We start from the raw sequence: 110,699 nt of genomic DNA, 5'->3' as shown, positions 1-110,699 counted from the left end.
CATCTGCTGATCGAGATCCAGCACATTTCCGAAAATCCGTTCCGCATTGAGAATGATGACGAAGGCGTCGTTCAGGCGTCCGATTCCCGCGATGAAGTCGCTACGCACGGCAGTTCCCATCTTGGGTGCAGGCATGACTGCATCGGGGGGTATGTCCATGACCTCGCGGACGGAATCAGCAATGGCTCCCATCACGCACAGGCCTTCCGGGCCATTTGTTTCCACGATGATAATGCATGTATTGATCGTGTCCTTGGCGCAATCCAGGTCGAACTTGCGCCGCAGGTCGATCACCGGCACGCCCTGCCCGCGCAGGTTGATCACTCCGCGCATGTCGGCTGGCATCCGGGGGACGCGGGTAATGGCTGGAAGCTCCAGAACCTCGCGCACGGTACTTATATCCAGGGCGAAGACCTCATCCGCGAGGGTGAAAGTCAGGTACTGACCGCTACTCGAAACGGCATGTTCACTCATGTCGGGCTCCTGTTGCATGGCTAGAAACGCTCGAATTCATGGTCCGACACATCCGTGCCCATGCTCAAGGCAACCTTCTTCGTACCGCCCTTGCCGTTGCCTGGTTTGCCCGTCCCGATCTGTGCATTTCTTTTGGCAGCCGGGGCGTTTTGCTGCTTCCTTGTCTGGCTTGCGTGCGCAGTATGGGCAGTCTCGACCTTGAAGAAGCTGATGGTCTGCTGAAGCTGCTCGGCCTGGCTGGAGAGTTCCTCACTCGTGGAGGCTGTCTCTTCGGACCCAGAGGCGTTCTGCTGTACGACCATATCCAACTGTTGGATGGCCTTGTTGATCTGCTCGGCACCCGAATTCTGCTCGTTGCTGGCTGCGGCGATCTCCTGCACGAGCTCGGCCGTCCTCTGGATGTCGGGCACGATCTTTTTGAGCATCTCGCCGGCCTGCTCGGCGACGTGAACGCTCGTGGCCGACAATTCGCTGATCTCGCCAGCAGCCGATCCGCTTCGCTCGGCAAGCTTGCGCACCTCGGCCGCGACCACGGCGAAGCCCTTGCCATGTTCTCCGGCCCGTGCCGCCTCGATGGCGGCGTTCAGGGCGAGCAGGTTGGTCTGGCGGGCGATTTCTTCGATGATGGAAATCTTGTCGGCGATCTCCTTCATGGCTTCCACGGTCTGCTCTACGGCCTCGCCGCCCTGCCTGGCGTCGGCTGCCGCCTTGAGGGCGATCTTCTCGGTCTGCTGTGCGTTTTCCGCATTCTGACGGATGTTGGCGGCCATCTCTTCCATGGAGGACGAAATTTCCTCCACACTGGCGGCCTGCTCGGTGGCGCCTTGCGACAAAGACTCGGAAGCGGCCGAAAGCTCCTCACTGCCTGATGCCACGTTGTCGGCCGCGCTACGCACTTCTGCAACGACATCGCGTAGGCGCTCCGCCATCGATTTGATATCGGCATAGACGCCGGTGGCTTTCTGATTCCTGAACTGGACCATAAGATCGCCCTCGGCGACACTACTGACAATGTCACCGATGACTGCAGGATCATCACCAAGCTGTTTAAGTACATTTCTGGCTATGATTACGGCCAGGAAAATGGATAGGAGCACGCCTGCTAGCACAACGGATACCGTTGCCGAAGTAATCAGCGACGAATCTGATTCCGCCTGGTCCACAGCAGCTTGGGCTTCCTGCTTATTGATGCCCACAAGCTCTATCATGAGCGCCTCGGCCTTATTGTATGAAAGCGCGTTGACCGTAAGTGCCTGCCGCGCCATATTGTCTTGATTTTCGCTAGACCTGTCTTGGGAGTAGCGTTGGGCAAGACCTATGAACTCATCCATGTCCTGTCGCCATGCATTCCAAGCCTGTTCAAGCTCACTGCATTTTGCCGCACCTCGCTCGGTCTTAGGCAAGGGCTCGTATACCTTCCAGGCCTCATCCGCCTCGCTCCAGGACTCTTTTATGTTCACAAACTGGCGTTGACGCTCTTCTTCAGTAATTGCAGCGCTGAGAAGCGTACGTTCCGCCGCTTTAATTGCTGTTTGGGCCTCATTCATGATGAGCAGGGATTGGATGCCAGGTAACCTGACGTCGCTGATTTCATTAATATGGCCGGTGAGTCTACTTGTACCCCAAAAGTTGAAAATACCGGAAAGTGCAACAATAAGGGAAACCAAAGCAAAACCGCCAAAGAGACGCATTTTTAAAGACATTTCAGCTCCTGTGAAATTGGAAGATGACTACCACTTCCCCCCAAGATGCCAATATCGGTGTATTGCTGATAAACTTTATGCATTGTTGGTGATCAGTATTGTATTAGGCAAGGGGTAAAGTGACTATCGAGGAGCAGATTGTGGGCTGTTGTTATTAATGTGGGACAGGTGTATTAATACGTTTGCCTAGTAATATATTGTATGTAGTATAAAGTGCTACCAGTTATAAAATTACTAAAATCAAAAAATATCAGTTTACTCAATATGGAAAATAAAAAAATATAACCCTACGGAAATGAATAGGGAGTAAGGCTACGGTTGTGTAGCTGAATATAGGACTCAGTGGATAGTTCTATATACCGAGAAAATAATTGACACCCAGCCTACAGCTAAGTGCTTTAGGGATATGTATATGTAAGGAGTTCTGGTCGGACTTGGTTATCCGGCCAGAACAAGCTGTGCTTGGGCAGGACTAACGCAGTCGCGCAGCGCCTCGCGGGTGGCTTCGGGCAGGTCCAGGGCAGATGGGGAAATAGTGTGGCCGAACTCCAGATGCATGACGAAAGTGTGCCCGCATTCAACATTGGTACAGGCACAGTATAGCTTGCGCAGCCTCGGGGTAATCTCACGGGTGGTGGCGATACGGGCCTTGCTTTGGCACCTGTCGCAGGAAATCCGCATTGTGTTCAACCTCCCAATAAAACACAACTACATGCACACCACGGCTGTCAAGCCGCGTTAGGCCTCTTCCGCCTCTTTGCTCAGCGCAAATCCGACCTTTGCACGTTCCGGCAGATGTTCATTCACCTCGAGCAACACTTCCCTTACGGGCGTGATCTCGTTCTTTTCGTAGACTGCATCTATCTTGGTGATGTCCCCGAAGCCGCCGGCGGCCTGGGGGATGATGCTGGCCATGGCCGGGGGGATGCGGTGCGCGGCGATGATGTCGTCGCGGGATATGTTCTTGATCTTCTCCAGCTCGTCCCGGGTGGAGAAGTCACCCACGGGCAGGATCTGCACGTCCTTCTCTCGGCCATTAGGAATATGCAGGTACATGTTGCGGAAGTTGCCGATGCCCTTGGAGCCCTCGATGGCGGCCTTGATGCGACCGCTGTCCTCCGGCTGCAGGGCCGCGCTTGCCGAGTAGAACACGTAGCCCATGTGCGCGCCGTTGCGGTAGTAGCGCCGCCGGAACAGGGTCGCGTCTTCGTTCAGCAGCATGGACTGGATGGCTCCCAGATAGGCGGGCATGCCGTAGATGGTCTGGCTCACGTCATAGTTTTTGACATGCACCACCTCGCCTGGCTGGAAGGGCTGGATCTGGCCGCTTGCGGTCAACAGGCCGTAGTGGTCGTGATTGCGCATGCGGCGCATATTGATGGCCGGGAGATGCTCCAGGCCGATGATCTCGCCGTACCAGTTGAAGACCTTGCGCAGGTAGGCGTTGGCAAAGACCATGTAGTCCGTGGCCATCGCGTGCATGCTCCGCCTGGACAGGGCAGGGGAGGTCAGAAACCCGCGCATGACCACGTTGGTTTTGAACTCCAGGATGGGGCCGTGGTAGGCATTGGCGCGCAGCAGCCGGGCCAGGCCGCGCAGGGGCACGGGCGGCTGATAGTATTGCCCGTTGTCCAGCAGCCATACGCCCAGGCCGTCGTAGAGCGCTCCGTTTAGTACCGGCTCCGGATCGCCGAAGCTGAAGGCCTGCACGCTTCCGCCGGCGCTTTGCGCTGCCGACCCCCTCTTGTGTTTCTTCCTGCCCATGTCCTCTCCTGTTATCCGATGGCGACGGTGCAGCCAGAGCTGCCCGTCTGCCTGGCCAGCGGCTCGGCCGCCAAACCGTGCATGATGGCCCAAGCCACGTCGGCATGGCCGGTGCTGGCCGTTCGGTTGGCTGAGTAGGTGATCTGCCCACTGTCAGTTGTGGTTTGCCGGATGGTCAAAAAGGCATGCCCGATGTCCGTCTCCCCGGCGTCCCACTGCAACCGCTCCTGCTCCATGACCTCCTTGGCCTTGAGCACCAGCACGGCCTTGGACTGCACGGCGTAGTTGATGGCCATGGCCACGGGGCAGAACTGCCGAACCTGCTCGTACACGCCGATGCCGGGGCCGGTTACGTCAATCCCCATGTGTGTGAAGCGGTACTTGTCCGCCAGTTCCTTGATGCGCGCGGCCTGCCACAGGTATGACTTGCCCAGCCACTTGTGGCGCTCGATGCAGCGGATCTTTTCGCCCTTGAGCGGCGGCAGGAGTACCACGAAGCTGGCATCGTCGCGGCTGCGGCTCGGGTCGTAGCCGCCCCACACCGGCCGGTTGCCCACGGGATGCGCATCTCCAGGCCGGACATCCTGCCAGTCAGCCGGATCGGCCATGCAGCGCTCCAGGAGCGCCAGGGCGAACACGGCTTGGGTATCGTCTATGAATTCGCAGCCGAAGAGCTGCCGGAACTCGTCTGGCGTGTACTCCAGCTTGAGCTGCTTCACGTCGAACAGGTCGCAGCCGCCGGCTTGGGCATCGGCCAGGGTGATGATCTGTCGGAAGTAGCTGTCCGGGCAGGGCACGCCGGCGCGCAAGGCGGAGAAGTCCGGCCATGGCTTGGGCTTGGCGAAGCGCTTCTGGAAATTCTCGCCCGTCCATAATCCATAGGCCTCATGCGTCACGGCCGAGGGCGTGGAGAACAGCGTGCGCCGCCATTTCTTGTGCGCGGCCATGCCCGTGGCCACCTTGAACAGCTCCCGGAACTTGGTGATCCAGAAGAACTCATCGATGTAGACGTGCCCGTGATAACTCTGGGCGCTCTTGGAATTGTTGGACAGGAAGTGCAGCTCGGCCTTGCCATGGGCGGTATTAAGGATGAGCGGGTTGCCCTGCAGGGTGATGTCGAATCCCTCGCCCACGAGCTGCACGATGTAGTTGCGGAAAACCTGGCTCTGGGCCTTGGTCGCGGACAGGAAGATTTGGTTGTCGCCGGTCAGGCAGGCATTCTCGAAGGCCTCCTGGGCGAAGTACCAGGTCGCCCCGATCTGCCTGCTTTTGAGATACATGCGGTTGCGCTGGCTTATGGCCGCGCGGAACTGGCGCTGGTAGTCGAAGAATCTGGTGTGGAACTTCTCCTGGAACAAGTCGGGCGTCAGGCGCGAAACGTCATTCTTGATCTTGGGCCCACGCTTCCCGCCATTCCCGCGTGATTGCGGCGGACAGTTCACGGACGAGCGTTCGCTTCCCTCCACTACCTGCGGAGCCGCCTCCGGAGACACCATGTTGGTTGCCGCCAACATTTGGCGCTCCTTCACGCGCAGGGCTTGCAAGCGCTCCAGGGAACCGATCAGCAGCTCGATTTCCTTTAGCTCGGTCTGCGTCTTTGGATCGCGCTCGGCCAGCAGCGCCAGGCGGCGCTGAACCGCCTCTTCAGCCGTCTCATGCGTGAGCAGGGCGTCCCAGTCTCCCACGGTGGCCCAATGGTACACGGTGCGGCGCGGTACATTGAGCGTCTCTGAGATCTCCGCGACTGTATATCGCTTCCAGTACAGCCCTCGGGCCGCCTGCTTGATCTCCTCTGGATAGTTGCGTCCGCCTGCACGCCCTGTGTTCCGCGTTTCCATGGCGCTTTAATAGCATGGCCCTGAACACTGCTCCCGCTCAGCATGTCCGATTTGCGCCATATCGGACGCGCCGTCTTTGACCACGCCTTGCCATCTGTGCCTACATGTCTGGCTGTAACGGACTTTCCATCAGCCACATGCAGAGGGGCGCATGAGTAAACTCACCTCGGAATTCCGCAAGATCGGCCAGTCCGGCCCCACCATAGACGGCCGGACCATCAAGCCTGAATGGCTGCTGCAGGCTGCGGAATCCTATTCCCCGGCGACGTACACGGCCCTTATCTGGCCGGATCATTTCCGATGGCAGAACTACGGCAAAGTGCTGGAACTCAAGGCCGAGGAAGAGGGCGGCGTGGTCAGCCTGTACGCGCGTATTCAGCCCAACGCCACCTATGTCTGGGAAAACCAGTTCGGCCAGCGTTTGTTTTTCAGCATGGAGATTGAGCCAAGCTTCGCCGGCACGGGCAAGGCCTACCTTGTCGGGCTAGGCATCACCGATTCCCCGGCTTCGCTGGGCACCGACGAGATGCGCTTTTCGCAGCGCAAGCAGTCCGCCGGAACCGTTTTCGTCTCCAACGTGGAGTGCGAGTTCCCCGCCAAGGAAGAGCCCGAGCCGGGTTGGTTCACCCGTTTCCGGGAAATGTTCTCCCGCCTTCCCTCAGACCAAAGCCACGACAACCCCCAAGAGGACCCCATGGACAAGGCACAGTTCGAGGCGCTGCAGGGCAAGGTCAATGCCCTTGGCACCGCCGTAGAGGAGATCAAGGGATCGCTGGCCGCCTTCACGGCCGCCTCCGCGCAGAAGCCGGAAGCTGCCGAGAAGCCGGCTGCCAAGCCGGAGGATGGCAGCGACAAGTTCGCTACCCTGACCGAGGCCGTGACCCAGCTTGGACAGCAGGTGGGCGACATGGCCAAGCGCTTCGAGGCCGCCAAGCCTGGCACGTCCGTCCCGCCCAGCACTGCCCCGGCCGAAGACCAGGCCCCCATCTACTAGGAGCAGCACCATGAATGAACAGACACGTAAACTTTACGCGGCCTTGATGGCCCGTTTCGCCCATACCTACGGCATTCCCAGCGTGGAGCGGCAGTTTTCCATTGTCCCTTCCATCGCTCAGACGCTCAAGGACAAGATCGTGGAGTCCTCCACCTTCCTGCCCAAGATCAACATCTTGCCGGTGGATGAACTCAAGGGCGAGAACATCCTCGGCTCTGCCTCCAGTCCGGTCACCGGCCGTACGGACACGTCGCAGCCTGGCAAGGAGCGCACGCCGCGCAACGTTTTGGGCATGGGCAGCTACAGCTTTGAGCTGCTGCAAACCAATGCCGACGTGGCCCTGCCGTACCGCATCATGGATGCCTGGGCCAAGTTCAAGGACTTCGCGGAGCACTATGCCCGCTATGTGCGGGAGCGCATGGCCAGCGACATGGAACTCATCGGCTGGTACGGCACCTCGGGCGCACAGGATACGGACTTGGTGGCCAACCCCTTTTTGCAGGACGTGAACAAGGGCTGGCTGCAGTACATGCGTGACAACCTGCCGGCCAATATCCTGGCCCAGGGAGCAACCCTGAATGAGATCCGCATCGGCGAAGGCGGTGACTGGCCCAACCTGGACGTGGCCGTCAATGACCTCATGCAGGGCATTCCCGAGTACATGCGCAAGGATCTGGTCGCGCTCATCGGCGCGGACCTCGTCGCGCAGGAGAAGTCCGCGCTCTACGCCGCAGTGGGCGGACAGCCCACGGAGAAGGCGCAGCTCAACGCCAGCCTGACCACCTTCGGCGGCATCCCCTGGGAGACGCCTTCCAACTACCCGGCGCGCGGGCTGGTCATCACCTCCTATAACAACCTGTCCATCTACCAGCAGGCCGACTCCTGGCGGCGGCAAATCGTGGACAACCCCAAGAAGGATCAGGTCGAAGACTACAACAGCCGCAATGAAGGCTATTTGGTCGAGACCCCGGAGAAGTTCGTGGGCGTGGAATTCGCCAACGTGAAGCTGCCCGATGGCGCAGGCGGGTGGGCTTAGCCATGGGCTTGATGCGCAACCATCAACAAGCCATGCAGGCCAGCCGCTCGATTGAGCCGGCAGGGCAGAAGATTGCTTCCGGCGCGCGCGTGCTGGGCACCATGCCCACGGGCCTCATGGGCGGGCAGAAGCTCGCGGCCATGCTCTCCGCATCTCTGACGGAGGACCTCAAGGCGCTGCACAACGTCGCCTCGGTGGAACGCAAGGCGGACATCAAGCGGAATGCGCTTATCCCCAAGTACCGGGACTATGTGGAGCGCCTCATGGCCGATGGTCAGCGGCACGATCTCATCGGCTGGTTTCTTGTCTGGTGCTTTGATGCCGGATGCATCGAGGACGGGCTTCGGGTTGCCTTTTGGTGCCTGGAGCACGGCCAGACCCTGCCGGAGCGGTTCAAGGCCAGCCTGCCTTTGTTCGTAGCCACTCAGCTCCTGGAGTGGGCCGAGCGCGAGTACAACGCGGAGCGAACCTTCGAGCCGTACCTCTCCATCGTCCTGCTGGAGATCGAGAGCGACGGCCCCGATTCCGGCAATACTTGGGATCTCCCTGACCAGGTCAAGGCCGGCTTCCATCGCCTGCTCGGCTTACAGGCCGAGCGAGAGGGCAAGCTCTCCCTGGCTGCCCAGGAGTTGGAGCGCGCCTTTGCCTTGGGAGCCAAGGTCAAGACGGCCCTTGAGGCCGTAAAGAAGCGCCTGGCCCGCGACGGTGGCCAGGACGGTCAGGACGAACAGCAACAGCAGCCCTCCGACCCGCCCGAAGAAGGCGGAGCGGAGGCCTAGATACTCTCCAGCCAACCGGGGCTGCCGAGGCCAAGGCACAGCGCAGGGCGCACGTAGCCAGCAGCCGAAGGCAGCCCCAACTCTAAGGATCATACATGAGCTTCAACGCCCTGACTTACCAGACCTCCACGGCCACCCTGGCCGGTGACGGCTGGTATCCGGACATCGCCGTGGGCGAGTTCCAGCTCATGTACCGCCTGCCGGCGGAATATGCGGAGAGCCTGGTGGAGGATCACCTCGGCCTCGCTCGCTTGTGGGCCGTGCGTCAGCTTCAGGAGTGGCGGGCGGCTCAAGAAATGGCCGGTTATCTCTCGCTGGCGGAAGTGCCTTTCGCAGGCCTGGCCGGTGAGGCGACACGGCTCTTCAAGCGGGCCGTTTACTGCCATGCCAAGGCCTTGCTGCTTGGGCAGTTCGCCACGGTGGAGCGCCGGGAGGCGGCTAAGAACGACGCCAAGGAATCCCCCGAGACGGCGGACAGGTTTTACGCCTGGGCACAGGACGCCATCGCGGATCTGTGCGGACGCGGCCGCATAGTAGCCGAGCTGATTTGAGGTCATCATGCACAAGATTACCGCCCTGGTCGCCCACATCAAAGAGGTCACCCGCCTGCCGCGCGAGCAGATCACGGCCTTTGCGGACAAAGGCAATCTGGCGCCGACGGGCCGACACCTGGGCGAGGGCGAAAACGGCGAACAGATCGAGATCGGCATCTGGAAGTACGATGCCGTTATCCAGCTCGAACGCTACGCCGGAGACGGCCAGACACTTCTGGCGGTCATCCTGGGCTGGCTGGCGGACAACGACGATGACCGGAATGGCTTGGCCGACCCGGAGTTGGACGTCGAGATAAACGACGCCAAGACCTGCGACGTGGACATCGCCTGCGAGTTCGAGGAGCGGATCACGGTCATCGAGGATGCCGCCGGCCCTATCGTTTTCAACGGCAAGCGCTGGCGCATCGCGGAGGCCGATATCACCGAAGCCGAGGCGGTAGCGGGCATGGAGGGCAGCCGTGGAGATTAAAGTCACCATTGGCCATGACACCAGGCGCTCCGCGCAGCTCGACGCCCAGCTTGAAGCCTTGGGAGGCGAGGCCAAGGACCGCCAGAAGAATGCCCGCAGGCTGGCCGGTTACGTGCGTACACAATCCCGGCGCAACATTCGCCGCCAGGAGACCGTGGAGGGTGCGCCCTTCGCCCCGCGCAAGCGCCAGCGGGCCGCGCGGGCAATGCTGAAAGGCCTGGACAAGACCTTGGCCGTCATTTCCCGCAGCAAGGAAGGGGGCGGTGCGGCCGTCACCTGGAAGAACGCGCTCACCGCCAAGATTGCCTCCCGCCATCAACACGGCGTGGGCGAGGAATGGACGCCGGATCGCGCGGAACGGGTCTACGGCCGTCCCGACTACAACGCCCCATGTACGCGCCGGCAGGCCAAGGCGCTGCTGCGCGAAGGCTACCGGCTCATGGTGCCCATGAAGGGCGGCGGCAGACGGCCCAAGCGCGTCTCCGTGCTCTGGCTGCAGACGCATTTCACTCTGGGCCATGCGGGCCTGGTGCTGCGTCTCATGCGCACCAAGAAATCCCAAGGAAAGCAATCCTGGCTCGATACGGTGCCGGAGCGGCCATTCCTCGGCGTCACCTCGGGCGAGGCGGACAGGATGTGCGAGAGGCTCGCCAAAACCGTGCTGGGCAGCGTGCCCAAGTAGGAGACGACCATGCTCGGAAAAGTACAGGTCAACAACCTGAACCTCATGCAGGGGCCGCTACCGGCCATCGAAAACTATTTCCTCTTTGTCGGGCGCGGCGCTGGGACGAACGAGGGCGCGCTCATCACCGTGAACCAGGAAACCGACCTGGACGGCGTGCTCGGCGCGGAGGCCTCGAACCTGAAGACGCAAGTCGAAGCCGCGCGCTTGAACGCCGGGCAGAACTGGAACGGCTGCGTCATCCCCCTGGCCGAGGCGGCTACGTGGGCCGATGCCGTTGACTTCGCCATGGAGCGAACCTCGGTGGAGGCCGTGGTCATCACCGACCCGGTGGCCACCGCGGCGGATGTCGAAACCATGCAGGCCAAGGCCGAATCAATCATGGCCAGCTACATGCGGCCCTTGTTCTTCATCCCCTGCACGCGCGCGCCCCTGGCCACCGAGACCTGGGAAGCTTTTCTCGACGCCGTGCGGCCAGTCACGCAGAACGTCGCGGCCGATCAGGTGAGCCCAGTGGGCACGATATGGGGCCCGGAGATCGGCACCTATGCCGGTCGGCTGGCCAACAGATCGGTCACCGTAGCCGACTCGCCCATGCGCGTGGCAACAGGCGCCCTTGTCGGCACCTGGACCGAACGGCCCGAGGACGTGAACGGCCGCGTCCTGGATATGTCCGTGCTGGAGGCCCTGGACGCCATGCGCTTCTCGGTCCCTCAGTGGTACCCGGACTATCCCGGCACCTATTGGGGCGACGGCAACGTGCTCGATGTCCCCGGCGGCGACTACCAGGTCATTGAGAACCTGCGCGTGGCGCAGAAGGCCATGCGCCGGGTCTACCCGCTGGCCGTGGCCAGGGTGGCGGATCGTCGTCTCAACTCCACTCCGGCCAGCATGGCGGCAGCCAAAACCTACTTCATGCGTCCCCTGCGGGAGATGAGCCGCTCAAGCCAGATCCTCGGGCAGGTCTTCCCGGGCGAGATCGAGCCGCCCCAGGATGGCGACATCGTCATCGATTGGCCCAGCAAGTACGCGGTCCAGCTCTACATGGTCGTGCGGCCTTACAACAGCCCCAAGTCCATCACCTGCAACATCCTCCTGGATCTCTCGAACAACGGGTAGGTGAGCCATGTCACAGCGCATCAGCGGCAAGAATATCGATATCACCATCGGGGATCTGTCCATCCACGTCGAAAAGGCCACGCTGTCCATCGAGGACAACACCGAGGTGGCGCAAGACAACGGCGTGCCCAACGGCTGGGTATCCGGCGACGCGAAGGCGGAGGGCGATCTGGAATTGGATGCCCTGGCCATCTCGCTCCTGTCCCAGGCGGCCAAGAACGCCGGTTCCTTCCGAGAGCTGCCGGAGTTCGACATCCTGTTCTACGCCAAGACCGGAGACAGCGAGGAGATGAAGGTCGAGGCCTTCGGCTGCAAGGTAAAGCTCGAATCGCTCCTCGATATCGACCGCAAGGGCGGGGAAAAGCACATCTCCAAGCTGAAGTACATGGTCACCAGCCCCGACTTCGTGCGCATCAACGGCGTGCCGTATCTCTCCACGTCCGACACCGACGGGCTTGTTGGCGGGTAAAGGGCATGGATATCGCCGACATCGCCGCCGAGCGCGAATACCTCTTTCGGCAGGAGGCCTTGGCTAGGGCGTGCGCCGGACGCCGGAGCGGCCCTAGCCGCGAGACCTGCGCGGAATGCGGCGAGCCAATACCCGAGGCCCGGCGCAAAGCCGTGCCCGGCGTTACTCATTGCGTGATCTGTCAGGAGGTACGGGAGAGATGAAAAGCTACATCATTCATCTCTGGCGGAACTGGCGCACAGCCTTGATGGCGCTCATCTTGGCCGTTTTCCACTTCATCCATGGGCTTATCCCCATCGGCCTGACCGAACATGATCGGTGGGGCATAGGCCTTGGGGGCATAAAAAAGGGGCTTAAATGACCATCCCTCGCGGCATTCGCAACCACAACCCCGGCAACATTCGCCATGGCGACAAGTGGCAGGGGCTGGCCCAGGCGCAGGACGATACGGATTTCTGCATCTTCTGCTCTCCGGAGCACGGCATCCGGGCCATGGCCGTCATCCTGCTCAACTACCAGCGCAAGCACGGCCTGCGCAGCGTGCGCGAGATCATCGCGCGTTGGGCCCCACCGACGGAAAACAACACCGAAGCCTATGCCGTGCATGTGGCGCGACTCCTGGGGGTTGACGCGGACGCGCCGATCAACGTGGCCGACAGGTTGCCGGATCTGCTGCCGGCCATCATCCGGCATGAAAACGGCCAGCAGCCATACAGCCCAGCCATCATCCAGCGCGGCATTTCCTTGGCTCTGGAGGTGGCGTGATGGGCAAATATCTCGCCATAGCCACAGGGACGATAGTGCTCCTGCTCCTCGCCACCATCTGGTGGCAGGGCACGGCCATCAAGGGGCTTCGGGCTGACCTGGCTACGGCCGAGCAGAGCATCATCGCCTTGCAGGCCGCAGACACGGCCAAGGACAAGGCCCTCGACGCCTTGCGCGAGGACCTGGCCGCGCGCGACTCCGCCCTGGCTGCGCGGGACCTCCGGGTAGCCGAAATCGACCAACAGCGGAGCGCCGCATTACGAGCGCTCAAGGAGGCAACCCGCAATGACCAGCAGACGACTGCTTGGGCCGATACTGCTGTGCCTGACACTGTGCGCGGCCTGCTCCAGTAGACCGCAGATTGTGCCCGTCCCGGTCGTCGAGCGCGTTATGCCTCCGCCCGCCCTGGCGCAGGACACGGCGCGGCCGACCTGGACCGGACGGACCAACGGTGACCTCCTGGAGCACGCCATCGACCTGGGCGCGGCCCTGGATCGTTGCAACGCCGATAAGGCAGCACTGCGCGCATGGGCGCAAGACTCTACGGGGCAAGCTCGCCTCGAGGAAGACGAGAGGAGCGGACGATGATCGCCGGAGCTTGGGAGTGGCTGGAAAGAACGTGGCTGGTGATCCTCCTGTCCATCCTGGGAGGCATGGCCCGCGCGGCCAAGTGCGGAGAGCGCTCCATCTGGAGCTGGGCCTGTTCGTGTCTCGTGGCTCTCTTCTCCGGCGTGGTGACGCACATGCTGCTCAGTGACTTCGGCGGGATGTCCGAGACGGTCCGCGTCGCTTGCGCCTCGGTTTCAGCCTACTCCGGCGGCGTCATGCTCGATGCCATGCAGGAGCGGCTTGTCTCGCTCGCGGACGTCATCGTCGGCAGCGCGAAGCGGAAGTAATCCAGCATCAACAGCGCCCGTCATGGGCGAAGGAGCATACCATGAACAAGACCATCAAGCTTATCGTCAAGGGCAAGGAACTCACGTTCAACGTGGATGTGGCCACCTACAACATGTACCTCAACTCGTTGACTCCGAATAACAAGATTGCCCCAGCCAAGACGTTCCTGCAGCGCACCGTGGATGCCGAAAGCCGCGAGGCCCTCAAGGAGTTCCTGGAACTGCCCGGTGCGCCCGTGCTGATCAGCAACGCGCTCCTGGAAGAGTACATGCCTGACCTGGAAATTGAGTTGGGAAAGTAGAGGATCGGGCGGCGGCAATCGGAGAGAGCGCCTCGGCGCAGCTCGTGGCGCTCTGCCGCAAGTGGTTCCCAGGCCGCCCGATGGAAACTGAGAGCATGGCCGAGGCGCTGTTTCTGGAGCGGGATTACTGGGACAAGATGACGGTCGCCGTGGCCAACGGCATTGCCACGGCATTCAAGGGATAAAGCATGGCCTCCACCAAACTGGAACGGCTCGAATTCGCCATAGGACTGCGGGACAACGCCTCCAGCAAGGTCTCCAAGCTGCGCAAGTCCCTGTCCGGCATGACGGAGACAGTGCATGAACAGTCTTTGCGGGCCGGCACCGGCGTAATGGCCGCGGGCGGTTCCGCCATGGCCATTCACCAGATGGTGGCCCCGGCCATCGACCTGAACCGCGCCCTGGGCGAGGTCGCCTCGCTGGACGTGGACAATGCCTCGCTCAAGATCCTGAGCGCCTCGGCCAAGAAATTCGCCATTCAGTACGGCGGCTCGGCGGCCGAGGTCGTGCGCGCCTCCTACGATATCCAATCGGGCATCGCTGGGCTTACGGGCAAGGAACTCGCGTCCTTCTCCGTGGCCTCCGGCGTGCTGGCCAAGGCCACCAAGGCCGACGTGGGCACCGTCACCAGTTACATGGGCACCATGTACGGCATCTTCAAGAACCAGGCGGACAAGATGGGCAAGGCCCAGTGGGTGGAGCAGCTCGCCGGGCGCACCGCGCTGGCCGTGCAAATGTTCAAGACCACGGGCGACGAGATGTCCTCCGCTTTTACCGCTCTTGGAGCTAACGCCACGGCTGCCGGAGTTGCGGCCGAGGAGCAGATGGCCATCCTGGGCACTCTGCAGGCCACCATGGGCGGCTCCGAGGCGGGCACCAAATACAAAGCCTTCCTGTCCGGTGTTGGCAGCGCCCAGGAGAAGCTTGGCCTGTCCTTCACGGACAGCCAGGGGAATATGCTCGGCATGGTCGATATCCTGGGCAAGATCCAGGGCAAGTTCGGCGACACGCTGAGCGTGGCCGAATCCGATGCGCTCAAGGACGCCTTCGGCTCCGATGAGGCCGTCTCGCTCATCAAGCAGCTCATGGCGGATACCACCGGCCTGGGTAAATCCATCGACACCATCGGCAAGGTCAACGGCATGGACAAGGCCCGGCAGATGGCCGCCAAGATGACCGACATCTGGGGCCGCATGGGCGGGGCCGTCAACGTGGTAGGCGCGTCCTTCGGCCAGGCGCTTTTGCCGCCACTCGAATTGATCGTGGGCAAGTTCGTGGCCGTGCTCGATACCGTGAACCGCTGGATCACCATCGCGCCGAACCTGGCCCGCTGGGTAGGCTATGGGGCCATGGTGGTCATGGGCCTGGCCGGAGCCATGGGGCTGCTTGCCGCCGCTACGGCCGTGAGCAAGATGGCCATGCTGGGCATCGCTGGGCCATTCAAGTTGGTGGCCGCGACAATCGGTTTCCTGAGCAAGATGACCGGCCTGCAGACGGCGGCCCAATGGCTGCTCAACGCGGCCCTGTGGGCCAACCCCATGACTTGGGTAGTGATCGGCATTGTCGCGCTTATCGCGGCCGTAGCCGCCGTGATCTACTGGTGGGACGATCTCAAGGCTGCCTTCCTGGACACGGCCTGGGGGCAGGCGCTCATGGCCACCATCGAAGCGGTCATGGTTCCGTTCAAGGCCTTGGGCAAGGTGTGGGACTGGCTGGGCGAGAAGCTCGGCTTTGGCGGCAAGGCCGAGATCACTGCCACGGCAGCGAATTCGGCGGCCACTGCCGGCACTACGATGCCCGCGCCGACTGCATCCTTGCCCTCGCTTGATGCTCCGCGCGCATCGACGGTGCCCTCTGGCGGCATCCTGAAGGCGAACAGCTCCTACTTCAACAAGTCCAATTCGAAGCAGACCAGCATCGGACAGGTGACGATCAACACCGAGCGCCCGCTCTCGCCCGGAGAGCTGGAAGAATACATGGCCCTGCAGGCCGGATAGATCATGCCCAAATACACCGACCTGCGCATCACGGACAACGATCTGACCCTGGACGCCGGGGGCAATCCCGTGCTTCTCGACGGCCGCGCCTCCATCGCCCAGGACATCATGCACATGATACGCGAATCCGGGCTGCTGGTGGAGATCATCGCCAACCGTGACGCGCGCAAGCGCCAGACCAACTTGGTCAAAATCACCATCGCCGTGGATGACGACGAGCGCATCGTGCCCGGCACAGCCGTGATCGACGAATCCGCGCCCGGCGCATACTGGCTCACCGCGCAGACGGTGGAATACGGCGAGCTATCCCTTGCGCTGGAGGCATAACCATGGCGGACGCGAACGCGACGGAACTCTTCACGGGCATGCTGCGCGAGTCGGGCATGCCCGTCACCCCCGAGGAGATGCAGGCGGAGTGGGAAGCCATCAACGAGGACCAGGACAGCCTGATAACCAACGACAGCGCCTGGTCGCCGTTTTGGCGGCTCATCTCGGCCATAGTCACCAAGCCGGCGCAGTGGCTGGTGGCGCTGCTCGTTACGACTGTCCTGCCCAACACTTTCCTGCGCTACGCCTCCGGCGCCTGGCTCGATGTCTACGCCTGGGGCGTGGACGTGGTTCGCAAGACGGCGGCCTATGCGCTCGGCACCGTCACCTTTACGCGCGCCTCCGCCTCGGGAGCGCTGGTCATCCCGGCCGGCACGGTGATCGAATCCCCGGCCCTGAATGGCGTGGTCTACCACGTGTTGACCACTGCCGAGACGGTCATCCCCGAGGGGCAGCTCGGCGCGGCCGTGGCCGTGCGGGCAGAGCAGGCCGGTGCGGCGTACAACCTTGGCCCAGGCTACTATTCCATCTTGGCCAAGCCTGTGCCCGGCATCATGTCCGTATCCAACGGCGCGGACTGGCTCACCTCGCCCGGCGCGGACGTGGAAGATGACGAGGCCCTGCGCTTGCGTTGCCGCAACCAGTTCGCGGCCGTGGGGCAGTACCACCATGATGCGGCATACAAGGCCATCATCAGCGAGTTTTCCGGCCTGCGTGTCGATTACCTGTTCTTCGAGAAGGACGGCCCGCGCGGGCCTGGTACGAGCAACTGCCACATCATGGTGGAATCCGGCATCCCCCCGCAAGAGCTGATCGACGCCATAAACGCGCATGTCCGGGAGTCCGGCAATCATGGCCACGGCGACGATCTGCAATGCATGGCCATCACGCCCATGCCCGTGGATCTTACGGTGACCGTCTATCCCGTCGTGTCCGCCGGCGCGGAGCGGCGCGAGGTGTTGCGCCAGGCAGTGGAGGACCGCGTGCGCTCGGCCTGGCGCGAAAACACCGACTTCGACGTGGCCAGGGTCATGCCGTTGTCGCGTTTCAGTTTTTCCCGCCTCGCCAAGGAGCTGCATGCGGAGCTGCCGGACCTGCGCAGCGTGGAGTTTTCGCGGGGGGACATCGTAGCGCAGCTTGAGCTGCCCGTGCTAGCCAGCCTCGATGTCAGCCTTGGGGTTGAAGCATGAGCGAGCTGCCTACCCTGAACAAGCCGAGCCTGCCGTTCTGGATGGCAGGCGACAGGGCTGGCAAGCTCGCCGCCGCAGCCCATGAATGGTTCCTTCGCCTGGGACAGTGGGCGGCGCTGCCGGCCCAGCAGCTCGATCCACTGACCTGCTCGCCGGTCATTCTCGACCTGCTGGCCTGGCAGCGCAATGTCACGCCCTACGCTGGCGAGCCGGAACGGCTGTACCGCCTGCGCGTGGCCCACGCCTACGCCAACGCGCGCGATGCCGGGAGCGTCGCCGGCTGGAGGCGGATTTTTCAGCGCCTGGAGCTGGGCGGCGTGTCCCTGGAAGAGCGCGTAGCAAACCAGGATTGGGACATCATCGGCGTTGTGGTGGACGATGCGCGCATGCCCGACCAGCAGAACGTGCTGGAGCTCATCATCAATGAGTACGGGCGAACCTGTCGCCGCTACCGCTTCATTTCCCGCGTCACCCAGGCCGCGCACGTGACGGCCTGCGCCTTCGGTAATGACCATTCGACGGTCTACGCGGCCAGTGCAGGCATTCCCAGCATGGTGGAAACTCTGCGCGTGGCCACTCTCGAAAACGACTATTTCACCGTGGAGGCTCGTTCATGAGTGTCGTGCTGACCTATGCCGGCGAATCGCTCATCGCCAGCTTGCAGGCAGGGGGACAGCCCCTGGTCATCGACAAGTTCCTTTTCGCCAACGTGCCTGGCCTGGACCATACCGCGCCCGTGGATCCGGCGCTCGGCGTGCTGGCCGAGGTGGTCCATGAGTTCACGATTCCCCCTGAGTACCGAGCTTTCGTGACTCCAAACCAAGTCGTGTATTCGGCGCTGCTGGGCTCGGATATCGGCCCGTTCACCTTCAACTGGCAGGGCCTCTATTGCTCCGAGCATGACGTGCTCGTAGCCGTGGCCACGTTCCCAGCCATGGAGAAGCGCGCCTACGATCCGAACACCAACACCCAGGGGAACAACCTGACCCGCAACTTCCTGCTGGAGTTCACCGGCGCGCGCGAGCTCACGCAGATCACCGTGGAGGCCGGGGTCTGGCAGCTCGATTTTACCGTGCGCCTCAAGGGCATCGATGAGCGCGAGCGCCTGTCGAACCGGGACCTCTACGGCCGAAGCGCCTTCCTGGATGACGGCTGGCTGCTCACGCACGATGCCGGGTACCGCTTCGAGGCCGGGCGCGGCTACGTGGAGGGCATCCGGGCGGCGCTGGCCGAGCCGCTGGTTGTGGTGCCGAGCCTCACGCCCTGCGATGTCTGGCTGGATGTGAGCATGCAGCGCCAGGGCTCGGACGTGGTGACCGTCGTCTCGCCCATGTTCCTCGATCCCAGCGCGCCGGCCGCCGACTACACGGAGGGCGCTCCGTACCATGTGCCCCATTACTGCGTGCAGGTGGCCAGCATTGCAGCCGACGGCACGGTGACGGACCTACGCCAGAAGGGGCTGGCCATCTCGCCCGAGCAGGTGGGAGCGGCCACGCCGCAGCAGGTGGAGGACCTGGCCGACGCCTTCCAGGGCTTCGAGCTGGACGGCGAACATACGCCGTACATGGGCGACCTGGACGCCATCGCGCGCAACAGCCTGTATGCGGTGCAGCAGGGTGTGGCCACGCACCTGCCCGAGGATCTGCCGGCCGAGGCCTGGGCTTTTTGCCAGACGATGGTTTTGCCCGGCGATATCGGCCGGACGCAGGTTGTGTGGAGCGAGGGCGATCCGGACCGGCCGGGCTGGTGGCGCAGGCGCGCGGCTGGTGTGTGGGGAGATTGGCGGCTGATCGGCTCCGGTGTGGGCATGCCCGTGGGCACGGTGTTCTTTTGGCCAGGCGCGACTGCGCCGGCGGGAGCTATAGCCATACCCGACGGCCCGCTACTTAGCCGCGCGACCTGGCCGGAGTTGTGGGCGATAGCCGAGGCCTCGGGCAACATCATTACCGAGGCAGAATGGCAGGCCCAGGCCGCCGTGCAATCCTCGGTCGGTTCGTTCAGCTCCGGTGACGGCGCGACCACATTTCGCACTCCGAGATGGCGCGACTTCGGCCGCGCGGCTGACCCGAGCAACGGGCGACCGGTGGGCACGTGGCAGGAGGATGCAGCTAGGCGGCTATACGGAGAGGTGTTGTCGGGTGCAATTGGCAGTGCCACGGCAAACTTCCTGGGGGACCAAGTCGCGGCCAACGGCGCATTGGAGTTGGTCAATCCGGGCTCTAAATCGGGGTGTGCGGACACAGGGGGGGCAGCGTACGGAGCTGACAAGCTGATTCTGGACTCTGCGTTAACCCTCCCGACCGCCGACGAAAACCGCCCCAAATCCGTCTCTTGGCTGCCCTGCATCCAGGCGGCCACCGTGCCGACCGACGCCGGCACGGTGAACATGCTGCAGCTCGCCAGCGACTTGGCGGGGCTGGAGGGGAGCAAGGCGGACAAGGCGGAGCTGGCGCAGAATAATGTGCTTATCGCACGGGATGAGAAAGCCCAGGGCACGGCAGGCGGGACGTTTACGTCCGGCGCTTGGCGTACGCGCGACCTGGCCGAAAAAGTTAACTCGATTCCAGGGGCGAGCGTGGCCGCCAATCAGATAACGCTGCCGGCCGGCACGTATCTGGTGGATGCACGCGCGCCGTCCTACGGAACCGTATCGCACCAGGCCAAGCTGTATGACGTAACGCATGCGCAAAACCTGATTGTCGGCACTGTTGAACGGACGGACGGGTCTTATCCATCGCAAACCTCCAGTTGTATCCGGGGCAAAATTGTGCTTGCCGAAGCGACCGCTATTGAAGTCCAGCACATTTGCAGCTTGTCCAGGTCAACGAATGGACTTGGGTTCGCGACCAACTTTGCGACTGAAGTATACACGGGCGTTATAATCGAGAGGATTGGCTAATGGATATCGCTCTTGCTCTTGGATCTCTTGTGCCTGGCGCTCGATTCGGCGGATCTCTGACCGCCAATACCCGCGAAGCCTACGACGCCTTGCGCTGGGAGGATGGGCGGTCAAAGCCGACGTGGAGCGAGCTTGAGGCCGCATGGCTAATGCTTGCTCGCGAGGCCAAACTCTCCGCTATTCATGCTGCCAAAAATGCGGCCCGTGATGGTGGATTCATCGTCGGCGGCGTGCTGTTTGACTCCGACGCGCCGGCCCGCATTGCTTACATGGAACTTGCCGCAGCCTTGCAGCAAGATCCGACGCTTTCGACGCGCTGGAAAGCATCTGAAGGTCAATGGGTTACGATGGACGCAATCAAATTTGCCGAAGTCTACGAGGCCGGCCGGGCGCATATCGAGAGCTGTTTCGGCTGGCAGGAGGCGCGGGAGCAGGAGATCTCAGCCGCGACTACATTGGCCGAACTGGAGGCCGTCTCCGAGACCTATACAGCTCCGGTGGCCGCCTAATGGGTAACAGCAACGGCTGCGGTGGAGCGGGTGAGATCAGCCGTACCTGGCGCTCCGTGTTCGGCACGCCTCCGCCCTGGGAAGGCTGTTGCGATGAGCATGACCTGGCCTACTCCCAGGGAGGTCCGGCCGAGTGGCGTGCCTGGGCGGACAGGATTCTCCGGGTCTGTATGATTCGGCGCGGTTATCCCGTGCGCGCCTGGCTATATTGGCTGGCTGTGCGGCTGTGCGGGGCTGGGCATTGGGCGGGTGAGCCGGATCCGGCTGTTGCCGAGGAAGCCGCATGATGTGGCAACCCGCCGTATTCACGCCGCCGGCATCAATCGCGGCCATGGTTCCGCAACTCTCCGGAGCAGTGGATACGCTGGACGCTGCACTCTCCAGCGGCGCGGGCAGCCTGGGCGGCCTCGGGCTGCCTGGCGGCGCCTCCGGCGGATCGAGCGCCGGCGAGCTGCGCGAGCAGGCCTCCGGGTTGCTCTCCAGCCCGGCCGCCTGTTTAGCCGTGACCCCCTACCATTACGGCATTGGCCAATGGCGCGGCGATCAGGCCTATCTGACGCCGCAGGGCGCTATCAGCGCCGTGGCGGGCAGGCTGGGAGACGCCGCGCTGCCGGCCGGCGTTACCGGCCTGGTGCTGCTGGTCATGGCCGCGCCTGCCCCTGGCCAGCTCGCCGCGGCGCTCGCGCTCTTCAATCGGGTATTTCCCATTCGGGAGCTGCAGCAAGCGGAGCGCCGGGGCAGCGCCCTGGCCAGCCTGGAAGAGGACAAGCTCAAGATCCCGGATGCGCCGGCGTACCCGGCCTGGGGCAAGGCCTCGCCGGAACGTGACGCCACTGGGCTGGCCACGTCCCGCGCCGTTGGCGCGCAACTGGCCGTGGCCGAAGGCCTCGCCGCAGCTCAAGCCTCGCCGGTGGAGCGCCTGGCCAGCTTCGCGGCGAAGGTAACCGCGGCCATGCGACAGCGCCAAGCCGATCTGGACGCGCTCATTGCCGGCATGTCCGGGACGGACAGCGGCTGGCATGGCGTCTACCTGGAGGGTGCAGGGCCGGATCTGGCCCGCCAGCTCCGCGAGGCCGCGCCTCCGCTGGACGCCGCCTACAAGTGTTCCGTGGCCGTGGGCTGGTTCGGGGCTGTCGGCCAGGTGGCCTACTACAAGGAGGCCTTCGGATTATGAGCTTCCTGCGCCTCGATGACTTCACCGTGCCTGGCTATGGCCTGCATGTTTCGCTGGGGCTCAAGTTCAAGGATGAGGACGCCTCGGGCGAGTCTTCCTCGACCTCCACGGCCAGCAAGGGCACCAAGGGCAAGCGGCTGGAGTGCAAGATCCACATCCGCTTCAAGGATGAGGCGGATCTGCGCAAGCTGACGCGGATAGCCGAGGGCAAGAGTGGGGGCGATCTCAAGGTCTACACCGTCACCAATCGCACGGCCAATGCCGCCAGCATGCGCCAGGCCAGGTTCACGGGCGACTTCAAGGCCGACGAGCAGGAGGACAAGCGTTGTTGGCTGGTCTCGTTCGCCTTGCTCGAGCATGTTTCGGTTCCGGAGCGCGTGGAGGTCCGCGAGGCCAAGAAGGACATTCAGACGCCGCAGAACGAAGGCCAGGCCGTCACTCCGCCCAAGACGGAAGAGGAACAGAAGCTCTCGCCGTTCGAGCAGTGGCTCAAGGCCCAGAACGACAAGGTGGGCGATTTTGAGGAGGGCGAGGCGCAAGCATGAAGCTCCAGAAGCGCATCCTTGTGGCCGGCTCCGAACTCCCTTTGGTGAGCGAGGATATCCGCCTGGACATCGACCGGCCGGGCCGGGCCATCTTCCAGGTGCGCGCCGGAGAGCAGCTCTCGGGCGAAGTTGTCTTTGCCCTCGGCTGGCACTTCGACGCAAAGCTCACGCGGTTCTTCACCGGCGAGGTGGAGCGCTGCGTGCCCGTGGACTCGACCCAGCAGCGCTTGTTCTGTCGGGAGGTGTCGGCCAGGCTCGATGCGGCGCATCCACTGGCTTTGCGCCATCCGACCTTGCGCGACGTGCTGGCCGCCTATGCGGCCCGCACGGGCCTGCGCTTCATCGTGCCGGATCGCGCCTACGCCTCCACCCGCGTGCCGTATTTCGGAACCCTCGGCTCAGGCTTTCACGGCCTGGCCAGGCTGGGCGAGGTGTTTTCCATCCCGGACTACTTTTGGCAGACCCAGGGCGATGGGCAGGTGTTCGTGGGTTCCTGGGAGGATTCCCGCTGGCCTAATCGGGCCGTGGAGCTGCCGGAATCAGTCCACTCGCAGGCCACGGCCGGGGGCAGCCAGAACATCCCGGCCATGCCCGCGCTACGCCCAGGGGCGATCCTGAACGGCCGGCGCGTCCTGTCCCTGCGCCTGGCCGGGCATGAAATGGGGGTCACATGCAGGATGCAATAAGGGCCGCCGTGCTCAAGCTTTTCCCGGAACTCTCCGGAGGGCTGCACCTGGACCGCTACGCGCGCGTGGTGGCCATTGCCGATCAGCCCGAAAAGGGCGCGACCTGTGAGCGCTTCCGGCCGCGCTACGCCGTGGACATCGAGATCCTTACCCCGGACCTGGAGCCGGATCCTGCTTTCCCGGTCTATCCGGCCGTACCGCTGCCCGTGCCGAGCGGAGCAGGGCAGGAGGCCGGGACGTTCGCATTCCCCGAGCCCGGCGCGCTCGTGGTTGTAGGCTTCGCCTATGGCAGGCCAGACCATCCCATTATCCGGCACGTCTATCCCATGGGCACGTCCCTGCCGGCCGTTGCGCCAAGGGAATGGCTGGCCCAGCAGTCCCCGGCCGTGTTCCAGCGCGCGGACGCCGCGGGTAACTGGGTCCGCCGCACGGACGCCGGCATCGAGGACGATTCGCTGACCAGGCTGGTGCGGGCCGTCGAGGCCGTCACCGAGCTGGCGCGCGAGTTCAAGCGCATCGAGGAGCATTCCACTATCGAGGTGGGCGGCATGCGCACCGTGGAGGTGGGCACGGTCCTTACCATGCTGGCCGGGCTGCGCGCGGATCTGGGCACGTTGGGCGACCTGAACCTGTCGGCCGGGGCGGACTCCACGCATACGACGGCCGGCGAGGCTACCGAAACCGTGGGCCAGAACCACACCAGCACCGTGAAGGGCAACCGTTCCGTTGCCATCGACGGCGACCGGCAGGAGACGGTCCAGGGCGAGCAGGAGACGACTATCGGCGGAGGCAGAACCGAGACCGTCACGGGCGAACAGACCACGGACATTGGCGGCGCGAAGACGGAGACCATCGGCGCGGATCTGGCCGTGAACGTGACCGGGAACAGCACGGAGATCGCCGCTGGCAATAAAGTCCTCCAGGCCGCGAACGTGACGCTCGGGGGCGGTGCGATAACATTGGTGGCCGGCACATTCGCCTGCATGGGAAGCGGAGGGGGCGGCGGTTCTGGCCCGAGCCTCTTCGCCGAGATCCTGGCCTGCCTCGATGAGATCAAGGCCGCATTGACCGTCCTGGCCTCGCATACTCACCCGACCGTGGGAGCCATCGTCCAGGGCGGCACGGTATCCGGACACGTTGCCAGCCTGGAGGAGCATCGCAACATCATTGGAGGCATCACCGCATGATACCCGCCGACGAGATCCGTTGCGGCACCTGCGGCAAACTCCTGGCCCGTGGCCAGGTCATTAGCCTGCATATCCGCTGTCCGCGCTGCCGGACAGACAACCACGTGAGAGCCATGAGCCCCAACTTCGAAGGCCGCGAGCCTCGAAATGGGGTTCGACATGACCACGCTGCTCGCTTCTGATCGCATTACCCTGCACCAAGGCGAAGCCCTCGGCATCTTGAGGGCGCTCCCGGACAACTCCGTCGATACCATCCTCACCGATCCGCCTTATTCGAGCGGCGGCATGACCATATCCGCCAGGCAGGCGGACCCCGCCCAGAAGTACCAACACGGCTCCACAAAGCGGCGCTATCCAGCCATGCTCGGGGATAACCGCGATCAGCGCTCCTTCACCCTGTGGGCCTCGCTCTGGCTTGCCGAGTGCTGGCGCATTGCGCGCGATGGGGCCCGGCTCATGGTCTTCACGGACTGGCGACAGCTCCCGGCCATGACCGACGCCGTGCAGGCCGCAGGCTGGATGTGGCGCGGCGTCCTGACCTGGCACAAACCCAGCGCCCGCCCCACCCTGGGAGACTTCAAGCGGGATGCGGAGTTCATCATCACGGGCAGCAAGGGCAAGCCGCTTACGCATACGCGCCGCTGCCTGCCCGGCGTCTACCGGCACCACGTCAATGCGAACCGCAAGGTCCACCTGACCGAGAAGCCCGTGCCCTTGCTCACGGATCTCCTGGAAGTCACCATGCCGGGCTGCACGGTCCTGGACCCCTTCGCCGGCAGCGGCACAACGGGCATGGCCTGCCTCCAAACCGGCCGGAGCTTCATCGGGATCGAGCTGTCTCCCGAGTACGCCGCCATCGCCGCGAAGCGACTCACGGAGGCAATGGAAGGATAGAGGAGCCTTGCACAGCACGGCACAGCCGAACGCCAGCCATAACCACAACAAAGGCCGGGAATCATCCCCGGCCTTTCCTTTTTCCACGCGCCAGCCGCGCCTCTCCGCGCTCCTTCACCAGCTTACGCTGACCAGACCCAGCCCGCGCCCGAAAGAGCGCCGCCCCCAGAAAAAAATCACTCCTCCGCACCAAACCTTCGAGCTTTTTCGATCAAAAAACGCAACGGCTCAGGGCATGGCAAGGGCATGCCAGCCCGCACGGGAGCGGCCTTAGCAGGAGGCGACCGCTTTTGCAGGGAGAGCAATGGAATGCAAAGGAGGGCAATTAGCTTGCGTGGTGATATGGATGCTAATTCGCATATCGGCTTGAAATGGCTTGCTTTTTAAAAATGAAGTTCATGGGATTGGGCATCCCTGTATGCCCTTTTGTATGCCCTAAAAAGAAACGGCTTGCGGGTAAACACCTGCAAGCCGTTGTAATCGCTGGTCGGGGCGGAGAGATTTGAACTCCCGGCATCCTGCTCCCAAAGCAGGCGCGCTGCCAGACTGCGCCACGCCCCGGTCTCCCTCAAGGGAGTGACTACTTACGCCAAAGCCTCGGGCCTGGCAAGGGGTAACAGCCTTGAGCAGAAGCGAAACGCTGCCGGCCAGCTTTTGCCGCAGGCTGGAAAAGGAAGTTCCCTGGCGTTCCGGGCGCGCTCCTTACCGGGTGGCCTGGGCTTGCCTAGAGCATTTTGCTTTTGAAAATGCTCTGCGAGCCGTGCGTCGGCATGGCTTGCCGCTAGCTTCGGCGTAGGCGCAATTCACTTGCGCCGTCATCGCCGGAGCGGGCGTCATAAAGGCAATCTGATCTAGATCGATGGGCGACGCGCTGCGCCGGATGTGCGGCCCTTGGCAGCGCGGTTCTTGCCGGCTTCTCCAGAGAGTCCCACGCCGGGAATTTCCAGTCCGCATTCGGGGCACTTGCCGTCCTTGATGGCATTGCTCGTGACCGAGAAGCCGCTGCGGTCCAGGCACAGACAGCCGCATTCGGGGCAGGTCGTGTGGTCCGAAACATGCCCCGGCACATTGCCCACATAGACGTACTTGAGCCCGGCCTCCTTGCCGATCTCCCAGGCCCGCTCAAGGCGTTCGACGGGCGTGATGGGTTTGGTCGTGAGTTTGTAGGTCGGATGAAAGCGCGAGATGTGCCAGGGCGTGTCCGCACCCACATCGTCGCGGATATAGGCGGCCATGCCCCGCAGTTCCTCGTCGCTATCGTTCATGCCCGGGATGAGCAGGGTGGTCAGCTCCAGCCACCAGCCCATCTTTTTGATGCTCACGATGTTCTTCAGCACGGGCTTAAGGCGGGCGTCGCAGATGTTGCGGTAAAAGTCGTCGTTGAAGGCCTTCAAGTCGATATTGGCCGCATGGATGATGTCGCGCAGGCGATCCAGGCACTTGTCGCTCATGTAGCCGTTGGAGACCCACACGTTCTTCAGGCCCTTGTCTATGGCCAGTTTGGCGCAGGGCTCGGCCAACTCAAAAAAGATGGTCGGCTCGGAATAGGTGTAGGAAATGCTCGCAGCTCCGTAGCGCAGGGCCGTTTCCACGATCACCTCGGGCGTGATGCGCTCGCCGCGCACCTCGTCGCCCTGCTTGGGCGGCATGGACAGGGAATAGTTCTGGCAGAACTGGCAGGCCATGGTGCAGCCCGGCGTGCCGATGGACAGGGACGTGGTGCCGGGCAGGAAATGATAGAGCGGCTTCTTCTCGATAGGATCGAGGTTCATGGCCGCGACCTTGTCGGCCGACAGGGACATGAGCCGGCCGTCATGGTTCTCGCGCACGCCGCACTTGCCGCGCGCGCCCTGCTCGATGAGGCAGAAATGGTTGCACAGTTCGCAACGCACGTGCTTGTCCGCGGCGGGCTTCCACAACTGGGCTTCGATCATGGCTGGCTCCTTTGGCCGGCCCGGTCCCGCTAACTGCCGGGGCGATAGACGCCTGGCTGCGGCACCTCGGCGCCGGGCTGATATTTCAGCACCGGTTTGGCGGGCTCCTGCTTGGCCGGCACGTCGATTTCCGGGACCACGTAGACCGCTCCATAGCGTTCGGGTTCCGCGCAGTCCGGGGCGGGATGAGCCACACCCAGAATACGGTCGCCGGTCTGCGGGTCCGTGGTTATGTATGGTCCGCTGACTTCTCCGGATTTCAAGGGTCTGATCTCAATGGTGTCTGTCGCTTCGGGCTGGGCCGCTTCCACGATGCCTGTGACGAGCAGGGCCGCCATCAGGGCAAGGGCGCTGGCAAAGGTCCGCATGGCACTCTCTCCTTGAATTTCCCTCATAGAGGGCCTATGAAGGCATGCATTCGAATAGTGTTCCATACACTCACACGCGAACTTGGAGACCAGCATGAACGACCGCTCCTCAGCATACAAGGCCGCCGGGGTCGATATAGACGCCGCCAACGATTTCGTGCGCGGCATCAAGGCCATGGTAGGCTCCACATTCACCAAAGGTGTCGTCACCGAGATCGGCGGCTTCGGCGGGCTGTTCAAGCCCGACTTGTCCTCCATGGAGGAGCCGGTCCTGGTGGCCTCCACCGATGGCGTGGGCACCAAGCTCCTGCTGACGGTCGCCTTCGGCCGCTACGACACCATTGGTATCGATCTGGTGGCCATGAGTGTCAACGACATTCTTGTCCAGGGCGCGCGCCCTTTGTTTTTCCTGGATTATCTGGCCATCGGCAAGGTTGACGTTGAGCGGCTCAAGGTCATCCTTTCAGGCGTGGTCGAAGGCTGCCGGCAGACGGGCTGCGCCCTGCTGGGCGGTGAGACGGCCGAAATGCCCGACCTGTACGCCCCGGACGAGTACGACATGTCCGGATTCTGCGTGGGGCTGGTGGACAACGCCAAGATCGTGGAGGGCGCGGGCGTGGCTGTGGGCGACGCAGTCATCGGCCTGGCCGCAAGCGGTATCCACTCCAACGGCTACTCCCTCGTGCGCAAACTCTTCGAGAAGTCGGGTCTCAAGGCCGACGATCAGTTCCCCGGCTCGGACAAGAGCGTGGCCGAGGTGTTGCTTGCGCCGACCGCCATCTATGTGCAGCCCGTGCTGAGCCTCATGCGCACCGTACAGGTCAAGGCCATGGCCCACATCACGGGCGGTGGCTTTTACGATAACATCCCGCGCGTGCTGCCCCAGAGTGTGGCCTGCGATATCGAGTTCGGTTCCTGGCCCATGCTGCCGGTGTTCGACTGGCTCAAGGCCACGGGCGAGCTGACTTGGCCCGAGATGCTCCAGATCTTCAACTGCTCCATCGGCTTCGTGCTCGTGGTGGATCAGAAGAGCAAGTCCGATGTCATCGACCGTCTGGCGGGCCATGGGGTCAAGGCCTACGAAATCGGCACCATCCGCCAGCGCAAGGGCGATGAGGAGCAGGTGCAGGTGCGCTTTCCGGCTTCGGCCAGCTAGGCCGCACGGGTTCCGGATTCAGAAAATGAAAGGCCGTGGAGTGCATCCACGGCCTTTTTGTTGTTTCTGCTGATGAACCGGGGCCGTCAGGCCTGTCAGGCCCGTCCCGCTCGCCTCACTCGTCTTTCCCGACTTTCTCGCCTTCTTCGTCCTTATCGACAGGCCCACCCAGGTACGGATTGAAATACCCGTAGCGCAGCCAGGGGCAGGCGTCCTTGAGGCGCTTGCGGAAGTTGGCCAGGCCCATGCCCGAGCCCTGGGCAAAGGGCGCGGCGATGGTCATGTACAGTTCCGGGTCCAGGTTCAGGTTGCGCAGCTGGATGAAGTCGACCTTGTGCTCGGAGACCAGAGCCGTCAGGGCCTCCACCTCCGCCTCGCTGTCGCTCACTCCGGGGAAGAACAGGAAGTTCAGGGAAACGAACAGGCCGTGCTGTTTGGCCTGGGCGATGGTTTCCACCACGTCCGCGAATGTGTAGCCCACGGGCCGGTAGTAGGCTTCGTACAAGGTCGGCCGCGCCGAGTTGAGGCTGACGCGGATCGAACTCAAGCCGGCCTTGGCCAGGGGCTCCATGGTTTGCGGCAGGCTTGCGTTGGTGTTGACGTTCACCGTGCCCTGGCCGCCGCCCGAACGGTACAGGCCCACTGCCTCGGCGATAATCGCTGCTTCCGTGAGCGGCTCGCCCTCGCAGCCCTGGCCGAAGGAGAATATGGGCCGCGGCTCGCGCTGCGCGTGATGGCGCATGATTTCCACGATTTCGGCTGCCGTCGGCGTGAAGGTGATGCGGCTCTGGGTGGAGGGGAAACCCGAATCCTTGGCTTGCAGGGATATGCAGCCAAGGCAGCGGGCGTTGCAGCCGCGCGCGGTTGGCAGGGGGCACTCGAAGCGGCCGAGGGCCAGGTTGCGCGCCGCCGGACAACAGTAGGTCAGGGCACACGTGGCCAGGTGGCGCACCAGTCGATTGTCCGGATAATTTTTGAGCATGGCTTCGGCGCCGCGCTTGATCTTGTCCTTGGGCACGTTCTTGAAGACCTGCCGCTGGTCTTCGTCCACACGCGAGGCGCAAACCCAGAAGCGACCGTTCTCGAAACCAACGGCGCCATAGGCGAACAGCGGAAGCCTGGGCGCGCCCTTGTCCGTGACATAGGCGGCCAGGCCGGAGAGGGTGTAGCCGGGGCAGGCGAAGGCCGCCACGGCGAAATCCTCCTGCACCTGCACATCGCCCGTGACCGGGTCGAGGCCCACGGCTCGACGGGCAGGGAGCATGAACAGGTCACTCTCGGCCGGTAGGGAGACTATCTCGTCAGGGCGCGGCGGGCCGAACTCGCCTCCGCGGCGCACAAGCATGGTCAAGTCGGGATGGTCATAAATATTGCCTTGGGCGTCGGCGACTACGAGGCGGGGGGTGGGCTTTTTTTTCTTGGTCATGGCTCCTCCGGCGAATCAGGCGAATCGGGCGGATTGGTCAGACCGGACGAATCAGGCAGAGCGGCCTGGCCTGGCGGACCAGGTGGATGAACAAGGCGGCACACCGTGCGGAAGCCAGGTGGAGTAGGCCCTTGCACGCCCTGTGCGCTCTTCATGCAGGAGACGTCCAGCCTCATGCGCGGGTCGGCGTCGGATAACGAGAGAGACGCGAGGGTCGGCCCGCTCCAGAAACACGAAAAGGGGCGAAGCCGAGCGGCTTCGCCCCATTGATCGCGTGAATGGGAACCCGGCGCGGTTTAGCGCTTGGAGTACTGGTAGCGGGCTCGAGCGGCACGCTGACCGTACTTCTTGCGTTCCTTCTGGCGGGAGTCGCGGGTCAGGAAACCCGCCCGCTTGAGAACGGGGCGCAGGTTCACATCGAGCTGCAGCAGGGCGCGGGAAATGCCGTGACGAACGGCCTGGGCCTGTCCGGCGACGCCGCCACCGCAGACGTTGACCTTGATGTCCAGCTTGCCGAGCAGCTTGGTCAGGTTCAGGGGCTGGCGGATGATCATCTGCAGCGTGGCGCGAGGAAAGTACTCCTCGTAGGGACGCTCATTGATGACGATCTGCCCGGTACCTTTGTACAGGCGGGTGCGGGCCACGGAGTTTTTCCGCTTGCCGGTGCCGTAGAAAAAATCTTCGCTCATGTCGCTCTCTCCGTGATTCGCCTAGGCGAGTTCCAGCTGCTTGGGCTGCTGGGAGGAATGCGGGTGTTCGGTTCCGGCATATACTTTGAGCTTCTTGAGAAGCGCCCTGCCGAGGCGGGTCTTGGGCAGCATACCCTTAACCGCCAGGAGGATGACATCCTCGGGCTTCTTCGCCAACATGTCCTTCAGAGGGGTTTCCTTGAGTCCACCCATGTGGCCGGTGTGCTTCCTGTAGATCTTGTCGGTCATCTTCTTGCCGGTGACCTTGATCTTGGCGGCATTGACCACAACGATGAAATCACCGTTGTCCACGTAGGGCGTGTACTCAGGCTTGTGCTTGCCGCGCAGGCGGAGCGCGATCTGGGTGGCCAGGCGGCCCAGGATTTTTTCATCAGCGTCGACAATGAACCAGTCGCGCTGGATGTCCTGGGGCTTGGGGGTATATGTCTTCATGAAAAGCTCCTTGCTCAGAACTCGAAGGGGTAACTTCTTAGTCAGAAATACGGGTGCTGTCAAGCGACGAGCTCCCGAAGCCTTGAAAAGCGCGAAAAGGCCTTAATCAACCCGGGCTTGTGCTTTGCTTGGCCACGGGCTAGAAAGTCTCGCCGGGGAAGTCTGTAACGGACGGCGGACGGCGAGGGGTGGATGTAACCGAAAATTCAGGTCATGCCAAGTATTAGAAAGAGCCTTTTGCAGCTTGTCTTCTCGGGCTCGTTCATGAAGCGCTGGAACGATAAGCTGCGACCCATGGAACTGTTCGAGGTGGACAAGCAGGCGCACAAGATGATGATCGCCTGGCTCTTGTACATGGAGAACTGTCAGGGGCTGGGTGAAGAGGAGCGCTTGAGCCTGGCCGAGCAGTTGGTGGAGGGCGGCCTGTTTGATTATTTTTTCCGCCTGATCATCACTGATATCAAGCCGCCGGTCTTTTATCAGATCAAAGCCAACCCTGACCACTACCGCCGGCTGTCGGAATGGGTGCTCGCCGAGTTGACCCCGCGCATCCAGACCCTTGGCGAGGAATTCATAGGCCGCATGCGCAGCTACCTCGCCGTGCCGGACCCGCAGGATCCGGCCGGTCGCATCCTGCACGCCGCGCATATTTATGCCAGCCGCTACGAGTTTCACCTCATCAAGGGCCTGAATCCCTGGGATGAGGAGTTGGACGAGATCGAGAACGACTTCACGACTATCCTGAATGCCCACAGCGACCTGCGTGGGGTGCCGGAGCTCATGAACGAGACCTCGGCCCTGGCGCGCTTCGCCAAGCTCTGCGGCAGGCTGCGTTTTCAGCGCCGCTGGTCCCAGACTCCGCGCATCCCCGAGACCTCCGTATTGGGGCATCTGTTCATCGTGGCTGCCTTCGCCTATCTCTTCAGCCTGGAGATCGGGGCCTGTCGAGGGCGAAGATTGAACAATTTCTTTACGGGGCTGTTTCACGATCTGCCCGAGCTGCTCACCCGCGACATCATTTCGCCGGTCAAGCGCAGCGTGGCGGGCATCGCCGACATCATCCGCGAATATGAGGAAAAGGAACTGGAAAATCGGGTTTTCGCCAGGCTGTCGGCAGGAGGGCACTATGAGATCGCCGAACGGCTCAAGTATTTCCTGGGCTACGGCCTTGAGCAGGAACTCGGCAATACCGTGCGCCAGAACGGTGAAACGGCACTGGTAAGCTTTGAGGATCTCCAGGAATGGTATAACGATGACCGCTTCGACCCGCGTGACGGCGAGCTGGTAAAGCTGTGCGACAACCTGGCCGCGTTCATTGAGGCCTATACGGCCTTGCGCAACGGCATCACCTCGGACCAGTTGCAGCAGTCCCTATGGCGCATTAAGAGCGCGTACCAGAAAGATTCCTACAAGAGCGGCGTGCATATCGGCTCGCTGCTTGCAGATTTCGACTAGTCCGCAAGCGGGCGTGCGCGGCCGGCCTGATTCCTGCGGCTTTCGGCTTGTCCGCGAGATCCGGGACTGCGGCCCCGTCGGTCATTAGAGCAGATTGCTTTTAAGACGCCCGCTCCGGCGTTAACGGTGCAAGTGAATTGCGCCTACGCCTACGCAGCGGCAAGCCATGCCGACACATGGCTTGCAGAGCATTTTCAAAAGCAAAATGCTCTAAGATATGGGCGGCCCGCACGCTGTCCAGCGGATGCGGTTTTGAGGCGCCTGGCGCAGTAGTGACGAGCAGATCAAACATCAATGAGGAGAACCGAATGCTGTTGCGCAAACGAGCCTGGGACATCATGCGCGAGGATTTCCTCGTCGTGGAGGAAGAGACGAGCATGGCCGAGGTCATTACCAAGCTTCGCGAGTCCATAAGCAAGCATGCCGACAATGATTTCGCCATTGTGGTCAAGGAGAGCGGACAACTCGCAGGCGTGATCACCGCGCGCGACATGCTGCGCGCCATAGAAGATTGCGTGCTGCGCGACGATGTCGTGCGCAATGCCGAGGAGACCGACTGGGATCGCGCCTTTGCCAAGGCCTGCACCCTGTGCTGCCACCGCAGGGTCAAGGATATAATGGAGCGCAAGCCGCCCACGGTGCGGCCCAATGACCCTGTATTATTGGTGCTGAATAGCCTGGTGGACAGCAAGGTCCGTTGGGCCGTGGTGGAAGAAGGGGGCAAGCCCATCGGCGTGGTGGTCATAAACGACTTGTTCAACGAGATCAGCCGCGAGATGGTCAGCTCATTCTAGAGCAGATCGCTTTTAAGACGCCCGCTCCGGCGTTGACGGCGCAAGTGAATTGCGCCTACGCCTATGCGGCGGCAAGCCATGTCGACGCATGGCTTGCAGAGCATTTTCAAAAGCAAAATGCTCTAGCAGGGCGACCCTAACTTGCGATAAAAAACGGCCCGCCAGGCTTGCCGGCGGGCCGTTTTGTTCCAGGTGGGACTAGCCGATTTCGCGCACGGCTATCGGAAGTTTCTTGGTCAGCACTTCGGACTGGAAAAATTTCGTGATCTTCGCATCGTAGCGCTTCTCGTCCCGGGCAAGCTCCCTGACTGCCATCTCCGGATCCAGGCCTTCGCCGTAGGGCTTGTCGGTGATCATGGCGCAGTAGGAGTCCACGATACCCGTGAGCCGGCCGACGTAGGAGATTTCGTTTTCCTTGAGCTTGTTGGGATAGCCGGAGCCGTTCATGCGCTCGTGATGCTCCAGGACGGCCTTTTCCGCCTCGCTGAACTTCGCGTCGATCTTGGTCAGCACTTCGTAGCCCAGCTTGGGGTGTTGCAGGAGCTTGGATTGCTCCTCGGGCGTCAGGTTGTTGGCCTTGTCCCGGATGAAGGCGGGGATCTTGGCCATGCCCACATCGTGCAGAAACAGGGCCAGGGCCATGTTGTCCAGGTTCTTGCGCGGGATGTCGGCCTTGGTGAAATCCTCGGACTGCATGCACAGGAACAGCCCCAGGCCCACAATGCCGCTGTTGACCGAATGGTTGGCCAAGGTGTGCTTCTTGTGCAGCCGTTTGACCAGGCCCTTGATGCGGTAGATATCCGCCGCCAGATACTCCGTGAGCACGAAGATGTCCTCGCGCAGGCGCTCATAGACTGCCTTGACCGGCTGCTCCTGGAAATGCTCCATGCGCATGGTCAGGGCCTGCATGAGGATGTCGCAAATTTCGCTGGGCTTTAGATTCTTGTCAATGAGCACCAGGTCGAGCTGATGGCTGATGTGCTTGACGTAAATGGGATGATCGCTACGCGATACGAAGGCGAAGCCCTCCTGCACGAGCCGTTCAAGTCCCTCGACCTGCTCGTTGCTCAGGCGCTCGCCTACCCTATAATAAGGCTCCAGCCTGCCAATGGCCTCATGGAAGCGATAGATGTTCAGCGGTGGCCGGTACTTGGAAAAGCTGTTTCGAATATCCAGATTAATCTGGTAATATTCTTCGTTAAGGCTGTCGGGAACGTCCAGTAGTTTCTTTGTCATGGTGTTTTACATGGCGTTGGGCGCACTTGTCTGCCTGCAGCGAACCTCATTCAGCGGTTGGGCAACATGCGCGCTATTACTAGACACAAATCGTTAATCGATTCGCTTTCCCTAAACCCCTGCGCCTTGATATCAACCTTTCCAATACGTTTGCAAGTGTGCATTTGGGTGGTCCGCTTACGCACGACAGACCTGAGTGGAGGTCCCGCTCATGCCGATGCGCATCTCGCTTGGTGTTCAATGCAGCCTTTAGAGCAGATTGCTTTTAAGACGCCCGCTCCGGCGTTGACGGCGCAAGTGAATTGCGCCTACGCCGAAGCTAGCGGCAAGCCATGCCGACGCATGGCTTGCAGAGCATTTTCAAAAGCAAAATGCTCTAAACATGACAGGCTAGGATCCCACCCGTCTTGTTGGCGACGTTATGCGTAGGTTCCAGAGTGTCACGCGCATATACGATCTGGGACAATTCCGCGCTGGTGTCCAGAATGCGCAGCAAGGTTGTAGTGCGCAAGAAGCGCCAGCCTGTATGCAGCGCCCGTCCATGTCGTGACCGGCCCATGAGAGCCAAAGCCATATGGTTCCAGACAGGTAGGCTGAACATTGGCCGCACCAGCTTGAGAAAGGTCATGGAGGGCTGCAGGACACATGCGCATGGTTGCCTTTCTTCGTCATCTTCCGCCTGCGGAAATAAATCAATGAAGCCATTCGCAAGCTCATTCGGCCTGTTATCGCGGTTTTTGCGGTCTGGGCAAGGTTTTAATCACTGTCAAGTCTCTTTTAGATTGACAAAAGTTTGTGTCTGGATGAGGAGTGAGTGGGATTGTGTGGTAAATTGTGGGAACTTAAGAGGCAAAGGGCATGTTCCGGGGCAGGTCGTTACGCAACATCGATGCCAAGGGCAGACTCATGATTCCGCCGGAATTCCGGGATCAAGTCATTGCCGCGGCCCCGGAAGGCAAGCTCGTGCTTACCAATTACGATGAAGCCATCTCCTGCTATCCCTTGTCCGCGTGGGAGGAAATCGAGCTCAAGTTGAGCCAGCTCAAGAATCCCCCCTTGAAAGTGCGCACCTTCTTGCGCTTTTTCCTGGGCGGCGCCCAGGAAGTTACCCTCGACAGCCAGGGACGCATTCTCGTCCCGCCGACACTGCGTGAATATGCCGGGTTGGACAAGGAACTCTACCTTGTGGGCATGGGGGTTAAATTCGAGATCTGGGATAAGAGCCGGCATGACGAGCAAATTCTGTCGCAAGTGCACGAGGACTGCTCAGAGGCCATCGCAGCCACGGGCATAGAGGTGAGTCTGTAAGCCATGATGCGCGAACTGGCACATAAGGAGCAAGGCGAGCACGGTCACATCAGTGTTCTGCTCGCGGAAACCCTGGAGTTTTTGGCTCCCAGGCCTGGTGGCCGTTATCTGGACGGCACCTTGGGCTTGGGCGGCCACAGCGAGGCCATTCTGGAGCTTGCCGGTCAAGGCGCCGAATTGCTGGGCCTGGATCGTGATGCTCAAGCCCTGGAACGCGCCAGAACACGTTTGGCCCGGTTCGGCCAAGCGGCGCATCTTGTCCAGGCTCCCTACAGCAGTTTCGAGGCCGAGATGGAGAATCTGGGCTGGGACCTGCTCGACGGCGCGGTGTTGGACCTGGGCATCTCCTCGCTGCAGGTGGACCTGGCCGAACGTGGCTTCAGCTTTATGGCCGAGGGGCCGCTGGACATGCGCATGGACCCGGACAGCGGCGCGGCGCCGGCCTCACAGATAGTCAACAAGGCTTCCTGCGAGCGGCTCAAGGAGATCATCCGGGACCTGGGCGAGGAGCCCATGGCCGGGCGCATCGCCCGGGCTATCGTGGAGGCTCGGCAAGATAAGGAGATCGAGACGACTCTGGAGCTGGCTGCCATTGTGGCGCGGGCGTATCCGGCCAAATGGCGGCGCACGGCGCGCAATCACCCGGCTACCAGAACCTTCCAGGCCCTGCGCATGGCCGTGAACAGCGAACTGGAGGAACTGGAGTCCTTTCTGTCGCGCATCACGGACCGGCTGCGCCCCGGCGGCAGGGTGGTCATCATTTCCTTCCATTCCCTGGAGGACCGCTTGGTGAAGTGGGCTTTCCGGGAAGATGCCAGGAAGTGCCGTTGCCCCAGAACACAGCCGTTTTGTGATTGTGGCGGACAACCCAGGCTCAAGCTGCTGACGAAGAAGCCCCTTGCGCCATCGGAACAGGAGATGGCCGCCAATCCCCGCAGTCGTAGCGCCAAGCTGCGCGCGGCCGAGCGGGTGGGGGAGGCTGGACAGTGAAGAGCGGACACTTGCTGACCGCTAACCTGGCCCTGGCCATGTTTCTGGGTTTGGGTCTCGTGTGGGTGAACATCGAGCGCGTGGAATTGGCCTACGATCTACGCCGCCTGGAGTTGGAGTCGCGGGAGCTGCGCTCGCTCGTCGACAAGCTGGAGATGGAGCGAAACAATTTGTGCGCGCCGTACAACCTGCGGCGCAAAGCGCCGGAGTTCGGGCTTCGGCCAGCCCGGACAGGCCAGATACGGCGAGTGGAGGCGGCCCGGCCTGAACCAGAGGTTCAGTAGCTGAGCGATGTGCCATTGGGGCGGCTGAGAGGTCGGGAAGGTGTTGTTCCGATGCAGGTGGGAACGGGCAAGATGAAGGACACAAGCAGGCGCAGGCTGGTTATCGGCCTGGCCTTTTTCCTGCTTGCCTGGCTGGGGCTGTGGCTCCGGGCGGGGTGGGTCCAGGTCGTCAAGGGCCCGCAATATTCCGAACTGGCCCGCCGCCAGCATCTCTCGGCCGAATTCGAGCGTGGCCGACGCGGCAATATCCTCGACCGTAACGGCGTGGTTCTGGCCAAGTCGATTCCCATCGAGTCGGTCTATACCCGGCCCTTGGAGATTCCCGATGCCTGGCAGACCGCTCAAGTGCTCGCGCCCATTCTGGACGAGCCCGTTAAAGAGCTGGCCAGGAAACTGCGCTCCAAGAAAAATTTTGTCTGGCTTTCGCGTCAGATCGACGACCGGGCCGCGTCCAGGATCAGGCAGAAGAAGCTGCCGGGCATTCATCTTGTGCCGGAGTACGCCAGGCTCTATCCCAACGGCCATGTGGCCGGGCCGCTCATCGGTTTCGTGGGCCTGGACGGTGAAGGGCTGGAGGGACTGGAGCGATCCTTCGATGGCGAGCTGGTCGGGCGCACGGCCGAGATAGTGCTTGCCCGGGATGCCTCGGGCCGCAAGCTTTACCTCGATGCCGAGGGTCGCGAGATGGATATCGACGGCCGCGACGTGCGCCTGACCATTGACGTGCAGGTGCAGGCCGAGGCTGAATCGGCCCTGGCCCGGGCCGTAACCCAGTATGGAGCCACCTGGGGCGGCTGCTTGGTCATCGACGTGCCCAGCGGCGATATCCTGGCCTGGGCCAGTTATCCGTTTTTCAATCCCAACGTCTACCGGGGTAAGTCGCCCAGCCGCTGGCGCAATCGGCTGGCTCTGGACATCATCGAGCCCGGCTCGACCCTGAAGCCGTTCCTCATCGCGGCCGTGCTGCAGGAAGGCCTGCGCCGGCCTGCGGACCCCATATTCTGCGAGAACGGCCGCTGGCGGTTGCACAGCAACATCATCCGCGACACGCACGCCTATGGCGAGCTGTCCGTCACCGATGTGCTCAGCTTTTCTTCCAATATCGGCTCGGCCAAGCTTGGACTGGAGCTTGGCGCCGAGCGGTTCTGGAACTACATGAACGCGCTGGGCTTCGGCCGGCCTACAGGCCTGCCCCTGTCGGCCGAAAGCCGTGGGCTCATTCGCCCCTCCGCGCAGTGGAATGAGATCGACACGGCCTCGGCCTCCTTCGGACAGGGCGTGGGAGTCACGGTGCTGCAGCTTGCCCAAGCCTACCTGGTGCTGGCCGCCGATGGACAGGACAGGCGGCTCCGGCTGGCTCAGACCTCCGTTTCGCCGCAGGCCGAACCCCGGCAGGTTTTCTCCCCCGAAGTGGCCAAAGCCGTGCGCGCCATGCTCGTGCGCGCGGTGGAACAAGGCACGGGCAAGTCGGCTCAGATACCCGGCGTGAGCGTGGGCGGCAAAACCGGCACGGCCCAGAAAGCCAGCCCCGAGGGCGGTTACGGCAGCGGCTATAGTTCTTCTTTCGCCGGCCTTGTGCCGGGCGACAATCCCCGCTACCTCGTGGTGGCCTTGCTGGATGAGCCGACCAAGGAGCAATACTACGGCGGCCTCGTGGCCGCGCCGGTTGTGCGCGACGTGGCGATCAAGACCCTGGCCTACTACGGCATCCTGCCTGACGAAGTCCTTGCGGCAGCCGCAGCCATGTCCTTGGCGACTCCGGTGGGCGGCCCGGCAGCCGACGGCCGGGTAATGCTGGTCAGCAAACCTCTCTCGGCAGACACCGTTCCTGACCTGCGCGGCATGGAATTGCGCCGGGCCGTGGAGATTCTGGCGCGTAGCGGCCGCATCCCTCAGATCATTGGGGATGGTTCCGTTGTCGCCAAGCAATTGCCGGCCGCAGGCAAGCCCTGGCCGGCTTTGGGCGATGATTCTTTTACAGTCTGGCTTTCCCAAGCCAGGGAGTCCTAGAGCATATGCATTCGGTTGATGTCTCATGGAAAGAACTGCTAGCGGCCGTGCGCGCCGGACGGCCCGTCCGTGCGCATTCGGGCAAGGTCGGCGCGGGCGACGTGTTCGTGGCGGTACCCGGTCCCCAGGCCGATGGCGCGGGCTTCATTCCTGACGCCCTTGCGCGTGGCGCGGCCTGGATTGTGGCCGCTCCAGGCGTGCGCCTGCCAGAAGGAGCTACGGCCAGGCTGGTGACCCACGACGACCCGCGCCAAGCCCTGGGCGATCTGGCCCAGGCCGCTTTCGGCACGGCCGGTCACGGTTACAAACTCGTAGGTGTTACCGGCACCAACGGCAAGACGACTATTTCCTATATCCTTGAACAGCTCTTCGGCGGCTCCGGCCGCAAGGTCGGAGTGCTGGGCACCGTGAGCTACCGCTGGCCCGGCTTCAGCATGGACGCGCCGCTGACCACTCCGGACTGCCTCAGCCTGCACGAGATGCTGGCCAGGATGGACAAGGCCGAAGTGGATTTGGCGGTCATGGAAGTTTCTTCCCACGCCCTGGATCAGCAGCGAGTGGCGGGTCTTGCGTATGACGCCGCAGTGCTGACCAACCTGACCCAGGACCATCTGGATTATCATAAGGATATGGAGACGTACTTCCAGGCCAAGGCGCGGCTGTTCCGCGAATTGCCCAAAGAGGGCAAGGCCTGGGTCGTCAACTACGAAGATCCCTACGGTCTGCGCCTCCTGCGGGAGGGCCTGAGCGCCGGTCGGTCCGTGCTCGGTTATGGCCTGGAGACGCCTCCCGTGGGCATGCCGGCAATCCGCGCCGAGATCCGCGCCATGAGCGCCGCGGGCCTGGAACTGGCCGTCGAGTTCGAGGGGCGACGTTTCGAGCTGGTCTCGCCGCTAGTGGGCCGGCACAACGCCATGAACCTCCTGGCGGCCATGGGCGTGGGCTTCAAGCTCGGACTCCGCGAGTCCGACATGCAGGCCCTGGCCGGATTCACCGGCGTCTCCGGCCGCTTGGAGCGCGTGACCAACCCGCACGGCCTGAACGTATTCGTGGACTATGCTCACACGCCCGACGCCCTGGTCAACGTGCTTTCGGCGGTCAAGGCCCTGGGCGTGCGCAGGCTCGTGTGCGTGTTCGGCTGCGGCGGGAATCGCGACCGGGCCAAGCGGCCGCTCATGGGCCAAGCCGTATGCCGTCATGCCGATGTGGCCGTGCTTACCTCGGACAACCCGCGCCATGAGGACCCGCTCGCCATCATCGAGGACGTGAAGCCGGGCCTGTCCGGCTGCGCGCGGGTGGTCATCGAGCCTGACAGGCGCAAGGCGATCGCCTTGGCCCTGGAGGGACTGACCGCGGAGGACGCTCTGGTCGTCGCCGGCAAGGGACATGAGCCCTACCAGCAGATCGGGGATGTGAAGCATCCCTTTAGCGACCAGCAGGTGGTGAGGGAGTTGCTCGGATGAAGATGGAGCTTTCGCGCATCGCAACGGTTCTGAACGCCTTGGGCGAGCAGACCGACGGACGCACGGTGACCCGCGTGCAGATCGACAGCCGCGTGGTCCAGCCCGGCGACCTGTTCGTTTGCCTGCCGGGCGAGCGCGTCGACGGTCACAGCTTTGCGGCGGACGCCGTGCGCAAGGGCGCCGTGGCCGTCCTGGCCCAGAGGCCCTTGCCCGAAGTGGATGGCGCGCCGGTGCTCCTGGTGCGGGACACGTGCAAGGCCCTGGGCGACCTGGCCGTGGCCTGGCGTGGCAGCGTGCAGAGCCGCGTGGTGGCGGTTACGGGTTCGGCCGGCAAGACCACGGTCAAGGAGCTGATCGCTCAAACCTTGGCCGCCGAGATGAGTGTGGCCAAGAACCACAAGAATTTGAACAACCAGATCGGGCTGCCTTTGTCCATGCTCGCCGCCAGCGGTGAGGAGGACGTTTGGGTCATGGAGGTCGGCATCAGCCGCCAGGGCGACATGGAGGAGCTGGCTCCCATTGCATCTCCCGATCTGGCCGTGATCCATAATATCGGTCCGGCACATCTTGAAGGGCTGGGCAGTCTGCGTGGAGTGGCCAAGGCCAAGGCCCACTTGCTGACATCCGTGCGCCGCGGCGGCGCAGCCATCGTGAACCGGGATTATCCCGAGTTGTGGGAGGCCGCGCAGCGCATTTTCCCAAGCGTCCAGGCCATGAGCACGCAGAATGAGAAAGCGCCATACTTCTGCACCTACCTTGGTCCCTCGCAGCAGGGCGGCGTGTTCCTCCTGCGTCTTGAGGATGAACGGTTGGAAGTCGACCTGCCCTTTCTGGGCGCACATTTCGCCGAGAATGTGGTGGCCGCGGCATCGGCGGCCTACCGCCTGGGCATGAGCGCGGGGTCCATCGTGCAGGCCCTGGCCAAGGCACAATTGCCGGACCAGCGCTTCGCGGCGCATCATCTGGGCTTCGGAACCCTGATCGACGACACGTACAACGCGAATCCCCTGTCCATGAGCAGGGCGATTCAAGCCGCAACGGAGCTTGCCGGCAACCGGCCCCTGGTGCTTGTGCTGGGCGATATGCTCGAACTGGGCTCCGAGGCCGAGGCCGAGCACGTCAGGCTTGGCGAACGAGCCGCGGCCTCGGGCTGTGCGGCGGTCGTCTACCGCGGAGGATTCGCCAAGGCCGTAGCCAGGGGACTGGTACAGGCCGGCTTCAAGGGCCGGTTTCAGGAAGTTCGCGCCGGGGCGGAACTGGCGCCGGTGCTGGAAGACCTCGGATTGACCAAGGAGCAGGCCGGAACCGTCATCCTGGCCAAGGGTTCCAGGTCCAGCCGCATGGAAGAGTTCGTTACCGCCTTACGCAGCAGCTACGGCTCGAATGGAGGAGCCGGGCAATGATCTATCATCTTCTGTATCCCCTCGCTGGCGAGATCAGCGCCTTCAACGTTTTCCGGTACATCACGTTCCGGTCCATCTATGCGCTGCTTACGGCGCTGCTCATTTCCATCCTCTTCGGCCCGCTCATGATACGCTGGCTCAAGAGAATCAAGTTCGGCCAGTACATCCTGGAGGACGTGGCGGCGCATAAAGCCAAAGCCGGCACGCCCACCATGGGCGGCATGCTCATCGCCGCGAGCCTGGTGCCCAGCGTGCTCCTGTGGGCCGATCTGACCAACATTCATATCTGGTTGTGCATCATCGTGTTCCTGGGTTTCGGCCTGGTGGGCTTCCTGGACGATTTCCTCAAAATCAAGCGCAAGCGCAACCTGGGGCTCTCGGCGCGGACCAAGCTTTTGGGCCAGTTAGCCGTGGCCGGCCTCGTGCTCGTGCTGCTTATCGATCATCCGGCCTACTCCACCAAACTGGCCATGCCCTTCTTCAAGGACTTCACTCCTGACTTGGCTTGGCTTTATCTACCTTTCGCTGTTCTGGTCATGGTCGGATCGAGCAACGGCGTGAACCTCACCGACGGCCTGGACGGCTTGGCCATCGTGCCCACGGTGGTGGTCAGCGTGGTCTTCACGGTCTTCGTCTACGTGGCCGGCAACGTGAACCTGGCCAACTATCTCCAAGTGGCTTACGTGCCGGGCGTGGGCGAGGTGGCCGTGTTCTGCGCGGCGCTCGTGGGCGCCGGGCTGGGCTTCTTGTGGTTCAATGCCTATCCGGCCCAAGTCTTCATGGGCGACGTGGGCTCGCTGTCACTCGGCGGAACCCTGGGCTTCATCGCCGTGCTGGCCAAGCAGGAGCTGCTGTTGCTCGTGGTGGGCGGACTGTTCGTGGTGGAGACCATTTCGGTCATCCTGCAGGTCAGCTACTTCAAGATGTCCGGGGGCAAGCGCATTTTCCGCATGGCCCCGCTGCACCACCACTTCGAGCTCAAGGGTATTCCCGAGTCCAAGATCATCATCCGTTTTTGGATACTATCCGTGCTCCTGGCCTTGGTGGCCCTGAGCACGCTCAAGCTGCGCTAGGGGAGGAAAGCGAACCATGCGCGAACTCATACATGCTGGGCAATTGGCGGGTTATCAGGCGGTCGTTTTGGGTGCTGGCAGTTCCGGAACCGCCGCGGCCACACTGCTGGTGTCCCTTGGCGCCAAAGTGCGCTGGCTGGAGCGCAAGGATCCGGGCGAGGATGTGCGCCGCTTCGCCGCGGACAAAGGCATCGACATGCAGATCGGCGAGCACACGCCGGAGCAGTTCGCGGGCGTGGACCTCGTGGTGGTCAGCCCGGGAGTGCCCGTGCGCAAGATGGGCCATCTGCTGGGCGACATGCCCGAGCGCAAGGTCGTCAGCGAGCTGGAGCTGGCTTCCTGGTTCGTGAGCGAACCCATTCTGGCCGTGACCGGCACCAACGGCAAGACCACCACCGTAAGCCTGTGCGGACATATCCTCAGGGAGTCCGGCAAACGGGTCTTCGTGGGCGGCAACATAGGCACGCCCCTCTCGGAGTACCTCCTGGGCGGCGAGCGCGCGGACATCCTCGTGCTGGAAGTTTCCAGCTTCCAGTTGCAGAACTGCCGGACTTTCAAACCCCATGTGGGCGTGCTGCTGAACTTCTCGGCCAACCATCTGGACTATCACGAGTCCATGGAAGAGTACCTGGAGGCCAAGCTCAAGCTGTTCGCACGCCAGACCGAGCAGGATCTGGCCATTGCTCCGCTTAACATGAAGGACGAACTGGAGGCGCGCGGCTTCACCAAGGCCAAGCGCGTCTACTATGTTCCCAGCAACCGCTTCGAAGGCGCCCGGCTGCTCGGCGTGCATAACAAAGCCAACATGGAGGCCGCCTGGCTGGCCTGTCGGGCTTTCGGCGTGAGCGATGACCAGGCCCGCGCGGCGGTCATGAGCTTCAAGCCGCTTTCGCACCGCATCGAACCGGTCATCGAGACCGGCGGCGTGCTCTTCGTGGACGACTCCAAGGCCACGACCATCGACGCCATGGCAGCGGCCATTACGGCCTTTGATCGGCCCGTGCGCCTGCTTGCCGGTGGGGTGTGGAAGGGCGGCGATGTGGCCGCTCTGGTGCCGCTGCTTAAAGACCGGGTCAAGTCCGTGGGCTTGTTCGGCAAAGCTCGCGAGGTGTTCGAGGGCGCCTGGCAGGGGCACGTGCCCCTGTTCTGGGAACCGACGCTGGAGCCTGCGGTGAAGCGTCTGTACGCCGAGGCACAGCCCGGGGATGTGATCCTGCTCTCTCCGGCCACGGCGAGTTTCGACCTGTACAAGGACTACAAGGCCAGGGGCGACGACTTCCAGCGCATCGCCCGGGGCTTGTCTGGAGCGGGAAGCAAGGCATGAACGAGCGCAGGGCGGAACGCATGGAGCGCAGGGGGTTCGACTACCTGCTCCTGGCCGCGGCCTTGGTCCTGTTGGGCCTGGGACTGGTCATGGTGCTTTCCGCCAGCGGGGTCATGGCCGAGAAGTACATGGGCAACAAGTACCATTTCTTCATCCGGCAGGCCGGCTTTTCCGTGGCCGGGTTGTTCATCATGACCATCGCCTGGGTTTTCCCGCGCGAGCGCCTGTATTCGCTAAGTTATCTCTGGATCGTGGGGGCCATCTTCCTGCTGGCTCTTGCCCTGTGGAGCCCCTTGCGTCACGAGGCCAACGGCGCTTTCCGCTGGCTGCGGCTCGGATCGTTCGTCATGCAGCCGCTGGAGCTGGCCAAGCTGGCCCTGGTAGTTTACTTGGCCAACTTCTACAGCGCCAAGCAGGACCTTCTGGGCCGTTTCAGTGTGGCCATGGTCCCGCCGCTGCTCGTTACCGGCATTCTTGCAGGACTGCTGCTCATGCAGCCGGATTTCGGCGGCGCTTCATTCCTGTTCCTGCTCATGTTGCTGATGGCCCTGGCCGGCGGGGTGCGGCTGACGCACCTGGGCGCAGTGGGCATAGCCGCGGCCTGCGCCGCCGTTGTGCTCGTGAGCCAGTCGCCAAACCGCATGCGTCGCGTGTTCGCCTTCGTGGATCCCTTCGTGGACCCGCTCGATACCGGCTACCAGCTCGTGCAGTCCCTGTATGCCCTGGGCTCTGGCCATATTTTCGGGGTGGGCCTGGGTGCAGGCAAGCAGAAGCTCTTCTTCCTGCCCGAGGCGCACAACGATTTCCTTGTGGCGGTCATCGGCGAGGAGCTGGGCTTCATAGGCGTGTCCGCCTTGTTTCTGCTCGTCGGCGTGCTGCTCTGGCGCGGTTTCGTGATTGCCTGGTCGCGCAGCGACCTGCGCGACAGGCTGTTTGCCTTTGGGCTGACCAGCGTGCTGGGACTTGGCTTCGTGCTCAATATGGCCGTGGTCCTGGGCGCGGCTCCTCCCAAGGGAGTGCCAATGCCTTTCCTGAGCTATGGCGGCAGCAACCTTGTGGTCTCTTTCGCTACGCTCGGCCTTTTGCTCAACTTGTCGCGGAACGAGGGATAGGTTCATGCGTATCGTGCTGACCACCGGCGGAACCGGTGGACATATTTTCCCGGCCTTGGCCGTAGCCGAAGAGATCAAGCGCCGCCATCCCGACGGCGAGCTGCTCTTTCTTGGCGGCACCTACGGACCTGAAGGCCGCATGGCCGCCGAAGCGGGCATCCCTTTCCGCGCGTTGGCCGCTCGGGGTGTCATCGGCCGCGGCGTGCGTTCGGTGGGCTCCATTTTCTGGATCACCCGCAGCGTGCTCGAATCACTGTGGGTTCTCTGGCGTTACAAGCCCCAGGCCGTCATCGGCTTTGGCGGCTACGCTTCGTTTTGCCCCGTGCTGGCCGCCAAGTGGCTGGGCATCCCCACGCTCATCCACGAGCAGAACAGCATGCCCGGCGTGGTAAATCGGGTGCTGGGCCGCTATGTGCGCATGGTGCTCATCAGCTACACGGACGAGCACCATTGCTTCGATCAGGCCAAGACCGAACTGACAGGCAATCCCGTGCGCGCCGCCATTCGCGGATTGCGCGACGGGAATACCGAGCAGCGTCCCACGGGCAGGCGGATTCTTATCCTCGGCGGCAGCCAAGGGTCCAAGACCCTCAATGACGCCGTGGTCAGCGACCTGCCCAAGCTTGCCAAGGGAGGGATCGAGCTATGGCACCAGACCGGAGAAAAGGACTTGGAATCCGTCAGGCGCTCGTACGCCGCGCAGGGATACACCACGGCAAAGGTGGACCCGTTCATCAAGGATATGGCGGCCGCTTACGGCTGGGCGGATCTCGTGATCTGCCGCGCAGGCGCAACCACTCTGTCCGAATTGACTGTCGCTGGTAAGCCCAGCGTGCTGGTTCCGTTTCCGCATGCCACCCATGACCACCAGTCCTTGAATGCTCAAGCCCTGGCGGAGCGTGGGGCCGCGGTCATGGTCAGCGAAAGGAAACTGGCGGAAACGGGCTTGTTCACTATCATTCAGCCGCTGCTTGAGCCCGAGCGCCTCATGGAGATGGGCAGGTCCGCGGCCATGCTCGGCATGCCCGACGCAGCGGCGCGCGTGGCGGACGCCCTGGAAGCCGCCGCGACCGAGCGCATTTAAGGATTGGGAAGCAAAGAAGATGAAGAACACCATAAAGAACATTCATATGATAGGCATTGGCGGCTCGGGCATGAGCGGTATCGCCGAGGTGCTCCTGAACCTCGGTTACGCAGTGACCGGCTCGGACCTGTCCATGAACGCCGCGGCCAAGCGACTCAAGGATCTTGGCGCAGAGGTTTTCCTTGGCCACGGCGCATCCAACGTGAGCAACGCCCATGTGGTGGTCAAGTCCACGGCCGTACCCGAGACCAACCCCGAGGTGCAGGAAGCGCGCAGGCTCGGCATTCCGGTTATCCCACGGGCCGAGATGCTCGCCGAACTCATGCGCCTGCGCACGGGCATCGCCGTGGCCGGCACCCATGGCAAGACCACGACCACCTCGCTGCTGGCCGAGATATTCACCGCAGCAGGGCTGGACCCCACGGTCATCATCGGTGGGCGGCTCAATTCCTGGGGAGCCAACGCCTATCTGGGCGAGGGCGAGTACCTCATCGCCGAGGCCGACGAGTCCGACGGCTCGTTCCTCGTGCTTGCGCCCATTATTACCATCGTGACCAACGTGGACGCCGACCACCTGGACTTTTACCCGGATCAGCAGGCCATCGACCGGGCCTTCACCGAGTTCATGAACAAGGTGCCTTTCTATGGCGTGAACGTGGTCTGCGGCGACGATCCCGGCGTCGAACGCATCCTTCCGGGAATCCGGCGGCGCATCATGACCTACGGCCTGCGCCCGGGAAACCGCATCCGCGGCGAGATCACGAGCTGCCAGGAGCGCTGCATATTCAAACTTTACGTGGACGAGGAATATTGGGCCGATGTGGTGCTCAACAAACCCGGCCGTCACAACGTGCTCAACTCAATGGCCGCCATCGGCGTTGCCCTGGAAGCAGGTTTGCCCAAGGAGGCCATCCTTCAGGGCCTGGAGAGGTTCGGCGGTGTTGGGCGGCGCTTCGAGATCAAGGGCGAGAAGGGCGGAATCCTGGTGGTGGACGATTACGGCCATCACCCGGCCGAGATCGGCGCCACCCTTGCCACGGCCAAGGATTGCTATCCCGAGCGCAGGCTCGTGGTGGCTTTCCAGCCCCATCGCTTCACGCGCACCAAGGCCCTGTTCGGCGATTTCTGCAAGGTGTTCGACGTCGCCGACGTGCTCCTGCTCACGGAGATATATGCGGCGTCCGAGGCGCCCATTCCGGGCGTGAGCGGCCTGTCGCTGGCGCAGGGCATCCGTCAGGTCGGCAAGGTGGATGTGAGCTTCTTCCCGAACTTCGAGGAAATGGAAGCCGCCCTGCCTGGGCTGCTCAGGCCCGGAGACGTGCTTCTGACCCTTGGCGCGGGCAATATTTGGCAAGTGGGCCAGAACTATCTGGACAAGGCCTAGGCGGAGCCGGAGCAGCATGGATTTGATCATCGGCAAAGGACCGCTCCTGAGCGAGCGCACGACCCTGAGGCTTGGCGGCCGCGCGCTGGCCGAGATCAGCGTGGGCAGCGAAGCCGGGCTCGACCGATTGGCCGGAGAACTTGCGCGCTTGGGCGGACGTCCGTTGGTCCTCGGCTGGGGGAGTAACCTGCTGGCCAAGGACGGCGAGCTCGATCTGCTGCTGGTCCGGCCGCAATTCGAGCAGGGCCCCGAGGTCGTGGGCGAGGTCCAGGGCAAAATCCTGGTTCGCTGCGGCGCCGGCGTACGCCTGCCGCTCCTGCTGGGCTGGGCCGCCCGGCATGGTCTGTCGGGTCTGGAAGGGTTGGCGGGCATTCCCGGCAGCGTGGGCGGCGCCGTGGCCATGAACGCGGGCTCCTACGGCGTATCATTCTGCCAGGCCATGACTCGCGCGCGCATCTGGACGCCCGAGAGAGGCCTTGTATGGCTTGCTCCAGACGGGTATGACTGCGCCTACCGACACTTCAAGCCGCGTCACCATGGAGAGAGCGGGCTGTTCATCGTCACTGAGGTTGAGCTGGTCCTGACTTCCGGCACAAGCGAGGCCGTGCGGTCGGCCATGCGCGCCAATCTGGCCAGGAAGAAGGCTTCCCAACCCATTACTCTGGCCACGGCTGGCTGCGTATACAAGAATCCCGAGGGCAACAGCGCCGGCCGCCTGCTCGACCAGGCAGGCTTCCGCGGCCGCAGGCTCGGCGGCATGGGCTTTTCGGAGCTGCACGCCAATTTCCTGGCCAACTACGGCGGAGGCACTGCGGGTCAGGCCCTGGAGCTTCTGGAGGAGGCCTGGGCCAAGGTGCTCGATCTGTTCGGCGTGTCGCTTGAGCTTGAAGTCAAGGTGGTCGGATGAGCGCTCTCCTGCTGCCCAGGCAACGCCGGCGCAGGCTGCTCGGCGATTTGTTCCGCGATGCGCGCCCGGGTGACGTGTTGCGCTGGAGCAGAATACAGCTCGGCCGCGTGATCGTGGGTTCGCTGCTCGTGGCATCCATGGCTGGCGTAGGCCTTTTACTGCTCATTGCTTACCGGGCCGTAACCAGCCATCCGTACTTCACGCTGCGCAGCGTGGCGATCGAAGGCAGTCAGAGGCTCAGCGTATCCGACGTGGTGGCCCTCACGAGTGTGAGCCTGGGTCAGAATGTATTGGCCCTGAACATAAGCGATATGGAGTCGCGCTTGGCGGCGAACCCGTGGGTCAAGCAGGTTTCCATCCGCCGCGAGTTGCCGGACGCCCTGCGCATTATTCTGCGCGAGCGGCAGGCCGCCTTCTGGGTCCGGCAGGGCAAAACATTGTATTACGCCGGTTCGGACGGCCGTCCCATTGAGGAATTGGTTTCCGAGCGCTTCGCTTCCTTGCCTGTGCTGGAAGTGCGGCCCGGCGCGGAACGGTTTTATGACCAGTTGCAGTCCTTGGTGGAGAGGGCACAGCATAACGAGTTTTTTTTCGGCATGCAGCAGGTGGCCATGATTACGGCCGATCCGGAGCGTGGGCTTCTGGTGCGGCTGGATGCCGAGGGCTTGACGCTGGCCACCGAGCTCGACGACTGGCGGCAGGGCCTTGCGCGCATGGCCCTTGTCTGGGCCGACCTGGGCAAGCGGGGCGAGCGTGACCGGGTCACGGGCATGCGCTCTCGGGGCGACAAGGTCTGGGTGACCATGCCCGGCCTTGGACTGTGAGCGTAAGTGCAAGCGGTAAACGGAAAGTATGTCATGAGGAATTCTGAGGAGTAGACCCAATGGCCAGATCCGAGCTCTTAGTCGGCCTAGACATCGGGACCACCAAAATTTGCGCCGTGGTGGGGGAGCCGACACCGAGCGGCGTTGATATCGTGGGGGTGGGAACATGCCCGTCCAACGGCCTGCGCAAAGGCGTGGTGGTCAACATCGAGCAGACCGTCCAGTCCATCAAGAAGGCCGTGGAAGAGGCGGAGCTCATGGCCGGCTGCGAGATACGCTCCTGTTATGCGGGAATCGCCGGCAGTCATATCAAAGGCTTCAATAGCCACGGCGTCATCGCGGTGAAGGGCGGCGAGGTTGCGGCCAAGGACGTGGAGCGGGTCATCGACGCGGCAAAGGCCGTGGCCATCCCGCTGGACCGCGAGGTCATACACATCCTGCCCCAGGAATTTATCGTGGACGACCAGCGCGGTATCGCCGACCCCTTGGGCATGGCCGGCGTACGCCTGGAGGTCAAGGTGCACATCGTCACGGGCGCTGTCACCAGCGCCCAGAACATCGTGCGTTCCTGTCACCGCTCGGGCCTGGATGTGGCCGATATCGCGCTGGAGTCCCTGGCCTCGGCCAAGGCGATACTCACCGAGGAAGAGCGTGAGATCGGCGTTGCGCTCATCGACCTGGGCGGAGGCACCTCCGATCTGGCCATCTTCTCCAATGACGCCATCAAGCATACGGCGGTGCTTGCCTTGGGAGGATCCAACCTCACCAACGACATTGCCTTCGGCCTGCGCACGCCCATGCTCGCAGCCGAGAAGATCAAGGTTAAGTACGGCAGCGCCTTGGCGGAGATGGTGCGCGGCGACGAGATCATCGAGGTGCCCAGTGTGGGTGGCCGCGAGCCGCGCAAGCTTTCGCGCCAGGTTTTGGCCGAGATATGCGAGCCGCGCGTGGAGGAAATCCTGATGCTGCTCGACCAGGAACTCGTTCGCTCGGGCTTTAAAAATTCCATCGCCGCGGGCGTGGTGCTTACGGGAGGCACCTCGCTCATTCAGGGACTGCAGGAGATGGCCGAGCAGATCTTCAACCTGCCCACGCGCATCGGCTATCCGCGCAATGTGGGCGGCCTGAAGGATGTGGTGGATAGCCCCATGTACGCCACGGCAGTGGGCCTGCTGCTTTACGGAGCCGAAAAGGAAGGGGCTGGGCAAAGCTTTCGCATCAGGGACGCCAATGTGTTCAACCGCATCCTGGGCAGGATGCGCAAGTGGTTCACGGACATCAAGTAGTACACGGAAGCGCTAGCGATAATGCAGCGGCTGTAGGGAGCCGCTCATGCTACAGAGGAGGATGCCATGGAAAAGCTTGAGATCGTCTGCGAGTCCACGGCGCAGATCAAAGTGATCGGCGCGGGAGGCGGTGGCGGCAACGCCATCAACAACATGATCGAGTCGGGGCTCAAGGGTGTGTCCTTTGTGGCCGCCAACACGGATATTCAGGCTCTGAATCGCTCCAAGGCCGAGTTCAAGTTGCAGCTCGGCGACGCCCTGACCAGGGGCCTGGGCGCGGGAGCCGATCCGGAGAAGGGCCGCAAGGCGGCCGAGGAATCCATCAACCAGATCCGCGAAGTCATCGACGGAGCGGATATGGTTTTCGTCACCGCGGGCATGGGTGGCGGCACGGGCACGGGCGCCGCTCCAGTCATCGCCAGAGCCGCTCGGGAGGCCGGGGCCCTTACCGTGGCCGTGGTCACCAAGCCTTTTTACTTTGAGGGCAAGCGCAGGCTGATGGCCGCCGAGCAAGGCATTCGCGAGCTGCGCAGCGAGGTGGATTCGCTTATCACGATCCCCAATGACCGCCTGCTGTCCATCGCCTCCAAGAAGGCCAGCTTCCTGGACATGCTCAAGCGCGCCGACGAGGTGCTGTACTATGCGGTCAAGGGCATCTCCGACCTGATCATGATCCATGGCCTTATCAACCTGGACTTCGCCGACGTGAAGGCCGTCATGGGCCAATCCGGTTTGGCCATGATGGGCACCGGCATCGCCCGCGGCGAGGGCCGGGCCAAGGAAGCGGCCATGAAGGCCATCACCAGCCCGCTGCTGGAGGATGTGTCCATCGATGGCGCCAGGGGCGTGCTCATCAACATCACCTGCAGCCCGGATATGACCATCGACGAAGTCAGCGAAGCGGCCAGCACGGTCCAGAGCGCGGCTCACGAGGATGCGCAGGTCTTCTTCGGCACGGTCTTCGATGAAAGCGCTACCGACGAGATGCGCATCACGGTCATCGCCACGGGCATCGAGAAAGAGATGCCGACGGCGCCCGCACAGGACAAGGACAAGGTCACCCAGTTGCGCCAGGCCCCAAGCCTGCGCCCGCGCAAGCCGCGCATGGCTTCCGCCTCCGGCTTGTCGCCGGAGGACCTGAACATCCCGACCTTCGTGCGCGTGGGGTACTCCGGCAAGGATCAGCCCGAAACGCACATGGCCAGGAGCAAGGCCGCCAGCGCGGATGAGGATTTCATCTTCGATGAAGACGAGTCCGACAAGGAGTTCGAGATCCCGGCCTTCATTCGCAAGCAGGCCGACTAGGCCCGCCTTGCATAGACAGCCATATGGCACGGAGATGGGCGAAACCATCTTCGTGCCACCCTTTAAAGCATTTTGCATTTCAGACGCTCCCTTCGGCGTTGACGGCGGAATTACATTCCGCCTACGCCTGCGGGGCGACAAGCCATGCCGACGCATGGCTTGCAGAGCATTTTCAAAAGCAAAATGCTCTAACGGCGGATTGCGTCCGTTCGGCCGGACAGGTAGTCTCCGGCCATGAGTGAGCAATCCGGGAGCGATTTTTTCTACCTTGGCCGTCAGCAGCCGCGAGTTCCCGAACGAGGGGGGCGGCTGCCCGTGGCCCTGGCCTTTCCCGGCCCGGAGCGCTTCGCCATGTCCGGCCTGGGCTGGCAAGCCGTGTACCGCATGCTGGCCACGCGGCCGGATTTCGCCGTGGAGCGCTTCTTTCTGGAAGACAGCCACGGCGCGGGCCCGGTCTCGGCTGATTCGGACGCGCCGCTTTCCGATTTCCCGTGCATCGCCCTGAGCCTGACCTTCGAGGAGGAGTTCGCGGCGGTCTTGCGCGCCCTGGAGGCGGCAGGCGTGCCAGTCCATTCCGTGGACCGTCCGGACTGGCCGCTGGTGCTGGCGGGCGGCCCGCTCGCCTGGCTCAATCCCACGCCTATTGCGCCTTGCGTGGACCTGTTTTGGGTCGGAGAGGCCGAAGCGGGCTTGGTTGAGATCATGGAGCGCATGCGCCATGCGGCCCTGGCCGGCAGACCCAAGCAGGAGTTCCTGCGCGAGGTCGCGGCCGACCCGGGCGTATGGGTGCCGGGAGTCAGTCCCACTCCCGTGCGCCGGGCCATAGCCGGCGGCGGGCGTCGTTTGGACGATCCGGCTTACTCTTGTTTCATCAGCGGCAAGGCCGAGTTCGCGGACATGCTCCTGCTGGAGGTCAACCGCGGTTGCCCTTACGGCTGCCGCTTCTGCGCCGCGGGCTTCATCTACCGCCCGCCTCGTCACGCCGAACTGGAAGATCTCAAGACCATCGTGCAGGCGGCCAATCCTCCCAAGGTGGGTCTGGTCGGCACGGCGCTCACGGACTGGCCGCAACTCATGGACTTTCTGTCCTGGCTCAAGGAGCGCGGCACCAAGTTCTCCTTGTCCTCCATTCGCGCCGACGGCGTGACCCCGGATTTCCTCAAATTCCTGCGCCACAGCGGGTTGCGCACCATCACGCTGGCCCTGGAAGCACCGAGCCGCAGGCTGCGCAAGGCAGCCAACAAGCGGCTGCGCGAGGAGGATTTCCTGAATGCCGTACGCTTGTGCTCCGAGTATACGGTCAATCACCTGAAGATTTACTGTATAGTAGGCTGGCCCGGCGAGACGGACGAGGATTACGAGGAACTCGGGCGGTTTCTTGTAGATATCCAGCGCGCGCGGGAAGAGGGCAAGGGCAAGCGCAGCAAGGGGTTGGAGCTGATCACCCTGAGCCTTTCGCAGCTTGTGCCCAAGCCTTGGACCCCATTCCAGTGGGCGCCCATGGCCACGGAAGAGCACCTCGACGCAGTAGTTGCGCGGATCAAGGTCATGGCCAAGCCGCTGCGCGGGCTCAAGATTTCGGCGGATTCGCCCTTTGGCGCGCGACTGCAAGGCTATTTGTCGCGTAGCGGGCCCGAGGTTTTCGACTTTCTGCTGGCTGCCGCGCGCCTGGGCGGCTGGCGCAAGGCCCTGCGCGAGACGGGCGCGGACTTCTCATCCGTACTGGACCACGAGCGTGGTGAGCACGAGGCCTTCCCCTGGGAGGTCGTGGACCCCGGCGTGGGCCGCGAACACCTGTGGCGCGAGTGGCAGCGCTACAAGGAAGAGCGCAACACGCCGCCCTGTCCGCCCGAGGGCTGCGAGCACTGCAAGTTGTGCGGAGTCTTCTCGGCCACTCCTTAGAGCATTTGCTTTTGAAAATACTCTGCAAGCCATGCGTCGGCATGGCTTGCCGTTTGCTTCGGCGCAGGCGCAATTCACTTGCGCCGTCAGCGCCGGAGCGTGCGTCTTAAAAGCAATCTGCTCTAACGGGCCTTATTCGTCCCGCGCCACGACCTCGAACAGCGGCTCAGGCTCCCAATCGGTCTCACCGTGGGTCTGGGCCAGCAGCACTTCATCGCCCTCCTGGATCTCCTCCCACTGCTCGGAACTGATCTTGCCTTCCCAGAGCAGGAACTCTTCGTCCGGAACGCTCTCTTCCTCGCCGGTGGTCAGGTTGCGTAGATAGACCCTGAGCATGGCCCCTCCTTCAAGGTTTATCATAGAGCCTACGAGCATACACGAGCCGCGGCGGGAGGCAATAGATTGCCGTGCCTGAGCAGGCTGCCTTTGCCCGTCGGGCTGATTCCCTTGGACTCGCTTTGGTGCGAAATGCCGCCGGCCCGTGCCTCCCTGTTGAAGGCAGTCGGCAAATGGCATAAACTGCGCGAACTTATCCTCAGGGCGGGGTGAAATTCCCCACCGGCGGTATCCCGGCACGAGCCGGGGAGCCCGCGAGCGCTTTCTCCAGAGTGGAGGAAGGTCAGCAGACCTGGTGCGAAGCCAGGGCCGACGGTCACAGTCCGGATGGAAGAGGGTATGAGCATTTTGCTTTGAAAATGCTCTGCAAGCCATGCGTCGGCATGGCTTGCCGCCGCGCGTAGGCGTAGACGCAATTCACTTGCGCCGTCAACGCCGGAGCGGGCGTCTTAAAAGCAATCTGCTCATGACAGGTGGCATCCCCGCCGCCGGCGTTCTGTCGGCGCGAGGCTGCTGGTGCGTATATTGCGCACCGGCGTGCTGTCTCATCCCGCGCCCTGATTCTGGTAAGCAACCGCTGCACAGGAGCATTACCATGAATCAGACTCTGCAAAATCGTTTTGGCCACTCCTTCGAGCAGGTGCAACAGGCACTCGACTCCCTGCGTCACGGTCGGGGCGTGCTGGTCGTCGATGACGAGCAGCGCGAGAACGAAGGCGATCTGATCTTTTCAGCCCAGCATCTCACCGAGGCGCAGATGGCCATGCTCATCCGCGAATGCAGCGGCATCGTCTGCCTGTGTCTGCCGGAGGAGAAGGTGCGCGCCCTTGATCTGCCTCCCATGGTCGACCGTAATTCGAGCCGCTACGGCACGGCCTTCACCGTGACCATCGAGGCGGCCGTGGGCGTGACCACGGGCGTATCGGCCCGCGACCGCCTGACCACGGTGCGGGCGGCCATAGCCGATGACGCCAAGCCGGAAGACCTCAATCGACCGGGGCACATGTTCCCTTTGCAGGCGCGTCCGGGCGGCGTGCTTGAGCGGGAAGGGCATACCGAGGCCACGGTGGACCTCATGCGCCTGGCTGGGCTCAAGCCGTACGGCGTTCTGTGCGAACTGACCAATCCTGACGGAAGCATGGCCCGCCTGCCCGAGATCAGGGCTTTTGCCCGGCTGCATGACCTGCCGGTGCTGACGGTGCAGGCCCTGGTGCAATACCGGCGCAGGCTGGAGCCGGGGCTGCAGTAAGCAGCGGTATAGCGGAACGTGGGGAGGGCTTTGCCCTCCTCGTACCCCAATCGCAAGGGCTCTGTTCGAACAAGACTCCACTTGCCCTCATATATCTATGGGCCTGTGTAGTACGAAAGTACTATTGGTGATCTAAGTGGTAAGCCCATGGTTGCAATTTAGAAGCAAGTATAAGTTTTTTGTTTTATAATGTAAGAAAAATGATATGGAGGCATAAGCTTATGCGTTTATGATATCTGGAGATTACATAAATTTTAGTCTTTTAAGCACAAGGCTAAATAAGAATTATGGGCATGTAAATTTTTATATTTGTCTGAAAGTAAAGACAGATTGAGCTATGCTATTTTTTAAAATATTTATATTTTCATGGTTATTTTTGATGGTATCATATTTTATCCAAGAATTTACTTATAAGCGAATTAATTCAAAAAACTTCATTGATAAAGCTAAAGATATAGTGACTAAATCTTCTAAACTCGCTACCTGGTTCACCGCGATTTCTATTGTATATGAAATATATATAAAGCACGTTTCAGAGTAACTTTAAAGTCAGGCACACAAGCGGCACGCCGTGGCCGTTTACGACTACATGGCGCTTGGTGCCCCGTTTGCCTCGGTCGGTCGGGCTCGGTCCTGTCTATTGGCCCCCTCTGGGGGAAGGCACGGAACCCGAATCGATGGAGAAGCGCTGCCAGTCGAAGCAGTTCGCCGTATTGAGCGTGGAGAGCAAAATGCCGTGCAGCTTGTCCCAGATGCCGTGTGCCTGCTACTGTTTGAGCCTTCGCCAGCAGGTCATGCCCGAGCCGCAGCCCATCTCCTTGGGAAGCCACGCCCAAGGGGTGCCTGTCTCCAGGACGAAGAGAATGCTCCGCAGGACATCCTAGTCGCTCACGCGCGATCGCCCACCCTTGGGTTTTGGCCGCTCCTTGGGTAGCAGGGGCTCTATGGCGGCCCAGAGACGTTCAAACTCGGCGGATTTCATGGCTCCTCCCATCGGGGCCGGGTCCATACATGGCTCTTAATAAAGGCAAATTTCTATGCTTGTACCGTTCAAACCGGCAGGAGCAGCGCGCCTGGAAAAGCCCGCCAAGCTTCGGCCAACAGCAGGCTGCCGGCGGTCTGCATGGGCCTTCCAGTGATGGCCTCGCGCCAGGCCGTAGGTGCTCCTTCGGGCAAGATCAGCTCCGTTCCCGCCCAGACATCGCCCAGGGGCAGGCTGCCAGGCTGGACCACGCCCGTGAGGAATCGCGGCGCGGCTATGATGGCCCAACCGTGCTCATCATGGTGTCTGGCAAAGGCGATGACCCGATCGCCATGCTCTCCCTTGGCCTTGAGCGGCAGATAGGCCCCATGGCGAAACAGGTCTGCGTGGGCCTTTCGCGCGGCCAGGGCGCGCTGGACGAGGAAAAGCTTGATCCGGCCGTCGTGCATGGCGTCCAGCAGCTCGGCCGCCAAGCTCTCGGCATCGCGCTCGGTTCGCGAGACGATGGCCTCCAGGGCATAGGCCCGCGCCGGGTAATCCACAGGCCGGCGGTTGTCCGGGTCCACGAAGGCGAAATCCAGCAGCTCCGACCCCTGATAGAAATCCGGCACGCCCGGCGCGGTGATCTTGAGCAGCGTCTGGGTCAGGGTGTTGAACAGGCCATGGAAGGCCACCTGGCGCAGGAAATCGAGGAAATCGGGCAGAAAGCGGTTGGCGTCCGAGGGGGTCAGGATGGCTTCGGCAAAACCTAGCAAGGCCTGTTCATACTGCTCGTTGGGATCGATCCAGGTCGTGTGGACCTTGGCTTCGCGCACGGCCTTGAGCAAGTAGTCCTTGAGCCGGGGAAGATAGCTCTCAACCGCCTTGGGCTCCAAGGGATAACTGCCCACAAGCGTCTGGTAGAGGAAGTACTCGTCATTCTCGGCCGGGTAGCGCTCGCCCTGCCAGGAGGTCTTGGCCTTGCGGTTGGCGCGTTGCCAGGCCTTGAGTCGGGCATCGAACTCGCTCGGAAGCTCCGAGAGGACCATGATGCGTGCACGGGCGTCCTCGCCGCGCTTGGCGTCGTGGCTGCCCAGGGAGTTCATGGTCAGGGGCCATTTTTCGGCCCGCTCGCGACAGAAGGCGTGGAACTCGTTCAAGGTCACGCCGAAGCGCTCGGGGCTTCCGCCGACCTCGTTGAGAGAGACAAGGCGGTTGTAGTTATAGAGCAGTGTGTCCTCGAAGCCTTTGGCCATGAGCGGCCCCGTGAGTTGCTGGAAGCGCATGGCAACTTCCATCCAGCCCCGGCGCTCCTCGTCGGGCAGCTTGTCGTAATGGCGCAGGAGCAGGAAATCCTCGATGAAATCCAGCTCGAAGCGGTGCGTGGGCAGATGCTTGCGCGCCCGACCTATGGCTTCACGGATGTACGCGCCGTCGAGATCCGTGAATCCCGCTGGGCTGATGTAGGTGCGGTAGACCGGAAAGCGCGCCAGGACCTCCACAATGGCCCACTTGAGGCCGAACATGGTGATGTCGCTGCCGTAGCGCAGGCTTCCGCTCACGCGCTTCATGAGTCGGGCCAGGTTGTCCACGTCGCCGCCCATCTCCTTGCCGATGATGAGCCGTTTCTTGAGCGCGGCCAGCTCCTGGTAATCCTCCTTCATGTTGGAGAATCGGGCGTATATGCGCTCGAAGCGTCGTTTGTTTCCCGTGGCGCAGAGCACACCGCCGGCCATGTTCATGAAGTCGTAGCCAGTGCTGCCGGCCACGGGCCAGGATTCGGGCAGCTCCTCGCCGAACTGGAGGATTTTTTCCACCACGATATAGGCCTGGTCGGCGAAACGCCGCAAACGCTTGAGGTAGCCTTCGGGATCGAACAGCCCGTCCACGTGGTCCACACGCAGGCCCTGGACAATGTCTCGGCGGACCAGGTCCACAATGAGCCCGTGGGTGGAGGTGAACACGTCCTGGTCTTCCACGCACACGGAGATGAGCTCGTTGATGTTGAAGAAGCGGCGGTAATTGATCTCCTCGGTGGCCACCTTCCAGAAAGACAAGCGGAAGTGTTGCCGTTTCAGGAGATCGTCCAGGCGATTGAAGCTTTCCGGGTTGCCAGGCTCGCCGTTCAGCTTGGCGATTTCCTCGTCCAGCAGTGCGCGCAGCGCTGCGTTGCCGGCATGCAGCTCGGCCAGCAACTCCTTGACGAAGCGCACCTGATCACGCCGTTCGGCCGCCTCCTCGATGGAAGGCAGGGTGCGCAGCACGTAGGACAAGCCCAGGAGCTTGACGTAGTCGTGGGAATCCTTGCCCGCACTCTTGCCGAAGCGGCGCAGCAGCGGGTCCAGCACGTCGGCGTAGGTCTCGATGGCCAGGGGATATTCGTGGTCAAAATAGGCAACATGAAAGCCGCTGCTCGCGTAGCGCAGGGATATCTCGCCCGCCTCCAGGGCTTCGCCGTACATCTTGCCCAGAAACGGGGTCAAAACCCGGCCGCGCAGGGGCTCGTAGGCGTGGTGCCAGTCGATGTCGAAGCTGTGGTAATAGGATGAATTGGGGCCGCTCTCCAGCACGTCCATGAGCATGCTGTTGGCCTTATGGTAGGCCATGTGGTTGGGCACGATGTCCTGGATCCAGCTGAGTCCGAGGCCGCGCGCCTTGCGTGTCAGGGATTCCAGCTCCTGCATGTCGCCCAGCTCGGGATTGATGCCGGCTGGGTCCACCACATCGTAGCCGTGCTGGCTGCCGGGCTTGGCCTTGAACACGGGCGAGGCGTAGATGTCGCTTATCCCGAGCCTGGCCAGGTACTCCAGGACCTTGGCCACGTCGGCGAAGTCGAACTCCGGAGTGAGCTGCAGGCGGTAGGTGGCAACGGGTTCGTGCATCAGGCCACCTTGATGCTTAAAAGCGGAGCCAGGGCCGTAAACGTGTCCAGCCAGCGCTGTGCCGAAGGATCGCCCTCGGCGGCGCGCGTGCTCATGGCCGGACAGACCGTGCGGTACAGCGTGAAGTAGGTGTTCTGGGCCTTCCACAGGTTGAGGTCCAGTTGCAGGCGGTTCAAGGACTCCAGGAGGTTCTTCAAAGTCGCGAGCGCTGCGGTGTCGTGCGGCTCCTGGGCGGCCCGCTCCATGGTCTTTGTGACGTGCTTCTCGGCGACGAGCCCGACCCCTGCTTTATCCAAGGGGATCTTCCAGCGCTTCAGGTTGGTGACGACGCGATCGAGTTTGCCGAGATCCACCGTGTCGCTGGAGAACAGCGCGTGCAATTCGTCGTTGAGCACGGCCTCGGCCGCGCTGGTCAGGGCCCTTGGCAGCGGCCGGTGTACCTCGGACAGGTAGTTCATGGTGGTGAAGTTCTGGTCCAGCACGCGGGCGAAATCGGTGCGCACCTCGGCCATGGTCGTGTCCAGGATCTGGTTGATGACCGCCTGCTGTTCGTCCTTGAACAGATGGGTCAGGGAGTAGATGCTCCCGTCGAAGTGCTTTTCCATGAGCCGCACGAGTTCCGGCACGTCGCCCAGGGGCAGGGCTTTGTTCATGTCCGCGCGCATGGCCTCGAAGTCCTGCCGGGGCAGCTCCTGGCACACGCCGCAGGCCACGCTGTGGCCGCCGAAGTGCAAGGCGGTAAAGGCCATGGAGCTTTCGTTCAGCGTGATGGTCGACCAGGCCCTGGTCCGGCCCATGGCCATGCGCAGGTTCCCGGCGGCCCGTTTCTCGAAATCGCCGGTCTCGGCGCGGAAGCAGTAGACGCGGATATCGGCCAGGTCTTCATGGAACAGGGAGGATATGGCCAGGTGCGCGCCCACCCGGCCCAGGTCCAGGCGGGCCGGTTTGACGAACAGCTCGTATACCTTCGCCCCGTTTTCGAACTCGGCCATGTTGCTGGGCGCCGCGGCCAGGCCGCGCTTGAAGCGGTCCTCCAGGTCGACGTGGGTCGTGTCCTTGAGGAGCTGTATGGCGCGTGCCGCATAGGCCATGACCTGCGTGGTCTCGATGCCCGAAATCTCGTCGAAGAACCAGCCGCAGCTCGTGAACATGAACATGGCGTGGCGCTGCATCTCCAGCAGGTGCAAGGCTTCGATGCGTTCCTCGCTCGAGAGGGCACGCCCGGCCTGGCGGTCCACGAAGGCGGTCATGGTCTCGGGCGTGCGGTCGAGCAGCACTTCGATGTATTCGTTGCGCGCCTTCCAGGGGTCGCTGAACAGCTTGCCCGCCTCGCTCTCATAGAGCGGGGTCATGGAGTCGCGCAGGTGGTTGAGGGAATCACGCAGGGGCTTGCGCCATTTCTGGTGCCAGCCCTGGTGCATGCCCGTGTTGCAGCCGCAGTCCGAACGCCAGCGCTCCACGCCGTGGGCGCAGCTCCAGGCCGAATTCTCGAAGATCTCGATTTCGTGCTGGGGCGGATGCTTCTCAAGGTACTCGGCATAGATGGTCAGCCTGGCCAGCTTGTTGGCCTGGATGTGGTGCAGGCAATAGGCCAGGGCCATGTCGCCCGAGCGGTGGTGGTGGCCGTAGGTCTCGCCGTCCGTGGCCACATGCACGAGCTGCGGCCAGTCGCGCTCGTCGTTGAAGGCGCCCATGAGCCTCGCGGCGAAGTTTTCGCCGCTCTCGAGCATATCGCCGAAGGCAAGTTGCTGGGAAATCGGCCCGTCATAGATGAACAGCACGATGTTGCGGCCCGAGGGCAAGTGGCAGATGTAAGGGGTTGTCGGGTCCACGCGGCCGCCGCTTACGTCGCTGTATTTTTCCGCGCCCTTGCGGCGGATCTTGGCAACCTGGTTGGGCGCGAGGATGGTGAACAGGATGCCGTGGTCCACGAGGATTTCCAGGGTCTTCAGGTCCACGGCGGTTTCCGGCAGCCACATGCCCTCGGGATCGCGGCCAAAACGGTGGAAGAAATCACGAATGCCCCATTCCACCTGGGTCTGCTTGTCTCGCTCGTTGGCCAGCGGCATGATCATATGGTTGTAGACCTGGGCCAGGGCCGAGCCGTGGCCCGCGAACCGCTCGCGGCTCAGGCGGTCGGCCTCGATGATGGCTGCGTGGATGTCGGGGGCGTGGCGCTCCATCCAGGTCAGCAGGGTGGGGCCGAAATTGAAGCTGATCTTGGAGTAGTTGCTGACGATGTCGATGACGCGCCGCTCGCCGTCCAGGATGCGCGAGGCCGTGTTTGGCGCATAGCATTCAGCTGTGATGCGCTGGTTCCAGTCATGATAGGGATAGGCCGAATCCTGCAACTCCACTTCTTCCAGCCAGGGATTCTCGCGTGGAGGCTGATAAAAGTGGCCATGGATGCAGATGTATTTTTCCATGCTACTCCCTTTTTTTGATGAAGAGACAGGCGCTTTCGGGCGGCAAGCGCAACGTCTCGCCCGGCGTGAGGCAGGCGGTCAGGGATGAGCCGGGGCCGGCAAAGGTCGGATCGCTCGAATCCAAAACCAGGTCCCAGCATCCGTCGGTCAGCTCTGGCCTCACCTGGCGTTCCTCGGTGGCGAAGTTCAGGCAGATTAAGGCTTCCTTTTCGCCCGCTGACCGCAGCAGATACAGCCAGCGTCCCTTCTCGGACCACAGAGTGCGCACGGCCCAGGGGGCGAGACGCATGAGCGGCGACTCGCTCGCGCGCAGGGCCGTCAGGCGGCGGTAAAAGGCAAGCATGGCCGTATGCCTGTTGTAATCGCCTTCAATCTTGGCCCAGTCCAGGCGTGAGCGCTCGAACGTCGCGGCGGCTACCGGATCGGGCGGCTCGCCCTGCCAGCGGAAGGACTCGAACTCTTTCCTGCGGCCTTCGCGCACGGCCGTATTCAAGGCCTGATCCTCATGGTTCACGAAGTAGAGGAACGGATTGGTCTCGAGGAACTCCTCGCCCATGAACAGGAGCGGTACGAAGGGCGAGAGGAGCAGGGCGGCCGCGGCAAGCTTGCAGGCCTCGAAAGAGATCAGCGTGGACAGGCGCTCGCCGAGCATGCGGTTGCCCACCTGATCGTGGTTCTGGGCGCAGACCACGAAGCGTTCGCCAGGCAATCCGGCGGCCGAACTGCCGTGGGTGCGTTGGCGGAAGGTCGAGTAGGTCCGCGAGTAGACGAAGGGCTGTTCATAGGCCGTGGCCAACTGGCTGATCTGGCCGAAATCCTCGTAGTAACCTTCCCGTTCTCCCGTGAGCAGGGTGTGCAGGGCATGGTGGAAGTCGTCCGCCCATTGAGCCTGCATGCCCAGGCCGCCTTCGGCCACGGGTAAGATGGTGCGGGTTTTGTTCTGGTCCGATTCGGCGATGAGTACGCACGGCCAGCCCAACTCATCCGCCAGATTCGCCGTGCGTTCGGCCAACTCCTGCAGGAAGGGTACGGCGCTCTGGTCGAAGATTGCATGACAGGCATCCAGGCGCAGTCCGTCGAAGCGGAACTCCTCGAACCACTGCCGGGCGTTTTCGAAGAAATACTCGCGCACGCCGTCGGACCAGGGGCCGTCGAAATTCACCGCCAGGCCCCAGGGCGTGTGGTACTTGTCCGTGAAGTATGGGCCGAACAGCGACAGGTAGTTCCCCTCGGGACCCAGATGGTTGTAGACCACGTCGAGCACCGCGGCCATTCCGCGCGCGTGGCAGGCGTCCACCAGGCGCTTCAGGCCGTCCGGCCCGCCGTAGCAAGCCTGCACGGCAAAGGGATAGACCCCGTCGTAGCCCCAGTTGCGGCAACCCGAGAAGGCGGCCACGGGCATGATTTCCACACAGGTCGCGCCGAGTTCCGCGATATGGTCAAGGCGTTTGATGGCCGCGTCGAAGGTGCCCTCGGGCGTGAACGCGCCCACATGCAGTTCGTATATGATCCAGCGGGACAGGGGCGGAGTCTGCCAGGTGTCGCAGTCCCAGTCATACGCGGATGAAACGACCATGGATGGGCCGTGCACGCCCTCGGGCTGGAAGCGCGAGGCCGGATCAGGGCGCAGGCCGTCCTGTCCCAGGTCGTACAGGTACAGCGCGCCAGGAGCCAGATCGGCGATCTCGGCCGTGAAGTAGCCCTGCTCGTCTTTGAGCATGTCCACGCTGCGGCCCGAATCCACCAGGCGCAGGCGCACTGCGTCCCGGGCCGGGGCCCAGACCGTGAACCGGCATCCGCAGCCCGGCAGGAGCCAGGCGCCTATGCGCCTGCGTATGGAGGGTGAAGAACACTTGCCCATGGTTACTGCATAGGCGAGCCTGGAAGAAAAGCAAAGGATCGATTAGCCAAGGAATAGTAATGGAGGTAGAGGCCACCATGGACTGTTGCGGGCTGGGCAAGTTTTCAGGTCTACGAGAGGGGACGGGCTTGGCGACTAGGGCATTTTGCTTTTGAAAATGCTCTGCAAGCCATGCATCGGCATGGCTTGCCGCCGCGTAGGCGTAGGCGTAATTCACTTGCGCCGTCATCGCCGGAGCGGGCGTCTTAAAAGCAACCTGCTCTAAGGAAATTCGGCTTCCTGCCTTTGCGGGCAAGGGACGCCACTGCCTGGCGGTGGGCGCATGAGCTGAGCAGGATTCTGCCCACAATATTCAAGGACAAAGCCTAGCGGCGAGACTTTGAAGCCGGGGATGCCCGACCTGAACGCGGAGTAGCATCTCGGTCGGATCTTGTCACTCGACCGGATGTTTTTGCTTGGCCGGATGTTTTCGCCTGGGCGGGGGTGAGTGGGCGAGCGGGCCCAGTGTCCGGGCGTTTTGAAGGGGTTGGCTTACGGCCGCCAGGGGGCGGAGTGCCGGAAGGACCAGACTTGGTGCCGACTGAAAATGGCGGCGGTCCTTTGGACTGCCTGCTGCTGGAATCCGTCTTGATCAGAAGGCAGGCGAAAAAGACGATGATAAAGCCCAGAAAAAGAAAGAGGAAGAATCCGCGCCCCGACTGCCAGTTGCCCCAAAAGCTACGGCTTATGGCACTCTGTGCCGCAAGAGCTGGGACTGGACCTGCCAGCACGAAAAGGAAGGCAAGCAAGACGTTCATTTTTTTGCCTATTTGAAAGTCAATATGAAATAGATTCAAGAAAAAGTAAATCATCGTAAAGACGAAACAGAATAAAAATCCGCAAGGTCCATACGGAGCATGCTGCGTATGTCGTATTGGTTGCTTTTTTAGAGCATTTTGCTTTTGAAAATGCTCTGCAAGCCATGCGTCGGCATGGCTTGCCGCTAGCTTCGGCGCAGGCGCAATTCACTTGCGCCGTTAACGCCGGAGCGGGCGTCTTAAAAGCAATCTAATGGGATGGACCCGTCCCCATATACCTCGGTAGGCTCGGTTTATTGCATGAACCAAACCGAGAAAGGAGACGGGCTCTAAGAGACCGCACAGATGCAAGCAGGCCCCTGCCGGAATTCCGGCAGGGGCCTGCGATCAGATTGCTCGATGTGGGGCTGAAACTTGTGGTTAGAGCATTTTGCTTTTGAAAATGCTCTGCAAGCCGTGCGCCGGCATGGCTTGCCGCCGCATAGGCGTAGGCGCAATTCACTTGCGCCGTCAACGCCGGAGCGGGCGTCTTAAAGGCAATCTGCTCTAAAAGTCGAAGTTGAGCAGGGTCCTTACATTGGCCATGGTCTGCTGCGCTATTTCCCTGGCCTTGGCGTCGCCTTGGCGCAGGACATCCCGGACCAAGTCCGGGTTGCGGTCGTATTCGGCGCGGCGGGCCTGGAGGGGCTCAAGGAACTCGGCCAGGCTCACGGCCAGACGTTTCTTGCAGTCGCCGCAGCCACGCGTGGCGTTAATGCAACCATCCCAGACTTCCTTGAGGTAGTCCTGCTTCTCGAAGAGTTGGAGGTACGGGTACAGGTTGCAGTCGGGCGGGTTGCCGGGGTCCTTGAGGCGCATGCGTTTGGTGTCCGTGAGCATGCTCATGACCTTGGACCGGATCTCGTCCATGGGGTCCTTGAGATATATGGCATTGCCATAGGACTTGCTCATCTTGCGGCCGTCCAGCCCCGGCAGTTTGGCCGACTCGGTGAGCTTGGCCTCGGGTTCGGGAAAATAGTCGCCATACAAGTGGTTGAAGCGGCGCACGATTTCGCGGGTCAGTTCCAGGTGCGGAAGCTGGTCCTGTCCCACGGGCACCCACTTGGGCTTGTACATGATGATATCCGTGCACATGAGTACGGGATAGCCCAGGAATCCGTAAGTGGAGAGGTCCTTCTGCATCTGCTCGCGGACCTCTTTGTAGGTGGGATTGCGTTCCAGCCAGCCCACGGGCGTGAGCATGGACAGGAGCAGGTGCAGCTCGGCATGCTCCTTGATCTGCGACTGCTGGAAGATGACGCAGCGTTCGGGGTCGAGCCCCGAGGCCAGCCAGTCCTTGACCAATTCGGGTACGAATCCCTTGATCTTGCGCGGCTCGTCATAGGAGGTCGTCAGGGCGTGCCAGTCGGCCACGAAGTAGAAGCACTCGTGCTCCTGCTGCATCTGGAGCCAATTGAGAAGCACGCCGAAATAGTGGCCCAGATGGAGCGGCCCGGTAGGGCGCATGCCGGAGACGATGCGGTTTGCAGCTTGAATCATCGTTATAGGTCCTTGTGCGGCGGGTTAGAACAGGAGCATCTTCATGAAGAAGGCCACTGGCGGCCAAAGTAGCTTACCGAGCATCCCGGTGGCGGCGAGCAGAATGATTACGAGGAATCCGTAGCGTCCGACTGCCAGGTATTGCGCCACTGCGGTGCGGGGCAGAAAGTAGGCCAGGATGCCGCTGCCGTCCATGGGCGGTATGGGCAGCAGGTTGAACAGGCCGAGCACCAGGTTGATCTGTACGCCGAGGTAGAAGATGTTGGCCAGGGGCTCGATGAACATGAGCTCTACCTCGCCCAGGGGCCGGCCGCCGAAGAGCGCGTTGAGCCCATGAAAGAGCAGGGCGAAGATGATGGCCAAGGCGAAGTTGGCGCCCGGTCCGGCCAGGGACACGTACATCATGCCCTTGAGCGGGTCGCGGAAGTAGCGCGAATCCACGGGCACGGGCTTGGCCCAACCGATCATGCGCGTGACGACCAGCACCAGGGTGCCCAGCACGTCAAGGTGCTTGAGGGGGTTGAGCGTCAATCTGCCCGCCAGCTTGGCCGTGGGGTCGCCCAGGCGGTAGGCCATATACCCGTGGGCAACTTCATGGCAGGTGATGGCTAGAAGAAAGGGCACCGCCAGGAGGGCGATCTCCCTGATGATTTGAGCAATATCGAAATGCGGCATGGGCATAGCGGCTAGCACGACCTTATGTTCGGGGCAAGAAGGAAATCGGCCGATCCCGTCTGGGGACCGGCCGAGGTAGGGCCTTCATGGCGCCCGGCCTACTTGGCGCGGGCCATGGCCTTTTGCATGGCCAGATCGACCTTGGATTTGAGTTCGGACAAATCCACGGACTTGACCACGTAGTAATCGGCGGCAATGGATTTGAGATCGTGCTGAAAAGTATCATATGCCGTGCTGAGGATAACCGGCAGCTCCTGGTCCTGGCTGCGGATCTCCTGCAACAAGTCCAAGCCCGAACGATTGGAGCCGAGCTTGATGTCCAGTATGACCACTTGAGGATTCTCGCGCTCGATGACCTCCAGGATGTCCTCTTCCCCGTTGGATGTGGCCACGGTGTACCCTTCGGTCTCCAATTCTTCCTGGTAGAGCATGCGGATATGCTTCTCGTCGTCGACTACCAGCACTTTCTTTTCGCTCATTTTTGCCTCCCGGGCCTCCAGGCTCGGCTTGCGCATGGATACGGCATGCCGCAGGCGATTGCCGCGATTGAGTCAGCTTTTCATCCTAAAAGAGGGTCGGCCGCAAGGCAACCATCATGGCGGTTTTCGCCTGCCTGCTTGCCGCCGATCCGCAGGGAAGGTACAAACGGCCTTCCCACGGAACAGTTGGCGTATCGTAAGATGAAGTCACAAGGCAGGGCAAGAAAATGATAACAATCCGTCGCGAGCCCGGAGGCGCAACCCTCCATTTCGAACGTCTGAACACGGTGCGACAGCTTCTGCACCGCCTGGACGAGAAGGTCAACTCGGTGCTGGTCATCCGCCAGGGGCGGCTGCTCACGCCGGACCTGCACCTCAAGGACGGCGACGAGATCGTGGTGCGCTCGGTTCGCTCCAGCGGCTAACTTAAACAGATTATTGAAAAGTTCGTCTTGATTGAGCGAAGCTGAACCATTACGGACGGTTGCTTCGCACCGGCGGGCCGTCCCGACCCGCACAGCCTGTTTTGCAACAGGTTGCCAAAGAAAAAGCCCGCCTTCCTGTTTAAGGAAGACGGGCCGAGGCGGGGAGGATGAGGTGTGATTGTATGCGGACGGGATCGGCAGGGCGCTCAGCGCCGGCCAGAAATCCCGCATGGCCTGCCCAGGACAAGCCGCCTGCGGCGCAAGGTGTGCGCCATGGCGTGATAGGCAGGGGAAGGTGCGAGCGTGGTCAAGCTCCCCAAGGCTCCCGTTGCCGTCAGCCATGCCATGAACAGGCTGGCTTGCGCGGCGAGGGCTAGAATGAGAAGCGTGTTGGGCATGCATTCTCCTTGGGGTTTCGGATTTGGCAACATGCCGTTTCCGTTCGGCTTCTTAATAGCAACGGCCGTTCCAACCCGCCGCAACCCCCGCCTGGCCTCGCTTCACGCATGTCCTGGAGATAGTTAACACTGTACGGAATGTCCCCTGGTAGTCCCTTTTTGCGCAGTTGCGCAAGAACCGTAACCATATCGCGATCGAGGCCATAAGGCTTGATCGCGTCGGAGAGCTAAACGCATGAAATGCAGACGATGCCGGCAAGAGGCCGAGGTCGCCCTGCCCAGCCATACGACAGGTTTTTGCCGGGAGTGCTACTTTCTCTACTTTCGTCGCCAGATCGAGCGGGCTATCAAGAAGCATGGCATGTTTGGGCCGCAAGATAAGATCCTTGTAGCTCTTTCCGGAGGCAAGGATTCACTCGCGCTCATGTATGAGCTTGCTGATCAAGGCTACGACGTAACAGGTTTGCACGTATATTTAGGCATAGGAAGATCATCGGAACAGGCAAGACACTTGGTCGAGAGCTTTTGCGCAAAGCATGGTTTCAAGCTCATGATCGCGGACATGCCAGCCGAAGGCTTGGCAATTCCCGAAGTGAAAGAGTGCATCAGCCGACCGATATGTTCCGTATGCGGAAAGATAAAGCGTCACTACTTCAACCGCATTGCCCTTGAACATGGCTTTACCGCCCTGGCCACGGGCCACAACCTGGACGATGAAGTCGCCAGGCTGTTCGCCAATACCCTGCGCTGGGACGCGGCCTATCTGAGCGACCAGGGGCCGACCCTGTCCGAGGACTCGGGTTTTGCGCGCAAGGTCAAGCCTCTGTACCGCCTCACGGAGTTCGAAACCGCGGCCTACAGCTTTTTGCGCGGCATCGATTATGGCGTGGATCCCTGTCCCTACAGCTCAGGCGCTTCGTTCACCAGCCACAAGGCCCTGTGGGAAACCTTGGAGGAAAAAAGCCCCGGCTCCAAGATCCACTTTTATGACGGCTTTCTGAAGAGCGGCCGCAAGGCTTTCCAGTCTCTGGAGCGCGAGTCCGGCGTCGAGTTGTCGCCGTGCGGCGAGTGCGGCTCGCCCACCTCGGGCGAAATCTGTGGAGTTTGCCTTGTGCGCAGGCGCGTGCAGGCGCGCCGGCAGAACCAGTCGGCGACACAGATCGAGTCGTGAGCGCCCTGCGCTTGAGGGCCGGGTGATGGCCCGGCCCATGCGCCAGGCCATTCCCGGCTAGGCCGCGGCCCGGGCGGATTCCTGCCCAAAGGCCTCACGCAGCATGTCGTTCGCCAGGGCTATGGCGGCGCGTGGGGCCGGAGTATCCGTTATGGCGTTCAACATGACGAAGTCATGGATGGTTCCGAGGTAGCGCGTGGCGGTAACCGGTACGCCTGCCTGGATCAGCTTGCGTGCATACGACTCACCCTCGTCGCGCAAAACGTCGCATTCTCCGTTGATGATGAGCGCCGGCGGCAGACCTCGGAGTTGATCGATCGAAGCCTTCAGCGGCGAGGCCGTAGGCTCCTCTCGTGCATCCATATCCGGTGCGTAGTGATTCCAGAACCATTTCATTCCCTCGCGGGTCAGAAAATGGCCGCTGGCAAACTGCTGATAGGACGGCGTATCGAAGTCGGCATCCGTCACCGGGTAGAAGAGCACCTGGAAATCAATGCTCGGGCCGCCACGCTCCTTCGCCAGCAGGGTGACTGCGGCAGCCATGTTTCCACCCACGCTGTCTCCCACCACGGCCAGGCGCGAAGTGTCCAGATTCAGGGTACGACCGTTCTCCGCGATCCACTTCGTCGCGGCATAGGCCTCCTCGATGGCGACAGGATACCTGGCCTCGGGTGAAGGCGTGTACTCAACGAACACGACCGCGGCATGGGCTCCGTTGGCGATCTCCCGGATCAGCCGGTCATGGGTGTTCTTGTCGCCCAGCACCCAGCCGCCTCCATGAAAGTACATTACCACCGGCAGCGCGCCCGTGCTGCCCTGGGGGCGGACAATGCGAATCGCGACCTCCCCCTGAGGGCCGGTGGATATCCTGCGATCCTCGATGTCCGCTGGCAGCTTCGCTACGTCTCCTGCCTGGGCATCCGAGAGCACTTTTCTCGCGTCTGCAACGGAAAGTTCGTAAATCTGCGGGCCGCCCTGAGCCGCAAGGGCATCAAGAAACGCCTTGGTGCGTGGCTCCAGGACCGGTTGGCCGATCAAATCCTGATTCCTTGGCATGACAGTCTCCTTACGGGGGGTGAAAGGTGCATTCAGTAATGATCTGGAAAGCAGCTTAACTGCAATCTGCTCGAATAAAATGCTTTTGCCGGTAATGGGCATTTAGAGCATTTTGCTTTTGAAAATGCTCTGCAAGCCATGCGTCGGCATGGCTTGCCGCCGCGTAGGCGCAGGCGCAATTCACTTGCGCCGTCAACGCCGGAGCGGGCGTCTTAAAAGCAAGCTGCTCAAGAAGGCCGCTCCGGCGGGGTTGGCGCCGAATCGTTCCATTCTAGGTCGGAGCAGCAGAGTGGGAATGATAAAAAGAAGCGAAGGGCTCTTCATGGGTATCGCGTGGCTCGCGGTACCCATTGGCGTAGCTGGGGAAAAAGAAAAAGGCGAGGCCCGGGCCTCGCCTCTTGATTCAATACAGAGGGATTACGCCAGTTCCGAGCCGTCCATTCCGCCCAGCAGGTTCATGGCCAGCTTGTGTTCGCTTTTGAGCCGATTGCGCACCGCGGCCTGCACTTGCGCCGTGGAGCTGCCGAAGCGCGTGGAACGCAGGGTGTAGATTTCGCGAATGAGGTTCTCGGCAATGGCCTCACCCGAGAATTCGGCCTGGCCGATGATGCCGTCCAATCCTCCTGCGGCTTGGGCAAAGATGTTCGCCGCTCCCGCAGGACCATGCTGCACAGCCGTGGAGAAGAGCACTTCCTGCAAGGCCTTTGGGAAGCTGGCGATGTTTAGCCCCGTACGCTCCTGAATGGCCTGCAGCGCTGGCTGGTAGTGCGTTTCGTTGATAAAGCGCTGTTGCAGGGCCTCGAAGAGCTCCGGGTTCTCGGCGGCTATGGCGCGCCACTCCCTGGGCATGGCCCCGTCGCGTCCACCTGTGTTTGACGGCCCGGCCTTGCGCAGCCGGGCGGACCACTCGGGTGCTTCGCCGTCCAAAAAGGCCAGGAAATTGTCCATGCTGCCCTGACGCGAGGAAAGCTGGAACACCCCGTAGCTCGTGCCACCTACCTTGTCCCAGCCTATGGCTTGCGAGCCCTCGCCGCCGGATTCGAATGCTCGCGCCAAGACACCCGCCATCTCTTCCTTGGATACTGCGGATCGTCGCGAATCGTTTTCCATGGATATTTCGCCATTCTGCCGGCCTGCTTCGGGAGCCGCCTCGTGAGTGGATTTGGAAGCCGTCTCGACATTCGGCGATCCGGTCGAAACCTTGGCGGAAGAGCGACCTTGAGGCAGATGCCCTTGGTCGGCATCGCTATTCTGGTACGCCTGGAGCTTGCCCAGGGTCGCCAGCATGTTCATGCCTAGTGAGTTGAGACCGATGCCTCCGCCTGGACGCTCTTCTTCATCCTGCTCGTCCCAACCCATGGATACGTTCAGGAATCGGTCCGCCATGGCCAGATCAATAGCTTGGCGCATGGTTTCCATGGTCTTCCGAAAGTCTGTCGGATTGGCGCTGACGGATTGCCGACGGGCCTGTGACTGAGGCTCGGCAGTAGGTGCGGATAAAATATTGTTTAATTTCGACTGGATATTTGTCATGTGCATACTCCGGACTTAGAGTTCAGACACATTATGCAATAAGCTGGCCACTAGGCTTAAAAATATTTTAATATTAAATTCAAATAGTTATAAAATGTGAAACGTATGGGTACGCTAGTCCACAAAGAGTTGACACCTTAGACCGCCTGCGGCCCGCGGCAGACAGCATGCACAGGCGTATGTCTGTCAATAAATCAAAATTATCAGCAAAGATGGAACGATATCCATTGAGTTTGGACTAATGCGTCGCAAGCCTGTCCGATATTCCTGGAAATTGGCTGCAGGCCTGGATTTATGAAGCTGGTATTGCAGTTGCTAAGCAGCCTTGGGGATACCTGACACGTTCATGGAGGCTTGTCCTCCAGGGAGGAATACATGATAAAGCTTCTATTTAAGTTCACCATCCTATTTTTGATTTTGCATGCGCCTCTGTCCGAAGCTCATGGCCTGGTCATCTACGGCGGCAAGTCCGTCGCGGACCTGGGCATGTACGTGGCTGAAGTGACCTATTTCCCTTATACGGATACCGAAGCCGAGCTTACGGTGACCATGTGCAACCTGAGCGGCGCGGTCCGGGGATGCCGTATCACGGGCTTTGCCGTCGTCAATCCGTACGGGCGCATCGAGCATATCGCGCCGGGCAGCGACTTCCCTGCGGCATTCCAGGTTTTCGGCGCCGCGCGCCGCGCTAGCAGCATCAAAACGATGGATGAATTCGGCGCCTCTCTGGGATCCGACCTTCCCGAACGGCTGGACTTGGCTAGCGGGCTGCCGCCAGACCAAGCTGCCCGCGCGACAGCCTTCCGCTTTCTGCTCACGGGGCGTGGACTCTATTCACTCAAGGAAACGGATTTTGTCCCCGATGCGGGGAATATCACACCCGTGAATACGGGCGGCTCTCGCGAAGGTCGCTGTTTCTTCGCCGTGCGCTACGCGGATGCTCAGGAAAGGGAGCATATCCTGGGCCGGGCCAATTACTGGCTGCGCTGATATCGGGTAGCCTCACTGGCTGTGATCAAAAACGAAAGCCCCTGCAAAGGGGCTTTTCTTGTTTGATCTCCGGTAGGAATTTTCAGCAGTTGGTGCGGCCAGTGCAAATAAGGCGGGGCGCCACGCCTATTCCGCTGGCAGCGTGCCGACGATCATGGCCATGCCCGGCGCCGTATCGATGCGCTCGATATCGCGGCAACCGGCCTCCATCAGCCAAGAGGCGATCTCCTCTTCCGTGTACGTATCGCCAGCCGGCGTGTTCACGATCATGTTCAGGGCGAACAGGGCCCCGCGCTCGGGCAGCACGCGATCCGGCTCCATGATGAAATCCAGGACCACGATGCGGCCGCCGGGATTGAGGGCCGCGGCTGCCTTGCGCATGAGCAGCCTGTTCTCTTCAGGCGAGTTGATGTGCGCCACGGCCGAGAAGAAGACCAGATCGTAGGCCAAGCCGAGATCGTCGGTGCGATAGTCGCCGGCCCGCGTGGACACGCGGCCGGATAAGCCGGCCTTGCGGATGTAGTCCTCGGCCAGGCGGACTACCGGAGGCAGATCAAAGACCGTGACGCTCACGCCTGCCTTGGCCTGGGCAAAAGCCATGGCATACACCCCGGAGCCGCCGCCAACGTCCAGCAGCCGGTTTACCCCGTGCAGGTTGAGTTTGCTCACCTCGACGGGAGCCGACTTGAATGCTCGACGGTGCATGGCCGCGATGAAACTTGCGGTCCACTCCTCGTCTTGAATGGGCGTCGCGGCCTCGTCCAGGCAGCCGCCCTTGCGCACGGCATCGGTGAGCGAGCCCCAGGCGCGGTACAGTTCGGAACTGTGGCGCAGGTTGGTCAGGTAGTCCTCGCGGCCTTCCACCAGGAACAGTTCGCTCAGCTCCGTATTGGAGAAGAGCCCGTGCGTCTTGCGCACCAGGCCCAGGGCCGTGAGGGCGTTGAGCAGCCGGTCCGTGGCCTTGGCGTCGGCCTGGATTTTTGCGGCCACCTCGGTCGAGGCTACCGGCTCGCCGCCATCACCACCCAGGCTGGACAGGGCGGTGAACACTCCGAGATCCACGGCCGTGAGCAGGGTCCGGCTGCGCTGGAAAGCCATGGCCAGGGCCATGATGCCCTCGGGGGTGTTGAGTTCCGGACGGGATTGCCACATATGGTTCCTCCTTCGGGCGCACTGCGTCGGCTGAAATCCTTTTATGATTTAGCGCCCTGCGCAGGGCGGCGCAAGGCGTTTGCGGGCTGTAAGTCGCAAGCCAGGGTTTGTCCGGCCGCTCAGCAGGTCGGCAGGCTTAGAGCCAGGCCGCCCATGGAAGTCTCCTTGTATTTGCACAACATGTCGCGGCCGGTCTCGCGCATGGCCCACAAGGCCCTGTCCAGCCCCACCACATGCGCGGCCGGATCGCCGAAAGCAGCCAGAATATAAGCGTTATAGGCCTTGACCGCGCCCATGGCGTTGCGTTCGATGCAGGGTATCTGCACCAGCCCGGCCACGGGATCGCAGGTCAGGCCCAGGTGGTGTTCCAGGGCGATCTCGGCCGCGTGCTCGATGATCTGGATGTCCTGGCCTAAGCAGTGCGCCACGCAGGCCGCGGCCATGGCCGAGGCCACGCCCACTTCCCCTTGGCAGCCTACCTCCGCTCCGGCAATGGATGCGTTGTGTTTGGCCAGAAAGCCGATGGCTGCCGCGGCCAACAGTCCTTCGCGCAACGTGCGGCGAGGCAGCTCCATGCGTCGGCGCAGGAGAGCCAGCACGGCGGGCATGACACCGGCCGAGCCCGAGGTGGGCGCCGTGACCACAATGCTGCCAGCGGCGTTCTCTTCGGCCGCGGCCAGAGCGTAGGCATTTAGCGACACCAGGAAACGGTCCGGGATCGGCCGGGTGCGGCTGCGTTCGTACAGGGCCTTGGCTTTGCGCCGCAGGCCGATGGCGCCGGGCAGCAGACCCTCGGCGGCCACGCCGCGTTCCACGGAAGCCAGCATGGCGTCAAGGACGTCGTTCAAGCCCTGGATGACATCCTCCAAAGCCGCCCCGGTCACTGCCAGTTCATTCTCCAGCACGATGGACGGCAGCCCCAGATTTGTGCGCGATGCGATAGCGCGCAGGTCGGCCATGGTCTCGAACGGGTGCGCGGGCTCCCCGCGAGGCTGCTCGCTTTGACCCTGCCACTGGATGAATCCACCGCCAACGGAGTAGCAGGTGCGTTCGAGAAGGGCTTCGCCGTCGGGTCCCAGCAGGCGGAAAAGCATGGTATTGCTGTAGGGATGAATGTGCTCCAGGGCGTCGAAGACGATGCTGGAAGGCGTGAGGGGCAAGCTGCGTCCGTTCAAGTCCAGGCGAAGCTTTTCCTGCGGGAGTTCGAAAATATTTATAAGTGTTACCGGATCGCATGATTCGGGGCGCATGCCCAGCAGTCCGGCCAGGATTGCCCTGTGCGTGCCGTGTCCCAGGCCGGTGGCGGACAGGGAGCCGAACAGGCGCACTTCCAGGCTGGCGGCGCGCTCCAGGATCGAGTCCGGCAGGGCGCGCACGTTTTCGGAGAATTCCAGCGCGGCGCGCATGGGGCCGATGGTATGCGAACTGGACGGCCCCGGCCCGATCTTGAACAAATCGAAAATCGATGTGCGGATGGGGGGCAAAGCTCCTCCTGGGCATTGCGATGCTGCCGGGACTGTAGACATGGAAAACATTTACAGTTTGCTGTCCACTTTATACAACAGGTGTGGTCGGATTCATAGCTTGTCACGGCCATGTTGGATGCTTGTAGGAGCAGGGGGTGGAGGATGTTGCTGGACGAGCAGGCGAGCAAGCGGCTGTTCCGTGAGGCGGGAGTGAGCGTACCCGACGGTGAATGCGTGGAGCCGGGCAGTGAGGATGGCGTCAGACCGTCCTTCCCGCCGCCATGGTACCTCAAGGCCCAGGTGCTCACGGGCGGGCGGGGCAAGGCCGGAGGCGTGCTGCGTGTGGACGATGCACGAGCTCTGCCGGGCAGGGCCCGCGAGCTGTTCGCCAAGGATATCTGTGGCCACAGGCCTCCGTATCTGCTCCTGGAACCGGCCGTGGATTTCGTGCGCGAGTGCTACGTGTCCTTTGCCGTGTCCCGCGACCGCGCAAGCCTCGTGCTCAGCGTGAGCCCGCGAGGCGGGGTGGACGTGGAACGATCCGCCGACGTCCTGACCCAGGTGATTCCCTTGCCTGCGGGCCCGGCCGAGCGAAATATGCGTGCGGCGTTCTTCCATCTCAAGGTCGGCAAGGAGTATTGGCCAGGCTTCCGCGAGCTGGTCCTGCGCCTGTTTGACGCAGTGCGCCAAAACAGTCTGCTGTTGGCCGAGATCAATCCACTGGTGCTCACACGCGACGGCCGCTGGCTGGCCCTGGACGGCAAGGCCGAGATCGACGACAACGCGGCCGCCCTGCGGCCGGAACTGGATCGCTGGTATGATCCGCGCCACCACACGCCCGACGACGTGCGCGCACGCGACGAAGGCATGAGCTTCGTGAAACTCGGCGGCTGGGTAGGCTGCATGGTCAATGGCGCGGGACTGGCCATGGCCACCATGGACCTGCTCAACCTCGCGGGATTGCCAGCGGCAAATTTCCTGGACCTGGGCGGCGCGGCCGACAGTCGCCGCCTGGATCGCGCCCTGCGCCTGCTTTTCGAGGGTCAGGATGTGCGTGTCGTGTTCATCAATCTTTTTGGCGGCATCCTGTCCTGCGAGAAAGTGGCCCAGGCCCTGGCCGATGTCCTGGCTGGCAACGAGCCCGGCAAGCCGTTGGTGGTGCGCATGGCTGGCAACGGCGCGAGCGAGGGCCGGCGGCTGCTGGAGGGGTTGAATCTGCACGGGCTCACGCTCGTGGAGGATATGACCCAGGCTTTGGCGGTCCTGGAGGGCTTCGGGCCGCGCGACCTCAACCCTCCGCGTATCGAGGCCGGTGACGGGCGAGCAGCGCAAATAGCCGACCTTTCCCCGGTGCTTGCCGCGGCCTTGCGAGGCGCGACCTCCGGAGTTTATGCGAGATCCTTCGATTTCGATGCGCAGACGCGCATCCTGGTTCAAGGCATTACCGGCAAGGTCGCGGCCCTGCACACGCGGCTCATGCTCGGCTACGGCAGCCGCATCGTGGCGGGGGTCACGCCTTTCAAGGGCGGGTTGGAAATAGAGGGCGCGCCTGTTTATGACTGCGTGCGCGAGGCGCTGCGCCATCACGAGATCGATGCGAGCATCGTGTTCGTGCCCGCCGCCATGGCGGCCGACGCCGTGCTGGAGGCAGCCGAGGCGGGCATACCGTGGGTTGTGTGCATTACCGAGGGCATTCCTCAGCAGGACATGCTTGCCACGCTGCCAAAGCTGCGCAGGCTGGGCACCCGGTTGATCGGCCCCAACACGCCGGGCATTATCGTGCCGGGCCGAACCAAGATCGGCATCATGCCGACAGATCCCTTCACGCCGGGGCCGGTGGCCATCTTCTCGCGCAGTGGCACGCTGACCTACGAGGCCGCCGCGCGCCTCTCCGCCGCAGGAATGGGCCAAGCCCTGGCCGTGGGCATCGGGGGCGATCCGCTCATCGGCCTGGGATTCGCCGATTGCCTGGCCATGGTCGCTGACGATGCGCGAGTCAAGGCCGTGCTCGTGCTGGGCGAGATCGGCGGACGAGCCGAGGAGGACCTGGCCGATTATGTGTCGCGCACAGCCTTTTCCAAACCCATGGCGGCTTTCATTGCCGGACGGACCGCGCCTTTGGGCCGTCGTCTGGGCCATGCCGGTGCTATCCTGGAGGAGAGTTCCGGCGGCGTGGCCGGCAAAATGCAGGCCTTAAGCATGGCTGGCATCCACCTTTGCCCGAACCTGGAGTCCATTCCTCGAGTAATGATGGGATTATTGGCTGCGCAACGGACTGGGAATGTGGAAAGGGCCCTTAGCGCATCTTTTCAGCTTCATGATGGTTGAGCAAATCCCGATCAGTGCTTATGAGTGCTTTACGTCCTTCATGTCTGGCAATTGGCCATTTTGGGTGGCCTTGCTGCCTCGCGAGGAACGTTTTTTCCGGGACTGCCTGCCTGGGAACATTCGCATGGCCGGAGCCCGGCCGGGAGAATGCCGCTTGAGTTACTTGCCGCGCCGTGTCACATCGGGCAGAAGTGGCGTTCAAGCGCGGCAGGCCCGCGTTGCGCGGACTCAGCGTAATCGTAAGGAGCAGTAGCATGCCCAAATCGAACGGCAAATGGATCGCAGCCGGCATTGTGCTCGTTGCCGTGGCGCTTGCCATCACGTTCGTGTTCATGGCCGGCAATAAGAAAAGCGACACCGAAGTCACGGGCCTTATCCGTCAGGCGCCTCCAGAGGGGGTCAAGCCCAAGCCGGACAATGCCTTCGACGAGCAAGGACGCCTGCGTGGCAGGGCCAGTGGTTCTTTGGGCGAGGATTCGATGGTGCCCTGGGGCTTCGTATCCGACGTGTCCGATTACCTGCTGGACCACTACTATCCAGCGGGCACGCGCCAAAACCCGACAGGCAAGGCCGTGTTCACCCTGGGCTACAAGCAGCTCAACATGCGCTACGGCCTGGAGATGTCCTACTTCGGCCATGACAGCGAGGATGTGCGCGGAGCGCGGCAACAGATTTTCGAATATATCTTCCGTCCGGGCATGCTCACGGCGCTGCATACGCTTTATGCCGAAACCTTCGTGCAGGATCTGGCCCTCAAGGCCGGTCAGGCCGAACGCGAGTTCGTGCTGCCCGATGGCAGCTACGCGGCGCGTCCCCTGAACGAGGGCGAGGTGAAGGAATGCCTTGGAATGGTGGCCGGCTTCTTGCGCGAGGGCGCCCGCGTGCTGAGCGTCATGGCCTCCAACGAGCGTGTGCTGTCCATGCTGCCCGAGTACGAACAGGCCTCGCAACGGGTGAACACGGCCTATGCCGAGTTCAACACCCAACGCGAGTCCGACGGCCAAGATCAGGTAAAGGCGGGCGATGCCATCAAGAAAGCCATTCAGAGCCGCGAGGCCTTGCGTCAAGCCGTCGTCGGCGCGGTGCGCCGGGACGCCGGCCGTTTGTCCATGCCCGACGACGCCATCTTTTACCTCGTGCAGTGGGGGTCCAGGCGCGTGACCGACGGCGAGGGCCGCACCCAGTCCCTGTCCGTGGCGGGTAAATTGCTTAATGACGTGGCCAGCCGTCTGCTCTCCGTGGCTACGAACGGGACCGGGCTCGGCACGGCCTGATGCGCCGATAGGCGCAGTTCACAATACACATGTCGTGATCGGCGGCGCAGGGTCACCGTAGCGGGAGTAAGAAAGTCCGCTGCGGTGTAGTGTCTCTTTTTTTAGAGCAGATTGCCTTTAAGACGCCCGCTCCGGCGTTAACGGCGCAAGTGAATTGCGCCTGCGCCTACGCGCGGCGGCAAGCCATGCCGACGCATGGCTTGCAGAGCATTTTCAAAAGCAAAATGCTCTACAACACGTTCATGAAATGCACAGATGGAGCAATCAATGTGCGCCTGCTAGGCATTGATTTCGGTCTCAAACGCGTGGGTCTGGCCCTGACGGACGAAGGCGGCAGGATGGCATTTCCCAGGCCGGCCCTGGCGCGCACGTCCAATGATGCACTTATCGCAGAGATTGGACGTATGGCGGCCGAGGAGAAGGTCGAGGCTGTCGTGCTTGGCCTCCCCATTGCAATGGATGGCGAAGAGACGGACCTGAGTCGACAGGTGCGTAACCTGGCCAGGAAAATAACATCCAAGACCGGACTGACAGTGCACCTTATGGACGAAAGGCTGACCTCGGCCGAAGCCCAGGCTCGCCTGCGTGAGGCTGGAGTGTCGTCGAAAAAAATGAAGGGGAAGCTGGACAGCGGCGCTGCCGTGCTCATCCTCGAAGCATATTTGGGAAGATCATGATCAAGAGAATGCTCAAGCTGCTCGTCGGCCTGGCGGCCGTGGGCCTCGTCATCGGCCTTGTCGCTGGCGGCTGGCTCGGCTGGCAGGCCTGGAAGTTCCTCAACACTCCGTCCGAGTCGCCCGGCCGCGAAGTGGTGCTGGATATCCAGCCCGGCGAGACCTTCGCGCACGTGGCCGTAGAACTGGAGCGTAAAGGCGTGATCACCGACGCGGAGAAGTTCCGTCTGTTAGGCCGTTGGCGCAAGGCCACGGGGCACGTGCGCGCCGGCGAATTCGCCCTGAACACGGGCATGGTCCCGGACGAAGTGCTTAAGACCCTGACCACCGGCACGGAGATGCTGCACCGCCTCGTGGTGCGCGAGGGCTTGGCCTGGTGGGAAACGGCCAAGCTCGTGGAGCAGGCCGGCCTGGGCTCCTTCGAGTCCTTCAAGGCGGCCGTGCATGATCCGGAGTTGCTGGCCAAGCACAACATCCAAGCTGACAGCGCCGAAGGGTATCTGTTCCCCGAGACATACATGTTGCCCAAGCCCAAGGGCAATGATGCCAGAGCCGTGGTGGAAGTCATGCTCGGCCACTTCGCGACCGCTGCAGGCAAGGTCTGGCCGCAAGGATTGCCCGAGCCCGGGAAGCTGCACGAGCTGGTCGTCCTGGCCTCGCTGGTTGAAAAGGAGACAGGCGCGCCCGCGGAACGCCCACGCATCGCCGGCGTGTACGCCAACCGCATCGAGCGGGGCATGCGCCTGCAATGCGATCCGACCATCATCTACGGCCTGGGCGAGAGCTTTGACGGCAACATCCGCAAGGCGCACCTGCTCGATGCCGACAACCCGTACAATACCTACCGCATAAACGGACTGCCGCCGGGCCCCATTGCTTCGCCTGGGCTGGAGTCGCTCAAGGCCGCGGCTGAGCCCGAAAAACACGCGTATCTGTACTTCGTGTCCAGACAGGACGGCACGCACCAGTTCAGCAAGACACTGGAGGAGCATAACGCGGCCGTGCGGGAGTATCAGCTTCGCCGGCACTGATATTTTGTGAGCCTGGAACGATAAAGGCCGGCGGAGTCATCTCGCGCCAGCCTTCTCCGAGCTCCGTAATGCGCAGCCTTATTGCATTTTCATTCCGCCCTTCATTCCGCCATGCGCCGAGCGGAACTTGTCCCACTCCTGGGCGCTGATGGTCCCATTCCCATCGGTGTCGATGAGTGTCATGTCCTTCTGGCTCATGCCGGGATGGCGAACCTGGAATTCCTCAAGGCTGATCTGGCCGTCATTGTTCGTGTCCATATCCTGAAAGTTCGCCCAGCGGCCCATACCCATGGAGCCTTGGCCCGTGAGCTGGCCGTGGCCGGACTGCCATTCGGTCTGGTCCAAGTAGCCGTCGCCATTGCGATCCCATTTCTGGAAGGACTGCTGGAATTCCTGGCTGCTGATGCGGCCATCCTTGTCCTGGTCCACGATCTCGAAACCGCCGCCAGCCATCATGCCATATCCGTAACCCGGCTTGCCCACAGCCGGCCCTTTGCCCTGACCATGGCCTTTGCCCTGCCCCGGGCCTTGTCCCTGGGCAAGAGCAGAACCGGCTGCCGCCAGCATGGCCACGGCCGCCAGGATCGCCACTATGCGTTTCATTGTCTCTCCTTGGTTGAAGCCCATTGCGGCCAGCATAGCGCATCCGTGCGCAAAGCCAAGCATATCTTCACCCGTGCGGCAGTCACGTCCAGAGCAGATTGCCTTTAAGACGCCCGCTCCGGCGTTGACGGCGCAAGTGAATTGCGCCTGCGCCTGCGCCTGCGCAGCTGCAAGCCATGCCGACGCATGGCTTGCAGAGCATTTTCAAAAGCAAGATGCCCTAATAGCCCTTAGGATTCGTCCTCGCCCTCCGGGCCATGCACGACCTTCCACTCGAGTGTATCAATGCTGCTGTCGCCGTTGCTGTCCATGTGCCGGAAGGCCCGGTCGTATTCCTCCTTGTCGATGGTTCCGTCACGGTTGAAATCCATGACCCCGAAGCCCTCGTAGTAGAGCATGGGCCGGTCGCGGGGCCAATCCTCGGTCGGCCTACCCTCCTGCGGCCACTCCTGGCCAGGCAATTCCTCGCCCGGGGGACTCTCCATCTGTGAGGAATCCTGGGCAATGGATGGAGCGGCCAGCAGAAGCCCAGTCAGCACCAGCCAAACGCTTACACCTTGTCGCATAACACCCTCCTGCCATTCCCCTTATTGCTGCTGACCCTCGGCCTGTCCCCCGGGCTGGCTCTCGGGCTGGCGCACGATGGCGCGCTCGTGCGTCTTCTCGTAATCCTGCCAATCCTTAACCGCGCCTTCCTTGGCCTTTTGTGGATCGGGAGAGCCGGTCCACTGCTCACTGGCCGCTTCCTGGCCTTCGGTTGTTGCGCGCTCGGCAGTGCCTTCAGCTCCGGACTTCATCTCTTCCGGGGACTCGATCAACCGTCTGGCCTCATCGCTGCTCTGGGTTTCGCCAGGCGCCTGATCGCTCATGACATCGACAGCCTCCTCACTACGTTCGGCTTCAGGCGTGAGCAGCTGTTCATTGCCGGGCTGCTGGTCGACTATGGACTCCGGCGTCTGCCCGGCGTCATCGCTGCGGGGAGCCTCGCCGGCCGCCCTTTCGTCCAGGGTGCCGGATTCGATGCCCATGGCCTCCGACTCGCTTTCCAGCGCGCCGCCGGTGCCGGGCACCTTGCCGGCCAGAGGATCGACCGTAGGAATCTCTTCGCTGCTGCGTTCGCTGGTCGACTCCTTTTCGTCCGTGAGATAGGCCGGGTCACCGGCGCTCGGGTCGCCTTGCTGCTCGGACACCGTGTCGGGGACGCTGATGTCGGATCTTTCCTGCTGCCCGCTTGGGGTATCGGACTCACTCGCGCCCATCTCGGATGTGCCTTGCCCCTCAGACGTATCGCCGGATTCGCTGCCCATATCGATGGTGCTGGCGCCCGAGCTGGCGCCGAAGCGCGACATGGTTTGCTGCCATTCCTGTGAGCTGAGCTGACGATCGCGGTCCTGATCGGCCTGCCGGAAGGCCCCTACGACTTCCTCTGGAGTCAATTGCCCGTCGCGGTCCTCGTCGACCATAGCAAAGGGCGCATCCGTGGCGGAGCTGTCACGGCCAGGCTGGTCCACGTCGGAAAGCTTTACGGGCTCACCAGGCTGAAACTCTTCATCACCTTGTTCCTGCGCCCGCATGGCTTGTCCCGAAGACTGCCCCTGGGACTCCTGAGCGCCACGCTCAGCCTCGCCTGCGGATGCGTCGCCCTCGGTCGCGCCCATTTCGGTGGTGCCGACTCCGATATTGGGCATGGCATCGCGGTACTCTCCGAAATCAACCGTACCGCTTCCGTCCTTGTCGGCCTGTTCGAAGGCTGTGCGGGCCTCCGAGAGGCTCAGTTTGCCATCGCCATCGGTATCGATGGCGCTGAAAGGCTCCTGCGGCTCGGTAGCGGACCGCTCTTGAACGGCCGCTTCGTCACCTGCCAAGGATTCGCCCTTCAAACCGGTCACGCTGCTTCCCGTTCCCCCGGAACGTTCATCCGTACCCTCGGCTTCGAAGTCCGTATCCCCGGCAGGGGCGGCGGTTTCCACCTGTTGTCCGGTTTCAACCTCGCTGCCGACCGTGGTTTGTTCCTGGCCTGTTTCGTTCATCGGGCTCGTCGTCGCCGCGAAGGCCTGCGGGCCACTGGCCACGGCTGCCGCCATGGTTATCGAGAGGAGTAGTCTTTTCATGAGCCGACCTCCTTGTTTAGATTCCGGATCAATAATCGAGCATACAGGCCTATGCCCGTGAGACAAGGAGGGTATTTATTTACCGTTGAGGTCTAGCTGGACGACCGTGACCGCAGGGATCGCCAGGGCCGCAAGCAGTCAGGCGGCTGGCAAGGGCGTAAGCTGGAGGGCTTTGCAAAGGAAATGGGGGTCCAGGGAAATCATTTCCCTGGCGGGAGAGAGTCTGAGAGAGGGCAGCGCCCTCTCTCAGGTCAAATGCAAACTGCTCTGGCGGTGAGCTTTCATGCGCACGTTTTTCGCGTGGTGCGAGGCAAGCCTGCAGGAGGCTTTCCCAAGGCAGGCGCGCCTATTCCTTCAGCGTTCCGAACTCGCCGATCTCACGGTTCTTGCGCACGTTGTCCCAGGTGAAAATGCGGCCGTTCATGGTCACATAGACTCCGGGGGGCAGGCACTGCACGGCGGTCACGGCGCAGCCAAGATTAAAGCCCGCGTCCGAGTGCACGAAGGAGTAGGGGATCATGGCCCCGACCAGAGCCACGGCCTTGCCGGTCACGGCGGGCCCAAGCACGCGGGCCGTGTCGGCCATGGTGTCAGTGCCGTGGGTTATGACGATGCGCGACTCGGGCGCGGCCAGGCAGCGTTCGCGAATGAGCAGACGGTCTTCCATGGTCATGTCCAGGCTGTCCTTGAGCATGACCACTTCCACGACGAATTCGGCCCGGCAGCGGGCCAAGGTCAGGATGTCGCCCAATCTGGTGCGCGAGAAGACCAGGTTGCCGCTCTGGGCGTCGTATTCCTTGTCGATGGTTCCGCCCGTGATGAGAAAGCGGATGCGTCCGTCCGCGACTTTTGTCATGGCTTACATCTCCAGCCGGACCTGATCCGGGCTCAGGCGGCGTTCCAGGCGGCCGGCCACGATGCTCATCGAATAGCAACATATGAAGTAAAGCGCGGCCACGGAGGAATAAATCTCGAAGGGGTAGACCATGAGCCGGTTGATCAGTCCCTGGGCCACGAAAGTCAGCTCCAGCACGCCGATGACGTAGGCCAGGGAGGTGTCCTTGAAGATGGCGATGAACTGGCCCACGATGGCTGGAATCATCTGCTTGAGGGCCTGGGGCAGGACGATCTTGCGCATGGTCTGGCTGTAGGACAGGCCCGTGGAGCAGGCCGCTTCCACCTGGCCGGGCGGAATATTCTGGATGCCGCTGCGCACGATCTCGGCCAGGTAGGCTCCGGTGAACACGGTCAGGGCGATGGTCGCGCTCCAGAACACGTTCAGGTAGGAGCCCGTGAAGGCCGGCAGGAAAAAGTAGGTCCAGAAGATGACCATGATCAGTGGCGTGCCGCGAATGCACTCGATGTACAGCGTGGCGGGCAGGCTGAACAGGCGGTTTTTGGACGCGCGCGCCAAGCCGACCACAAGGCCGATGAAGAAGCTCACCGTGATGGCGATGAAGGACATGAGGATGGAGAAGGACAGGCCGCCCAGGCCCAGGAAAAGCTCGGTCTCGTCGCCCTGGGGAAAGCGCCAGATGAGCAGGGTGCGGAAATTGTCGGCAATGACCTGCCAGTTGAACGAGGCGACGCCCTGGGCTACCTGCAAGAGCAGATAGCCGAGGATGGCCACGAAGCCGATCTTGGCCGCCGGAATGCCGAGCCCGGCCAGGATTCGGCCCAGGCGGCGCATGAACGCCGCGCCGGGCGACAGGCGCAGGCTGGCCTGCGCCGGTATTGGCGTCGACTGGCGCGAGGCGCGGCGCAGGCGTCCCAGCGGCGAGAACAGGATGTGCAGCGTGCGCAAAACGCGGTTGCGCGGCCTGTGCTCCAGGGAGCGCAAGCGGACGTTCACGCTGTTGAGCACGAGGGAAATGGTCAGGGACAGGCTCAGGTAGAGGATCGTGGCCGCGGTGGTGGCCTCGAAGCCGCGGAAAGTCAGGGATTCGACCTGTTGCGACTGCCAGCAGAGTTCGGCCACGCCCACGACCATGGCCAGGGAGGAGTTCTTCATGTTGTTGAGGAACTCGCTGCCCAGAGGCGGGATGATGACCCGAAAAGCCAGCGGCAGGATGATGCGCGTGAGCACCTGGAAATAGGACAGGCCGCTGGAGTAGGCCGCTTCCAGCAGTCCCTTGGGAATGGACTGCAGGCCGGCGCGGATGACCTCGGCCATGAACGAGCCCGTGTAGATGGACAGGCCGATGGTCGCGGTCCAGAATTCGAAATCCTGGGCATAGGCGAATTCGCGGGCTGCCTCGGGCAGGGCCAGGGGCATGGCGAAGTACCAGAAGAAGAGCTGTACCAGCAGAGGCGTATTGCGGAAGAACTCGACATAGGCATTCGAGGTCCAGCGCAAGGGCTTGAACTTGGAAAGGCGCCCCAGCCCGAAGAACGTGCCGAGCAGCAGGGCGAGGAAGGAGCTGACGAGCGTGATCTTGATGGTCAGGCCGAGACCCTTGAGCAGCTCAAGCCCCAGGTGCATGCCATAGGTCTCGTTGAACTTATAAAGAACAGACCATTCGAAGTCGTAGCCGAACTCGAAAACGAATCCCCAGTACCAGACCATGAGCCCGGCCAGGGCCAGGAGCACTGTGTTTTGGACCCAGCGCTTATCCAGCCAGTATGCCATCATGTGTGGAAATCCCAATGCAAACAGGTTCATGGAAAAGCGCGGGTCCGGGACCAGTCCCGAACCCGCGCGGCAAGAACTCTAGCTCAGGCTAGGGCCACATCTCGATCTTGGCGGTCAGGGGGAAGTAGTAGGGCGTATCGGGGCCGTACCACTTGTCGTAGATCTTCTTGTAGGTGCCGTCGGCCCACATGTCCTGCAGCGCGAAGTTGACGGAATCGCGCCACTTGGAGTCGTTCTCGGGCAGGCCGATGCCGTAGGGCTCATCGGAGATGAAATCGCCGACCAGCTCGAACTGGCCCGAAGCCTGGGCGGCGTAGCCGAGCAGGATCGTGGAGTCGGTGGTGAAGCCGGCCACGCGGCCGTTCTTCAGGGCCTGGAAGGCTGCGGCATAGTCCGGGAAGGAGATAACGTTCTGGTCGGCGTTCTTGTCGCCCAGTTGCTTGAGCTTGTTGCGCGCGTTGACCTCGCTCGTGGTGCCCTTGGTCGAGGCGATCTTCTTGTTCTGGGCCACGATGTCCTTCCAGTCCTTGATGCCGCTGTCCTTCTTGACCAGCAGCTTCTGGCCGTCGAAGAAGTAGGTGATGGAAAAATCGATTGACTTGTCGCGCTCGCGCTTGTGGGTCATGTTGGCCACGGACATGTCGATGCGGCCCTGTTGTACAAAGCTGATGCGAGTCATATCCGATACTTGGACACGTTCGAGCTTCACGCCCAGGCGCTTGGCGACCTCCTCGGCGATGTCCACGTCGAAGCCAACCCACTCCTTCTTCTCATTGTAGAAGGCGCCGGGGATGGAGTTCGTCATGATACCCGCACGCAGTACCTTTGCTTTCATGACCTTGTCATAGGTCGATTCGGCGAATGCCGACGAGGCACAGCATAGCGCGACGGCGGCCACAACCAGAAATGCTTTTACCAGACGCATGGCACTCTCCTTGTTGCACAGCTACTCAGGGACACAGGTGTCCCGAACCAAAAAAACGCCGGCAATGACGCCGGCGGTAATCCCTAGTGGGAGAGAATTTTGCTCAGGAATTCCTTTGTCCGCTCGCTTTGGGGATTATTGAAGAACTCCTCGGGCGAGTTCTCCTCGACGAGCTTGCCGCCGTCCATGAAGATGACCCGGTCGCTCACCTCGCGGGCAAAGCCCATCTCGTGAGTCACGCAGACCATGGTCATGCCTTCGCGGGCCAGGGTCTTCATGACGTCCAGCACCTCGTTGATCATTTCAGGATCAAGAGCGCTGGTAGGCTCGTCGAAAAGCATGATCTTGGGCTTCATGGCCAAGCCGCGGGCGATTGCCACTCGCTGCTGCTGCCCACCGGAGAGCTGTGCGGGATAGGCTCCGGCCTTGTCCGGGATATTGACCTTTTCGAGGAGCGCCATGGCCAGATCCTCGGCATTGCGGCGGGACATCTTGCGCACCATGAGCGGCGCCAAGGTGATGTTCTCGAGCACGGTCATGTGCGGATATAAGTTGAACTGCTGGAAGACGAAGCCTACCTCGGCGCGCAACATCTTCAGGTTCACGTCCGGGGCGCCCAGATCCTGACTGTCCACGACGATTCGACCGCGCTGGATGGGCTCCAGACGGTTGATGCAACGTATGAGCGTGGATTTGCCGGAGCCGCTGGGCCCGCAGATGACGACAACTTCGCCCTTCTGGATGGTCAAGGTGATGTCGCTCAGGACGTGCAGCTCGCCAAACCATTTATGTACATGCTCGAACTCGATCACGGATACTCCGAATGAAAGTACTTCAGTTGGCAAAAACGTGAAATAACAGAATCGCCTAGGCCGGGCAAGGGCGCACGGTGAAGGTCATGCGATAAATGTGCTCCGGTAACAGCTTCGCGGCCTTACTTGCCCGTAAAACAGAGGGCCAAAAACGTTTATGACATTCAGCTACAGAGCGATAAGTCCCTCGATACTCGCTGCGGCGCGATAGATGGAGATGACCCTCTCGCTGCTCTCCATGTGCAACTCTGCGGTGAAGCTGATGTACTTGCCCGTGCGGGATTCGCGCGTGGTGAACTTGAAGCCTTTCAGCAGCTCCACCATTTCGGCAAACTTTGCCAAGGGGACGATAAACTTGAAAGTATACGGACAGGGAAAGCTGTGGTGCTCGTCCAGCTTCTCCTTGAGCCGCAAGAGGAGATCGTCTGACATGAGGGCATTCCTCCATAACATGATACGCGACGTGTAATTGAGCGCACGTCAGGATATCTGTTTTTGCTTGCCTAATAGTTACGGCATGATAGAATATCGTACGTCCGGATGCTTCCGGCCTGGAACGGCACAGCAAGCCATCCTGGGGAAATACATAAGCACGAACCAAGGAGTGGGCATGACCAGACAGGAAATTGTCGACACCCTCCAGACGGCCGCGGATTTGCCCGACAAGACTACCGCCGGGAAGGCGCTGGATGCCATCCTTGAGTCAATGACCGAGGAGCTGGCTTCGGGGGGCAGCGTCCTGATCAGGGGGTTCGGTTCCTTCCATGTCAAGATCGTGGCCGAGCGCCAGGGCCGCGATTTTAAGACCAATCAGCCCATACACATCCCTGCTTACAGGACGGTCAAGTTCGAGCCGGGCGTGGAGCTGCGCCATTTCGTGATTGCCGGCAAGTCCGAAGCCTACGCCGAGAGCGCGCAGACCCGTCTGGATGCCCTGCGGGCTTCCCTGGACGAATGGGGCAAGAGGACCGAGGGCTTGGGCGCGGGAGCTCGCGACTATTACAATGCGAACATCGGCAGGTTCCGGAACTCCTACGAGGAAGCCCGCTACAAGCTGACGCTCCTGCGGGGCAGCAGCGGTAGAGCCTGGGCCGAACTCAAGCAGGGCATTGACGGCGCACTCAAGGAACTAAGGACCGCCTTCCAGCGGGCCAGGGATAAATTTTAGAGCCTGCAGCCATCCACAGGCCTGAAGAACATCCGGCCGGCCTCAGGCATGCCGCGCCGCGGAGGAGGCGTTTTGCGCAGAGCTGCCGGCGCTGATCACGTGCTAGAGCATTTTGCCTTTTAGAGCATTTTGCTTTTGAAAATGCTCTGCAAGCCATGCGTCGGCATGGCTTGCCGCCGCGTAGGCGTAGGCGCAATTCACTTGCGCCGTCAACGCCGGAGCGGGCGTCTTAAAAGCAATCTGCTCTAAAATGCTCTGCAAGCCATGCGTCGGCATGGCTTGCCGCTAGCTTCGGCGTAGGCGCAATTCACTTGCGCCGTCAACGCCGGAGCAGGCGTCTTAAAAGCAATCTGCCCTAGACCGTAAGGGCGAACAGGGCCGACTGGAAAAGGCCTATGACGAAGCCGAGCACGCCGCCCACCAGTTCGATGAAGCGGAACTCCTTGCTCATGATGGCGAAGAGTACCTCTTCGAGCTTATCCATGGAGAAGTTCTCGATGCGTTCGCGTACATGGCGGCTCACGTCCAAGCTGGCCTCCAGTTCGCTCGAGGCCTTGGTCAGCAACTCGGGCACGAAGCGCTCCAACTCCGGCACGAGGACCTCCTTGATCTTGACCAGTGTGGGACCGGTCAGGAACATGGCCGCCATGGGCACGGCCTTGGTCAAATCCTTGGTCAGCAGCTTTTCCACATAGGCGTCCAGTTGGCCGTGCAGTCTGCCGGCCAGAGCCGGATCACGCAGCAGCGTGGAGATGTCGCCCGCGCAGATGAGCTCCCGTTCGATGACATCGCCCAGGTTGGCTGCCAACGCTGATTTACGCTTGGGAAACACGCCTTGAATCGTGAACAAGGGCAGGTGTATGGGCTTTCTGGGGTGAAAGAGCATCTTCACGGCCACATAGTTGGTGAACCAGCCGATAGCGGCGCAGATGATGGGCGCGAGTATAAAAGGAATGGCGTTCATTCGCGGGCGTCCTTTGATTGATTAAAAAAGAGATGGCCCAACTGTTGTCGGGAGGGCGAGTTGTAATGCCCCAAGGCCGGGAGCGCAAGGGGGAGCTTGCATCCTACGTCGTTCTGTTATGTTGCTCTCGGTAGAAGGCTAAAATCAATGCCGTCGCCTTGCGGTTGAAGAGCAGGCCGACATGGCTGGACAGGCCGACGGCTTCCTCGCGCCAGGTCGCGCCTGCCGGAATGCGCGCGGCCTCGGGCGGCAAGACCATGTTGTCGAACTCGGTATATAGACTGAGGACGGGCAAGTCTGGTTGCGGCATGGCATTGAGCCTGCGGATGAATTCCCCGCCCCAGAGCAAATCCCGCGCCGTGCGTCCGACGCCCAGGGCCGCCAGCTTGCTGCCGTGATGCGGCGCGCCCAGGGTTACCGCGCCCGCCACGTGCGCTGCGATCTCCGGATCGGTCAAGGTCATGCGGATGACTAGGCCGCCCGTGCTATGGCCCACCAGGAAGACCTTTCGCCCCGGATGCGCGGCGAGCACCTCGCGCATGCGTTGCGTAAGCTGTCGGCTGATATCCGGCACGCCGTCGCGCAGGGAATTGTAGGTTATGGCGTACAGATTACGCACGCCCGCCCGCTGAAAACGGCGGCGGATGGCAAGCCAACCGCCGGCCGAATGGTAGAGCCCATGCACGAAGATCACAGGCGCACCGGCATCGGTCTTGCGTTGACCTGGGCTTGGCCGATACATGCCTGGCCACAAGCCTAGTAATACCGATGCATAGGCCGCGAGCTGCGCGATCGAGGACAGCAGCATTAGATGGGCGAGCAGTCGCCATGGATGTCCGGCAGCCGCTCGCTCGAACACGGCCCGATGCGGCGACGAGGCCACTTCATACCAGTAGAAGGCGTAGCTCAGCAGCCCGATGATAAATGCCGCGACCAGTGGAATAAGCAAGAGCATGAGAAGCGTATCCATGGGCTTGCCATTGCTGGAGCGCGCCGAGAAGTCAAGCATTACCGCCTGTTTTGCTTGGAATCCTTGCCAGGAGACCAGGCTGGCGTTAATCTGCCGCGTCGAATCCGCACCGCAGGAGCCGGAGCATCCATGACCCCGATCAGTTATGATGATTTCGCAAAAGTGGAGATGCGCGTGGGCCGCATCGTGCGCGCCGAGGCTTTCGATAAGGCGCGCAAGCCGGCCTACAAGCTGTGGATCGATTTCGGCGAGCTGGGCCAGCGCAAGACCAGCGCCCAGATCACCACGGCTTATGCCCTGGAGGATCTGGCAGGCCGGCTGGTCATCGCGGTGTTCAACTTCCCGCCCAAGCAGATCGCGGACTTCATGTCCGAGGTGCTCGTGTTGGGCGCCGAGGACGAGCAGGGCAGAATCATCCTGCTTGAGCCCGAGCGCGAAGTGCCGCTCGGCGGACGTATCTATTAGAGCATTTTGCTTTTGAAAATGCTCTGCAAGCCATGCGTCGGCATGGCTTGCCGCCCCGCAGGCGTAGGCGGAATGTAATTCCGCCGTCAACGCCGAAGGGAGCGTCTGAAATGCAAAATGCTTTAACCAACGGGAGTGGACATGAGCGTGCGATCGACCCTTGTGCTGGACATCGGCAGCGGCACTCAGGATGTGCTCTACTTCCTCCCTGACCGCGAGCCCGAGAACTGCCCAAAGTTCGTGCTGCCCGCGCCCGCCAGGCAGGTGGGCGCTCGCATCCGGCGACTGACGTCCGAAGGCCGGGGCATATACCTTTTCGGCACCAACATGGGCGGCGGATTCCATCGAGATGTCATGGCCCACGTCAAGGCAGGCCTGCCCATTGCCGCACACCCCGAGGCCGCATACTCCATAGCCGACGACCTGACGGCCCTGGAGGCTAAGGGCGTGACCTTGGCCGAGACCTGTCCCCCTGGCCACGTGGCCGTGCGCCTTGCCGATTACGATGCCGGATACTGGAACGCGTTGCTTGCCGCCGCCGGGCTGGAAATGCCCTATGAAGTGATGGCCTGCGCCCAGGATCACGGCTTCCATCCGGGGCAGAGTAACCGCATGGGCCGCTTCGCTCTGTGGCGCAGGTTCCTGCTGGAGGCTGAAGGCCGGCCCGAAGCCTTGGTTTACGCCCATCCGCCCCGTGAGCTGACCCGCCTCGCGGCCCTGCAGCGTTCCATCGGCGGCGGCCTGGTGGCCGATTCCGGAGCTGCGGCCGTGCTCGGAGCCTTGAGCGACCCGGAAGTGGCCGAGCGCAGCCGACACGAAGGGCTGTGCCTGGTCAACGTGGGCAACAGCCACACCATCGCCTTCCTGCTTTTTCGGGAGCGCATGTGGGGCGTCTACGAGCACCACACGGGCCTGCTGGATGAAGCGCAGCTCTGGAGCGAACTGAATGCGTTCCGCCGGGGCGAACTGGGTTTCGAGGCCGTGTTCGAGGGCAACGGCCACGGCTGTATGACGCTGGAATTGCCGGCCGAAGCGCACGGCTTCCTGCCCACGGTGGTGCTTGGCCCCAGGCGTACAATGCTGGCCCACAGACCCGTGCTCATGCCCGCCCCAGGTGGAGACATGATGCTCGCCGGCTGCTTCGGCCTGCTCAAAGGGCGGGGATTGCGCGCCAAGGCCAGCTAGCAGAGGTTATAAAAAGTGGCTGAGCGGACTTAGAGCCATGTCTGGAACCGGCCCTGCTGGCAAATGAGCAGGGGCGAGACCCCGTAGAATGCCTGATGGATTTTGTTGGCGGCTCATAGTCCGTAGCCATTCCCGTTCACTGCTTGGCATGCGTAACAGGGCCATCCGGCATCCTGTGGGCTCAACCGCCGGCAGGTTGTAGCGGCCGAGGAAATAAGTTAGCTGGCGGAGATGACGCCTGATAATCAGTTCGCGCAGCTCTCGCTCCTGTTCGCAACCTCCTTCACGGTCACCCTGTCCGGCGCGATGATGCCTGGCCCTCTGTTCACGGCGGCCATCAACGGGGGCATGCGGCGGGGTGCCTCGGCCGGTCCGCTGCTGATGCTCGGCCACGCCGCTCTGGAAAGCGTCCTGCTGGTTGGGCTGTTTCTCGGGCTAGCCCCCATGCTGACGAGCAAGGGGGCCTTTGTCGCCATCGCCCTGAGCGGATCCCTCATCCTGATCTGGATGTCCTTGTCCATGCTCCGGTCAGCGCCCACCCTCAGCCTGGCCCTGGAGCCGGAGAGGAGGGGCGGCGACCGCCTGGTCCTGTCCGGCGTGCTTCTGTCCGTCTTCAACCCTTATTGGTCCATATGGTGGGCGACGATCGGCCTGGGATACGTGCTGCAGAGTCGCGAGCGAGGCTGGCTGGGCGTGATTGTCTTCTTTGCCGGCCACCTGGCAGCCGACTTCGGCTGGTATTCCGCCGTCACCCTGGCCGTGGCCAGGGGCAAGCGGCTGCTCAGCGACACGGTCTACCGGCGGGTCGTCTCGGTCTGCGCGCTCGCCTTGGCGGTGTTCGCCTCGATTTTCGGTTGGACCGGCATCGAGCGGCTCATGTCCTGATCCTTTTTCTCTTCGGCGCCTTGCTCTATGGCCTTCCTGGTTATGCCTTTGATCCTGGACCTCCTTGGCCTCCTATTTCATGCCCGTCATTGTGCGCTCCTTGACCGAAAAGCTTGGACTCGCGCAGCAAGGCGGTATAGCTTTTCGATGGGTCAGGCTGTCTCGATTGCACAGGATGTTTGACAGCGAGCCAGCTTGAATATAAAAGTCTCTTTCTCTTTGGGGGCGGATAGCTCAGCTGGGAGAGCGCCTGCCTTACAAGCAGGATGTCGCAGGTTCGAGCCCTGTTCTGCCCACCAAAAGCCCATGCGGAGCCGTAGTTAAGCTGGTTATAACGCCGGCCTGTCACGTCGGAGGGCGCGGGTTCAAGTCCCGTCGGCTCCGCCAGCACGCAACCCCGCGCAAGGGGATTAGCAGGCTCTTCCGTGTCCCGGAAGAGCCTGCCTTTTTTCTTTGCAGGTGTTGAAAAGTCCGTCCTGACTTTTTCAGCCCTGCAATGCCGGAACAATGTTTGATCATTGCAGAGGGATGCTTGCATCCTTTTGCTTGGCAGACCAACCCGGCCAGCAGCCGGTCAAATGGGATGCCAATTACGCCGATAACCCTCACGCAAGGAGGCGGCCTTGAGCCAGCTCTTCATCAGCGTTTACATCAAGTTTTTCTTTCTGCTCACGCCCTTTTTCGTGCTCTCGGCCTTCTTGGTCTACACCACGGGCATGGAGGCCGGCCGTCAGCGCATGTTGGCCCTGCGCGTGACCTTGGCGGTCATTGTGACATGCCTTGTGCTCTACCACTTCGGCAACTCTATCTTTGCCGTTTTCGGCATCACGGTGGACGCTTTCCGCATCGGCGCGGGCTGCCTGCTTTTCCTTTCGGCCGTGAGCCTGGTGCGCGGTCAGCGCACCGTGCCCGAGGAGACCGATGGGGACATCCACGTAGTGCCCTTGGCCATTCCCATCACCGTGGGGCCGGCCACGACCGGCGCACTGCTCATCATGGGCGCGGGCGAGCAAACCTATCTGCAGCGCCTGGTGGACAGCGGAGCCCTGTGTCTTGCCGTCATGAGCGTGGGGCTCATGCTCATAATGGCCCCGGCCATCGACCGGCTCATAGGCCGCAACGGCTTGGCCATCTTGTCCAAATTGACTGGTCTCATCCTGTCGGCCCTGGCCGCGCAGATAGTTTTCACAGGCATTAAGAATTTTTTGGGGTAGTCGTAAAACTTGCTTGACTTACGAAGCCGCCTTGGATAGTTACCTGCTTCCGCGGCGACGAGAGATTGCCGCCGCGATGCGGAGCCGTAGTTAAGTTGGTTATAACGCCGGCCTGTCACGTCGGAGGGCGCGGGTTCAAGTCCCGTCGGCTCCGCCACTAAGGCGGAAAGAGAGGCGACCAGAAATGGTCGCCTCTTTCTTATGTGGCCTCCCGTAAAGAGCCATCCTCGATGTTGGCGCGGATCGTGTAGGCGGCACGCGCAAGCAGGTGTTGCCTGCACGAGGTGTGACAACTCCCATTTCTCCGTTCCTTTTCTGCTCCCGCCATACACGCAAAGTTCCGTCCGGTACGCGGTACGAAAGGAGACTGCCATTTCTTTTCAGTCGCCATGTGCGGCAAGGGGCCGTTAAATTCACTCGGATCGGTTGGGCCAGAGTCGCCCCGGGCGTCAGGCCTGCGCCTCGGTTCGGGAATCAGTGGTTCAAGGACGTCCCACTGTTCATCGGTCAGTAGAAAATATCCGCTCATCTCAAAAAGCTAAGTCAGACTTTGGCCTTGAACAGAGCAGGTTTATAAGATGTGTTCTCGCAAGCTGTTTTAGAGCATTTTGCTTTTGAAAATGCTCTGCACGCCATGCGTGGGCATGGCGTGCCGCCCCGCAGGCGTAGGCGGAATTGCATTCCGCCGTCAACGCCGAAGGGAGCGTCTGAAATGCAAAATGCTTTAGTCCCCTGAGCCTTACGTACTGCTTTCGGAGGCGCGGCATGCGCCGAAGAAGGCTTGCAGCAGATCGATAAAGGCCGCCGCGGCGGGCGACAACGAGCGCTCTTCGTGACGCACAAGGAGCACCGGCGCCGCGAGCGGCTCGCCTGCCCAATCCAGCAATGCCAGGCGCTTCTGTCGGACTTCCTCCTGTACGGTGAAGCTCGGTACTACCGAGACACCTTGCCCCGCCATGACGCAGCGTTTTACGATCTCCACGCTGGAGCATTCCACCAGTCCCTCTATGCCGACGTGCGCTTCCAGCAGAGCCTGCTCGATGAGCCTGCGCACGCTCCATACGTGACGTGTCAGGATGAGCGGCACACCCTCCAGGTCGGCGGGGTGCACGGTCTGGCGTGTGGCCAGCGGGGACTCCGGCGGTACGATGACCACCAGGCGCTCACGGTGCAAGACGTCCACATGCAGACCTGCCGCGCTGAACGGTTCGCCCAGCAACAAGGCGAGGTCCGTTACGCCGTGCCGCAGGTCCCGCACCAGCCCGTGCTGTGAATGGGTGGTCAGGTTGAGCCGCGTGGCAGGGGACCGCGCCCGAAACCGGGGCAACACCCACGGCAGGCAGTGAATGCCCAGGCTTTCGGAAATGCGTATGGCAAGTTCAACGGACGCCTCGCCGTCCAGGAGAACGCGCCGGGTCTCAGCCTCCAGATCCATCATGCGCCGGGCATGGTGCAGCAGCCGCTGGCCATGCTCGGTGAGCAGCACTCGGCGTCCCAGGCGATCGAAGAGGGGAATGCCGAGATCCTCCTCTAATGCCTTTATCTGGGCAGTGACGGTGGACGGGGCATAATGCAGGGTTTCGGCCGCCTTGCGGAAGGAAAGCCCGGCCGCCACGGTGAGAAATGTCTTAAGCAGTTGCAGATCCATCATCGTTCGGTTTCCTCGAACAAACGATTCGAAGCAATTCGTTTGCGCAAGAGCATGCCAATGTTTAAGCAATAGAACAAGGCATGGCATACATGCAGGATGGTTTATGAATCGTGAACATCGAGGAACAGCCATGAACGATGCATTGCGCACGCTGTCCATCCAGCGCAAGAAGGCCCACAAGCTGCTGCTGGATCTAAAATCTCCCACCTATGCCGCCTTTCTGGACATGGAGAGAGCCGCCTATGCCGACGGCCACTTGCCAAAGCGAGCCAAGGAACTCATCGCCGTGGGCATTTCGGTGGTCATCGATTGCCGCTCGTGCATGCAATGGCACATTGAGCAGGCTGCGGCCGCTGGCGCGACCATGCGCGAGGTGCTTGAGGCCGTGGAGGTGGGCATCGAGATGGGCGGCGGTCCTGCCACCGTGTCGGCCCGATTCGCCCTCGAGGTCATGGCCGACGTATTCGGCGCGGAGGCTCTCGAGCAGGCCAAGGCCGATACTGATGTAACGCCGGATAGATAGCATGGATACCCTTACGCTGGTCGCCATCACGGCCGCCGCGGGCTTCGCGGGATTCACCCAGGGCTTTGCAGGGTTCGGCTCGACCCTCGTGGCCTTGCCTTTGCTGGGAATGGTGCTTGATGTGCGCACGGCGGTACCGGTCGGCTGCCTGATGGCCCTGGCCATCAACGTCGTGCTCGTGGCGCGCCTTCGCAGTCACGTCCAGCGTCGGCCGCTGGGATGGCTGGTCGCTGCATCGCTGCCGGGAATGGCTGTCGGGGCCTGGATGGTGGGCATTGCTCCGGAGGGATTGCTCAAGGGGCTGCTTGGCGCGTCCGTGCTTCTGGTCGCCTTGCACTCCTTGCGGCCCGACCAGCCCAGGGCTCCCTTCCGCAAGGAGTGGATCGCGGTCGCCGGACTCCTGGCAGGCTGTCTCGGCGTGTGCATCGGCATCAACGGGCCGCCCATCGTAGCCTGGGCAGCGCGCCAACCCTGGAGCCGAAACGCCCTCAAGGCGACACTGACCAGCTATTTTCTGCTGGCCGGGATAGGCATAGTGGGTGTGCAAACAGCGAACGGGCTAATCACGCGGCATGTGCTGTTATTATTTGTCGTAGCCATGCCGGCCCTTGCGGCAGGATTGTGGGCTGGCGGTGCCTATTGCGGCAGGCTGAACGATACGGCCTTTCGCCGCTGCGTGCTTGCCTTGCTGGCCATAACGGGTGCCACCCTGCTGTGGCAGGTGATGGCGGTTGCCTGAAATAGGATTCAGCGCCGCAGCGATCCGACCAACAGAGCCTGGAAAACCAGCCTGGCCGACAGGGATGTGGCGGCAAGCAGGATGGTGGAGTCCAGGAGGTTGAGCGCCGAAGTCAGGACCGCGCCCACGAGCGTGGTCATGGAGAAGCTGAACAGAAAGCGCAAGGCGGGCTGATTGTCCAAGGGCAGCTCGGCTCGCCCAGGGCCGAACCAGAGGCGCTCCGCCAGGCATACCCTGGCTGCCCAGCTCGTTGGCTGCCTTACGACCGGCTGGAGCCGAGGCAGGGCCAAGGCCATGCCGACCACGGCCATAATGAGTCCAAGGCTTGGGAGCCAACCCAACCGCGCGTGCGACCAGACCGCAGCCAGGAGCATCGGCACGGCCCCAAGCCGTACCCAGACCTCGGCGGGCCGAATCGGCCAATCGGCCGTGGTGTCTTTCCGAATGCTTCCAGTCCGCTTTCCAATTTCCCGCCCAAAAGTCAGCTTGTCCGCCATACCCAGCCCTCCAGCCTGAATAAACCTGGCTGGCAGTCTACTCCATTTACATGTTCAGGTACAGGGTAGTTGATTTTTTTGCCAGGGCCGAGGGAAGGCAGAGCTGAAGGGGTTTTGTCCAAGCCCTGGATTCCGCCATGAGTCGGCTGCGTCGTCTGGGCCGAATACGCGCCGGCTTGTCCCTGCGCGGGAAAGTGACTATTTCTAGCCGGGTGGGTACATGTCCCCGCCATTACGTCAAAAAATAAGGAAAAGGCGACCATGGCACGACGCTTGAGCCTGCGCACGCGCATCTATGTACCGCTGAGCGCGCTGGTGCTGGTGGCCCTGGTGGGCGCGCTGGTCACGGTCTGGTACACGGTCAGGCTGCAGACCATGGTTACGGAGCTCCTGGAGCGCGACGTGGCGGCCCTGACCGCGGCCGAGGAACTGGCCGGGGCTCTGGTGGCCCAGAAGGGCTTTGCCACCTACTATTTCCTGACGGGCGACGCCGTCTGGCTGAAACGGCTGGACGAGCGCAGCCGGGAGTTCGAAGCCCAGCTCGAGACGACGCGCCAGAATCCGACCATGCCGCAAGGCAGGTCGTTGCTCAACGAGATCGAGGCCGAGTACGTGCGCTATGCCGCCGAGCGCGGCCAGGTGCTTGAGCTGTACGCCTCCGGAAAGCGCCAGGCCGGCGCGAATCTGCACTGGGACGTGCGCGACCGGTTCAACCGCATCTATTCCTTGTGCCAGGAGTACAAGGAACTGCACAAACGCAACATCGCGGACATACAGGAGCGCTCCCGCTCCCGTGCCAGGACCTTGGCAGCCATTGCCTGGGCCGCCGTGCCGGGCGCGGGGCTCATGGGCCTGGGGCTGTTTTGGGTGCTCTACCGCCAGGTGCTGGAGCCTTTGCGCAGGCTGGCCGCCGGCGTGGCTCAGGCCGAAGGCGACCGCCTGGCCGAGGCTCATCCGTCACGGGACGAGGTGAGCGACCTCACGGATCGCGTGCGTGGGCTCATCACGGACGTGGATACAGTGCACATGCAACTGCGCGAGAGCCGCGAGGTGCTGGCCCAGTCCGAGAAACTGGCCGTGGTGGGCAAGCTTGCCGCCGGTGTGGCCCACTCCATCCGCAATCCGCTGACCTCCGTGAAGATGCGCCTGTACACGCTGCAGCGCACCCTGCATCTGGATGATGCGCAAAAGGAAGATTTCGAGGTAATATCCGAAGAGGTCGGCCAGATCGACGGCATCGTGCGCAGTTTCCTGGAGTTCGCCAGGCCGCCCAAGCTCGTCGTGCGGCCCGTGAGCCTCTCGGACGTGGTGGACTCCACGCTGGCCCTGCTCAGGCACAAGCTTGAGTCATACCATGTGGACGTGCTCGTGGAGCGCGAGGGCCCGCTGCCCGAGGTCATGGCCGATCCGGAGCAGGTCAAGGAAGTGCTCGTGAACCTGGTGCTCAATGCCTGCGAGGCCATGGGCGTGGGCGGAACCATCACCATCTCCGAGGAGGAGGGCCACATCGCTCCCCAGGGCCGGGTGACGTTGCTGCGCATCTCCGACACCGGGCCGGGCGTGCCCGAAACCGTGCGCGGTCGCATCTTCGAGCCGTTCTTCACCACCAAGGAAGAGGGCTCGGGGCTGGGCCTGGCCATCGCCGCGCGCATCATGACCGAGCATGGCGGCTGGCTGCACCTGGCATCGGGGCAGGGCAGGGGGGCCACCTTCGTGGTGGGCATGCCGGCCAAGGAGAGCGGAAAATGGCTCAGATCCTGATCGTGGACGATGACCCGCGCCTTCGGCAGAGCTTCGAGAAGCTCCTGCTGGGCGAGGGCCACGAGGTGGTCACGGCCTCCACTGGCGAGGAGGGCGTGGCCCTCGTCGAACGCGGCGCCGGCGGCCTGGACCTGGCCATCGTGGACGTGCGCCTGCCGGGCATGAGCGGCCTGGAGGCCTTTCGCGCCATGCGCGGCCTGGACCCGCAATTGCCGGTCATCGTCATGACCGCCTTCGGCACCACGGACACGGCCATCGAGGCCACCAAGGCCGGGGCCTTCGACTATATCCTCAAGCCGTTCGAGATTCCCGAGGTGCTGACGCTCATCGGCAAGGCCCTGGATTCCCGTCGGCCGGCCGGGCTCAAGGGCCCAACGCTGAGCGACGACGAAGGCGACCATGCGACGCTGCTCGTGGGCCGCAGCCAGGCCATGCAGAACTTGTACAAGTCCATAGGCCGCGTGGCCGCCACCGAGGCCACGGTGCTCGTGCGCGGAGAGTCGGGCACCGGCAAGGAGCTGGTGGCCAGGGCCATATTCCGCCACAGCCTGCGCGCCGAGCGGCCGTATCAGGTCATCAACTGCGTGGCCATCCCCGAGACGCTGCTGGAAAGCGAGCTGTTCGGCTACGAGAAGGGCGCCTTTACCGGGGCCACGGCCCGCCGGGTGGGTAAGATCGAACTTGCCAATCGCGGCACCATCTTTCTCGACGAAATCGGCGACATGCCCTTGGGCATCCAGGCCAAGATCCTGCGCCTGTTGCAGGAGAAACAGATCGAGCGGCTGGGCGGCAACCGGCCCGTGGACGTGGATGTGCGCATCATCGCAGCCACTAACCGCGATTTGGAGCGGGCCATGCGGGACGGCGCCTTTCGCGAGGACCTCTACTACCGGCTCAAGGTTGTCACACTCTGGGTGCCGCCCCTGCGCGAGCGGCCCGAGGACATTCCGTTGCTGGCCCAACATTTCCTGGCCCGCCACGCCCAGGAGCTGGACTCGACGACCCCGGCCCTGGAGCCGGGGGCCCTGGACCGGCTGATTGCCTATCCCTGGCCGGGCAACATCCGCGAGCTGTCCAACACGTTGCACAAGACGCTCATCTTCTGTCGCGGGGCGAGCATCACGGCAGAGGACGTGGCCCAGGCCCTGAGCGAAGGGCGCGGCCGTGGCCCTGTCAGCGAAGAAGCCGCAGCACGGGCGATCGAGGCCATCCGCACCTGGGTGCGCCGCGAATTGGCCGAGCGTCCGGGCGCGCGGGCCTATGATACCCTGTGCGAACGGTTCGACAGCCTGCTCGTGTCCGAGGCCCTGGCGTTGGCAGGCGGCAACCGCAGCAAGGCCGCGCGCATGCTGGGCATCACCAGGCCCACGCTGCTTGCGCGCATCGACAAGTACGGCTTGAAAACCGAAACACTGGTCACGGAGTGAATATGCCGCTGCACAAGCGATATGACATGGTGCGACTGCTGTTGGATGGGTACTTTCAAGGCTATCGCCGCCGCCTGCGCGACAAAGGCCTGGAAATGGATACGGACGAGCTGTGGCAAGACCTCATGGAGGCGGCCCTGGAGGCTGATCGGGACTGGCCGGGCGATACCGGCCCGGAGTGGGAGCGCGCCGTCCTGCAGAACGTGGAGGCGCGGCTGCGGACCATGCAAGGCCTTGGGCCAGCCGGGCCCTGCTAGGGATACCCCTGGCCCGTGGGGCGGCATGCGTTGCAGCCGGGAGGAGATCCCGGCCGCCCTGGCGCGCTTGTTCCACATATGCAGTCGGACGCCGGGATGCGTGACGCGCCTGGCGTTCACCGTCTCCTGCAAGATTGTCATCTCTGGAAACGACAGGCCATAAATAAAGCATGCGCATGTCGTCACGTCGTTAATCATAATCATGCAATAAGTTTACCTGCCAAGTTGACCGATTTGCCGCGCTTCTCTATCGTCTTTCAAATTTCTGAAACCCATGAGGTGCGGCATGCCTCTTTACGCCCATTCCTCTCCCATGCTTGCGAGCGAACAATGGCAGGATTTATCCGAGCATCTGCAGGCCGTGGCCGACATGGCCGGTGAATTCGCCGAGACATTCGGCGGCCATGACTGGGCTCATACGGCCGGTCTGCTGCACGATGTGGGCAAGTGCCAGCCAAAATTTCAAAAGTATCTCATCAATACGGCCCAGGAGTCCTTCCGGGGCAAGAGCGGCGTGGACCACTCCACGGTCGGAGCCAAGCTGGCGGCTTCGGCGGCCACTCTGGGCAAGCTATTGGCCTACTGCCTTGCCGGCCATCATGGCGGGCTGCCGGATGGGACCGGCAACAGCGGCTCCACGCTGGATGCGCCCTGCGGAACGCGAGAAAGCAGATGTGCTGTTAAGGGTAACCTGTAATCAATGAAAACTATCTTTCTTGCTCGTCCACGAAAAGACGGCTGTGAACAAACCGTCGCCGAGCATCTTCATCAGACAGCCGATGTCGCCGCCAGACATTGCGAAGCTGTGGGGCTATCATCAATAGGGAGACTCGTTGGTCTTGTGCATGATGCCGGTAAGTATCGACGACAGTTCCAAGAGTATATCAATCCGGAAAGCGGCCTTAACCGGGACGAGGGAGGGCACTCGACTGCTGGTGCGCAATTACTCTGGAACAGGCTTGCAGGAAAAACTCAGTTTTCTCAACTTTTGGCCGAAATGGCCTGCTTGTGCATCGCCTCGCATCATGCCGGGCTCATGGATGTTTTGTCATCCAGTGGTGAGGGTGTCTTGGAAAAGCGTCTAAAACGAGACCCCAAAGAGACCGGCCTGGAGGAGGCTAGGCGGCATCTCATGGCAGAATTGGGATCAGACATCGAACCGCTTATCCAGTCGGGCTGCTGCGAACGGGAATTGGCGATGCTTTGTGCGGCAATCGGAGACACTGAGCCGACCGAAACCTTGCATTCGTTTCATCTTGGCCTAGTAACCCGATTTGTTTTCAGCGCACTGCTGGACGCAGACCGCCTGAGCGCCGCCAGTCGTCTTCCGTCGCCGCCGCCGGACTGGCCGACGTTGCGTAAACGTCTTGAGCAGCATGTCGCCAAATTCAAAACGAAGAACCAAGTGGATGCCCTTCGCGCGGAGATTTCGACTGCCTGTCTGGAGCAGGGCGGCCGGGCACGCGGCGTCTTTACCCTCTCCATCCCCACCGGCGGAGCAAAGACGCTCTCCAGTCTGCGTTTCGCTCTCAAGCACGCAGAAACGCATGGTCTTGAGCGGATAATTGTAGTTCTGCCGTACACTTCAATTATCGAGCAAAATGCAAGGGTCGCCAGGGAGGTCTTCGAGGAGCCAATCAAAGCGCCGGTCGGAACCATCGTCTTGGAGCACCATTCCAACCTCGCCCCGGACAAGGATACGGACGAAGCCCGCATTCTCGCCGAAAACTGGGATGCACCAATCGTTTTCACCACCATGGTACAAGCGCTGGAGGCTCCCTTCGGCTGGGGAGCACGGGCGACCCGGCGCATGTGCTCCATGGCCCGTAGCGTGCTCATCTTCGATGAAATTCAGATGCTACCTGTAAAGACAGTCCACCTTTTCAACAATGCGGCAAATTTTTTGGTCGAGCGGTGCGGATCGAGCATAGTGCTGTGTACTGCGACTCAGCCGATTTTGCACAAGGTGAGCAAAGAAAAAGGCGCGGTCAGGCTCGCTATTTATCCTGAATTGGCGCCGAGGCCACCCACAGATTTGCATCAGGAGTTCAACTCTTTCCGCAAGGTGGCTATGCGCGACATGCGGAGAACCGGTGGCTGGTCGCGAGAAGCAATCGGGGGCCTGCTTTCTGAGCAAGTGAAGCAGAAAGGCGATGCGCTCCTCGTTGTCAATACCAAGGCGAATGCCAGGACGCTCTTCGAAATGTGCAGGAAGCAGCCATTCACAACCTTTCACTTGAGCACGAGCATGTGTCCTCAGCATCGAAGCGACATACTCGAAGCGATCAAGGACATTCAAAAAGCAAGGCAGCCTCTGGCGGTAATCAGTACCCAACTCATCGAGGCGGGAGTTGACATCAGTTTCGGTGCGGTCATTCGATTTTTGGCGGGCCTGGATTCCATGATTCAGGCGGCCGGCCGTTGCAATCGGCACGGAGAACGGGGATTCGGTGAACTTTTCATCCTCAATCCGGCGGAAGAGAGCTTGAGGAATTTGCCAGATATAAAAATGGGCAAAGAAGACTCCGAACGCGTGCTCAATGAGTTTCGAGATAATCCCGTTATCTTTGACAATGACCTGCTTTCCCCCAAGGCCATGGAACGTTACTTCTTCTATCATTTTTCAAAACGAGCCAAAGAGATGAGCTATCCCGTCGCTGCCGACAGTTATGGTCATGCAGACACCTTACTTGAAGCATTGTCGGACAACGGGGAAGCCGTGAACGCATACCGTCGCATGCACGGTAGCGAAAACCCCAAGTTGCTGCTCAAGCAGTCCTTCGCGAGCGCGGCAAAGGAGTTTGCGGTCATCGACGCGGCAACGGACCCCGTCCTGGTTCCTTACAAAGAGGGACGTGAGCTCATTAACGACCTGAGCAGCTGCCATGACCCGGAAAAAACTAGGGCACTGCTCAAGGCAGCCCAGCGTTATTCGGTCAACCTTTTCAGACACGAGTTCCATCGATTGGAGAACGCTATCTTTGAAACAAATCCTGGAAGCGGCGTTTACTGCATCCAAAGCGGCTATGATCCCGACTTTGGTCTGACTGGTGAGCACGGGGCGGCTCTATTCGCATAACCATGGAGACAGCCATGAAGAACAGCGTTTCCTTCACAGTAAGGGGGAGTTTTGCCCTTTTCACAGATCCTCTGACACGCATCGGGGGCGAAAAGTGCTCCTACCATATCCCGACGTACGAGGCTCTCAAGGGCATCGCCAAGTCCATCTATTGGAAGCCTACATTCATCTGGGTGATTGATAAAGTTCGCGTGATGAAGCGCATTCAGACTCAGACAAAAGGCGTAAAACCCATCAAGATGCATGGCGTTTATCCTAGCCTGCACATTCCAGGAAAAAAGAATGAATCCTTGCATGAACTTTCCATCTACACCTATCTACGTGATGTAGAATACCAAGTATCGGCTCATTTTGAATGGAACCAGCATCGTAAGGATTTGGACACTGATCGGATAGACGGCAAGCATTACGAATGCGCCAAGCGCATGATCCTGAAAGGCGGTCGACAAGATGTCTTTCTGGGAACTCGGGAATGTCAGGGATATGTCGAGCCTTGCACATTCGGTGAGGGGCCAAGCGAACTAGACAATGCAGGTGAGCTGGCGCTGGGCCTCATGTTCCACGGCTTCGACTATCCGGATGAGTCTGGCATGGACATGCTTCGGGCGCGATTCTGGCGACCAACGATGAGAAATGGTGTCATTGATTTCCCCCGCCCTGAGGGATGTCCACTTGTCCACGACGTACGGCCAATGCTCCCCTGCCCGCCAGCCCTGAATCAGGACAAGGAGTGTGAAGAATGAGCTGGATGCAGAAACTCGTGGAGACTTACCATAAGTGTGCGAGCTTAGTGGGGGACTATTCGGAAAAGACGCCGCTTATCCCCATTTTCCATACGCTGCAAAATGCTCACATCCATGTGAGCGTGAATGAACGATCCGAACTCGTTCGTGCGGAAATCGTGGAGGAGAATAATCGTACCATCATTCCTGCAACAGAAGAATCAGCAGGGCGTACTAGCGGATACACACCGCACCCACTTTTCGATAAGTTGCAATATGTTGCAAAGGATTATGCAAAGTTGGGTGGAGATAAGCGCTGCAAGGAACAAAACACTAAAAAGGAAATAGAATGCTTTTATCTGTATTCAAAACTGCTTAATGATTGGTGCGAGTCCGAGCATGGACACCATAAGGTGCAGATAGTCTTGTCTTATTTGTTAAAAGGTACTTTGATTCAAGATCTGATGAGTCACAGCATCATAGTGCCAGACGAGGCCGGCATGCCGTACCGGAAGTGGCCGAAGGCAAAGAGCCCGATCCCGAGTATTTATCGTATCCTACCGCCTAACAGTGCCGACCAGCTCGAAGCCTTTGTCCGGTTCTCGGTGGAAATCCCCGAGGACCCCATTGCCCACCTTTGGGAGGACAGATCCGTCTGGGAGAGCTGGATCGCTTACTATAGACAAATTCGAGTTGAAAGAGGGCAATGCTACGTCACGGGAAATGTGGAGCTGCTCGCCGAACAGCATCCGGCTAGAATTCGCCATGCCGCCGACGGGGCTAAGCTCATCTCCTCCAACGATAAAGAAGGGTTTACCTACCGCGGGCGGTTCACGGACGCAGAGCAGGCATGCAGCGTCGGCATCGAAACTTCGCACAAGGCCCATGCCGCCTTGCGTTGGCTCATCGCCAGACAGGGCGGCAGAAACGGAGAACTGGCTACTGTAGCCTGGGCCGTAGGAAGGGAGACATCGGCACCCAACCCGCTCTACGACACCGCCAAGCTCTTCAAATCATCCCCCAATGCCGAGGTGGGTGCATCCAAACCATACACTGCCCAGGAATTCGGCCGGAAGTTCCGGTTGCTCGTTCAGGGCTACGGGGCCTCGCTCGGAGCGACCGACGATATAGTGGTTATGGCCCTGAACGCGGCCTCGACGGGGCGATTAGCAATCAAGTTCTACCGCGAACTGACCGGCTCGGAGTTCCTGGAGCGGCTTGAGGCTTGGCATACCGGCTGCGCTTGGCCTTGGAAGATTGATGCAGACGAGAAGCGTCTCTACATCTGCGCACCCTCTCCAAAAGACATCGCCCGAGCTGCCTATGGCAGGTCTATCTTAGGCAAGGCAGGGGGGAAACTGTTGGAGGCGACGGTGGAACGGCTGCTGCCCTGCATCGTGGATGGCGCTCCCCTCCCGAGGGACCTCACAGAGGCCTGCTGCCGCAGGGCCTGCAATCGCGCCGGTTTTGAGAAGCAGGCCGGGGGAACGACGCGCAAAGGCGGCAAACCGACTGAACAGGCAATGACTTGGCATGAAACCCTTGGCGTCGCCTGTGCCACATACCGATACTTCCACAAAGAGGAGAACTATCAAATGGCCCTCGAACACGATCGAAGAAATAGAGATTACCTCTACGGAAGATTGCTCTCCCTCGCTGACTATCTTGAAGGTGCGGCTCTGAACGCTGCCGGTGAGAAGCGCGAAACAAACGCAGCCAGATATACGCAACGTTTCGCTGATCATCCTTTTTCCACTTGGCGGACAATTGATCTTAATTTGCGGCCTTACAGATCACGTCTGTCGACGAATAAGAGACCGCTGCTTACAAAACTTGAAAAGAGCTTCGATGAAGTCATGTGTCTTTTCTCCACCGAGGACTTCACCTCCGACGAACGGCTCTCTGGTGAATTTCTCATAGGCTATTACTGCCAACGCGCGGAGCTTTTCAGGAGTAAAGAAGCAGCGGTCGATACCCTTCTCGATGAACTTCAAGCGCCTGATGCAGATGTCCCGGAAGATGAAAACTCTGAGGAAGAATAACCAGCTAGTGTAAGGAGCCCATATGAGCCTCAGCAACAAAATCGACTTCGCCGTGGTCTTCCGTGTCGCCAACGCCAATCCCAACGGCGATCCCCTCAACGGCAATCGCCCAAGGATCAACTATGATGGCAAGGGCGAGGTTTCGGATGTCTGTCTCAAGCGCAAGATGCGAGATAGGCTCCAAGAGATAGGGCATGCCATTTTCGTTCAGTCCGATGACCGGCGCATTGATAGCTTCAAAAGCCTCAAAGCCCGCGCCGACAGTGTCATCAAGGATTATTCAAAGCCGGAGCAGGTGATTGAAACCGCTTGTAAGACCTGGTTCGATGTGCGCGCCTTCGGCCAGATTTTCTCCTTCGCCGGCAAGAAGAAAGACGCTGAGAAGGGTTCCGGCGTTTCCATTCCTGTTCGCGGGCCGGTTTCGATCCACCCCGCTTTCAGTCTGACACCAGTCAGCGTCACCAGTACGCAGATCACTCGAAGTGTCAGCCTGGAGGAAGAGGTCAAGCGTGGATCGGATACCATGGGCATGAAACATCGCGTGGATCATGGGGTCTACCTCTTCTACGGCGCCATGAATCCACAGTTGGCTGGAAGGACTGGTTTCAGTGATGAGGATGCCGAGGTTATCAAGAAGGTTTTGCCCCAGCTGTTCGATAACGATGCCTCCTCTGCTAGGCCCGAGGGAAGCATGGAGGTTCTCAAGGTTTACTGGTGGAAACACAACAGCCCAAGCGGTCAGTATTCTTCCGCCAAGGTCCACGGAAGCCTGAAGGTTGAAACACTTGCCCATGGCGACGTGGAATACTCGTTGACAGAATTGGCTGGTTTAAAGCCAGAGGTCATTGCTGGCAGCTAGTCCCATGTACTCCGAGGACGACCTGCTGCCCATTTCGGCCCTGCAGCATTACCTCTATTGCCCCAGGCAGTGCGCGCTCATCCATGTGGAGCGGGCCTGGAGCGAGAACGTGTTCACGGCCGAAGGCCGGCTGCTGCACGAGCGCGTGGACAGGCCGCAAAGCGAAACGCGCGGCGGCGTGCGCGTCGCCTATGGCCTGCTGTTGCGCTCCCTGCGTTTGGGGCTGACGGGCAGGGCCGACGTGGTGGAGTTCCATGCCGCTGGCGACAAGGGGGGCCGCAAGGTTCCCTTTCCCGTCGAATACAAGCGCGGCAGGCCCAAGCAGAAAGACTGGGACCGCATCCAGCTCTGCGCCCAGGCCATGTGCCTGGAAGAGATGCTCGAAAGCGAAATGCTTGGCACGCGAGTGGCCGAGGGCGCTCTGTTCTACGGCAAGACGCGCAGGCGGGAGCAGGTCGCTTTTGACGAGCGGCTGCGCGGCCTGCTCCCTGGCCGGGCGCTGCCTGCCCAAGGCCGGAGCGGGCAAGGCTTCGGCGCGGGCATACATGCTCAAGGCCATGAGGGAACCATGAAACGACTGCTCAACACGCTCTTCGTGACCACCCAGGGCGCGTACCTGTCCAAGGATGGCGAGACCGTGGCCGTGTCCGTGGACGGCGAGCGGCGGCTGCGCGTGCCGGTACACACCCTGGACGGCGTGGTCTGCTTCGGCAACGTGCTGGCCAGCCCGTTCCTGCTCGGCATGTGCGCCGAGCGCGACGTTGCCGTGAGCTTCCTGTCCGAGAACGGCCGTTTCCTGGCCAGGGTCGCGGGGCCGGTCTCGGGCAACGTGCTGCTGCGGCGCGAGCAGTTCCGGCGGGCAGATAACGGCGGCGCGTGCCTGGAGATCGCCAGGGCCATGCTGGCCGGCAAGCTCTGCAACTGCCGCACGGTCCTGCGCCGCTCCGCCAGGGACCACCCGGAGACAGCCCAGGCGGTGGAGGCCGCGGCCGACGGCCTGGGCGGGCTGCTGCGCCGGCTGGAGACCACGGACGACCTGGAGGCCATGCGCGGCGTAGAAGGCGACGCGGCGCACCGCTACTTCGGGGCTTTCGACCACATGATCCTGGCGGACAAGGAGGCCTTCCGTTTCGAGGGCCGCAATCGTCGGCCGCCGCTGGACCGCATGAACTGCCTGCTGTCCTTCCTGTACACCTTGCTTGCGCATGATGTGCGGTCCGCGCTCGAATCCGTGGGGCTGGACTGCCAGGTGGGCTTCCTGCACCGGGACAGGCCCGGACGTCCCGGCCTCGCCCTGGACCTCATGGAGGAGTTCCGCCCGATCATCGCCGACCGGCTGGCGCTTTCGCTGGTCAACAAGCGCCAGGTCAAGGCAAGCGGGTTCACGGTGTCCGAATCCGGGGCCGTGACCATGGACGATGAAACGCGCAAGGCCGTGCTCGTGGCCTACCAGGAGCGCAAGCGCGAGGAGATCGTGCACCCGTTCCTCAAGGAGCGCGTGGCCCTCGGCATGCTCTTCTTTGCCCAGGCCCTGCTCCTGGCCCGGCATCTGCGCGGCGATCTGGACGGCTATCCGCCGTTCCTATGGCGGTGAGGTCGCCTTTGCATGAGGGCCGTGGATTGAAACCTGTGGAAGTGAGCCATGATGGTGCTTGTCAGCTATGATGTCGCCGTGAGCGAGACGGGCGGCCAGGCCCGGCTGCGTAAAGTGGCCAGGACGTGCGAGAACTACGGCCAGCGGGTGCAGTTCTCGGTCTTCGAATGCCTGGTCGACCCTGCGGAATGGGCTGTCCTCAAGGCTAAGCTCGTGGACGCCATCAACCCCGAGCAGGACAGCCTGCGTTTCTACTACCTGGGGGCAAACTGGGAGCGCCGGGTGGAGCACGTCGGAGCCAAGCCAGCGATTAACCCGGAAGGCCCGCTGGTGATATGATCCGCGAACCGCAAGCTCGCGGGATTTTCCAGGGAGATTCGCGGATGAATAAACACAAGGTGTTACAGCAGGTTAAGGAGCGAGCGTAAATTCGCATCATCCCCTTGCAACCACAACCGACTACTTTCGCGGGTTCCCGCCCGAGAACCC

109 protein-coding genes, 4 tRNA genes and 1 riboswitch (1 of these 114 running past the window's edge) are annotated in these 110,699 nt (G+C 61.8%); of the genes, 76 read left to right on the top strand and 37 right to left on the bottom strand.

Features of this window, described 5'->3' with window-relative positions:
- The 5 genes from H585_RS0120175 to H585_RS0120155 form a co-directional block, all read right to left on the bottom strand.
- Positions 1-474, bottom strand: partial view of a chemotaxis protein CheW gene (locus H585_RS0120175; RefSeq protein WP_027369169.1) — the 5' portion only. 42 nt of this gene lie to the left of the window's left edge; the window shows 474 of its 516 coding nt (coding positions 1-474); the start codon lies at positions 472-474; the stop codon falls past the left edge of the window.
- 20 nt (positions 475-494) lie between these two features.
- Positions 495-2,177 (bottom strand): methyl-accepting chemotaxis protein, encoded by a 1,683-nt coding sequence (locus tag H585_RS0120170; RefSeq protein WP_027369168.1) that lies wholly within the window; start codon positions 2,175-2,177, stop codon positions 495-497.
- A gap of 438 nt (positions 2,178-2,615) precedes the next feature.
- Positions 2,616-2,858 carry an Ogr/Delta-like zinc finger protein gene (locus H585_RS22835; protein WP_027369167.1) on the bottom strand — a complete coding sequence of 81 codons (243 nt, stop codon included), beginning with the start codon at positions 2,856-2,858 and terminating at the stop codon, positions 2,616-2,618.
- Between the two features lie 57 nt (positions 2,859-2,915).
- Positions 2,916-3,941, bottom strand: coding sequence for a phage portal protein (locus H585_RS0120160; RefSeq protein WP_027369166.1), 1,026 nt, complete (start codon positions 3,939-3,941; stop codon positions 2,916-2,918).
- An 11-nt stretch (positions 3,942-3,952) separates the two neighbouring features.
- Positions 3,953-5,779, bottom strand: coding sequence for a terminase large subunit domain-containing protein (locus tag H585_RS0120155; RefSeq protein WP_051183241.1), 1,827 nt, complete (start codon positions 5,777-5,779; stop codon positions 3,953-3,955).
- A gap of 151 nt (positions 5,780-5,930) precedes the next feature.
- On the opposite strand from H585_RS0120155, the gene H585_RS0120150 reads away from it, so the two are divergent.
- The 29 genes from H585_RS0120150 (at position 5,931) to H585_RS0120020 (ending at position 25,252) form a co-directional block, all read left to right on the top strand.
- Positions 5,931-6,773 (top strand): GPO family capsid scaffolding protein, encoded by an 843-nt coding sequence (locus H585_RS0120150; RefSeq protein WP_027369164.1) that lies wholly within the window; start codon positions 5,931-5,933, stop codon positions 6,771-6,773.
- A 10-nt stretch (positions 6,774-6,783) separates the two neighbouring features.
- Positions 6,784-7,809 carry a phage major capsid protein, P2 family gene (locus H585_RS0120145; protein WP_027369163.1) on the top strand — a complete coding sequence of 342 codons (1,026 nt, stop codon included), beginning with the start codon at positions 6,784-6,786 and terminating at the stop codon, positions 7,807-7,809.
- A gap of 2 nt (positions 7,810-7,811) precedes the next feature.
- Positions 7,812-8,588, top strand: coding sequence for a phage terminase small subunit (gene gpM, locus H585_RS21910; protein ID WP_081678727.1), 777 nt, complete (start codon positions 7,812-7,814; stop codon positions 8,586-8,588).
- Between the two features lie 95 nt (positions 8,589-8,683).
- The gene (locus H585_RS0120135) at positions 8,684-9,139 is read left to right on the top strand and encodes a head completion/stabilization protein (RefSeq protein WP_027369162.1); all 456 of its coding nucleotides are present in this window, start codon (positions 8,684-8,686) and stop codon (positions 9,137-9,139) included.
- A gap of 7 nt (positions 9,140-9,146) precedes the next feature.
- Complete coding sequence (locus tag H585_RS0120130) at positions 9,147-9,611, top strand: phage tail protein (protein WP_027369161.1); 465 nt, start codon at positions 9,147-9,149, stop codon at positions 9,609-9,611.
- Positions 9,601-10,293: a phage virion morphogenesis family protein gene (locus tag H585_RS0120125; RefSeq protein ID WP_034628617.1), complete on the top strand. Its 693-nt coding sequence runs from the start codon at positions 9,601-9,603 to the stop codon at positions 10,291-10,293. Before H585_RS0120130 ends, H585_RS0120125 begins: the two co-directional genes overlap by 11 nt.
- 9 nt (positions 10,294-10,302) lie before the next feature.
- Positions 10,303-11,412 carry a DUF2586 domain-containing protein gene (locus H585_RS0120120; protein ID WP_027369159.1) on the top strand — a complete coding sequence of 370 codons (1,110 nt, stop codon included), beginning with the start codon at positions 10,303-10,305 and terminating at the stop codon, positions 11,410-11,412.
- 7 nt (positions 11,413-11,419) lie between these two features.
- Positions 11,420-11,881 carry a phage protein gene (locus H585_RS0120115; protein ID WP_027369158.1) on the top strand — a complete coding sequence of 154 codons (462 nt, stop codon included), beginning with the start codon at positions 11,420-11,422 and terminating at the stop codon, positions 11,879-11,881.
- A gap of 5 nt (positions 11,882-11,886) precedes the next feature.
- Complete coding sequence (locus H585_RS22830) at positions 11,887-12,084, top strand: TraR/DksA C4-type zinc finger protein (protein ID WP_027369157.1); 198 nt, start codon at positions 11,887-11,889, stop codon at positions 12,082-12,084.
- Positions 12,081-12,242 carry a hypothetical protein gene (locus tag H585_RS23345; protein WP_154658867.1) on the top strand — a complete coding sequence of 54 codons (162 nt, stop codon included), beginning with the start codon at positions 12,081-12,083 and terminating at the stop codon, positions 12,240-12,242. The genes H585_RS22830 and H585_RS23345 overlap by 4 nt, the downstream gene beginning before the upstream one ends.
- Positions 12,239-12,646, top strand: coding sequence for a hypothetical protein (locus tag H585_RS0120100; protein ID WP_027369156.1), 408 nt, complete (start codon positions 12,239-12,241; stop codon positions 12,644-12,646). Before H585_RS23345 ends, H585_RS0120100 begins: the two co-directional genes overlap by 4 nt.
- Positions 12,646-12,999, top strand: a complete 354-nt coding sequence (locus H585_RS0120095) for a hypothetical protein (protein ID WP_027369155.1) — start codon at positions 12,646-12,648, stop codon at positions 12,997-12,999. The genes H585_RS0120100 and H585_RS0120095 overlap by 1 nt, the downstream gene beginning before the upstream one ends.
- On the top strand, positions 12,932-13,234 hold the full coding sequence (gene lysC, locus H585_RS21905; RefSeq protein WP_034628614.1) for an Rz1-like lysis system protein LysC: 303 nt from the start codon (positions 12,932-12,934) through the stop codon (positions 13,232-13,234). The genes H585_RS0120095 and lysC overlap by 68 nt, the downstream gene beginning before the upstream one ends.
- Positions 13,231-13,542, top strand: a complete 312-nt coding sequence (locus H585_RS0120085) for a phage holin family protein (protein WP_027369154.1) — start codon at positions 13,231-13,233, stop codon at positions 13,540-13,542. Before lysC ends, H585_RS0120085 begins: the two co-directional genes overlap by 4 nt.
- Positions 13,543-13,583: 41 nt before the next feature.
- Positions 13,584-13,844: a putative phage tail assembly chaperone gene (locus H585_RS0120080; RefSeq protein ID WP_027369153.1), complete on the top strand. Its 261-nt coding sequence runs from the start codon at positions 13,584-13,586 to the stop codon at positions 13,842-13,844.
- A 44-nt stretch (positions 13,845-13,888) separates the two neighbouring features.
- Positions 13,889-14,029, top strand: coding sequence for a DUF6890 family protein (locus H585_RS24015; RefSeq protein ID WP_034628611.1), 141 nt, complete (start codon positions 13,889-13,891; stop codon positions 14,027-14,029).
- A 3-nt stretch (positions 14,030-14,032) separates the two neighbouring features.
- Positions 14,033-15,841, top strand: a complete 1,809-nt coding sequence (locus H585_RS0120070) for a phage tail tape measure protein (RefSeq protein ID WP_027369152.1) — start codon at positions 14,033-14,035, stop codon at positions 15,839-15,841.
- A 3-nt stretch (positions 15,842-15,844) separates the two neighbouring features.
- On the top strand, positions 15,845-16,168 hold the full coding sequence (locus tag H585_RS0120065; protein WP_027369151.1) for a DUF2590 family protein: 324 nt from the start codon (positions 15,845-15,847) through the stop codon (positions 16,166-16,168).
- A 2-nt stretch (positions 16,169-16,170) separates the two neighbouring features.
- On the top strand, positions 16,171-17,358 hold the full coding sequence (locus H585_RS0120060) for a baseplate J/gp47 family protein (RefSeq protein WP_027369150.1): 1,188 nt from the start codon (positions 16,171-16,173) through the stop codon (positions 17,356-17,358).
- On the top strand, positions 17,355-17,975 hold the full coding sequence (locus H585_RS0120055) for a phage tail protein (RefSeq protein WP_027369149.1): 621 nt from the start codon (positions 17,355-17,357) through the stop codon (positions 17,973-17,975). The genes H585_RS0120060 and H585_RS0120055 overlap by 4 nt, the downstream gene beginning before the upstream one ends.
- Complete coding sequence (locus tag H585_RS22825; RefSeq protein ID WP_081678726.1) at positions 17,972-20,257, top strand: phage tail-collar fiber domain-containing protein; 2,286 nt, start codon at positions 17,972-17,974, stop codon at positions 20,255-20,257. Before H585_RS0120055 ends, H585_RS22825 begins: the two co-directional genes overlap by 4 nt.
- The gene (locus H585_RS0120045; RefSeq protein WP_027369148.1) at positions 20,257-20,766 is read left to right on the top strand and encodes a DUF4376 domain-containing protein; all 510 of its coding nucleotides are present in this window, start codon (positions 20,257-20,259) and stop codon (positions 20,764-20,766) included. Before H585_RS22825 ends, H585_RS0120045 begins: the two co-directional genes overlap by 1 nt.
- Positions 20,766-21,053, top strand: a complete 288-nt coding sequence (locus H585_RS23185) for a hypothetical protein (protein ID WP_138708224.1) — start codon at positions 20,766-20,768, stop codon at positions 21,051-21,053. The genes H585_RS0120045 and H585_RS23185 overlap by 1 nt, the downstream gene beginning before the upstream one ends.
- On the top strand, positions 21,050-21,940 hold the full coding sequence (locus H585_RS0120040; RefSeq protein ID WP_244432670.1) for a hypothetical protein: 891 nt from the start codon (positions 21,050-21,052) through the stop codon (positions 21,938-21,940). Before H585_RS23185 ends, H585_RS0120040 begins: the two co-directional genes overlap by 4 nt.
- The gene (locus H585_RS0120035; protein ID WP_027369146.1) at positions 21,937-22,485 is read left to right on the top strand and encodes a baseplate complex protein; all 549 of its coding nucleotides are present in this window, start codon (positions 21,937-21,939) and stop codon (positions 22,483-22,485) included. The genes H585_RS0120040 and H585_RS0120035 overlap by 4 nt, the downstream gene beginning before the upstream one ends.
- Positions 22,482-23,171: a hypothetical protein gene (locus tag H585_RS0120030; protein WP_027369145.1), complete on the top strand. Its 690-nt coding sequence runs from the start codon at positions 22,482-22,484 to the stop codon at positions 23,169-23,171. Before H585_RS0120035 ends, H585_RS0120030 begins: the two co-directional genes overlap by 4 nt.
- Positions 23,156-24,358 (top strand): bacteriophage T4 gp5 trimerisation domain-containing protein, encoded by a 1,203-nt coding sequence (locus H585_RS0120025; protein ID WP_027369144.1) that lies wholly within the window; start codon positions 23,156-23,158, stop codon positions 24,356-24,358. The genes H585_RS0120030 and H585_RS0120025 overlap by 16 nt, the downstream gene beginning before the upstream one ends.
- Positions 24,355-24,540: a Com family DNA-binding transcriptional regulator gene (locus H585_RS22815; RefSeq protein WP_081678725.1), complete on the top strand. Its 186-nt coding sequence runs from the start codon at positions 24,355-24,357 to the stop codon at positions 24,538-24,540. Before H585_RS0120025 ends, H585_RS22815 begins: the two co-directional genes overlap by 4 nt.
- Positions 24,518-25,252 carry a DNA-methyltransferase gene (locus H585_RS0120020; protein ID WP_027369143.1) on the top strand — a complete coding sequence of 245 codons (735 nt, stop codon included), beginning with the start codon at positions 24,518-24,520 and terminating at the stop codon, positions 25,250-25,252. Before H585_RS22815 ends, H585_RS0120020 begins: the two co-directional genes overlap by 23 nt.
- Positions 25,253-25,736: 484 nt before the next feature.
- On the opposite strand, the gene H585_RS0120015 is transcribed toward H585_RS0120020, so the two are convergent.
- The 3 genes from H585_RS0120015 to H585_RS0120005 all read right to left on the bottom strand — a co-directional run bounded on the left by H585_RS0120015 (position 25,737) and on the right by H585_RS0120005 (position 27,554).
- A tRNA-Pro gene (locus H585_RS0120015) sits at positions 25,737-25,813 on the bottom strand.
- Positions 25,814-26,103: 290 nt separating this feature from the next.
- Complete coding sequence (gene amrS / locus H585_RS0120010) at positions 26,104-27,186, bottom strand: AmmeMemoRadiSam system radical SAM enzyme (RefSeq protein WP_027369142.1); 1,083 nt, start codon at positions 27,184-27,186, stop codon at positions 26,104-26,106.
- Between the two features lie 29 nt (positions 27,187-27,215).
- Entirely contained in the window at positions 27,216-27,554 is a 339-nt protein-coding gene (locus H585_RS0120005) for a hypothetical protein (protein ID WP_027369141.1), read from the bottom strand.
- A 94-nt stretch (positions 27,555-27,648) separates the two neighbouring features.
- Between H585_RS0120005 and purM the strand changes: the two genes are divergently transcribed.
- Positions 27,649-28,710 carry a phosphoribosylformylglycinamidine cyclo-ligase gene (purM, locus tag H585_RS0120000; protein WP_027369140.1) on the top strand — a complete coding sequence of 354 codons (1,062 nt, stop codon included), beginning with the start codon at positions 27,649-27,651 and terminating at the stop codon, positions 28,708-28,710.
- A gap of 115 nt (positions 28,711-28,825) precedes the next feature.
- Here the strand turns inward: purM and H585_RS0119995 are convergent, their stop codons facing one another.
- From H585_RS0119995 to rplM, 3 genes are all read right to left on the bottom strand, one after another.
- Positions 28,826-30,136, bottom strand: a complete 1,311-nt coding sequence (locus tag H585_RS0119995) for a radical SAM family protein (protein WP_027369139.1) — start codon at positions 30,134-30,136, stop codon at positions 28,826-28,828.
- Between the two features lie 296 nt (positions 30,137-30,432).
- A complete protein-coding gene (rpsI, locus tag H585_RS0119990) occupies positions 30,433-30,825 on the bottom strand; it encodes a 30S ribosomal protein S9 (RefSeq protein WP_005987923.1) in 393 nt (130 codons plus the stop codon).
- A 21-nt stretch (positions 30,826-30,846) separates the two neighbouring features.
- On the bottom strand, positions 30,847-31,278 hold the full coding sequence (rplM, locus tag H585_RS0119985; RefSeq protein ID WP_027369138.1) for a 50S ribosomal protein L13: 432 nt from the start codon (positions 31,276-31,278) through the stop codon (positions 30,847-30,849).
- A 213-nt stretch (positions 31,279-31,491) separates the two neighbouring features.
- Here rplM and H585_RS0119980 point away from each other — a divergent pair, with 213 nt between their 5' ends.
- Both H585_RS0119980 and H585_RS0119975 read left to right on the top strand, forming a co-directional pair.
- Positions 31,492-32,733 (top strand): HD domain-containing protein, encoded by a 1,242-nt coding sequence (locus H585_RS0119980; RefSeq protein ID WP_027369137.1) that lies wholly within the window; start codon positions 31,492-31,494, stop codon positions 32,731-32,733.
- 308 nt (positions 32,734-33,041) lie between these two features.
- Positions 33,042-33,527, top strand: coding sequence for a CBS domain-containing protein (locus H585_RS0119975; RefSeq protein WP_027369136.1), 486 nt, complete (start codon positions 33,042-33,044; stop codon positions 33,525-33,527).
- Positions 33,528-33,725: 198 nt separating this feature from the next.
- On the opposite strand, the gene H585_RS0119970 is transcribed toward H585_RS0119975, so the two are convergent.
- Positions 33,726-34,763: an HD-GYP domain-containing protein gene (locus H585_RS0119970; protein WP_027369135.1), complete on the bottom strand. Its 1,038-nt coding sequence runs from the start codon at positions 34,761-34,763 to the stop codon at positions 33,726-33,728.
- Between the two features lie 858 nt (positions 34,764-35,621).
- Here H585_RS0119970 and mraZ point away from each other — a divergent pair.
- The 16 genes from mraZ to H585_RS0119890 all read left to right on the top strand — a co-directional run bounded on the left by mraZ (position 35,622) and on the right by H585_RS0119890 (position 54,422).
- Positions 35,622-36,071, top strand: a complete 450-nt coding sequence (mraZ, locus tag H585_RS0119965; RefSeq protein ID WP_005987934.1) for a division/cell wall cluster transcriptional repressor MraZ — start codon at positions 35,622-35,624, stop codon at positions 36,069-36,071.
- Between the two features lie 3 nt (positions 36,072-36,074).
- Positions 36,075-37,061: a 16S rRNA (cytosine(1402)-N(4))-methyltransferase RsmH gene (gene rsmH / locus H585_RS0119960; RefSeq protein ID WP_034628607.1), complete on the top strand. Its 987-nt coding sequence runs from the start codon at positions 36,075-36,077 to the stop codon at positions 37,059-37,061.
- Complete coding sequence (locus H585_RS0119955; RefSeq protein WP_027369133.1) at positions 37,058-37,345, top strand: hypothetical protein; 288 nt, start codon at positions 37,058-37,060, stop codon at positions 37,343-37,345. Before rsmH ends, H585_RS0119955 begins: the two co-directional genes overlap by 4 nt.
- A gap of 51 nt (positions 37,346-37,396) precedes the next feature.
- Positions 37,397-39,355 (top strand): penicillin-binding transpeptidase domain-containing protein, encoded by a 1,959-nt coding sequence (locus H585_RS0119950; protein ID WP_027369132.1) that lies wholly within the window; start codon positions 37,397-37,399, stop codon positions 39,353-39,355.
- Positions 39,356-39,360: 5 nt separating this feature from the next.
- The gene (locus H585_RS0119945) at positions 39,361-40,818 is read left to right on the top strand and encodes a UDP-N-acetylmuramoyl-L-alanyl-D-glutamate--2,6-diaminopimelate ligase (protein ID WP_027369131.1); all 1,458 of its coding nucleotides are present in this window, start codon (positions 39,361-39,363) and stop codon (positions 40,816-40,818) included.
- The gene (locus tag H585_RS0119940; protein WP_027369130.1) at positions 40,815-42,221 is read left to right on the top strand and encodes a UDP-N-acetylmuramoyl-tripeptide--D-alanyl-D-alanine ligase; all 1,407 of its coding nucleotides are present in this window, start codon (positions 40,815-40,817) and stop codon (positions 42,219-42,221) included. Before H585_RS0119945 ends, H585_RS0119940 begins: the two co-directional genes overlap by 4 nt.
- A complete protein-coding gene (gene mraY, locus H585_RS0119935; protein ID WP_005987945.1) occupies positions 42,218-43,294 on the top strand; it encodes a phospho-N-acetylmuramoyl-pentapeptide-transferase in 1,077 nt (358 codons plus the stop codon). The genes H585_RS0119940 and mraY overlap by 4 nt, the downstream gene beginning before the upstream one ends.
- Positions 43,295-43,310: 16 nt before the next feature.
- Positions 43,311-44,618 carry a UDP-N-acetylmuramoyl-L-alanine--D-glutamate ligase gene (gene murD / locus H585_RS0119930; protein WP_014261314.1) on the top strand — a complete coding sequence of 436 codons (1,308 nt, stop codon included), beginning with the start codon at positions 43,311-43,313 and terminating at the stop codon, positions 44,616-44,618.
- Complete coding sequence (ftsW, locus tag H585_RS0119925) at positions 44,615-45,730, top strand: putative lipid II flippase FtsW (protein WP_027369129.1); 1,116 nt, start codon at positions 44,615-44,617, stop codon at positions 45,728-45,730. Before murD ends, ftsW begins: the two co-directional genes overlap by 4 nt.
- Positions 45,731-45,734: 4 nt before the next feature.
- Positions 45,735-46,814 (top strand): undecaprenyldiphospho-muramoylpentapeptide beta-N-acetylglucosaminyltransferase, encoded by a 1,080-nt coding sequence (murG, locus tag H585_RS0119920; RefSeq protein WP_027369128.1) that lies wholly within the window; start codon positions 45,735-45,737, stop codon positions 46,812-46,814.
- Between the two features lie 19 nt (positions 46,815-46,833).
- Complete coding sequence (gene murC / locus H585_RS0119915) at positions 46,834-48,198, top strand: UDP-N-acetylmuramate--L-alanine ligase (RefSeq protein ID WP_005987955.1); 1,365 nt, start codon at positions 46,834-46,836, stop codon at positions 48,196-48,198.
- A 16-nt stretch (positions 48,199-48,214) separates the two neighbouring features.
- Positions 48,215-49,105 carry a UDP-N-acetylmuramate dehydrogenase gene (murB, locus tag H585_RS0119910; protein WP_027369127.1) on the top strand — a complete coding sequence of 297 codons (891 nt, stop codon included), beginning with the start codon at positions 48,215-48,217 and terminating at the stop codon, positions 49,103-49,105.
- Entirely contained in the window at positions 49,102-49,929 is an 828-nt protein-coding gene (locus H585_RS0119905; RefSeq protein ID WP_014261310.1) for a cell division protein FtsQ/DivIB, read from the top strand. Before murB ends, H585_RS0119905 begins: the two co-directional genes overlap by 4 nt.
- Before the next feature lie 59 nt (positions 49,930-49,988).
- Positions 49,989-51,215: a cell division protein FtsA gene (gene ftsA, locus H585_RS0119900; RefSeq protein WP_005987962.1), complete on the top strand. Its 1,227-nt coding sequence runs from the start codon at positions 49,989-49,991 to the stop codon at positions 51,213-51,215.
- A 66-nt stretch (positions 51,216-51,281) separates the two neighbouring features.
- Positions 51,282-52,520: a cell division protein FtsZ gene (gene ftsZ / locus H585_RS0119895; RefSeq protein ID WP_027369126.1), complete on the top strand. Its 1,239-nt coding sequence runs from the start codon at positions 51,282-51,284 to the stop codon at positions 52,518-52,520.
- Between the two features lie 234 nt (positions 52,521-52,754).
- Positions 52,755-54,422, top strand: a complete 1,668-nt coding sequence (locus H585_RS0119890) for a radical SAM protein (RefSeq protein WP_027369125.1) — start codon at positions 52,755-52,757, stop codon at positions 54,420-54,422.
- A 132-nt stretch (positions 54,423-54,554) separates the two neighbouring features.
- Here H585_RS0119890 and H585_RS0119885 read toward each other — a convergent pair whose 3' ends face one another.
- Positions 54,555-54,758: a hypothetical protein gene (locus H585_RS0119885; protein WP_014261305.1), complete on the bottom strand. Its 204-nt coding sequence runs from the start codon at positions 54,756-54,758 to the stop codon at positions 54,555-54,557.
- Between the two features lie 191 nt (positions 54,759-54,949).
- A riboswitch (FMN riboswitch) is annotated at positions 54,950-55,101 on the top strand.
- A 252-nt stretch (positions 55,102-55,353) separates the two neighbouring features.
- On the opposite strand from H585_RS0119885, the gene ribB reads away from it, so the two are divergent.
- Entirely contained in the window at positions 55,354-56,007 is a 654-nt protein-coding gene (ribB, locus tag H585_RS0119880; protein WP_027369124.1) for a 3,4-dihydroxy-2-butanone-4-phosphate synthase, read from the top strand.
- A gap of 1,050 nt (positions 56,008-57,057) precedes the next feature.
- Here the strand turns inward: ribB and treY are convergent.
- From treY to H585_RS0119845, 6 genes are all read right to left on the bottom strand, one after another.
- Positions 57,058-59,850: a malto-oligosyltrehalose synthase gene (gene treY, locus H585_RS0119870; protein WP_027369122.1), complete on the bottom strand. Its 2,793-nt coding sequence runs from the start codon at positions 59,848-59,850 to the stop codon at positions 57,058-57,060.
- Positions 59,850-62,276: a DUF3536 domain-containing protein gene (locus tag H585_RS0119865; RefSeq protein ID WP_027369121.1), complete on the bottom strand. Its 2,427-nt coding sequence runs from the start codon at positions 62,274-62,276 to the stop codon at positions 59,850-59,852. Before H585_RS0119865 ends, treY begins: the two co-directional genes overlap by 1 nt.
- A gap of 1 nt (position 62,277) precedes the next feature.
- Positions 62,278-64,137 carry a malto-oligosyltrehalose trehalohydrolase gene (gene treZ, locus H585_RS0119860; protein ID WP_027369120.1) on the bottom strand — a complete coding sequence of 620 codons (1,860 nt, stop codon included), beginning with the start codon at positions 64,135-64,137 and terminating at the stop codon, positions 62,278-62,280.
- 1,343 nt (positions 64,138-65,480) lie between these two features.
- A complete protein-coding gene (gene trpS, locus H585_RS0119855) occupies positions 65,481-66,473 on the bottom strand; it encodes a tryptophan--tRNA ligase (RefSeq protein WP_027369119.1) in 993 nt (330 codons plus the stop codon).
- Between the two features lie 24 nt (positions 66,474-66,497).
- Positions 66,498-67,154 (bottom strand): site-2 protease family protein, encoded by a 657-nt coding sequence (locus tag H585_RS0119850; RefSeq protein WP_027369118.1) that lies wholly within the window; start codon positions 67,152-67,154, stop codon positions 66,498-66,500.
- Positions 67,155-67,246: 92 nt separating this feature from the next.
- The gene (locus H585_RS0119845; RefSeq protein ID WP_005987984.1) at positions 67,247-67,627 is read right to left on the bottom strand and encodes a response regulator; all 381 of its coding nucleotides are present in this window, start codon (positions 67,625-67,627) and stop codon (positions 67,247-67,249) included.
- A 227-nt stretch (positions 67,628-67,854) separates the two neighbouring features.
- Between H585_RS0119845 and H585_RS0119840 the strand changes: the two genes are divergently transcribed.
- The gene (locus H585_RS0119840; RefSeq protein WP_005987986.1) at positions 67,855-68,052 is read left to right on the top strand and encodes a ubiquitin family protein; all 198 of its coding nucleotides are present in this window, start codon (positions 67,855-67,857) and stop codon (positions 68,050-68,052) included.
- 206 nt (positions 68,053-68,258) lie between these two features.
- Here H585_RS0119840 and H585_RS0119835 read toward each other — a convergent pair whose 3' ends face one another.
- On the bottom strand, positions 68,259-68,450 hold the full coding sequence (locus H585_RS0119835; RefSeq protein WP_027369117.1) for a hypothetical protein: 192 nt from the start codon (positions 68,448-68,450) through the stop codon (positions 68,259-68,261).
- A gap of 235 nt (positions 68,451-68,685) precedes the next feature.
- Here H585_RS0119835 and H585_RS0119830 point away from each other — a divergent pair, with 235 nt between their 5' ends.
- On the top strand, positions 68,686-69,621 hold the full coding sequence (locus tag H585_RS0119830; RefSeq protein WP_027369116.1) for a PP-loop family protein: 936 nt from the start codon (positions 68,686-68,688) through the stop codon (positions 69,619-69,621).
- A 57-nt stretch (positions 69,622-69,678) separates the two neighbouring features.
- Here H585_RS0119830 and H585_RS0119825 read toward each other — a convergent pair whose 3' ends face one another.
- Positions 69,679-70,677 (bottom strand): alpha/beta hydrolase, encoded by a 999-nt coding sequence (locus tag H585_RS0119825; RefSeq protein WP_027369115.1) that lies wholly within the window; start codon positions 70,675-70,677, stop codon positions 69,679-69,681.
- Between the two features lie 417 nt (positions 70,678-71,094).
- Positions 71,095-72,087: a VgrG-related protein gene (locus H585_RS0119820; RefSeq protein WP_244432668.1), complete on the bottom strand. Its 993-nt coding sequence runs from the start codon at positions 72,085-72,087 to the stop codon at positions 71,095-71,097.
- A 498-nt stretch (positions 72,088-72,585) separates the two neighbouring features.
- Between H585_RS0119820 and H585_RS0119815 the strand changes: the two genes are divergently transcribed.
- Positions 72,586-73,200 (top strand): hypothetical protein, encoded by a 615-nt coding sequence (locus H585_RS0119815; protein WP_027369113.1) that lies wholly within the window; start codon positions 72,586-72,588, stop codon positions 73,198-73,200.
- 126 nt (positions 73,201-73,326) lie between these two features.
- Here H585_RS0119815 and H585_RS0119810 read toward each other — a convergent pair whose 3' ends face one another.
- Positions 73,327-74,352: a methyltransferase gene (locus tag H585_RS0119810; RefSeq protein WP_027369112.1), complete on the bottom strand. Its 1,026-nt coding sequence runs from the start codon at positions 74,350-74,352 to the stop codon at positions 73,327-73,329.
- Between the two features lie 119 nt (positions 74,353-74,471).
- Positions 74,472-75,836 carry an L-serine ammonia-lyase gene (locus tag H585_RS0119805; protein ID WP_027369111.1) on the bottom strand — a complete coding sequence of 455 codons (1,365 nt, stop codon included), beginning with the start codon at positions 75,834-75,836 and terminating at the stop codon, positions 74,472-74,474.
- 144 nt (positions 75,837-75,980) lie between these two features.
- Here H585_RS0119805 and sucD point away from each other — a divergent pair, with 144 nt between their 5' ends.
- From sucD to mltG, 4 genes are all read left to right on the top strand, one after another.
- On the top strand, positions 75,981-78,146 hold the full coding sequence (gene sucD / locus H585_RS0119800; RefSeq protein WP_027369110.1) for a succinate--CoA ligase subunit alpha: 2,166 nt from the start codon (positions 75,981-75,983) through the stop codon (positions 78,144-78,146).
- 254 nt (positions 78,147-78,400) lie between these two features.
- Positions 78,401-79,420: a hypothetical protein gene (locus tag H585_RS0119795; RefSeq protein WP_014261284.1), complete on the top strand. Its 1,020-nt coding sequence runs from the start codon at positions 78,401-78,403 to the stop codon at positions 79,418-79,420.
- 269 nt (positions 79,421-79,689) lie between these two features.
- Complete coding sequence (gene ruvX, locus H585_RS0119790) at positions 79,690-80,097, top strand: Holliday junction resolvase RuvX (RefSeq protein ID WP_027369109.1); 408 nt, start codon at positions 79,690-79,692, stop codon at positions 80,095-80,097.
- Positions 80,094-81,125 (top strand): endolytic transglycosylase MltG, encoded by a 1,032-nt coding sequence (gene mltG, locus H585_RS0119785; protein ID WP_027369108.1) that lies wholly within the window; start codon positions 80,094-80,096, stop codon positions 81,123-81,125. Before ruvX ends, mltG begins: the two co-directional genes overlap by 4 nt.
- A gap of 78 nt (positions 81,126-81,203) precedes the next feature.
- On the opposite strand, the gene H585_RS0119780 is transcribed toward mltG, so the two are convergent.
- The 8 genes from H585_RS0119780 to H585_RS0119745 form a co-directional block, all read right to left on the bottom strand.
- On the bottom strand, positions 81,204-81,728 hold the full coding sequence (locus H585_RS0119780) for an EF-hand domain-containing protein (RefSeq protein ID WP_027369107.1): 525 nt from the start codon (positions 81,726-81,728) through the stop codon (positions 81,204-81,206).
- A gap of 230 nt (positions 81,729-81,958) precedes the next feature.
- Positions 81,959-82,294 carry an EF-hand domain-containing protein gene (locus H585_RS0119775; protein ID WP_027369106.1) on the bottom strand — a complete coding sequence of 112 codons (336 nt, stop codon included), beginning with the start codon at positions 82,292-82,294 and terminating at the stop codon, positions 81,959-81,961.
- Between the two features lie 21 nt (positions 82,295-82,315).
- The gene (locus tag H585_RS0119770) at positions 82,316-83,839 is read right to left on the bottom strand and encodes an EF-hand domain-containing protein (RefSeq protein WP_027369105.1); all 1,524 of its coding nucleotides are present in this window, start codon (positions 83,837-83,839) and stop codon (positions 82,316-82,318) included.
- A gap of 346 nt (positions 83,840-84,185) precedes the next feature.
- Positions 84,186-84,695: an asparaginase domain-containing protein gene (locus H585_RS0119765; protein ID WP_027369104.1), complete on the bottom strand. Its 510-nt coding sequence runs from the start codon at positions 84,693-84,695 to the stop codon at positions 84,186-84,188.
- Between the two features lie 3 nt (positions 84,696-84,698).
- Positions 84,699-86,471, bottom strand: a complete 1,773-nt coding sequence (locus H585_RS0119760; protein WP_027369103.1) for an amino acid ABC transporter permease — start codon at positions 86,469-86,471, stop codon at positions 84,699-84,701.
- An 88-nt stretch (positions 86,472-86,559) separates the two neighbouring features.
- On the bottom strand, positions 86,560-87,396 hold the full coding sequence (locus H585_RS0119755; RefSeq protein ID WP_027369102.1) for an ABC transporter substrate-binding protein: 837 nt from the start codon (positions 87,394-87,396) through the stop codon (positions 86,560-86,562).
- A gap of 83 nt (positions 87,397-87,479) precedes the next feature.
- Complete coding sequence (locus H585_RS0119750; RefSeq protein ID WP_014261275.1) at positions 87,480-88,208, bottom strand: amino acid ABC transporter ATP-binding protein; 729 nt, start codon at positions 88,206-88,208, stop codon at positions 87,480-87,482.
- A 168-nt stretch (positions 88,209-88,376) separates the two neighbouring features.
- Positions 88,377-88,640, bottom strand: a complete 264-nt coding sequence (locus tag H585_RS0119745) for a DUF493 domain-containing protein (protein ID WP_014261274.1) — start codon at positions 88,638-88,640, stop codon at positions 88,377-88,379.
- Between the two features lie 178 nt (positions 88,641-88,818).
- Between H585_RS0119745 and H585_RS0119740 the strand changes: the two genes are divergently transcribed.
- Complete coding sequence (locus H585_RS0119740; protein WP_027369101.1) at positions 88,819-89,376, top strand: HU family DNA-binding protein; 558 nt, start codon at positions 88,819-88,821, stop codon at positions 89,374-89,376.
- 102 nt (positions 89,377-89,478) lie between these two features.
- Here the strand turns inward: H585_RS0119740 and H585_RS23340 are convergent, their stop codons facing one another.
- The 3 genes from H585_RS23340 to H585_RS0119725 form a co-directional block, all read right to left on the bottom strand.
- The gene (locus H585_RS23340) at positions 89,479-89,652 is read right to left on the bottom strand and encodes a hypothetical protein (protein ID WP_154658866.1); all 174 of its coding nucleotides are present in this window, start codon (positions 89,650-89,652) and stop codon (positions 89,479-89,481) included.
- A 79-nt stretch (positions 89,653-89,731) separates the two neighbouring features.
- Entirely contained in the window at positions 89,732-90,340 is a 609-nt protein-coding gene (locus tag H585_RS0119730; protein ID WP_014261272.1) for a DUF445 domain-containing protein, read from the bottom strand.
- A 103-nt stretch (positions 90,341-90,443) separates the two neighbouring features.
- Positions 90,444-91,349 (bottom strand): esterase/lipase family protein, encoded by a 906-nt coding sequence (locus H585_RS0119725; RefSeq protein ID WP_027369100.1) that lies wholly within the window; start codon positions 91,347-91,349, stop codon positions 90,444-90,446.
- Positions 91,350-91,439: 90 nt separating this feature from the next.
- Between H585_RS0119725 and H585_RS0119720 the strand changes: the two genes are divergently transcribed.
- The 7 genes from H585_RS0119720 to H585_RS0119690 all read left to right on the top strand — a co-directional run bounded on the left by H585_RS0119720 (position 91,440) and on the right by H585_RS0119690 (position 95,216).
- Positions 91,440-91,775 carry a tRNA-binding protein gene (locus H585_RS0119720; RefSeq protein ID WP_027369099.1) on the top strand — a complete coding sequence of 112 codons (336 nt, stop codon included), beginning with the start codon at positions 91,440-91,442 and terminating at the stop codon, positions 91,773-91,775.
- A 141-nt stretch (positions 91,776-91,916) separates the two neighbouring features.
- A complete protein-coding gene (locus H585_RS0119715; RefSeq protein ID WP_027369098.1) occupies positions 91,917-92,960 on the top strand; it encodes a DUF1786 domain-containing protein in 1,044 nt (347 codons plus the stop codon).
- Between the two features lie 231 nt (positions 92,961-93,191).
- The gene (locus tag H585_RS0119710; protein WP_027369097.1) at positions 93,192-93,845 is read left to right on the top strand and encodes a LysE family translocator; all 654 of its coding nucleotides are present in this window, start codon (positions 93,192-93,194) and stop codon (positions 93,843-93,845) included.
- A 223-nt stretch (positions 93,846-94,068) separates the two neighbouring features.
- Positions 94,069-94,144: transfer RNA gene (locus tag H585_RS0119705), tRNA-Val, on the top strand.
- A gap of 11 nt (positions 94,145-94,155) precedes the next feature.
- Positions 94,156-94,232 (top strand) — tRNA-Asp (locus tag H585_RS0119700).
- Between the two features lie 236 nt (positions 94,233-94,468).
- On the top strand, positions 94,469-95,059 hold the full coding sequence (locus tag H585_RS0119695; RefSeq protein ID WP_027369096.1) for a MarC family protein: 591 nt from the start codon (positions 94,469-94,471) through the stop codon (positions 95,057-95,059).
- Between the two features lie 80 nt (positions 95,060-95,139).
- Positions 95,140-95,216, top strand: a tRNA-Asp gene (locus H585_RS0119690).
- 582 nt (positions 95,217-95,798) lie between these two features.
- Here H585_RS0119690 and H585_RS0119685 read toward each other — a convergent pair.
- A complete protein-coding gene (locus H585_RS0119685; protein ID WP_027369095.1) occupies positions 95,799-96,710 on the bottom strand; it encodes a LysR family transcriptional regulator in 912 nt (303 codons plus the stop codon).
- 130 nt (positions 96,711-96,840) lie between these two features.
- On the opposite strand from H585_RS0119685, the gene H585_RS0119680 reads away from it, so the two are divergent.
- Positions 96,841-97,233, top strand: coding sequence for a carboxymuconolactone decarboxylase family protein (locus H585_RS0119680; RefSeq protein ID WP_027369094.1), 393 nt, complete (start codon positions 96,841-96,843; stop codon positions 97,231-97,233).
- Between the two features lies 1 nt (position 97,234).
- Positions 97,235-97,972 carry a sulfite exporter TauE/SafE family protein gene (locus H585_RS0119675; RefSeq protein ID WP_027369093.1) on the top strand — a complete coding sequence of 246 codons (738 nt, stop codon included), beginning with the start codon at positions 97,235-97,237 and terminating at the stop codon, positions 97,970-97,972.
- A gap of 8 nt (positions 97,973-97,980) precedes the next feature.
- Here the strand turns inward: H585_RS0119675 and H585_RS0119670 are convergent, their stop codons facing one another.
- Positions 97,981-98,469 (bottom strand): DUF6653 family protein, encoded by a 489-nt coding sequence (locus H585_RS0119670; protein WP_027369092.1) that lies wholly within the window; start codon positions 98,467-98,469, stop codon positions 97,981-97,983.
- Positions 98,470-98,730: 261 nt separating this feature from the next.
- On the opposite strand from H585_RS0119670, the gene H585_RS0119665 reads away from it, so the two are divergent.
- The 10 genes from H585_RS0119665 to cas2 all read left to right on the top strand — a co-directional run bounded on the left by H585_RS0119665 (position 98,731) and on the right by cas2 (position 110,549).
- Complete coding sequence (locus tag H585_RS0119665) at positions 98,731-100,230, top strand: ATP-binding protein (protein WP_027369091.1); 1,500 nt, start codon at positions 98,731-98,733, stop codon at positions 100,228-100,230.
- Entirely contained in the window at positions 100,215-101,657 is a 1,443-nt protein-coding gene (locus H585_RS0119660; RefSeq protein WP_027369090.1) for a sigma-54-dependent transcriptional regulator, read from the top strand. The genes H585_RS0119665 and H585_RS0119660 overlap by 16 nt, the downstream gene beginning before the upstream one ends.
- A gap of 2 nt (positions 101,658-101,659) precedes the next feature.
- Positions 101,660-101,914, top strand: a complete 255-nt coding sequence (locus H585_RS0119655) for a hypothetical protein (protein WP_027369089.1) — start codon at positions 101,660-101,662, stop codon at positions 101,912-101,914.
- Positions 101,915-102,200: 286 nt separating this feature from the next.
- Positions 102,201-102,611 (top strand): CRISPR-associated endonuclease Cas3'', encoded by a 411-nt coding sequence (locus H585_RS0119650; RefSeq protein WP_027369088.1) that lies wholly within the window; start codon positions 102,201-102,203, stop codon positions 102,609-102,611.
- A 3-nt stretch (positions 102,612-102,614) separates the two neighbouring features.
- On the top strand, positions 102,615-104,993 hold the full coding sequence (locus H585_RS0119645; protein WP_027369087.1) for a CRISPR-associated helicase/endonuclease Cas3: 2,379 nt from the start codon (positions 102,615-102,617) through the stop codon (positions 104,991-104,993).
- Between the two features lie 14 nt (positions 104,994-105,007).
- Entirely contained in the window at positions 105,008-105,736 is a 729-nt protein-coding gene (gene cas5c, locus H585_RS0119640; RefSeq protein ID WP_034628604.1) for a type I-C CRISPR-associated protein Cas5c, read from the top strand.
- Complete coding sequence (gene cas8c, locus H585_RS21875; protein ID WP_051183237.1) at positions 105,733-107,757, top strand: type I-C CRISPR-associated protein Cas8c/Csd1; 2,025 nt, start codon at positions 105,733-105,735, stop codon at positions 107,755-107,757. The genes cas5c and cas8c overlap by 4 nt, the downstream gene beginning before the upstream one ends.
- 22 nt (positions 107,758-107,779) lie before the next feature.
- Positions 107,780-108,616, top strand: a complete 837-nt coding sequence (cas7c, locus tag H585_RS0119630) for a type I-C CRISPR-associated protein Cas7/Csd2 (RefSeq protein WP_027369085.1) — start codon at positions 107,780-107,782, stop codon at positions 108,614-108,616.
- Between the two features lie 4 nt (positions 108,617-108,620).
- A complete protein-coding gene (gene cas1c, locus H585_RS24050) occupies positions 108,621-110,210 on the top strand; it encodes a type I-C CRISPR-associated endonuclease Cas1c (RefSeq protein WP_081678722.1) in 1,590 nt (529 codons plus the stop codon).
- 48 nt (positions 110,211-110,258) lie between these two features.
- On the top strand, positions 110,259-110,549 hold the full coding sequence (gene cas2 / locus H585_RS0119620) for a CRISPR-associated endonuclease Cas2 (protein WP_027369083.1): 291 nt from the start codon (positions 110,259-110,261) through the stop codon (positions 110,547-110,549).
- Positions 110,550-110,699: the final 150 nt, after the last annotated feature.

This window comes from Desulfocurvibacter africanus subsp. africanus DSM 2603, from assembly GCF_000422545.1.
GTDB classification, from domain to species: Bacteria; Desulfobacterota; Desulfovibrionia; order Desulfovibrionales; family Desulfovibrionaceae; genus Desulfocurvibacter; species Desulfocurvibacter africanus.
Note: the sequence above shows the minus strand (reverse complement) of the source record. Positions and strands in the feature narration are given on the sequence as shown.

Coding starts and splice junctions, on each gene's coding strand:
- H585_RS0120065 (WP_027369151.1), top strand. CDS start 15,845: ATGCCCAAATACACCGACCTGCGCATCACGGACAACGATCTGACCCTG.
- ftsW (WP_027369129.1), top strand. CDS start 44,615: ATGAACGAGCGCAGGGCGGAACGCATGGAGCGCAGGGGGTTCGACTAC.
- H585_RS0119830 (WP_027369116.1), top strand. CDS start 68,686: ATGAAATGCAGACGATGCCGGCAAGAGGCCGAGGTCGCCCTGCCCAGC.
- rpsI (WP_005987923.1), bottom strand. CDS start 30,825: ATGAGCGAAGATTTTTTCTACGGCACCGGCAAGCGGAAAAACTCCGTG.
- H585_RS0120035 (WP_027369146.1), top strand. CDS start 21,937: ATGAGCTTCCTGCGCCTCGATGACTTCACCGTGCCTGGCTATGGCCTG.
- H585_RS0119850 (WP_027369118.1), bottom strand. CDS start 67,154: ATGCCCATGCCGCATTTCGATATTGCTCAAATCATCAGGGAGATCGCC.
- H585_RS0120055 (WP_027369149.1), top strand. CDS start 17,355: ATGAGCGAGCTGCCTACCCTGAACAAGCCGAGCCTGCCGTTCTGGATG.
- murG (WP_027369128.1), top strand. CDS start 45,735: ATGCGTATCGTGCTGACCACCGGCGGAACCGGTGGACATATTTTCCCG.
- ftsA (WP_005987962.1), top strand. CDS start 49,989: ATGGCCAGATCCGAGCTCTTAGTCGGCCTAGACATCGGGACCACCAAA.
- H585_RS0120025 (WP_027369144.1), top strand. CDS start 23,156: ATGCAGGATGCAATAAGGGCCGCCGTGCTCAAGCTTTTCCCGGAACTC.
- H585_RS0120030 (WP_027369145.1), top strand. CDS start 22,482: ATGAAGCTCCAGAAGCGCATCCTTGTGGCCGGCTCCGAACTCCCTTTG.
- H585_RS0120130 (WP_027369161.1), top strand. CDS start 9,147: ATGCACAAGATTACCGCCCTGGTCGCCCACATCAAAGAGGTCACCCGC.
- H585_RS0120070 (WP_027369152.1), top strand. CDS start 14,033: ATGGCCTCCACCAAACTGGAACGGCTCGAATTCGCCATAGGACTGCGG.
- cas2 (WP_027369083.1), top strand. CDS start 110,259: ATGATGGTGCTTGTCAGCTATGATGTCGCCGTGAGCGAGACGGGCGGC.
- cas1c (WP_081678722.1), top strand. CDS start 108,621: ATGTACTCCGAGGACGACCTGCTGCCCATTTCGGCCCTGCAGCATTAC.
- H585_RS0120005 (WP_027369141.1), bottom strand. CDS start 27,554: ATGCGGACCTTTGCCAGCGCCCTTGCCCTGATGGCGGCCCTGCTCGTC.
- H585_RS0119680 (WP_027369094.1), top strand. CDS start 96,841: ATGAACGATGCATTGCGCACGCTGTCCATCCAGCGCAAGAAGGCCCAC.
- amrS (WP_027369142.1), bottom strand. CDS start 27,186: ATGATCGAAGCCCAGTTGTGGAAGCCCGCCGCGGACAAGCACGTGCGT.
- H585_RS0119685 (WP_027369095.1), bottom strand. CDS start 96,710: ATGATGGATCTGCAACTGCTTAAGACATTTCTCACCGTGGCGGCCGGG.
- H585_RS22825 (WP_081678726.1), top strand. CDS start 17,972: ATGAGTGTCGTGCTGACCTATGCCGGCGAATCGCTCATCGCCAGCTTG.
- cas7c (WP_027369085.1), top strand. CDS start 107,780: ATGAGCCTCAGCAACAAAATCGACTTCGCCGTGGTCTTCCGTGTCGCC.
- H585_RS0119745 (WP_014261274.1), bottom strand. CDS start 88,640: ATGTCAGACGATCTCCTCTTGCGGCTCAAGGAGAAGCTGGACGAGCAC.
- H585_RS0119845 (WP_005987984.1), bottom strand. CDS start 67,627: ATGAGCGAAAAGAAAGTGCTGGTAGTCGACGACGAGAAGCATATCCGC.
- H585_RS0120020 (WP_027369143.1), top strand. CDS start 24,518: ATGACCACGCTGCTCGCTTCTGATCGCATTACCCTGCACCAAGGCGAA.
- cas5c (WP_034628604.1), top strand. CDS start 105,008: ATGAAGAACAGCGTTTCCTTCACAGTAAGGGGGAGTTTTGCCCTTTTC.
- H585_RS0119835 (WP_027369117.1), bottom strand. CDS start 68,450: ATGCCCAACACGCTTCTCATTCTAGCCCTCGCCGCGCAAGCCAGCCTG.
- H585_RS0119715 (WP_027369098.1), top strand. CDS start 91,917: ATGAGCGTGCGATCGACCCTTGTGCTGGACATCGGCAGCGGCACTCAG.
- H585_RS0119650 (WP_027369088.1), top strand. CDS start 102,201: ATGCCTCTTTACGCCCATTCCTCTCCCATGCTTGCGAGCGAACAATGG.
- H585_RS0120060 (WP_027369150.1), top strand. CDS start 16,171: ATGGCGGACGCGAACGCGACGGAACTCTTCACGGGCATGCTGCGCGAG.
- H585_RS0120145 (WP_027369163.1), top strand. CDS start 6,784: ATGAATGAACAGACACGTAAACTTTACGCGGCCTTGATGGCCCGTTTC.
- H585_RS0119675 (WP_027369093.1), top strand. CDS start 97,235: ATGGATACCCTTACGCTGGTCGCCATCACGGCCGCCGCGGGCTTCGCG.
- rsmH (WP_034628607.1), top strand. CDS start 36,075: ATGATGCGCGAACTGGCACATAAGGAGCAAGGCGAGCACGGTCACATC.
- H585_RS0119655 (WP_027369089.1), top strand. CDS start 101,660: ATGCCGCTGCACAAGCGATATGACATGGTGCGACTGCTGTTGGATGGG.
- H585_RS23185 (WP_138708224.1), top strand. CDS start 20,766: ATGGGTAACAGCAACGGCTGCGGTGGAGCGGGTGAGATCAGCCGTACC.
- sucD (WP_027369110.1), top strand. CDS start 75,981: ATGTTGCTGGACGAGCAGGCGAGCAAGCGGCTGTTCCGTGAGGCGGGA.
- H585_RS0120170 (WP_027369168.1), bottom strand. CDS start 2,177: ATGTCTTTAAAAATGCGTCTCTTTGGCGGTTTTGCTTTGGTTTCCCTT.
- H585_RS0119840 (WP_005987986.1), top strand. CDS start 67,855: ATGATAACAATCCGTCGCGAGCCCGGAGGCGCAACCCTCCATTTCGAA.
- H585_RS0119755 (WP_027369102.1), bottom strand. CDS start 87,396: ATGCGTCTGGTAAAAGCATTTCTGGTTGTGGCCGCCGTCGCGCTATGC.
- H585_RS0119740 (WP_027369101.1), top strand. CDS start 88,819: ATGACCAGACAGGAAATTGTCGACACCCTCCAGACGGCCGCGGATTTG.
- H585_RS0119905 (WP_014261310.1), top strand. CDS start 49,102: ATGAGCGCTCTCCTGCTGCCCAGGCAACGCCGGCGCAGGCTGCTCGGC.
- trpS (WP_027369119.1), bottom strand. CDS start 66,473: ATGATTCAAGCTGCAAACCGCATCGTCTCCGGCATGCGCCCTACCGGG.
- H585_RS22830 (WP_027369157.1), top strand. CDS start 11,887: ATGGATATCGCCGACATCGCCGCCGAGCGCGAATACCTCTTTCGGCAG.
- H585_RS0119795 (WP_014261284.1), top strand. CDS start 78,401: ATGCCCAAATCGAACGGCAAATGGATCGCAGCCGGCATTGTGCTCGTT.
- murB (WP_027369127.1), top strand. CDS start 48,215: ATGGATTTGATCATCGGCAAAGGACCGCTCCTGAGCGAGCGCACGACC.
- H585_RS0119975 (WP_027369136.1), top strand. CDS start 33,042: ATGCTGTTGCGCAAACGAGCCTGGGACATCATGCGCGAGGATTTCCTC.
- H585_RS0119665 (WP_027369091.1), top strand. CDS start 98,731: ATGGCACGACGCTTGAGCCTGCGCACGCGCATCTATGTACCGCTGAGC.
- H585_RS0119710 (WP_027369097.1), top strand. CDS start 93,192: ATGACGCCTGATAATCAGTTCGCGCAGCTCTCGCTCCTGTTCGCAACC.
- H585_RS0119820 (WP_244432668.1), bottom strand. CDS start 72,087: ATGCGCCAAGCTATTGATCTGGCCATGGCGGACCGATTCCTGAACGTA.
- H585_RS0119950 (WP_027369132.1), top strand. CDS start 37,397: ATGCAGGTGGGAACGGGCAAGATGAAGGACACAAGCAGGCGCAGGCTG.
- H585_RS0119730 (WP_014261272.1), bottom strand. CDS start 90,340: ATGAACGCCATTCCTTTTATACTCGCGCCCATCATCTGCGCCGCTATC.
- H585_RS0120080 (WP_027369153.1), top strand. CDS start 13,584: ATGAACAAGACCATCAAGCTTATCGTCAAGGGCAAGGAACTCACGTTC.
- H585_RS0119780 (WP_027369107.1), bottom strand. CDS start 81,728: ATGAAACGCATAGTGGCGATCCTGGCGGCCGTGGCCATGCTGGCGGCA.
- H585_RS0119660 (WP_027369090.1), top strand. CDS start 100,215: ATGGCTCAGATCCTGATCGTGGACGATGACCCGCGCCTTCGGCAGAGC.
- H585_RS0119940 (WP_027369130.1), top strand. CDS start 40,815: ATGAAGATGGAGCTTTCGCGCATCGCAACGGTTCTGAACGCCTTGGGC.
- H585_RS0119760 (WP_027369103.1), bottom strand. CDS start 86,471: ATGATGGCATACTGGCTGGATAAGCGCTGGGTCCAAAACACAGTGCTC.
- H585_RS0120100 (WP_027369156.1), top strand. CDS start 12,239: ATGACCATCCCTCGCGGCATTCGCAACCACAACCCCGGCAACATTCGC.
- H585_RS0119720 (WP_027369099.1), top strand. CDS start 91,440: ATGACCCCGATCAGTTATGATGATTTCGCAAAAGTGGAGATGCGCGTG.
- cas8c (WP_051183237.1), top strand. CDS start 105,733: ATGAGCTGGATGCAGAAACTCGTGGAGACTTACCATAAGTGTGCGAGC.
- H585_RS0119825 (WP_027369115.1), bottom strand. CDS start 70,677: ATGCCAAGGAATCAGGATTTGATCGGCCAACCGGTCCTGGAGCCACGC.
- mraY (WP_005987945.1), top strand. CDS start 42,218: ATGATCTATCATCTTCTGTATCCCCTCGCTGGCGAGATCAGCGCCTTC.
- H585_RS0120150 (WP_027369164.1), top strand. CDS start 5,931: ATGAGTAAACTCACCTCGGAATTCCGCAAGATCGGCCAGTCCGGCCCC.
- H585_RS0120095 (WP_027369155.1), top strand. CDS start 12,646: ATGGGCAAATATCTCGCCATAGCCACAGGGACGATAGTGCTCCTGCTC.
- H585_RS0119890 (WP_027369125.1), top strand. CDS start 52,755: ATGAGTGAGCAATCCGGGAGCGATTTTTTCTACCTTGGCCGTCAGCAG.
- H585_RS0120085 (WP_027369154.1), top strand. CDS start 13,231: ATGATCGCCGGAGCTTGGGAGTGGCTGGAAAGAACGTGGCTGGTGATC.
- murD (WP_014261314.1), top strand. CDS start 43,311: ATGCGCGAACTCATACATGCTGGGCAATTGGCGGGTTATCAGGCGGTC.
- H585_RS23340 (WP_154658866.1), bottom strand. CDS start 89,652: ATGCCGACGCATGGCTTGCAGAGCATTTTAGAGCAGATTGCTTTTAAG.
- H585_RS0120040 (WP_244432670.1), top strand. CDS start 21,050: ATGATGTGGCAACCCGCCGTATTCACGCCGCCGGCATCAATCGCGGCC.
- H585_RS0119980 (WP_027369137.1), top strand. CDS start 31,492: ATGCCAAGTATTAGAAAGAGCCTTTTGCAGCTTGTCTTCTCGGGCTCG.
- H585_RS0119810 (WP_027369112.1), bottom strand. CDS start 74,352: ATGTGGCAATCCCGTCCGGAACTCAACACCCCCGAGGGCATCATGGCC.
- H585_RS0120135 (WP_027369162.1), top strand. CDS start 8,684: ATGAGCTTCAACGCCCTGACTTACCAGACCTCCACGGCCACCCTGGCC.
- lysC (WP_034628614.1), top strand. CDS start 12,932: ATGACCAGCAGACGACTGCTTGGGCCGATACTGCTGTGCCTGACACTG.
- mraZ (WP_005987934.1), top strand. CDS start 35,622: ATGTTCCGGGGCAGGTCGTTACGCAACATCGATGCCAAGGGCAGACTC.
- H585_RS0119995 (WP_027369139.1), bottom strand. CDS start 30,136: ATGACCAAGAAAAAAAAGCCCACCCCCCGCCTCGTAGTCGCCGACGCC.
- H585_RS0119775 (WP_027369106.1), bottom strand. CDS start 82,294: ATGCGACAAGGTGTAAGCGTTTGGCTGGTGCTGACTGGGCTTCTGCTG.
- H585_RS0119645 (WP_027369087.1), top strand. CDS start 102,615: ATGAAAACTATCTTTCTTGCTCGTCCACGAAAAGACGGCTGTGAACAA.
- ribB (WP_027369124.1), top strand. CDS start 55,354: ATGAATCAGACTCTGCAAAATCGTTTTGGCCACTCCTTCGAGCAGGTG.
- H585_RS0119970 (WP_027369135.1), bottom strand. CDS start 34,763: ATGACAAAGAAACTACTGGACGTTCCCGACAGCCTTAACGAAGAATAT.
- mltG (WP_027369108.1), top strand. CDS start 80,094: ATGATCAAGAGAATGCTCAAGCTGCTCGTCGGCCTGGCGGCCGTGGGC.
- H585_RS0119865 (WP_027369121.1), bottom strand. CDS start 62,276: ATGGAAAAATACATCTGCATCCATGGCCACTTTTATCAGCCTCCACGC.
- purM (WP_027369140.1), top strand. CDS start 27,649: ATGAACGACCGCTCCTCAGCATACAAGGCCGCCGGGGTCGATATAGAC.
- H585_RS0120120 (WP_027369159.1), top strand. CDS start 10,303: ATGCTCGGAAAAGTACAGGTCAACAACCTGAACCTCATGCAGGGGCCG.
- rplM (WP_027369138.1), bottom strand. CDS start 31,278: ATGAAGACATATACCCCCAAGCCCCAGGACATCCAGCGCGACTGGTTC.
- H585_RS0119885 (WP_014261305.1), bottom strand. CDS start 54,758: ATGCTCAGGGTCTATCTACGCAACCTGACCACCGGCGAGGAAGAGAGC.
- murC (WP_005987955.1), top strand. CDS start 46,834: ATGAAGAACACCATAAAGAACATTCATATGATAGGCATTGGCGGCTCG.
- H585_RS0120160 (WP_027369166.1), bottom strand. CDS start 3,941: ATGGGCAGGAAGAAACACAAGAGGGGGTCGGCAGCGCAAAGCGCCGGC.
- H585_RS0119670 (WP_027369092.1), bottom strand. CDS start 98,469: ATGGCGGACAAGCTGACTTTTGGGCGGGAAATTGGAAAGCGGACTGGA.
- treZ (WP_027369120.1), bottom strand. CDS start 64,137: ATGGGCAAGTGTTCTTCACCCTCCATACGCAGGCGCATAGGCGCCTGG.
- H585_RS0120045 (WP_027369148.1), top strand. CDS start 20,257: ATGGATATCGCTCTTGCTCTTGGATCTCTTGTGCCTGGCGCTCGATTC.
- gpM (WP_081678727.1), top strand. CDS start 7,812: ATGGGCTTGATGCGCAACCATCAACAAGCCATGCAGGCCAGCCGCTCG.
- H585_RS0119770 (WP_027369105.1), bottom strand. CDS start 83,839: ATGAAAAGACTACTCCTCTCGATAACCATGGCGGCAGCCGTGGCCAGT.
- H585_RS0120115 (WP_027369158.1), top strand. CDS start 11,420: ATGTCACAGCGCATCAGCGGCAAGAATATCGATATCACCATCGGGGAT.
- H585_RS0119815 (WP_027369113.1), top strand. CDS start 72,586: ATGATAAAGCTTCTATTTAAGTTCACCATCCTATTTTTGATTTTGCAT.
- H585_RS0119765 (WP_027369104.1), bottom strand. CDS start 84,695: ATGACAAAAGTCGCGGACGGACGCATCCGCTTTCTCATCACGGGCGGA.
- H585_RS0119725 (WP_027369100.1), bottom strand. CDS start 91,349: ATGCTTGACTTCTCGGCGCGCTCCAGCAATGGCAAGCCCATGGATACG.
- H585_RS0119945 (WP_027369131.1), top strand. CDS start 39,361: ATGCATTCGGTTGATGTCTCATGGAAAGAACTGCTAGCGGCCGTGCGC.
- treY (WP_027369122.1), bottom strand. CDS start 59,850: ATGCACGAACCCGTTGCCACCTACCGCCTGCAGCTCACTCCGGAGTTC.
- ftsZ (WP_027369126.1), top strand. CDS start 51,282: ATGGAAAAGCTTGAGATCGTCTGCGAGTCCACGGCGCAGATCAAAGTG.
- H585_RS22835 (WP_027369167.1), bottom strand. CDS start 2,858: ATGCGGATTTCCTGCGACAGGTGCCAAAGCAAGGCCCGTATCGCCACC.
- H585_RS22815 (WP_081678725.1), top strand. CDS start 24,355: ATGATACCCGCCGACGAGATCCGTTGCGGCACCTGCGGCAAACTCCTG.
- H585_RS23345 (WP_154658867.1), top strand. CDS start 12,081: ATGAAAAGCTACATCATTCATCTCTGGCGGAACTGGCGCACAGCCTTG.
- H585_RS0120155 (WP_051183241.1), bottom strand. CDS start 5,779: ATGGAAACGCGGAACACAGGGCGTGCAGGCGGACGCAACTATCCAGAG.